This is a genomic window from Olivibacter ginsenosidimutans (assembly GCF_039542865.1).
GTDB classification, from domain to species: Bacteria; Bacteroidota; Bacteroidia; order Sphingobacteriales; family Sphingobacteriaceae; genus Olivibacter; species Olivibacter ginsenosidimutans.
Window position 1 is genome coordinate 1 of record NZ_BAABIQ010000041.1, and the last position, 115,343, is coordinate 115,343.

A 115,343-nucleotide genomic window follows, 5' to 3' on the forward strand; every position below is an offset into this window, starting at 1 on the left:
TATGAAAAATTGCTGTTGGTTGAGGCTGCTTAGGATTATAATGTTAGAAAAAATCAACCTAACCTAAATACTGAAAAATGTCTCCACTTTTTTGTTGTAATTCCACAGTTCGTCGGGTGTGAGGAATTCCTTTTCCCTTGGCTTGGCTTTCGTTTTGTAGAACGCAAAGGGATTTTCCGTAATCCATCGGTGTGCAAGACACTGGTTTATGATTTTACGCAGGTGCTTCATGTACTTGGCCGCCGACACCGCACTGCATCCCATGTCAGAGCGGAGGAAAAATTCATAGCCTGTGATGAACGCATGGTCGATGTGCCGGATGTCGATGTCCGTTTCACCATAGCATTTTTCCAGATAGGAGGTCAGGTGTGCAACAGAAGTGTTGTAGCCTTTCAGTGTGTTGGGTTTGAAACCTTTCCCAAGCAACGTTTTCATCCTTCGGTTGTGTTCGGTAAACGTCTCCATCAAATACCGCCGTTGCACGTCTTTGCCAAGGTATTTTAGTTTCAGCGTTTCGGCGGTGATTTCGGTACCGTCCTTTACGAGTTGCAGGTGGGCATCGGCCACCTTCCGTTCCAGCGTGTCGAGATAGGCATTCAGGTTACGGATTTCTTCTTTCGTTCCCTTGGCTCGGTTAGCCTTGGCGTTCCACCGCGCGGGGTCACACTCACGTCCAGTGGATATTTCCTTGGGTTCACCGGCCACGGTGATACGCATGTAAATGGGTTTTGCACCAACAGCATAGTTTTTTGGTTTCTTCAAGTAGAAGAGCAAGGAATAATTTGTACTCATGATAATACATCATTTAAGTGAAACAAAACCGAGTCCCGACTTTCGGGACGAGCTCTGCATCGCCGTTAAAAAGCAATTTTTTACCGATGCAAATTAGCCTTGCAGCCTGCGGCAGTCAAGATGTTCAATGATTGAACACGTTGTTTTACAATTCGTTACAACGTTTCCGGTGAGTAAAGGTATGCGGGAAATTGACTCACTGAATTACTCACTTTTTTTATGCGAATAATTGAATGAATCAGGATGCTGTAAAAAAACAAAAAGCCCGCAAACATTTAATTTGCAAGCTTTTGTATGTTTTGACTTCAAGATGTGTAGCCCGTAGGGGAATCGAACCCCTGTTTCAAGAATGAAAATCTTGCGTCCTAACCCCTAGACGAACGGGCCATTATTCTTCCGAATACCTGTTTGTTTTTCGGTCTGCAAAGATAGATAACCTTTTTATATTTCAAAAAATAAAAATCAATTATTTTGTACTTGTTTGATAGTCAATAATAAAAAAAGACTACGGCAAAGTTTATGCTCAACCGCGGTAACAGCGATCCATTAGAATCGAGATGATATGGTGGGAAATGGAGGTTGCTGACAATGCTAGAAATAAGCTTATGATGAAAACGAACAATACCTGAAGACAGCAATTACAGCTTTTCCTGTTTTTTGTTTTTGCTTACGCTTATTAAAACTAAACTGCCGATCAAGCCAGACAAAATGGATCCTGCTAAAATAGAGAATTTAGCTTCCGCAAGTATTGCTGAGGCATCAGCAAAAGAAAGGATGGCAATGAAGATGGACATCGTGAAACCAATACCGCCTAACATGCCAACACCAATAAGGTGTTTCCACGACGCTCCTTTTGGTTTGCTGCTTATTTTGAGCCGCACTGCTATCCAAGATAAAAGACTGATACCTATTGGTTTTCCTAATAATAAGCCTAGTGCAATACCGAGACCCAATGGCGTGAATAGACCTTCAACCATACCCGTTTCATAGCGTATATTGGTGTTTGCTAAGGCAAAGATGGGCATGATGATGAAGTTAACAGGCTTTACCAATAAATGCTCCAATTTTTCTAATGGAGAAGGTTGATCATCTGCCGTTGTTGGCAGCGTAAAAGCGGTTAGTACACCAGCAATCGTCGCATGTATGCCCGAATGGTGTATAAAATACCACATCAGCAAACCGGGAAGTATATAGAAAATTAGGTTCTTAATACCTATTCGGTTAAAAATTAACAAGAGCACAAAAATTAATCCTGCATACAACAGGTACAGATAATGGAGGGAAGAGGAATAAAAAATTGCTATGACCAATATTGCTATCAGATCATCGACAATCGCCAAGGCGGCTAAAAAAATCTTTAAGGAAGATGGTACCCTGTCGCCGAGCAAAGTGATAACTGCTAATGCAAAAGCGATATCTGTTGCCATTGGAATACCCCATCCACCGGCCAATGTTGTTCCTTTATTAAAGAAAGTATAGATGAGTGCTGGTACGATGACTCCGCCTAAGGCAGCAAATACAGGCAAAGTAGCTTTTTTAATAGAGGCCAATTCACCTTCTATGAGTTCTCTTTTTATTTCCAGTCCGACCAAGAGAAAGAAAATCGCCATTAAACCATCGTTGATCCATGTTAAAAGGGAATATTGCAACTGTATGCTGTCGGTGTGATAACCGATCTCTGTTGTCAGTAGCTGGTCGAAGCCCACAGCCCAACTACTGTTAGCTATGGTTAATGAAATCATAACACATAAAATAAGTATGATCCCTCCGGCTGTTCCCGATGCCAAAAATTCCTGAAATGCTTTAATGTTGATTAATCTAGCCATAGGTACGAAAATACTAAAAAATCAATAGCTAGGTGCGTACGATGGGTTAAACTTCGTGCATAATCGTGTAAAAGGCGATCTGTACATGGCAATGTAGAGTTTTTCTTTTTTTTTAAAAAGATGGCGCTGCTTAGAAAAGTTTTGAGATTAAAAAAATCTTCGTATATTTGTGCTTTCATAATTTAGGTTTATAATTGGTTAACAGGCCTTTAATCTCCCCGATTATTGGCCTGTTACTTTTTGAAATCGTTGGTTATTTCCTTACTTTTATCTCACAAACCAATAGTAATCCTAACTGGCATGCGTAATCGTCTGGTTGTCCCTTTGATTGTACTGTTTTTTTCGGTATATAAGATGGTTTCTGCCCAAGAAGAAATCGTCCCATCACCTTCGCGTACGCTTTCAGAAGTTCCTTTTAAAACACTTGTCGGTGGGGTGGTTGTCTTGCAGGCTCGCTTGGATAATTTTCCGGATACGCTTAATTTTATTATGGATACTGGGAGCGGGGGTATTTCCTTGGATTCTACTACAGCGACGTCTTTGGGACTAAAAGCCGAACCAAGTGAGATACGCATTAGGGGTGTTGCTGGGATAAGAAAGGTGAGTTACCTTTATAATAGGCGATTGACCTTTCCGAACTATACCATAGATAGCTTAAATTTTCATATCAATGACTACACATTTCTATCTAGCGTTTATGGCGTAAAGGTAGACGGAATCATTGGTCATTCGCTTTTTAGTAGGTATATTATTAAGCTTAACTATGATGATAGTGTTATGCAAATCTGTTCACAAGGTACCATTCGTTATCCTAGCGGAGGATTTTTACTCAAACCCAATATTAAAAGTTTAGTTGTTCAAAATGCATCATTGAAAGATAGACGTGAGATTAGCGCACGCTTTTTACACGATATAGGCGCTGGTGTCTGCGTGATGCTTTCCAAAGAATTTGTGAAAGACAGTACTTTGCTCGCATGGAATAGAAAGCTTTGGCCTAAAGAAGGGCATGGTTTAGGTGGGAAAATCGATATGGAATTAACGGTAATCAAGGAACTCAAATTCGGCCCCTATAAATTTAAACATGTACCTACGCTTATTTTTGATGATGTATTTGATGTCACTTCCTATCCTTACCTTGGGGGCTTAATTGGAAATGATATTCTCCGGCGCTTTAATATTATTTATAATTATGCCTGTGGTGATGTTCATTTAAAACCAAATCAAAGTTTTCGGGATCGTTTTGACTATGCCTATTCCGGTCTTGATCTGCAGTTGATCAATGGAGTTACCGTGATTAGTGATGTGGCGAAAGGATCACCTGCAGATTTGGCGGGCTTAAAAGCAGAAGACATTGTGCTTGGGTTAAATAACAATTTTGGAATGGACTTTTTGAGTTATAAAAAAGCACTACAACGTGCTAAAAAGGAAATTACATTTTTAGTGAGACGCAAAGAAGAACTCTTGATTTTTAAATTTAAAACAAAAAATATCAAACAAGTTTTCTAATCCGCTTCCGCTTTAATAATCCATCCGAATAGTTGTCATAATCCGTACCATTTCTTTCCGTATCTCTGCGGTAGGTTCTACAAAATTATTGTTCATGAATGAATAGATCAGCTGTTTGCCTTTTCTAGTTGTTAAATAGCCACTTTGGTTATGTACGCCCGTTAGCGTGCCTGTTTTAGCCCAAACAAATGGTTCGTTCTGATCTAAGGTATAGGTGTTTTTTAAGGTGCCTTTTTTACCGCCTTCGGGAAGCAAATGGTGCAATTTGTTGTCGTCTCCTATTTCTTCTTTGATTTTACGAAGTAGGTAAACCATACTTTCAGGTGTAAAAAGATCCATACGCGAGAGCCCTGAACCGTCAACCCAATGAAGCAGTTGAGGGGCTTCATTCAACAAATTTTCCTTGCTATAGCGGATAGCTGTTGCCGTGCTTAAGTTGGCACCTATCGTTGAAGAGCATACCAGTAATAATTGTTCTGCAATGAAGTTATCACTTGGCCATAGCATAGCTCGAAAGACGGTATCTGTAGCCTCACTATAAATAGTTTGAGCATTGATGGGCATAGGAAGGTCAATTAATTGAATAGGTTTCTTTAAAGTGTCTTCCAACAACGCTTTAGTTAGGTCTGTGCTGGTTTTATAAGGTATTTGCTGTGTAAACTGTGCCGGAGGTGTAAGGTTAGGTACGGTAAATGTATTCGTCATTAATGGTCGCTTGACCGTGAATTTATTGGTCGTATCGCGGTAATCAATGGTAACAAATGTTGAAAAATAACTGGGAAAACAATGTAGTTTACCGGTTAAGCTATCGGTATTAAAGGTGACTAAGTTTCCTGCAATGGGTAAGGCGTTGATTTCCGTTTGATAATCGGCATCATAATCACCATAAGGCCATCCCCAACCGTAGAAATCGCCTTTATAATTAGTAGATGCCCAAAATAGCTGCTGCGGTGCATTTTTTAAAAAATAATGTACCTTATCTGAATTAAAATCCGGACGGTAAAGGGTAGGGTCTCCTGTACCCCAAAAAATGAGTGAGTCTCCTTTAATAATATAGCGAATGCCGGGAATAGAATCCCCTAGCATTTTCTTTGCAGTAAAGTATGTGAAAAGTTTGGTATTGGACGCCGGTGTAAAATGTTTGTCTGCATTTAAAGTATAGATCATCTTGTCTTTATCACAGTCGTAAAGAGCGAAACCCGTAAAATGATCATGTAGAATTTTCGAACTATTGATTAGGCGTTTGATCTGTCGATGACGTTGAGCTAGGACATTAAGCGAACATAGGATAAATAATGTACATAAGTAATAAGGTGTTTTGGCCATATTAATCCTTTTTGCGGTAAAGCTAAGTTAACAAAAGAAGCCATTATTACAAGGAACTTGACAGCAAATTAGCTATTGACGGCTTTCCAGATTAAATCCTTTAATTCTTGTAAGCCTTTTTGGGCTACGGAAGAAATAAATAAGTGTGGAATTTGCGATGGAAGATCGGCCTCCATTTCACCTTGTAATTCATCGTCCAACAAATCAGCTTTGGTAATGGCCAATAATCGGGGTTTGTCTAGTAATTCAGGATTATAGGCAGTTAATTCATGAAGTAGAATCTGGTACTCGTCGGCAATTGAGCGGTGGGTATCTGCCGGCACCATAAATAGTAATACTGAATTTCGCTCAATATGACGTAGAAAGCGATGCCCTAATCCTTTTCCGGTCGAAGCGCCTTCGATAATGCCCGGGATATCTGCCATCACAAATGATTTATTGTCTCGGTAAGAGACGATACCCAAATTAGGTACCAGCGTTGTAAAAGGATAGTCGGCAATTTCTGGTTTAGCCGCCGACAGAACGGATAACAAGGTCGATTTTCCCGCATTTGGAAAACCAACTAAACCAACGTCGGCTAATACTTTAAGTTCTAAAACAATCCATTCTTCTTTTCCGGCTTCTCCGGGTTGCGCAAATCGGGGTGTCTGTTGGGTAGGGGATTTAAAGTGCCAATTACCTAAGCCACCGCGTCCACCTGCGGTGAGGATTTTCGTTTCTCCATCTTCAGTGATGTCAAAAAGAATTTCCCCGGTTTCAGCATGCTTTGCTATAGTTCCCAATGGTACTTCTAATATCTCGTCTTTTCCGTTTTTTCCATGTTGTAAAGCACTGCCACCAGGAGAACCAGACTCCGCAATAATATGCTTCCGATACTTCAAATGAAGTAGCGTCCATAGTTGACTGCTGCCTTTTAACATAATATGTCCGCCACGGCCGCCATCTCCACCATCCGGTCCACCTTTTGCCGTATGTTTATCACGGTGCAGGTGAGCCGAACCAGCACCACCGTGTCCAGAACGACAGCATATTTTTACATAATCGACAAAATTAGAACCTTGGGCCATGATATTCGTTTGGTAGCTAACTAGTAAGTAGAAATTACCGTGCAGATATGGTCAAAGATCTCTTCAATAGATCCAATGCCATTAATGGATTGTAGTTTGCCCTGTTCTTTATAGTAATTCGCTACAGGTGTAGTTTTGGCATTGTACTCTACAATACGTTTACGAATGATTTCTGGATTGGCATCATCTGCACGACCAGATTCTTTACCGCGCAAAAGAAGCCGCTTTTCTAACTCATCTTCTGCAACTTCCAGTGCAATCATACCTGAAATCTGTGTGCCTTTTGTGGCTAATAGTTTATCCAATGCCTCTGCTTGAGCCACCGTACGGGGAAATCCGTCAAAAATAAAGCCATTAGCATCAGGATTATTGTCTAATTTATTACTGATCATGCCAATAACCACTTCATCCGGAACGAGTTTCCCTTCATCCATTAGTTTTTTTGCTTCTAGCCCTAACGCCGTTCCTTGCGCAATTTCAGCACGGAGGATATCGCCCGTAGAAAGATGCACGAGGTGGTATTTTTCAATAAGTTTTTGTGATTGTGTACCTTTTCCGGCTCCTGGAGGGCCAAATAAAACGATGTTAAGCATATTAAAAAATTTAGATTCCCAACTCCTATAAAGGGTTTGCTGTCAAATCTGTTTGAACTTTATAAAAAATAACGGTCGCAAAGGTAAGGCTTATTTTTTATTTTCTAGCATGCTTGAAACAAGGGGGAGCAGAAAAAGACGATAAAGAGACGATCGTTTTACTGATAAAAGTAAATTCTAATTACCAACTAGTGAAATATTAGTAAGGATTTATTCATAACTTGAGGAGAATGTGTTAATTTATTATTTTCAGGTAGTTAGCTCATTCATGAACTAAAAACAACTATTTTGTGCATTTATTTTTTGGAAATTTAAGAATGGTTCCTATCTTTGCAATCCAATTCGGAACGCGCTTGTAGCTTAATTGGATAGAGCACCTGACTACGGATCAGGAGGTTAGGGGTTCGACTCCCTTCAAGCGCACAAATTTAATATTGGCCCTTTTACGCAAAAAAGGGCTTTTTTTGTGTCTAACGCATATTTGGTTCTTGTTCAAAATTACATTTTGTAAACAAACTCCCCAAGGTCTACCAGAAATTTTGCTTAACATGGCGAAAATACTACAAGCTATGTATTTTTGTATTGCAAAAGATATCAGCCTTTTTCGTTGTAGGCATTTCAAAAAATATAAATTTTTGACAGTGAAAAGATTTAAAGATAAAACAGTCCTGATAACAGGAGGAACTAGTGGTATCGGACTGGCGGGGGCAGAAAGATTGCTTCAGGAGGGAGCAAAAGTTATCGTTACTGGACGAAATGAAAAACACTTGGCTTCGGCAAAAGAACGCTTGGGTAAAGAAACTATTGTCATAATAGATGACGCGGAAAATGAACAATCTCCCGATAGGTTAGTTGCCCTTATAAAAGAAGTTGGAGATCTGGACGGGCTGTGGCTGAATGCGGCCTATGCCGTTGGAGGGGATGTTGAAACAATGAATAGGAAAATCATCAATAAAATGTTCGCTGTAAATGTGGTTGCACCCATGTTACAGATGGCAGCCTTATCCCCCTATATCAAAGAGGGAGGTGCTGTATTGGTAACCTCATCCAGTTCCGTATATGAGGGGCAATCCTCTGTATCGTTATATTCGGCAAGTAAAGCTGCTATATTGTCTGCCGCTCGTTGTTGGGCTACTGAATTTGCTCCTCGTAATATAAGGGTCAATACCCTTGTTCCCGGCCCCATAACGAGCAATCTCCGTTCGGCTTTACCGGAAGAACTACGACAGCAATTTGAAGAAGATCTTGCTAAAGTGGTGCTTTTAAAAAGGGTTGGCAGACCAGAAGAAGCGGCTGCCGTAGCCGCGTTCTTATTGTCGGACGAAGCAAGTTACGTTACAGGTTCTTCATATGTGGTTGACGGAGGACTATTAATGATTTAGCCGACTTTGTGCAATAAAGTACCATCTTCTTGATAAACGTTAATAGCCAATATGGGATAATTTTTTAGCTGTTTCCCTAAAGACATCAAATGTTCTGGCGTATAGGCAAAATCCTAGTGCTCCACCATTGCACTTGGATCAAGTTGATTTGAATGGGGATTGGTACTTTTGGCGGAGCTCATTTATTGGTACGCTATTCCTGTATTAATTCTTCCAGCTGTTTCACGAACTTTTCCGCCCCATAATTCGCAAAACCTTCATGATGAAACCTGACCTTTCCATTTTTATCCAGTACAATTGTCGTGGGTAATGTTCCCGAGTAAATTACATCTGGAACATTGCCTTCGACTTTGTAAAGTGGAATGGAAGATTTCTCTTTTTCTAGATAAGCTTTTGCCGCAGCGAGGTTATTATCTTCATTGATCATCAAAAAGAATACATCGGGATTGTTCTTGAACTTGGAATAAAGCTTTTCTATGGAGGGAAATTCGGCTCTGCATGGCGGACACCATGAGGCCCAAAAATTTATAAATACCACTTGGCCTCCTAAAGATGATGTATTTTGAACAGTCCCTTTTTCGTCTTCAAAATCAAAATCAACAGTGGATGTGCTTGTCGCATCGAAAGTTTTTTGACTGATGTTTGCGTTGAAAATTCCGGTAACCATTAATTGCCGTAATATCCATGATTTTGCATCAGGGTTAACCAGTAGGATAACGATCGCTATTCCTACCAGCATGGAAAAGCCATTTTTTCGGATGAACTGCCATAATTTTCTTGTAGGTGCTTTTTCCTTTGAAACGTCTTTATTGTTACACATCATCTTTTGTTATTTTACGACTCTTTAAAAATTTACGTTTTTCGTTAATCGCTTTCAATTAGTTCTTTCAAGCCGTCTACCATTTCCGAACGCGTATAATCCCGCCCGCCTTCCATACGGGCAATCATATCACCGTTTTTGCCTATGATAACCGTATTTGGAATAGCATCGCCTAAATAATCACGCGGTATATCGCTAATTGGAATATACACCGGTAAGTCGTACTTGTTTTCTGCCATAAATGCCGTTGATTTTTCGACATCTGCGTCTACATCGACCATCAGAAATACGATGTTATCATTCTCTTTGAAAGATTGTTTGAGCTGATTAATGGATGGCATCTCCTGTATGCACGGTGGACACCACGTGGCCCAAAAGTTAATGAATACGACTTTCCCCTTTAAAGAGCTTATCGAAACAGTCTTTCCATTTTTATCCTTAAATGAAATATCAGGAGCTTTGGGATGGGCAGGCTCCTCCATGTTCTCTGTTGGGGTATCCTCTGTTCACGGCATGGTTTTCTTCATTATGATGGGCATTTCCACAAGCAACCAATGCAACGGTTGCCATTATACAAATACTAGAACGGATTATCCAATTTCTAAATCGCATCTTCATGATAATTATTTTAAGTTAATTAATGTGGGAAAAGATTACCAAATACTTCCATTAGGCTATCCAATCGTAAGATCATACAGCAGTTCCTGCTCGCGTGCTCAGCACCGAACGGAATGGTATTATTCATGCTTACTTAGATAGTCACCGATAAAATCTTCGAGTTCTTTACCGTGTAAGTTGATGGCGATTATTTCACCTTGCTCATCTATCAAAACATTAAAAGGCAGCTCCTCAATAGCATAATCTTTTGCCACCAGACTTTTCCAGAACATCAAGTCACTTACCTGTATCCAATTAATATTAAAACGGTCAATGCCCTTTTGCCAGTTTTCCTTTTTCTTATCAAGTGATACACCCAATATTTCAAATTTTCCTGCGTCGACCTGATGTTTATGGTTGTCATACAGACGTTTCAATTCTGGTTGTTCTTTCACGCAAGGGGCACACCAGGTAGCCCAAAAATCTATCAGTACTAATTTGCCCTTTAAGGCCGAAAGAGCAAAAGATGTACCGTCTGGTTTAGGTAATGAAATTTCGGGAGCAGATTGCCCGATTTTCAAAGGGTTATTTTGTGCAAAAAGATAATGTGTAAAAACGGTTAACAGCAATAGCCAGCATGTTTTTTTCATATTTAATCAGCTATAGGGTAGTCTTTATCCAGCCAATCAACCTTAATGTTTTGTTTCAGATTGAGCAACTTTGCGTTTTTAAAACCCATTTCTTTTAATAGCTTAAATGCTGGTCTGACATTCGGGCATCTGCCGAACGGACAACACCCACAATAGATAACGACCTCTTTATCTTTGGATACTTTTTTAAGGTGGCTTTTTAGTTTCACCATATTTTCTTGCTCTGAAGCAGGACCGATATCTACAGAACCCTTAATAAGCGCGTCGGGCCCAACCGACAAAATCAAAATGTTTTCTGTTTTGTGCCCTTTGATCATGGAAGCAAGCGTACTCGGTTCCATCAGTTGGCTGCTATTCCAAGGTTCCTGTTTTTGCTGTGCATGGGTTACATTGCTGAACGTCAACAGAGCAGCAAATAGAAAAAATAAATGTTTCATAATACATCATTTCGTTTTTACAAAGGTAGCGAAACACTTTTACTTACTTAATTAACGTATGGAAAGTAACATCGCCAACTCGCTGCAAAGGGATACACCTTTGTCTTTATTATACCAGTTTTGCAGTGCAATTTTGATGGTTTCAAAGTCAGCATGATTGGCTTTCATTTCATCCATTAACTCCTGTGCACCCTTTGGACGAGGCCCCCAATTAAAGCTATCATAACCGCTTGCATCTTGCACGATAAGTTTTGGTATACTTCTACTTCCATTAGTAAGGTAATTCTCAATAAGAAAAGGCTCGCTGTCCCTTAACTGGATATCGTAGCTTACATATCCAGTTTGCTCCGTCATCCGAATCAGGAAAGGGACAGTATGCGCTGCATCCCCACACCATGGTTCGGTAATGATAATCCAATGTTGTGGAGTGGTTATTTTTCGTAGGAGAGAGACTAGGTTTTCATCCAACTCCAAGAGTTTATCCCATCGCCTCATACGCGATCTGTTAAGCTTAGTATATTCCAGATAGAGGTCTTCATTATACGGAGGTACCGGATATAGATTGGCCAATATCTCTTCAAATAATTGTTTGTATTGCTTGTAATTCATACTAACTCGTTTTTTATTCATTAAAACCTGATATGTTCATAAAGCTAATGTACACGGCCTTCAATAATGTTCCACAAATGCGGTATTTTTATTAGAATGATATGACTTCTATTGAATTTTAATGCAAAGTTCTCAAATCAACTATTTTCTAAAAATGGACAAAGGCGAAAAAAAATTGCTAATTTCTGTATATTGTACTACAGAAATTAGCATAGACTAAGGTATGTTGTAGATATTAAGAACAAATACCACTGAAATTACCGCATATCAATTCAGCGTTACCATATTTTTGCCTCGGGCAAGGCATAAAAAGCTGTGTCCGGCCTATCCTGCCAAGGTGCCTGATGGAATTGCCAGCATTTTTCTATCTTATCGAACCATTTTCCAATATCCATTTGGCCCCATTGGTAACCTATTTTATATTCTTTATTGCCATCGTTTATCGTGCCAAATAGGGTCGGAGAGGAGAAACCTGATACCCCGTTCGTGTATTGAACAGCTTTTTCCAATACAAGTTTTGTTCCTGCTGTAAATACGTTAATTTTTGTTACGTCACCGAGTTTCTCTTGTTCCCGTAAATATTCCCACCGAGGATGAAGACTGTCTAGCAAAGTATAGGGGTATTTATCGTTCGGGTTCATCTTGGTTATGTTCTCCTTGAAAACGATGGTTTCTTTATTGAGCATTACTGTTTTTCCCACCCATTCCTTGAAGGGTGGGTATTGGTTGATGTTGGTAGATTTGGTTTTTATCGTAGCGTATAGTATAAAGATAAAAAAAACTATCCCACTAATGGCGACAAACACAATAATACCCATTATTTTCTTTATTTTCATCTTACTTTTTATCGGTTATATAGACCTCCGTTAATCCATCGGCAGATTTTAACCGTAGGTTATATCCCGTTTGTTCTTCTAGTTTCAGTGGTATTCCATCAGCTTCAAAATGGGCACTGTTAAGTTGCTCTTTCGGTTGATGGCTCTTACTCATTTCGGTACTTTTGGCAACGAAGTATGTGTCATCTTCTATTTTTACAATTTTAAACCAGCCATATCCGATTTTTACACCTAAGGGATTGCCTTTTTCTTTATAGGTTTCATAATGGCCAAAATAGATATCTCCGGTGACGGGCAATTTCTCCATGGCTACATGCTCGGCTGTTTTAGGGATAGGAGGCTTGACGCCTTCATAAATCAGCAAACCAAACACACTGATTACTAAAAGCAGGAAGATCCACCCGACGATGGTCGCTTTAAAAATAAAAGGTGGCCTTGGGGCTTCCTTTGCTTTATGCGTGTAGAATGCATGCATCTCCGGCGTCCATAATCGCTTTGGAATCTTTTTATTTTCCACTTCATCCCAATATTCGCCAAAGGTCTTTTTCGTGTACATGGTATAAAGAGCCGTGCGCACCTTGTTGCGATAAATACCTAATAACATTGCGTTGCCTGGAGTTTTTGGATTTTGCAAGTTATCAGTGCGGTGTACTGCCTGTTCTATCTTATTGATGACAAAAAACATAATTTCTACTATTTATTTTCTATAATATCTGTTAACTCCGATGCTATCAGTCCACCCACTCGTTAAATGAAACAGCTGTTTTTTCGAGTACCTAATTGGCAAGGTAGCGTATCTCGAACTTAGTTTGTTTATGTATACTTTTTAAGCATGGCTGTTTTAAGGTTCATCGTAATGATTTAAATGCTATAGCGAAATTCAGCATAAAAAATTGGATACCCCTGTAAAACGCTTTACAAAGCATATACATGTATATTTGATGTATATACAAAATATCTACAAGTGCTTAATAAATTCCTTCTGGTTACGTATTAACTCCATCTTTTTTCACGGCTTAATGACATAGTTACGAAAGGATTTAGGCGTTTTTTTAAGAGATGGAGTAGTTGGTTGAAAGATCGGCAACCTTTTAAAGCCTATTTAGTGCATTTGCCGTTTGAAACTGCAAAATAAAAAGCTTTGTTTTGTATGAAAAGGAGTAATATGGTCTTCTGTTAAACAATGGATTTTAGTAAAATATTCATTAAATACATTTATTAAGCCACCGGCTGTATATCGTTTGATGTTAAGGCCACTACATTTAGTTGGCCCGTTTTCCGAAAATGTTCCTATTACCATAAAACCCGAAACGGCTTTTTTTGCGACTTCTATATATGTAGTAATCTGTTCATCAGTTGTCAGGAAATGGAAAGTCGCTCTATCATGCCAAATATCGTAAGAGGTATCGGGTTTAAATTTAGTTATATCACTTTCCACCCAATTGACCTTTTTAGCTTTCTCTCCAAGGCGTGTTTTTGCCTTTTCTATTGCCTTTGCAGAAATGTCTAAAACGCTTATGTTTTCATAACCTTCTTCAAGCAAAAAATCGACAAGGTTGCTGTCGCCACCGCCAATGTCTATAATTTTTGCGTCTTTGGGTAAGGCAAAGGAGTTTATAAAATCAAGAGAAGTTTGAGGTATTTTTTGTGTCCAGCTTACCTCTTCAGGGTTTTTGGTTTCATAAACAGTTTCCCAATGCTGTTTCTGATTTAACTTTTCCATTGATTCTTTATTTTTCTGATTAGTGAAGACTTTCCTCATTTATTCCCTTATCATTTTATAGCTAACGTGATTTTTGATACCATTACAGTTGCTTTGAAATGTAACACATCAGTAACCATTAAGGCAATTGTTTTCATTTCTTATTTTTTTGATGATTAAATTAAATTCAACTGCTTTTAATGACGTAGGGGATTAATGGTTTAAAGGTTCTATTTTAAACCCTGCCTTTTGTACCGTATCAATTACTTCCTGCTCGGTAATACCGTCTGCTTTCACGGTAAGCACCTTATCTTTATTGTCGGTATCCACTTTCCATTCAGAAACACCCGCTGCTTTATCCAAATGTAGTTTTACAGATGCGATGCAGCCACCGCAGTTAATGTTCGTCTTAAATTGAAATTCTTTATTATCCATTGTTTTAAAAATTTGATTGTTATTTAGTTCTACAAATTTCAGCACACAGGCTGTACTTACTATTATGCAATTTCTTGTTTGATTTATGAAATTTACTGATTTGTTTATTTAACTGAAATCAGTGATTATGATGTCCGGAGGGTTCTGCCTTTAGATTAATGTCTTTTCATTCGCACTATGCACGTAAATATGTCCGTAGTCGTATCCCATAATTTATTTTTTCCATTTTAAACGTAAACTGTTACTTACCACACTCACGCTACTTAAAGCCATTGCTGCCCCCGCAATCATCGGGTTAAGCAGGAAGCCGTTTATAGGATAGAGAATACCCGCCGCCACCGGAATGCCGATAAGGTTGTAGATAAATGCCCAAAACAGGTTTTGTTTAATGGTGGCTACGGTTTGTTTGGATAGGCGTATGGCCTGCGGTATCTTGGTAAGGTCAGATGAAATGATAGTCATTTTGGCTACGTCCATCGCAATGTCGCTGCCTTTGCCCATTGCAATGCTCACATCGGCAGTCGCAAGGGCTGTACTGTCATTAATGCCGTCCCCAACCATTGCCACTACTTTTTCCTGCCGTTGCAGTTCTTTCACAAAGTCGGCTTTGTGTTGTGGCAATACTTCTGCTTTGTAATGTTTGATACCTGTTTGCTGGGCAATAGCTTTGGCGGTGGTTTCATTATCGCCGGTGAGCATATACAGGTCTATGCCCATATCCTGTATTTCTTGGATTGCCTGTACCGATGTTTCTTTAATTTTATCGGATATGGCAATAACAGAAAGCGCCTGTTTGCTGTTTGCAAACCAGATAACGGTTTTGGATTGGTTGCCCCATTCATGTGCCTGTTTCAGTAAATCATCAGCAACAGCGATGTTATTTTCAGTCAATAGTTTTCTGTTACCGACAAAATAGGTTTCCTCTTTATGATTGGCCTTTGCTCCTTTACCCGTAATGCTGTCAAACATAGATGAAGTGGTCGCTGTAACACCGGCCAGGTGCTTTACTACGGCTTCTGCCAGTGGATGTTCGGATTGTTTTTCTATACTCAAAAGAATATCTTTTGTGCTATCGTCTTTGTCCAGCCATCTGATATCTAAAACCTGTGGTCTGCCCTCGGTAATAGTTCCTGTTTTATCCAGGACGATGGCATTTATTCTCTTAGCCAGTTCAAGGCTTTCAGCATCCTTAATTAAAATACCATTTTCCGCTCCCTTGCCAACGCCTACCATAATGGCAGTTGGTGTAGCCAGCCCCAACGCACAGGGGCAGGCAATCACCAATACCGTAACGGCTGCAAGTAATCCCTGCACCACGCCGTTATCGCCACCTAAAATAAACCACAAAATAAACGTGATAATGGCAATGCTCATGACTACCGGAACGAATATGCCTGCAATCTTATCTACCAGTTTTTGCACAGGCGCTTTACTACCTTGGGCATCCTGCACCATTTTAATAATGTGTGCAAGCATGGTTTCTTTGCCCACTTTTACCGCTTTAAATTGAAAGCTGCCTTTTTGGTTAATTGTGCCTGCAAACACCTTTTCGTTTTCTTTTTTCAGTACGGGTACAGGCTCGCCGCTTAGCATACTTTCATCTACATAAGAACTGCCCGAAGTAACCAGTCCGTCCACCGCAATTTTTTCTCCGGGCTTAACCAGGATAATATCGCCTGCAGTTACTTGCTCTATGGCTACCTGTGTTTCTGTCCCGTCTGGCTGTATAACCATTACGGTTTTAGGTTGTAAGCCCATCAGCTTTTTGATGGCCGAAGATGTATTGCCTTTGGCTTTTTCCTCTAATAATTTTCCTAACAGGATGAACGCAATAACTACCGATGCCGCTTCAAAATATACGTGGGCATGTAAACCTCTTTGATGCCAAAATTCAGGAAAAAGCATATTGAACACGCTGAATAGGTAAGCAATACCGGTACTTAAGGCTACCAGTGTGTCCATATTGGCTGAACGGTGTTTTGCCTGTTTCCAGGCATTCACGAAAAAGTCCTTTCCTAATATAATGACCACTGGTGTGGCAAATGCCCACATGATTTCATTGGCATACGAGATATTCATAAAAAACATACCGATAGCTACCACAGGCAATGAAAGGATAATGGCCCAAATAGTTTTGATCTTTAATTGTTTGAATTTTTGAGCCTGGATAGCTTCTAAGGTGTCCTGTTGATTGATTTCATCTTCAATCAGTAAATCGTAACCGCCTGCCTGCACTGCCTTTTGCAGCTTGACTGCATCGATCATGTCGGGCTGGTATTCTACGGTAAGATTTCCCGTAGCAAAATTTACCGACGCATTAATTACTCCGGGGGCATGTTTTACGCTGTTTTCTGCGCTACCCGCACAGGAAGCACAGCTCATGCCCAATACCGGAAATACTTTTGTAGTTGTATTTTGATTTTTTGCTACCATATTCTTTACACTTTACCATGCAAAGTTGGCAACAATATACATAGGGATTATTGTAGTATTATGGAATTGATTTGTAAGATTTACACTTCGTCCAAAGGCTTTCTTTTATCGTTCTTGATTTGTTTAAAATGGCTTGGCGTTAACCCGGTTACTTTTTTGAACTGGTTGCTTAGGTAGGCTACGCTCGAGTAATTGAGGCGGGTAGCAATTTGGCTCAAAGACAGTTCATTATATACCAACAGTTCTTTTACCTTTTCTATTTTTTGGGCGATAAAATATTTTTCGATGGTAGTACCCTCTACTTCTGAAAATAGGTTGGATAGGTAGTTATAATCGTGATGCAGTTTATCACTCAGCATATCAGATAGATTGATTTTTGCATCGTTATCCTGGTGATGAACCAATTCTATAATGCTATTTTTTATTTTCTCGATAATACGGCCTTTCCGGTCGTCTATGAGTTCAAAGCCCAACGGGTCTAAAGCATCAGTCAGTTTCTTTTTTTCCTCCGGCGTAGGTGATTTTTCAAGGGTTACTTCGCCAAGCCTTATATTTTTCGCTTTTAAACCGAGCTTATCCAATTCATTTTGTACCACCATGATACAGCGGTTGCAAACCATATTTTTAATAAAGAGTGTAATCATATTTCTGTCCTGTTAACATGGTAAAATGTATAAAAATATTTAATGTTGATGGTTTTCCTATACGGGAGGAATGTAGATAACGCATCAGGAATTTTTGTGTTTCAGAAAAAGGGGTGAGATCGCTCAAGTACCATTGCAACGAATACAAAGATGTATCGTAGGTTTTTTGGGGCATATTTGATAAAACCTTGTTCATCAACTTACAAAGTTAGTTTTGTTTGCCAAAGGTGCAACAGGTTATAGTTGTTTTAACGTTCGACTCATGCTACGCTGTAAATCTTTATATTAGGTTCGCCCTTTAGATAAGGTTTTAGTGAGGTAACGACGTCATGATTGAAAAGGTTGCTCATTAGATATTCCTGCGCATTTTCTACGCTATCAAAACGGTGTAGGACTTGAATATCATCGGTATGGATTAATAGTTCTTTGGACAGAGCCCCTTTAATGGTTTTTAAAAAAGGTTCTTTATATAGATTGTAAACTCCGGCGACACCCGCCCTATCTATACCGTCAATCGTTAAGGTAATTTCTAAATATGCCTTTGCCATACTAGTGAATTTAGTATAGACAAAGGTCTTGGCTATAGCCAAATCAATCAATGAGCAAAAACGAAAACAAATGGTACATTTAGGAAACGGATTTTCTAAACTCTGATGGGGAAACATGGGTATGTTTCTTAAAATACTTCACGAAGTAAGACGCATCATCGAAGCCCAATCGGTAACCAACTTGATTGATGTTGAGATTGGAATACAGCAGCAGGCGTTGCGCTTCTAGAATAATACGTTCCTGTATCATTTGAGAAGGAGTCTTGTTCAATAACTGCTGGGTAAGGTCTGAGAGACTTCTAGATGAGATAAGTAGCAGCTGTGCATATTCAGCTATCGTAAATCCTTTTTTGTAATTTTCATCGATTAGGTTTACAAATTTAACAAGTTGGACGCGTTTTTCGTCTAACAAGGGTGGTATTTGGTCGGTAGCTTTTTCAAATTCGTTTTTTCTACGCTGGATCTGAATAAGAAAAGACTTGAGGTAATTTCTTAATAGCAATTCCTTACCGAACGTCACATGGTTCTCCAACTCCTTTTTTATCTGCAAAATATATTCGTCTAAAATGCATTCGATACCATTACCAATACAGCAATATGGTTGCTGATAAGGATTATTGAACAGATTACATTTTAGAAAAAATTCCATTTCATTTTCGTTCTTTACTAAAAAAGCCTCATTGAAATGGATGAGAATACCTTCATAATCGGTATTTCCGTCAAAATAATGAACTTGGTTTTGCGCCACGAAAAAAATTGCATTATCAAAAACATCGTATGTTTTGAAGTCAACGGAATGTTTTCCTTTTCCCTGTTTGAACCATATTACCTGATAGAAGCTGTGAATGTGTGGCTCCGTTGCTTGGCATTGATTGATTTTCAGATATTCATTCAAGTCATGGAGGGCAAATTGTGGTTTATCGGGCTCATGCCTGTTAAGATGATATTCATTAATTACATTATATTTTTCTTTAACCATAACTGTTTCTTATCAAACGACTACCTTTGGCTAATTTACAAAAACATGAAATGCTTGTACAAAATGCTGCGTATTCATGCGCATAAGTACCATAAATTTTCTCAAATGTCCATTAAAAACAAAGACGCAAAAAGGGAATTTCGTACCTTAATTAATAATATGTAGTAATATTAGAATGAAATTGAACGAAAGTGTTTATATTATAGGGGGCGGATTAAGTGGACTAACCTTAGCTTATTTATTATCAAAAAGAAATATCCATACCGTGATCTTGGAAGCTTCTTCCAGGCTAGGAGGAAGAATACAAACCATTAAGGGGGGACTTGAAACACCGTTGGAATTGGGTGCTACTTGGTTCTCAGATATGCATCCGAATTTGCTGTCTCTAATTGAGGAGTTGGGATTAACAAAATACCCTCAATTCTCAAAAGGTATATCCTTATTCCAAACCAAGTCGTTTGAGCCACCTCAGAAGTTTTTTGTGCCTGAAGCAGAAACACCGTCTTACCGGCTAGCAGGTGGAACCCAAATGTTGATTGATACACTGGCACAAAAGCTACCGGCCGAAGCTATTTTGTTGAACACAAAAGTTAAGGCAATAAGCGAATCGGAAAAAGGCATTTTGCTGGAAACTAATGGAGGTACATTGGAGGCTGCACAGGTTATTGTTTGTATTCCACCTCAATTGGTCGCTGCACAAATAGCGTTTTCTCCCGAGTTACCGGATGCGCTCGATATTATTTTACCGCGTGTGCAAACATGGATGGCTGGGGCTATTAAGTTTGCATTGGAATATGATAGCCCTTTTTGGCGAGAAGAGGGATATTCTGGCATGTTGTACAGCCATGCGGGGATTATTACGGAAATGTATGACCATACCAATTTCGAAGAAAATAAATTCGGTTTTACAGGTTTCCTCAACGGCGGTGCAGCATCTTATTCATCGGCGGTAAGAAAGGAAGTTGTTTTACGCCAATTGGGCGAATTGTTGGGAGAGAAGGCTTCAAGACCTGTTTGTTATCATGACAAGGTTTGGACAGACGAATTTATACTGGATGGAAAACAGCTTATCGAAAGGCCACATCAAAACAACGGGCATCCGGTATTACAGGAAAGCTACATGAACGGAAAGCTATTTTTTGCCGCAACAGAAACGGCGACTGCGTTTCCTGGGTACATGGAAGGCGCGGTTGTTGCTGCTCAATCCGTTGCCGCAAAGCTCTAAAAAGGCCATTTGTTATCCTATTAGCCGCTCCATTTTAGTCTACGAATATGCAAACAGAAAATACAGAACAGCATACGGACAGTATCGCCAAGAGGCTAGGACAGATTGCCACTTCCTGTTTGAAATTGGGGACAATCGGATTTGGCGGTATTGCCGGGATGGTGGCTACCATAGAAAATGAGATGGTGGTAAGACGCAAATGGATAGACCACCAACATTTTATGGATGTACTCAGCACTTCCTATATCATACCAGGCCCCAATGCAGTTGAGGTGGTTATGCATTGCGGAAAAGAACGGGGCGGCCGACTAGGGTTAATCGTCGCCGGCATTTGCTATATACTTCCAGCTATGCTGATCTGTTTGATTTTTGGATATTTCTACCGGCGTTACAGCGCTTTACCGGATGTTCAGCATTTTATTTACGGTGTTCGGCCCGCTACTACTGCACTAGTAATCGGAACGGTTTTTCGCCTTTGGGACAAAACCTTAAAGAACAACATCATTCTTATTGTACTATGCCTGTTGGTATTTGTGGGTTCTCTGTACGGAATGAATGAGGTATTGCTGATCATTGGGGCAGGTACCCTAAATTATCTGGCATATGCTACAAAAAACAGACTGCCAATATTCACTGGGCTTTTACTCTCGCCTATACTATTGCAAATCAACTGCCGTTTTTCAGACAGCAAGCTCTTTTTCATTTTTCTTAAGATTGGCGCTGTTCTATATGGCAGTGGTTATGTACTTTTCGCCTATATGGATGAGGCACTAGTACGGCGAAATCACTGGTTAAGTCACCAGCAATTAATGGACGCCATTGCCGTAGGACAGATAACGCCTGGGCCAATTTTGTCAAGCGCTACCTTTGCAGGGTATCTTGTTAATGGAGTAGAAGGTGGTGTGTTGGCAACACTAGGCATCTTTTTACCTTCATTTTTTATTTCCTTTTTTCTACATAAGGTGCTTTCGTCTGCTCGAAAAAGTCAAAAGCTACGACTATTCTTAGATGGACTCAGTGCTGCATCTGTTTCTATAATCGCTGTTGTTGGCTTTCATTTGTTTACTTCTTCCATACAGAACTGGCATGGAGCCATAATTTTGGCAGTATGCCTTGCCCTAACACTTTTCTGGAAAAGATTAAGCACAGTTGTTATTATATTGATAGGCAGTATCGGTGGCTTTCTATTGCTTCATATATAGAACGGTTCAAGCTGTCTAAGTGAATAAAAAGAAGGCTAACCGACGTTTCATACAGAAAATGAAGAAAAACTCATCTGAATGGGGTGTAACGGTTAAATGACAGACTATACATACATCTTTTCATAATACTGAATAGCCATCCGGTCGCTATCGAAAGCGGTACGGACATCTTCCATGCTTTGTTTCACTATGCTAAGCCAATATTGATGACGTTTGTAATACATTGGCAGTATTTTCTGTTCTAATAATTCGTATAGAAAATAGGCATCATGGTTATCTTGTTCGTTAATGTCGAGATGTTCATAGTCGGCCGGTGGTACTAAAAAACCGTTAATATCGGGCTTAATAAACTCTGGTATCCATCCATCGTTGGTGGATAGGTTGAGCGCACCATTCATCGCAGCGGTCATGCCACTTGTCCCGGAGGCTTCTCGTGGTATACGTGGATTGTTAAGCCAAATATCGGCTCCTTGTTTAAGCAACTTGCTAAGACGCAATTCATAGCCCGTGAGCACGGCAACATTTGGGTATTGGTGGCTAAAATGTACTAGTGCATTGAATATGTCAATACTGCCCTGATCACTTGGATAGGGTTTGCCTGCCCAGATAAACTGCACGGGATACTCCGTGTTTTTAATTAATAATTCGAAGCGTTCCTTGTCACGCAACAGCAAATCGGCTCGCTTATATCCTGCAAACCGTCTTGCCCAGACAATCGTCAGCACATCAGGCTGAAATAACCTGCCTGTTTGGTTGGCGACAGTAAGGAATGCCTGGCGCTTGAGGTCCTTCTTACGTTCGATCAAGCGGTTATCATCGCCCTGTTTTACTGCTTCATAAAGTTTGTGATCAGCCCAATAGCTATAATTCTGTGCGTTTGTAATATGGTCTATCTCGCAAATATGACCATATTTCTCCCACATCCCGCGCGCAACACGTCCATGTAATGCTGATACCCCATTTGCTTTCTTCGCTAGTCGTAATGCTGCCAGAGAAAGATTAAAGAGGGTGTCGTAGATGCCGGTAGCTTCTTGGATTTCTGTTTTAGACAATCCGTTAAAATAACCCATTTCTAAGCATAAGGGCATGGGGTGCTTCTCGTTGCCCGCTTCCTCGGGTGTGTGGGTGGTAAATACAAGGCGTTTTTGAACTTCCGCTTTATTTTTTCCAAATTTCTGAAGCAAATGAAAGGCTACAGGTAAGGCATGTGCCTCATTAAGATGGTAAAATGCTGCATCGTAGTTTAGTATATCTAATAATTGACCACCACCGAGGCCCAATACCATATATTGCGCCAATTTAGTTGCCGCATTGCCATCATATAGTCTATAAGAAATTGTCCTAGAAACCTCATCGTTCTCGGCAATGTCGGTCGTTAGTAAGTAGAGTGGTGCACTCTGGAAGATATGAGGTGGTAGGTAATAGGCTTTTACCCACACATCAGCACCATGAATCTTCACGGTAAACGTGATGCCCGTATCTTCCAGGTATGCATATAACTTCTGTTGCCAGTCTACGCGAAGGGTCTGGTCTTCGTTACGCCCTTGATCGTAGTAACCAAATTTCCATAGCATACCAATACCTATTAAATGCTGCCCGAGGCTGTATGCACTACGTAAGTGGGACCCGGCGAGGAAACCCAGTCCTCCGCTGTATGTTTTCAATGCTTGATCAATAGCGAATTCCATGGAAAAATAAGCGACCCGTTTACTGAACGGTTCCTGTATTGCGTAAGGAAAAGGGTTAAGTGAAGCTGCCATACCGATTGTATTATGCTAATTTTATAGACAAATAAAATCAAATTAAAGCAATACTCATGCTAATTAGTAATTTTTCTTTTCCTTTTCAACCTAAAAATGTTTATTTCGAAGTCCTGCTGAAGACTTTCCTATTTAGGTCATAAGTCATATAAATTTTGATCGCTAGAATCAGGCCAATAAACCACAATAAAGATGAATAACCCAAGGAGGAAGCTAATTTTCCAAATAGTAAAGGAATCAAGGTTATTCCAATGTAGGCGCTAGCCATTTGCATGCCCATAATGGCCTGTGCGTGTTTTTTACCAAAATTGCGTGGGGTTTCGTGTAAGAGGCTTGGAAATATGGGGGCACAGCCTAAACCAATTAAGAAAAAGGCGGGTAATAAAGTGACGTTAAATGGCAATAATAAGACAATCAGACCTAGGACGATAACACCTTGTCCGAGGTAAACCAAGTGTTGATTGCTTAACTTCTCGGCTATGAAACCGGAAATAAAACGACCAAAAGTAATTCCAATATAATAAGTGGAGACTAATCTGGCAGCAGCGTCTGTTTCGAAATTCCTTTCGAAAACGAGGTAGCTTGCTCCCCACAATCCGAAGGTGGCTTCGATAGAACAATAACAAAAAAAGACGATTAAGGCTTGTTTAAGTCCCTGTATGTTAAGCAATGTTTTAAAAGAGGATTTCGTTTCAGGGCTATCTGCTGCCTGCTGTTCTCTTGTTTTTTTTATCCAAAGCGGGGTAGAGATAAGCAAGATGATGACCAGCGAAATCTGTATCCAGCCAACAGTATTGTATCCACTACTCCATGATCTGTCGAGGGCTAGATGTCTTGCCATGATCATCGGGCCAATGGCAGCACCTATACCCCAAAAACAATGTAACCAATTCATGTGCTTTGCTTTATAATGCAAGGCTACATAATTATTAAGGGCGGCATCTACACAACCTGCTCCTAATCCAAGAGGTATGGCAAGTAAACATAAAAACGCAAAATGTTGCGCATATGAAAAGCCTAATAAGGCTAAGGCAGTCATTAGAACACTGAAAGTGGTAATAGAAGCAACTCCAAAACGGTCAATGAACCTCGCGCTAAACAAGCTGGAAATAACGGTTCCGCCTGCAATAATCATTGAAATGATTCCTGCGAAGTGAATAGGCGCATGCAGATCGATGTACATCGTTGGCCAGGCAGCGCCCAATAACGAATCAGGTAAACCAAGACTGATAAAAGCTAAATAGATTACCATTAAAAGGAGTTTCTTCTTCATTTGCGGGTGCATTCTTAAAACAGGGGTAAATTTAGATGTATTCGGTCAAAAAAAGCTAACTGACACACAAATTCTGCTTTTCAAAGCCGATCTCGTAAAAAATTAATGCACATCAATAATGGTGTCGAGTTTCTAACTATATTTACCACAGATATCAAAGAGCTCCTGTAATGAAACTGAACTATCTTATCGATAAAATGATGGTTTGCAATTGCAATTATTTACGGCCTCTAAAAGTCCGTTTGTTCGTAAAAGACGGTTACTTGGATGGTTGCTTTTTCCGGGGTTACTGATAGCATATGCATTCGTTACTTTTTTTCTCGATGAACATGATGCGACAACTCGCTTTGTCGCTGCTTTTCTTTCTTTTATCGGTCTTATATGGCTTATAGGTTATCCTTTTTACAGCAGGTATGTTTATAAAAGAGCGTATCTGAGGAATTTGCGAGATGTATATAAAAATAAACCGCAGATTGACTATACCCTTACTTTTAATGAAAATACCGTTGAGTTAAAAGATGATGTTGCGCATACCAAATTAGACTTATGGGCAATAAATCATATTTATGAAACGGCCCTTTATTATTTTTTGCATATTAAAGATTCCAAATCGTACATCATCATTCCAAAGGAAAAAATAAGCCATGTTGATGAGGTGTGGGAACAGTTAACGGCTATTACCAAAAAAATTCATATACCATTTTCGAAAGAGCTTGATTGGAAGTGGAGATGAAGACTGTTATTTTGATGAATCTTCGTCTTTTAAGAGGGGTTACGCATAAAGCGGCCTGGAGTAAGGCCGAATTTTCTTTTAAAGGAGGAGGTGAAATGGCTAATATTTTTGTAACCTACCTGTTCACTAATTTGTTTAAGGGAGAGGTTTCCCTCTACAATCAACTGCCGGGCATATTGCATACGCAGATCATTGATCATACCAAATACCGTAGTGCCGAAAAGTGTTTTAAATCCTTTTTTAAGGGTAAACTCGTTGCTGCCAATTTCAAGGGCTAGTTGTCTTAGGGAAAGAGGGGAACGGATATTATTGAAAATAATATCGCGAGCGTGGTGCATTTTTTCAATATCTCTTGGTCGCAGTACACAGAACTCGTTACAGTCGTGGGAGGCAAATTGTTCGAGCTGCAATAATAACAGATCAATCACCTTAGCCTCTAAATACATTTTCTTAAATGTTCCTGTTTTGCTACAGGAAGTAATGGCCTGAATGACCTGCATCATTTCTTGGGTAATGGTTAAGTGGTGCTGCCCTAATAGGGCAAGATTCTGTGAACGGATTTGCCGTAAAAATGGAAAAAAGGCGTCCGTATCAAGCAGGTATTTTTCTAAAACACGAGGGGATAAATTAACTTCCAGAATTTTGCAGTTAGCACTGTTAAAGTCAAGTTGACCCTTAATGCCAGGAGTATAGATGAGATTATGTTGGTTTGAACAGAAACCATAGGTTTTATTCTGGATGCTTTTTAGGGTACAGGCCGTATTACCGATGAGCGTAAAATGCATTTCTACCGTTTCATGGTCCATCTCAAAATGTAGGAATGTTTTGCTCTGTAAATGCAGGTCGCCATAGCCGATATGAATACCATCAAAATAGATTTCATGGTAATTTAAATTAATCAGTTTTTCCTGTACGGATAAGTGATGTTCTTTAATCGGGCCACTAAACGGATTGTTATTATCGGGATAGATGTGTTCCAACATCATCTCTTTCACATCAGCTAGTTCAAGATGGATATACATAAGCTCCTTTATCTGATAAAATTATTCCTTTTTACGTAATAACACATTGAACCTAAGGGATTAATTTTGATCAATATATGTTATTTAGAACAATTCTAAGAAAAAGAATGCAAAATCTTCCGAAACAAATTGTCTTTTTTAAATGATACTGATGTGTGATAGAGAAAAGAGTATAAAAAAACAAAAATGATGATATACGATGGAGAAGATACACGTCCATATTGAAGATGATATCGCCGATACACTATTTATTACATTATATGCTAAATCGGAAGCTAGTAAGCAAAAGAGCCCATTGATTACCGATGATATCGCTTGTGATCTGGTAGACCGCATTGATTATGATTTTTCAAAATACAAAAATAAAAGCGCTAGTATTATCGGTGTAGCGATACGATCGGCCCATTTCGATCAAATGATAAAGACATTTATTGCCGCGCATGAAAGACCGGTTATTGTGCTCCCCGGTTGCGGATTGGATAGCCGTGTACATCGTCTCGGTAAAGTTGCCGAAAAAGCTACCTTCTATGAACTGGATTTGTTGGAAGTGACTAATCTACGAAAGCGGTTAATGCCACCTTTAGCTCATGAAGAATATATGGCTGCATCTATCTTGACGACTGATTGGATGGATAATATCTTGGTCAAACATCCGCATGGAGATTTTATGTTCGTGATCGAAGGTGTTCTAATGTATTTCAGTGAAAAGGAAAATCGATTGGTATTTTCTGAATTGGCCAAACGCTTCAAAGGTGCGGAGATTCATTTCGATATGCTTAATAAATGGATGAGCACCAAGTCTTCTATTCATGACACGGTGCGTAAGACGAAGGCCACATTTAAGTTTGGTATCGATGACGATCGGGAAATCGAAAAATGGCATCCAAACCTTCGGTTTATTCGTTCTTATCTGTTTAATGATTTCAGAGGTGGAAGACGGATGGGGCTGGTGCTTTGGTTATTGATGCACGTGATCCCTGTATTCAAGAAATCATCAAGATTGTTGATGTATAAGATAGGAGAGTAGTAAATAAAGAAAATGTCCGTTTCTGAACAATGATTGTTCGATTACGCACAATGCTATAAGGATGTTTTTTTTGCATGTTATTGTTTTTCAGTTGTTTAATTTCTTTGGAATAATAGTGTTTACTATTGGCATAGCAAACAATGATACGGATAGAATCTCCGGATTTCATTGCTCAATAGGATCACTAAAATAAATGTCATGAAAACTTTAATCTTCAGCAGTATTATCGCTATTACAAGCATTGGAAACAGCTATGCTTACTCAACTTATCAACAAGCTAGTTCAATAGTCGCGAAGCAATCATTCGTAAAAACAGACAAAAGAAAAGAAGCTTTTTATCAGGCCTTAGATTTTCATCAATGGAAAATCGATATTCTTTGGAACCAATACCGTCTTCAGCTTGCGGCAATTTATAACAGTAGGGGTGGACGTGCCGAGTTGGAAAGAGATAAGGCCTATTTCACGGAGATCTATCAGAAAAATATTGATGAGGGGTTTAATATAGAAAATAGTAAGGAAACCTTAACGGCTATCGAAAAAAAATACGATGGTTTATTAGCGAAAAGAAAAACACTGGACGCACCGAAGGTTGTAAGGTTGGAAAATCTACTAAGAAAAGCGTTACAGGTAGAAGAACAGCGATTTGAAAAAATTAAGCAAGCAAACAAAGAATTAATTGATGCGGAGACCTTGCCAAGGTTACAGGCTTTAGGTCAATACCTCGCACAATCTTTGGAAAAGCTCAACCCATAATACCACCTCATCCAATAGTCGTGCCTAAAAAGTCGCTGAATACTAAAAAAATGCTTCAGTATTCCTTCGGATCACCATGGCGATGATGTAGACTTTTTAGACACTTCTTTGTTTTTCCTCATGGTAGCATTATTCTGCTAAAAATGGTATACTTGCAAAAATAATTTTCATTTACATAGTACATATTTTTGTCACTATACCTACCGGTTGAATCTAATGGAAAAGAAATTTATCGTACTAATTGCGTTTATCTTACAAATATGGATCGTTCGTGGCCAAGATGCGACAACGCTTGATTTTATTGATGCATCTTCACTCACCGTAATTGGCCAAGCTAAATCAACCGCTTTTCCCTTCCATCGCTTAGATACTGCCGTTTATAAAGGCTTATCCAAGGGTGAAAACCAACAAGCTCGATGTCCAGCTGGTTTAGCGTTGGTTTTTCGAACAAATGCTTCACAAATTGATCTGTATGCAACCTATAAATACCAACCGGATCCGAATAACATGACGAGAATTGCCACTGCCGGTTTCGATCTGTATATTAAAAAAGACGGCCAATGGCTGTATGCAAACTCTACAGTGGCCCCAAAGGGTAAAAATACACTTACCTTAATAAAAGACATGGATACGCAAGATAAAGAATGTTTACTTTATCTACCCTTGAATAGTGAGCTTGACGCGTTAAAAATCGGTGTGCCAAAAGGGGCGAAGCTGGAAGCTATACCGAACCCTTTTCAGCATAAACTAGTGATTTTTGGATCCAGTTATACACAAGGGATTAGTGCCAATCGGCCAGGTATGAATTACCCGGCACAGCTTGAGCGGAATACCGGACTCTATGTCTGTAATTTAGGCTTTAGCGGTAATTCTAAGCTGCAACCATACTTTGCTCGTTATCTGGCAGACGTTGAGACTGATGCATTTATTTTTGATGCGTTTTCAAATCCAAATGAAGCGATTATTAGAGAACGCTTGTTTCCTTTTATTGAGACTATTCGGGCCAAACAACCGAATACGCCATTGATTTTTGTCCAAACCATCTATAGGGAATCGGGAAATTTTAATTTAGTGGCACGGGCATTTGAGGAAAAAAAGCGCCAAGCGGCTGAGGAAATGATGGAAAAGGCGATGAAAAAATATAAAAATGTCTATTTTATTAATAATCCACAATTACCGGGTACAGACCATGCAACCTCCACAGACGGTGTACACCCCTCTGATTTGGGATATTCCCGTTGGGCCAAAAATTTGGGCGATGCTTTACTCTCTTTGTTTAAAGAACATCAATACTTAGGCATGGGCAAAGTAGACTAAGGGTTGTCCACATAAAACGTTTGACTGAAAGCTCCATTTGCAGCAACATCCCAAGCTTCTAAACGTACCCATGTCCGTCGACTAAGATTCGTTTGCCATTGAAAATGCTGGGAACCGAATGCTTTGGTTTTCCTAAGATCTATTTTTTCCCGATAAACCTGATGGCCGTCGCCTGATATGATTTCAACGAAATTCATGGGGAAAGTCCAGTTAAGTTGCACATCAATAGTTGCTGATCCGGATGAATCCAACTGAAGCGTTTCGCCAGTATGTTTGCCATTAATGCTAAGCTGAGGTATTAAAACCTCTCCGGTTGTCGTAAAAAATTGTCCCTGCTGCATGGCACGGAGGATGGGTTGCCAACTGTCTTCGAATTGAGGTAAGGTATCGAGCATTAGGTAATTGACATTTAAATGCGCATACATTTCATTTTCTGGGGTAATCGAAAAAAGGTCAGCTTCTGCAATGACCGTCTTTTTCAGACCCCAATTATTCATGTCGTCCATTAAATCGAGCACGCGCATACCCAGTTTGGGTATAGACAAATCGGCAGGCATGGCCTTCCAAGCGGCTCCCATAAAATGATCGGATTTAAAAAAAGATTCATTTTTATATAAATCGGGCGTATTGACAGATCCTTTTGTCCGAGGGTGAGCCGTCCAAGCAAGCCCATCTTCCTGTTCCAAAAGTCGTAACATATCTGCTTTATCACCGATATGGTAGACTTTACCGTATTTGGGATGATTCTCGGTAAACGGAACACCTGGTTTCCGTGACATGATCCAATAAACAGGTTTAGGGAAAAGGGCTAACCAATGCCCTCCAAAGAATTCATTCGGTTCTTCTCCGGGAAGAAGCAGTAAATTTTTATCTGAAAGTCGTTTGCATTGTTCAAAGAGGGCATGTAATTCCGTTAAGCGTTGCGCATCAGGCCCCTTTGGATGGGCGGTATAATGAAACTCAGCTAAATGTACAATATCCACACCTGTTTGCTTAAATACCTGTACAAAATCTGGAACCTCTGGAATGGGTTTATTGGCCAATACCACGTTCATAATAAACTCATTATGAAAGTGACTGGATAAGGTTTTATATCCCGGAAGCTTAACATAGGTGTCGTTGTGCGTAAATTTCTTGACCGAGGCGAAGGTTTTAGACTCGTCGTCAGTACTTAAAAGGCAAAAGAAATGCAGTCGTTGCGCTGTTCCGGGAGGTGCGTTGAACCATGGAACAAATCGTTTATCGCCCTCTAGTTTTTGCCGGATGCCTATTCCATAGCCGTCAACCATTTTTCGATACTGATTTCCATACCAGGTAAATTGGAGGTTAAACGCTTCATCGAGTGGATAAAAATATTGATGCGGAGCGGGAAATATGGCCAACATACCCTGCTCCCCTTTAGCAGCAATAGTCCGATATTTTACAGCTAGATTCGTTGATGTGTCTGAGAAAAGCGTCTTGGCCTTTTGCAAACTATCAGCAGTATTGATCCACGCAATGCTTTTCCAATCGGAAGATCGGTTAACCATACCGGCATCGTAAACAATGGCGGTCGAGTCCACTGCTGTAGCCATGACAGCAGCGACATTAAAAAGCGGACTGCCATGATAAAATGTAAGCTCTAAGTCGCCACTGAAGCGGTCTGCTTTAACGGAAGAGATTTTGACAACAGTATGGCTTCCTACCGTTTCGATCGCGACTGCAGATTTTTCAAGTTTTACCGGATAGGTACTAAAGGGCTTTTCAGGGACTTTGTCGAAAAAAATATTCCACCCATTTTGCGAAACGAGATCCCTTTTTCCTATCGTAAGTAGAAAAGTTGGATCGAGATCCGAAGAAATTAGCTTAGTCGACTTTGAGGTGCCAAGGCGCATCTGGCTGAATAAAGGAGCGTCGTTTTTCATGTTTAGATCAACTTCTCCATATTGCTCCTCACCAATTGGCCATTTTATTTTTAGCAGCTGACCCTTATAGGTAAACTGAGCACCAGCACGCTGATCAAAATGTTGACTATTGAGCGTAACCTTTTGGGCAAAGGTGATTGGTAGGCAATACAACCAACAAGCTAACATAATTAAAATAATACGCATATATTAATTTATAATGGGTTATATACAAAGTAAGGTAATGTATAGCGTAAAAAAAAGCGTATATATTTCAAAGTTTCGATAACATGTATCAGCATCAATGTATGAAATGGCAACACGGACCTTTCGTTTTGTTAATTAGACACGATGCCCTATATTGCAAGACCTAAGATAAAGGGAAAACTAACCCACATATAAAGAAGTTAAATGAGTTATTGGACGAAATTAACAGATGCTAAAGGAGAGCACTTATCAGGACTTGATCATTTGCGGGCTTTGGCAATAATACTGGTCTTTTTGTGTCACTATCGAGCATATGAAATGCCCACTTGGGTAGATACTGTCGGTAGGTTCGGCTGGGTAGGTGTAGATCTTTTTTTCGTCCTTAGTGGCTTTTTGATTGGCGAGCAATTACTTCGGCAGGTGCAAAGCGTTGGGCAGATCAATTTCAAGCGCTTTTATATCAGTAGAACCTTCCGTATCCTGCCAGCTTACTTCTTTATGGTATTCTTGTATTTTGCATTTCCCTTTTTGAGGGAGAGAGAAGGCATTGCACCTTTTTGGCAATTTGCAACCTTTACCCAGAACTTTGACCTTGATTTCGGCGATGAAGGCGCTTTTTCTCATGCGTGGTCTTTGAGTATTGAGGAACAGTTTTATTGGTTGCTTCCTTTAACGATCAGTCTAAGCAGTGGAAAAGACCATTTTAAAAAAGGTTTTTATACTTTATTAGGTGTATTTTTATTGGGATTGTTGTTAAGAGGTATGAGTTGGGTGTATTTCGTAAGCCCTTTTTATGCCCAAAACATAACAGAAGGTCGGTTTGTGGTCTATAATAAATGGGTTTATTACCCCACATATAACCGATTGGATGGCTTACTCGTCGGTGTCACTATTGCAGCAATCATAACATTTGCTAAGCCTTTAACCCGTCGTTTAAGTGCTTATGGTAATGCCTTATTTTTTTCGGGCATGGCACTAATGGCCTTGGCTTATGTTTTCTTAAAAGATGACCGACTTGCGTTTTGGCCTACCTTATTGGGTTATCCTTTATTGGCACTAGCGTTTGGATGTATGGTGTTTGGTGCTATTTTCCCTTCCTGTTTTTTATACCATATACGATGGAAATTCAGCACAATTATCGCAACCTTGTCGTATAGCATTTACCTCTGTCATAAAGTGATTAATGAGCTATTGCAAAAGCCCCTTGATACTTTGGGCATTCCTGCCCAAAGCAATTGGAGGGTGTTCTCGTGTGCCTGTTGTTCTATTTTGGCAGCACTGTTGATGAATCGGTTGATCGAATATCCTTTTTTAAAATGGAGAAGTGTTTTATTGAGTGAACAAAATAAGCAGCATTAACTGAAATAAAGTCTTACACCATCTTCAGTTAATCCCCTAAGTTTCCACCATACAATTTTACTAGCTCTCGTACCTCAATTGTGCCGCCGATTTTTAAAATAGGGTTAGCCTGGGCTAATTCAACTGCTTCCTCAATAGTTGCTGTCTTTACAATCAGGTAGCCACTGATAAACTCTTTAATTTCGGTATAAGGGCCATCGGTTACTACCTGATCAGACCTTACGCTTTTTGCATGCACGGATGATAAGGTGTTTCCCTTGTCTACCAACTTATTCTGGACTGCAATGCTTGCTAACCAATTTAAGCGCTCCTGTATCTGCTCAGGTGATGGTTGGGCATCCGATGCGTTGCTTAATCTGAAAATTAATGCAAATTCTTTCATTGTTCTAATTTATTTGTGTTTATAAGCGATCAATAAGTTTTCTATAATCTGTTGATGTAATTATTCTTTGGGCTGTTCCTTCAGTCTTAAAGGTACACAGATTTGTTATACCGATGGTTTGCAATACATGCTTTACATATGGTTCAATGAAATCTAATGTTCCCGCGGTGCTATGTATCCTGCCGGATGCTATGGCTAAATAGACCTTTTTGTTTTTAAACGTTCTTAATGCTGATTTACCATTACTACTCTTTGGAGGAACAACTATGCGTACAATTTGATCGATCCATGCTTTTAGAATAGCAGGAATTCCTAAATTATACATGGGAATTCCAATAACCAGCAGCTGAGCTTCCTGAATTTCTTCTACGGCTTTATCAGAGTAGGAGAGGATATCCCGCTCTTCTTGATTGAGTTGATCAGATGGCTTATAAAAAGCCGCGATTTGTCGATCGCTTAAAAATGGTGGAGGTTCTTTAAGAAGGTCCCTTTCAATTACACTTACGTCATGATACGTTCGCGTTAGCTTTTCGATAATCGCTTCGGCTAATTGAATACTGCAAGAATTTTTTCCTCTTGGACTTGAAATAACATGCAAAATTTTTTTCATTTTTTATTCTTTTTGCCTTAAAGACGATTGAATTTTCGATAGGTGGACAGGTTGTTCATTTTTTTTTACCGTCATATTTAATATCTTCGCTATCAAAACGTAGGCGTGGAAGATGTTTTAAAAATGCTTGCGCATTGTTCTAATGCACAGTTGGTTTTACTATTTTTTGTTCAGAACCTTATTCTATTTATCTTGGCTTTGGCATTTGGAACTTACCTCCGGAGGAAGTATCATCAACCGCGGGAAAAAATTGCTGTAAAAGACTGGCTCGTTGCTTCTGGTACCGTTCTGATTAATGCGGTGATTACTGATGTGGGGTTCTTGCTATGGAAATCGCATTGGATTAGCATTGATTTTTCCCTATCTTGGCTCACGGTTGTTCATGTGATCATCCTTTTTCTGGCGATGGATCTCTTGATGTATATATTTCATTACCTGTTGCATCATTCTGCCTTACATCAATATATTCACGCTATGCACCACGAAGCGGTAGAGCCTTTGCCGATAGATCTATTTGTCCTCCATCCGCTAGAAACAATCGCTTTTGGAGGGTTGTGGCTTGCTCTTTTGCTTACGGCAACATTTAATGTTTGGGCAATTATACTTTATTTACTATTGAATGTGGTATTCGGAATTGTTGGCCATCTTGGTTTTGAGCCGTTAAGGGAAAATACCGCTAAATTTCATATTGATCGCTTTATTGGAACTTCCAGCTTTCACCATAAGCACCATCAGGACATGAAGGTAAATTTTGGATTTTATACCAATATCTGGGATCGGATCTTCGGAACCTATCGTGACAAATGATGTAATCAAAATCCAAAGAGTCCACTGAATAAAACCAAGCAATAAATGCCTTCTGCAAGTAAAAGGTTTACGAATACCTGACTATATTTTTTTCGGGTAAACAACCAAATCGTTTCCACAGCAGTGTAGATAGCAATCAGTGTGCTAAAACCGATACTCATAAAGAAAAATAAATAACCGGCACCGAGACTATCGTGCTGCTGTTTTAGAACCCAATAGGGTGTTAAGATGATCAATGCGACTAACGTTAAAACCGTTAGCCGGATCAAGAAATGTTTTTTTAATTTTGGCTCATACGAAAGAGGGGTATATAGTAACAACCCGACACCAAATAGATAACCCGCTAATAATAAATAGCCGATAAGTGGACGTAGTCGATAAGATAGCCCAAAACCGACTTGCGTATAAGCAAAGCCTGCGATGAGAAATAGAAGCAGAAAATAGATATATTTTTTGTAGTTCACGTGCAAACTTAACGAACCGGCGATGCTTATGCAAATGACTGTCGAATAAATTTTTACATCCCTTCATACAATAAAATGACTTAAATGCAGTTAAAAATTAATGACAAAATTTTGACTGAAAAAAAATAGTAAATGTACCTTAACTGTCAGACTTCATGTTAATTTTGACGCCGTTTTTATGCGAGTCGTAGTACTATTTTTACTATGTTTATCGTCTTTCCTTTTTAGGATATCCGATAAGAATTATGCACATTTAGCGCATAATAGGGATGTCTATACATCATATAAACCCATCAAATTATTCGTCCAATTCAAGTCGAACAAGATAGCACATAGCTATGCCATTATCAGGAACGGTGACTTTGAAGAGCATGAAACGGAAGTTTTTAATGTAGAAAGCGAAGATGACAGTCCCGTATTCGCTCGAAGAGATGTTCTAATAAGTGATAATGCGCTAGCCATCATCTATACATCGCTTTTGCATTGCTACCATGCTTACCTAAAAGAAAAATTACCTTTCTGTACGCATTTAACTTATATTTCTTCCTATAAATATATTCTGCAGCGCGTATTGCGCATATGATTCATCAACGGTTTTTGGTTACCAGAGCATAATTTCGGTTCTTTACAGGGTAACCATTCCGTTTTCGATAGTAGAAGGCTTCGAATCCAGAACCTTCACCTCACGTGAACAATTTATTGAATAGCAACAACAGAATTAAAATAACCTTGATTGCATGTGCAATAAGGAGTATTTTTTATCAAAGCACTTTAGGCAGCCATTGAAAAACCGCTCATATAGGGCTCATGGGTACCGTAACGCGCCACAAAACGTATAAAAAACAGATGAAAAGGAATCTAATCCTCGTAATTTTTTGCATAGCCCAGTGCTATATCGGCTGTACGTCAAAAAAGCATGAAAAGGAAGAAGTTAGCAAGTATTCGATCACTTCTCCATTAAAGATGGATACATCCATTACCAAAGAATATGTTGCCCAAATCCGTTCCGTTAAGAACATTGAGGTTAGGGCGTTGGAAAAAGGTTATCTACAACAGATCTATGTGGATGAGGGGCAGTTTGTAAAAGCCGGGCAACTCTTGTTTAAAATCATGCCGAAAATGTACGAAAACGAGCTCCTCAAAGCGCAGGCAGAAGCCAAAACAGCCACTATAGAGTTACAGAATACCGAAGCTTTGGCCAATAAAAATGTCGTTTCCAAGAATGAGTTGGCCATGGCGCAGGCTAAACTCGATCAGGCAAATGCCGAAGTCGCTACGGCGAAATTCCACTTGTCGGCCACAGCGGTACGTGCGCCATTTGATGGAACTATAGACCGTATCCCTTTAAAAATCGGCAGTTTGGTGGATGAAGGGGAGCTGTTAACCCACCTTTCAGACAATAGCCAAATGTTTGCGTATTTCAACGTTTCGGAACCAGAATATCTCGACTATCAAACCAATATTAAAGGTCGTGGAAATCCTAAAGTTAGCTTATTATTGGCCAATGGCCAACTTTTACCCTATAAAGGAGATGTTGAAACGGTAGAGAGCGAGTTCGATAGCGAGACCGGCAATATTGCTTTTCGCGCGAGATTTCCAAATCCGGAAAAACTGTTACGTAATGGAGAGACCGGGAAGATACAAATGACCGTCCCGCTCAATAATGTATTGATTATACCACAAAAAGCAACCTACGAAATTCAGGATAAAGTCTATGTTTTTGTAGTCGATAAAGCAGGTGTTGTGAAATCTAGAAACATTAGTATCAGTAATGAAATGCCCGATCTATATGTGGTAGGAAGTGGCCTTTCAGAAGGCGATAAAATCCTACTGGATGGTGTACAAAAAGTAAAGGATGATGACAAAATTAGCTACGCTTATGTGGCACCAAAAGAGGTTGTCTCCCATTTACAATTAAAAGCGGAATAGATATAAATAAGTAGTTAAGTCATGATAGTCGTTAAATAGTAATAGTTGTTAAGTAGTGACGTATTCAACTATTTACCTACTCAACGACTTAACCAGTCAACAATTCAAAAAACTATGTTTAACAAATTTATACACAGGCCGGTCCTGTCTATAGTTATATCGCTCCTAATTGTCTTTCTGGGTGTTTTAGCCATTGTCCAATTGCCGGTAACTCAATTTCCATCCATTTCACCACCTAAAGTGAATGTTACGGCAGAGTATCCCGGAGCCAATGGCGAATTGATGATCAAATCGGTCATTATTCCTTTGGAGCGCGCCATTAACGGCGTTCCCGGAATGAAATATATGGCTTCTGATGCCGGAAATGATGGCGAAGCTTCTATTCAGGTGGTGTTTAATTTGGGTACTGATCCTAATCAAGCATCGGTGAATATCCAGAACCGCGTAGCATCGGTAGTCAATAAATTGCCGCCCATTGTGGTACGCGAAGGGGTAAAGATTACCCGTGAAGAATCAAATATGCTGATGTATATTAACTTGTACAGCAAAGATCCCCATATGGACGAAAAATTTCTGTACAACTTTGCAGATATCAATGTCTTATCCGAATTGCGTAGGGTTGATGGAGTAGGGGTTGCAGATCTGCTTGGTACACGGGAGTATGCCATGCGTATCTGGTTAAAACCGGATCGTATGCTGGCCTATAAAATATCAGCAGATGAAGTGATGGAAGCATTAAATGCGCAGAGCTTGGAAGCCTCACCGGGCAAAACCGGTGAAAGCTCTGGTAAACGGTCGCAAGCATTCGAATATGTATTAAAATATCCCGGAAGATTTACCACGAAGGAGGGTTATGAGAATATTATTCTAAAATCTGATCCGAATGGTGAAATTTTACGCCTAAAGGATGTAGCAGATGTAGAATTTGGGAGTTCTATGTACGATTTGTACTCTAATTTGAATGGTAGGGCTTCTGCGGCAATTACCGTTAAACAGTCTTATGGCAGTAATGCAAGCCAAGTTATTAAAGACATTAAGGCGAAAATGAAGGAAATTAAGGCCAGTTCTTTTCCTAAAGGAGTGGATTATGAGATTAGCTATGACGTCTCTAAATTCTTAGATGCTTCTATGGAGAAAGTGATCCATACATTGGTTGAAGCCTTTATTCTCGTCGGATTGGTGGTGTTTATATTTCTTGGCGACTGGCGTTCTACCTTGATTCCTACCATTGCTGTTCCGGTTTCTCTTATCGGAACTTTTGTATTTATGCAGCTTTTTGGAATTACGCTTAACCTCATTACCTTGTTTGCATTGGTGCTGGCCATTGGGATTGTGGTGGACAATGCCATTGTGGTTATTGAAGCGGTTCATGCCAAGATGGAAGAACTCCATCTTTCACCACTCAAAGCGACCGAAGAAGCCATGCAGGAAATCAGTGGTGCCATTATCGCCATTACCTTTGTTATGGCGGCCGTGTTTGTCCCTGTTGCCTTTATGTCTGGACCAGTGGGTATCTTTTATCGGCAGTTTTCCATTACCATGGCAACAGCTATCGTTCTTTCGGGATTAGTAGCCCTTACCTTAACGCCGGCATTATGCGCCCTTATGTTAAAAAATAACCATGGCAAAGCCAAAAAGAAGAATCGCTTGGATATGCTATTGGATGGTTTTAACCGATGGTTTGGTCGGCTTTCTGGCAGGTATCAGCGCCTATTAAGTGCCATCGTAAACCGTAGGGTAGTCACTTTTGCACTATTGCTTGCTTTTTGTATAGGTACCTGGATCGTCAACACGAGTCTTCCTACAGGTTTTATTCCGAATGAAGATCAGGGGATGTTTTATGCAATCATACAAACACCTCCAGGTTCATCCTTAGAAAGAACCAATCAGGTGGCCGAACGACTGCAAAAAATCGCAGAAGGTGTTGAAGGCGTCCAGTCTGTTTCTTCCTTAGCTGGTTACGAGATTCTTTCAGAAGGTACTGGTGCTAATTCAGGTACCTGTTTGATTAACCTTAAAAGTTGGGATGAGCGGCAGCATTCGGCACAGGAAGTGATCGAGGAGCTGGAAGAAAAATCTAAAGACATTACTGGAGCAACTATTGAATTTTTCCAACCACCAGCGGTTCCGGGTTATGGTGCTGCGGGAGGTTTTGAATTGCGTTTGCTGGATAAAGCAGGCTCTGGCGACTATCATCAAATGGAAACGGTGAGTAAGGAATTTGTTCGCGAATTGAATAAACGCCCCGAGCTCTCTTCCGTATTTACCTTTTACAGTGCCAGTTTTCCACAATATATGCTGAAAGTCGATAATGAAATTGCCCAACAAAAAGGAGTAAGCATTGAAAACGCCATGAATACGCTCTCGACGTTGGTAGGAAGTAATTATGAAACCAGCTTTATTAAATATGACCGGCAATATAAAGTTATTGTACAGGCACTGCCTCAGTATCGTGCCTTGCCAGAGGATGTACTGAAATTGTACGTAAAGAATGATCGCGATGAGATGGTACCCTTTTCCGCGTTTATGAAAATTGAGAAAGTGTACGGTTTGTCAGAAATCACGCGGCATAATATGTACAATGCCTCAGAAATTAGTGGTACTTCCGCTCCTGGATACAGTAGCGGCTCGGCTATTCAAGCTATCAACGAAGTAGCTCAAAAAAGCTTACCTAGAGGCTTTGGCATTGATTGGGCAGGTATATCCAAAGATCAGGTTGCACAAGGCAATCAAGCCATTTATATTTTTCTTATCTGTCTGGCTTTCGTATATATGTTGTTAGCTGCACAGTATGAAAGTTTCATTTTACCTTTCCCCGTGATTCTTTCCCTTCCAGCAGGGGTTTTTGGTGCCTTTCTGCTATTGAAATTATGCGGATTAGAAAATAACATCTATGCACAGGTCGCGTTAGTCATGCTCATTGGCCTTTTAGGTAAAAACGCCGTATTGATTGTAGAATTTGCTGTTCAGAAACATAAGTCTGGGGCTTCCATATTGCAAGCGGCTATTGAGGGCTCCGCAGTGCGTTTTCGCCCTATTCTCATGACCTCCTTTGCTTTTATTGCCGGATTGGTTCCGTTGGTTTTTGCTTCTGGGCCTGGCGCCATCGGCAATCGTACCATCGGCTCCGCTGCAGCAGGCGGAATGTTGTTCGGAACGGTTTTCGGGGTAATTATTGTTCCCGGACTGTATTACATATTTGGTAAAATTGCCGAAAGAAAGCATGCTCCCGTTTCCTATGAAGAAGAAAGCCCTTTAACAGAAGAAGTTGATTATCATGAATAGACAAAAGATATATCGGTACCTGTGTTGGTTAAGTATAGGTTTGGTTTTTGCGCGTTGTAAGGTTCCCTCGATAACCCAACAAACGGAGAACCGCATGGTTCCAGGAACATATGCTGGCAGTAGCGATACCAGCAACAGCTCGATGGTTACCTGGCAGAATTTTTTCACAGATACTTACTTAAGAGATCTGATCGATACTGCTTTGAAAAACAATCAAGAGCTGAATATAACCTTACAAGAAGTGGAGATTGCGCGTAATGATGTCGGGTTTAGGGAAGGAGCCTTATTGCCCGCTGTCGGTGCCAAACTTGGTGTCGGCGTCGAAAAGGTTGGTCGCTATACCAGTCAGGGAGCGGGCGACGCCTCTACAGAAATTACTCCTGGGAGGGAGGTTCCTGATCCGTTGATGGATTATACAGCAGCGGCTTATGCACATTGGGAGGTGGATATCTGGAACAAGCTGCATAGCGCAAAAAAGGCGGCAGTAAGTAGGTATTTAGCTACTGTAGAGGGTAAGAATTTTGTACTTACGAATTTAATTGCAGAAGTAGCCAATTCGTACTATGAATTATTAGCGCTAGATAATCAGCTGGCCATTGTACAGCAGACTATAGCCTTACAAAAGAATGCCTTGGATATTGTGAAGGTGCAGAAAGAAGCAGCCCGTACCACCGAATTAGCGGTTCAGAAATTTCAAGCTGAAGTATTAAGCTCGCAGAGTAAGGAGTTTGAAATCCGTCAACAAATCAAAGAGACTGAAAATAAAATCAATTTTTTGTTGGGTCGTTACCCGCAGGAGATTCCAAGAGACAAGAGCAACTTTTTAACGGTAATACCGGCGGCTGTTCGATCGGGTGTTCCTTCGCAGTTGTTAGCCAATCGGCCAGATATTAAACAAGCTGAATTGGATCTGATGGCAGCTAAGCTTGATGTAAAAGTGGCCAGAGCAGAGTTTTATCCGTCTTTTGATATATCGGCTGCTTTTGGTTTTCAAGCGTTTAAGCCGTCTTATTTGGTGAAATTTCCCGAGTCGATGCTTTACTCGCTTGCCGGAGATCTTGCTGGGCCCCTCATCAATAAAAAAGGAATTAAAGCAGAATTTAGTAATGCCAATGCGCGCCAGTTACAGGCGATGTATAACTACGAACGCACCATTTTAAACGCTTACCTAGAAGTTTCTACACAGCTTTCCAGAATTGATAATTTGGGAAAAAGCTACGATTTGAAGACGAAACAAGTGGATGCGCTTACCCAATCGATCGACATTTCCAATGACTTATTTAAATCGGCTAGAGCCGATTATTTCGAAGTGCTGATGACCCAACGGGATGCCTTGGAGTCTAAATTGGAGTTGATTGAAACTAAAAAGGAGCAATTAAACGCGGTAACTAACATTTATCGTGATCTTGGTGGAGGTTGGAAGTAAATTTTCTTTTTTTCATAAAACAATAAACGCGCCGCTTCAAAGTTTACGTGAACGACAGTGCGTCCCACTGCATCATGTAAATTTTGGAGGCGGCATTTTCGGTGACGAACAGCATGTGCTTTAAACCGGATGTGTTAACCTATTATAATAGGTTGATTGGTATTTAATCAGTGGATCTTCTCCATTTAACTATCGGTATTCGCGGATTATTTTACTTTATTGGTTAACACCAGGGCTTCATTTTCAGCCGGAGATGCGTGATATGAGTGGTTAAGATATCGGCGGATAGCGAACATCTTTGGGCTTAGTCCGCCGTTTGCGCAGATCCAATACGATCAAAATTAATATATCGAGCACTTAGGGAAAGAATTAAAAGACTTAATAGTAATAATTTATTCATCTGTTTTTATGTTTTGCCAAAAGTATGTAATCAGGAAATGCAAACATTACGGGAGCCCGTAAGACAAGCATCTTTCCGATGTGTAACTTTAGGACAAAGTAAAAATCAATTGATGTAGTGTATGTGTACAGTTTCCTATAGCTATGCACATACACGGCATTGGAAAACGTATCTTCGTGTATCAGATAAAACCATATGGCCACCAATAAACATGCAATTATCCGTTATGAAGCATTGGATCGGTGCTTTTCCAATAAGGGCCGGAAATTTTTCATCGATGATCTAATCACTTATGTATCGGCAGCGATCGAAGAATATAGTGGATCGAAGGCCTCCATATCACGCAGGCAGATCTTCAAAGACATGGATTTCATGCGCAGTGAGGCCGGATTTCGTGCACCGATCGAATCCTACAAGGAAGGGAAGAAGACCTACTACCGTTATTCAGACAGAAGCTATTCGCTTGCTATGCAACAGATCAATCCAGTCGAAGCCGATCTTCTGAAAACAACATTGGATATGCTGGGAAGATTTAAAGGGTTGCCACAATTTGACTTTGTCCAAGAGCTGGCCTTGAAACTAAAAAAGAGTTTTCAATTGGAGGATTTAGGTGATTGTATTTTTTTTGATCAGAACGAGTATCTTAAAAACCTGCATCTCCTTGGCGATCTGTTAAAAATTATTCAGGATAAACGCGTACTATATGTACGTTATCAGTCATTCAACCAAAATCGGGAAAAAAGTTTTCTGTTTCACCCTTATTTCCTAAAGCAATATAACAAACGCTGGTTCTTATTCGGCCAACGGGAGGATTTTGAAAACTGGAGCAGCTTAGCCTTGGATAGGATCATTGATTTTTCAGTTGAGTATGACGAAGTCTATAAACCTGCAAATATTCATCCGGATGATTATTTTGAAGATCTGATTGGCGTAAGTAAACCTACCGAATTAACCGCGCAACTTGTTCGGATCAAAATCAATAAGAGCCTTTGGCCTTATATCGACTCTAAGCCGCTACACCCCTCTCAAAAGATCTTAGAAAAAAAGGAAGACTACACGATTATACAACTGGATGTGATCCCTAACTATGAATTTTATGCGCAGATACTAAGTTTTGGGCAAGCTATTGAGGTGATTGCGCCCGAAAGTGTTCGATTAGCGATAAAAGAAAAGTTGATTGCTATGTTGGACAGGTATTCATAGCAATAAGCGAAATACAGTTACCCCCAAAAACAGGCATCAACATCTTATTCTTTATTGTTTCCACACCTGTAAATCGCTGTGTTGACCGATTTTGTCAAAATCACGATCGGTGTGCACGATAGTTACAGCATGGGAGACGGCATAATATGCAATCAAGCAATCATTACTTTTACGAATGGTTACGCCCTTCTTACGCAAAAAGCGAAACAGCTCTGCCGAACCTATAGCGGCGCGTTTAGGAGGCAAGTCCAATAGCGTAAAATAAGATAGTGCTTCCTTTATTTCGAAGTACTTTTTATCGTCACGAATGCCTTGAAGAATTTCCTGAAGTATGGTGGGCGTAAGTAATACGCCATCATCTGCTTCGATATACGCTTCCAATAATCTGGCTTGAGGGGTATCCTTTTTATTCAAGAAGTCGATCCATACCGATGTATCAAAAAGCAAGGGTCGGCTCATAAATTACGCAATTGATCAAGGTTTCCCTCCCATGTACCCTTTTCTCGTAATGATAAAATGTTTTTACGCTGCATAGAAGCAATGTATTGTTTTAATGCTTCATGTACCACATCCTTTTTCGTTTTCAGTTTACTGATTTGAAGAGCTGTCTGAATGAGATGTTCGTCTAATTCTATATTTGTCCGCATACTTATAATTTTTGCAATGTGTAAAGATAATAAAATCTATACACATTGAATAGATCATCGATTATTCATGCCCATACGAAAAGATAAGCCATTATGGAAAACCGTAAAATCCGCCCATTTATCTCCATTATCTTAGCGGGCAACAACAACGATGTTACTATGCACATCTACTGCATAGATGCCCTTCATCTTTGTACAAGTAATTATTAAATCAATCATCCAAAAAAAGAAAAAACATGAAAGCAAAATTTACCACCATGATGGTCATTTTCACCCTAATCATCTTATCTGTAAATGCACAACAACAAAAGCGTCGAGGCTACATCGGCATCAGTATCGGCCCTTCATTCCCCATGGGCGAATTCAAGAACGAAGGTTTGGCCAATACTGGCCTGAATCTTTCGCTGATTAATTTCGGTTATTTCTTCAGTGAGCATGTGGGAATCGCCGCCAACTGGTATGGCGGTGCACATAACATCGATGTCAGTTATTTAGGTTTGTCAGACGGCTTGTGGTACTACGGAGGCCTGTTGGCAGGGCCATTGTTCAGCACGCCAATCAGTGAAAAAGTAGATTTTGACTCCCGATTGCAGATCGGTTATTCCGTAGCCAACATGAAATTGGAAGGATATAAAGTTGACGGTACCGGATTCGCCTACAATGTCGGCATCGGTATACGTACCCACCTTTCAGAAAAGTGGTCCTTCTCATTCAATGTGGATATGCTTACCGCCAATAATAAGGGAGATTATATGGATAGAAAGATACAAACTATTCAGCCTACCATTGGCTTGAGTTACCGGTTGAGGTAGTTAAGCTTGGGTAAATTTGCTCATAATAGCAAATTTACCTATTTTGGTTGCAATGAATGTATGAAACCATTATAACGCATGGCCGAAACCAATTTCCAATTTTTAGAAGAAGAATTCCCGTTGCTATTTAACCTGGCAAAAGCAGGGGAATATAACCTATACCAAGATCCAACGACGTCATTATTCAAATTGCGCCAGTATGGAGAATACATGGCCAAGCAGATATTTGACACCTACGGTATGGACTTGCCCGAAGACAGCAAATTCCAAAACCTAGTATACCTGCTCCGAAACCAAAGTATATTACCCGGTAATGTCTACGACTATTTTACCATTCTTCGAAAACAAGGAAATGATGCCGTCCATGCATATAAAGGTACCACCGAAGAGGCGACTTCATCGCTTTTTTCAGCATTCAAACTAGGCAAATGGTTTTACGAATCCTATTCCGTTAAGAACAGGAATATTACTGATATCAAATTCCATAAACCCGAAAATCTCGACGCGCGCCATGCTTTACACCTGTTGGAAGAAGAAAACAAAGCGCTAAAAGCGCAATACGACCAATTGCTTCTACAGCAGAAAACAGTTAGCCAGGAACAAAGGCAGGCCTTTACCGAGCGTGCAAAGCGTTCCGCCTCTAAATTAGATATGGACGAGGCCCAGACGCGTGAGCTCATCGATGTCAACTTGCGGAAGATGGGTTGGGAAGCCGATACAAAATTGCTAAACGCTAAAATTCATAAAACCCAACCGGAGAAAGGCCGTAACATGGCTATTGCCGAATGGCCAGTAAAAGGTGGTTATGCAGATTATGCCCTATTTATCGGTACCAGCCTATATGGCGTGGTCGAGGCAAAAAAATACGGACAAGACATTTCTACCAATTTGGATCAAAGCAAGCGCTACGCGCTGAACATTATTCCACAGGAAGGGATTGAACTATTGGGCGAATGGGAAGGTTATAAAGTGCCGTTCCTTTACTCCACCAATGGAAGGGAATACCTCCAACAGATTGCGACAAAAAGTGGTATATGGTACCTCGATGTGCGAGAGACGTATAACAACTCCAAATCCATTAAAGGATTTCATAGCCCGGATGACTTACGAAAGAAATTCGAACAGGATATAGCCCTGGCTAATAAAAAATTGCAAGCAAATTCATTAGATTTTTTGCAATCGAAAACGGGGCTTAGTCTGCGTGACTACCAGATCAAAGCCATTGAGGCTGTAGAAAGTATCGTTGTTAATCATCCCGAAGTGGACCGGGCATTATTGGCCATGGCGACCGGAACAGGCAAGACGCGTACCATTATTGGGCTGGCTTACCGACTCATACAAACCAACCGTTTCAAACGTATCTTGTTTTTGGTGGATCGTACGTTATTGGCTAAGCAAGCTTTAGATGGTTTTAAAGATTACAAAGTGGATGATCTCAAGAGCTTCAACGATATCTATCACATGGATGACCTTAGAACCTGGTGGCCAGATGTGGATAGCCGCATTCACTTTGCTACGGTACAGAGTATGGTAAAACGCTTATTTTATAATGATGATGAACAAAAGTCGATAAGCATCGATACATACGACTGCATCATTGTGGACGAAGCGCACCGGGGGTATTTATTAGACAAGGAAATGGATGACGAAGAGCTGGATTTTAAAGATCAGGATGATTACGTCAGCAAGTACCGCCAGGTATTGGATTATTTCGATGCCTTTGCTATAGGATTAACGGCTACCCCGGCATTGCATACCACAGAGATTTTCAATAAGCCCGTATTCAATTATGGATTACGGGAAGCGGTATTGGATGGCTATTTAGTGGATCAGGATCCACCGATCAAGATTAAAACGAAACTTTCTGAAGAAGGTATTGTATGGGAAAAAGGAGAAAAACCGACGGTCTACGATAAAGAAGGAAACCACATTATTGAATTGGATGAGCTGGACGACGAGCTTAAATTTGATATCTCAGGATTCAATAAGCGGGTCATTACCGAGAACTTCAACCGCACCGTACTCCGCGAATTGGTCAATCACCTTGATCCAGATAGCGAAGCCAAGACATTAATCTTTGCTGCTACTGATGAACATGCCGATATGATTGTTAAAATCCTTAAGGAAGAGTTCGCCGCAGCAGGTATCCCTATACCGGATGATGCTGTGGCCAAGATTACCGGAAAATCGGATCAGCCCGAGGATAAAGTGAAGCGGTACAAAAATGAACAATATCCCAATATTGCCGTCACGGTAGATTTATTAACCACCGGTATTGATGTGCCAAAGATTTGCAATTTGGTTTTTATGCGCCGTATTCGATCCCGTATCTTGTATGACCAAATGATTGGACGAGCTACTCGCTTATGCCCGGAGATCCATAAGGAAAGTTTTAAAGTGTTCGACGCGGTCAACCTCTATGAAAGTATTAAGGATTACACAGAAATGAAACCCTTAGTAGTTAATCCATCAGCAAACTTTACAACCTTAGGCAGCGAATTCCAACATATCCAGACAGACGAACGTGCTGCGCAGCAGGTGGATCAGATCATCGCCAAACTGCAACGCAAAAAGCGGTCGGCAGGTATCGACAACGAGAAGATCAAGTATTTTACCGGTGTAGGTTCCTTGGATGAATTCATCCATACTATACGCGAAAAACCCATTTCAGAACAGGTTAAGTTACTATCGGCCAGCAATGACCTTTGGAAATACCTGGACGAATTCAAGTCGGCTCCCGCAAGGCAGTTTTACTCCAACCATGAGGATGCGTTGCGGGAAGTAGTTGCCGGTTACGGTGCTTCTGATAAACCGGAAGACTATATTGAAGGTTTTAAACGGTTTATTGAAGAAAACCAGAATAACATCGCCGCCCTGAAACTGATTGCTACGGCTCCTACACAATTAAAGCGTAGCGACCTGAAAGAGTTATTAATCTTGCTCTGGATACAAAAGGTTATACCGTGCGTACACTACGCGAAGCATGGAAATCTACCAAAAAGCAAGATGTAGCGGCCGATATTATTGCCTATATTCGCACGCTGACATTAGGTTCGGAATTGGTTAGCAAGGAAGACCGCGTTAGGCAGGCTTTTCAAAAGCTCTACAGCGAACAAAACTGGACGGTTCCGCAAAAGAACCTGCTGGCGCGTATAGAAGCACAGATGATTGCAGAATCCGTGGTCACCGTCGACGATCTGGATAAAGAACCCTTTGTTTCCACTTACGGCGGTTTTAACCGGATCAATCAACGTTTTGACAACCATTTGCCGGACATCCTGCAAAAGATCAACAGTTATATGTACGGTGGCAACCAAACGGCATAATCACGATGAATAAAGTTTCCATTCGTTTTTTTGATGACCGCGAAGTACGTGCTATCTGGGACGATGAGCAAAATAAATGGTGGTTTTCGGTATTGGACATTGTGGCGGTACTGACCGATCAAGATGACTATACAAAAACCCGAAACTATTGGAAATACCTCAAGGCCAAGCTTAAAAAGGAAAACAGTGAAGTGGTTAGTGCCACTACCCAGTTGAAAATTCTTGCTCCGGACGGTAAAAAAAGGTTGACCGATATGTTAGACTATGATGGTATTATCGCATTGGGAAAAACCTTTCCTGCCACAAAAGCAAACCGGTTTATAATTAGTGGTAAGTGGTAAGAAGTATGAAGGAGAATAATATAAAAAATAAGAGTTTTGCATTTGCGGTTCGTGTGGTAAAATTGTATCAATACCTATCAGAAGAAAAACGAGAATTTATACTTTCTAAACAATTACTTAGAAGTGGAACTTCCGTTGGAGCTATGGTGAGAGAGGCAGAGCATGGGCAAAGCAAAGCGGATTTTATTCATAAATTTGCCATTGCTCAGAAAGAAATAAATGAAACGATCTATTGGTTGGAACTTCTAAAAGCGACAGATTATATTAATGAAAGTCAATTTAGTAGTTTGCATATTGAAGCGGTAGAATTAATGAAAATAATCACCGTCATCATTAAAAACACCAAAAAAAATCTAACCCTTAACAACTGATAACTAACAACTAAAAAAAGATGAGCGCAGAAGAAATTGCACAAAAACTTTGGAACCTCTGTAACGTCCTTCGTGATGACGGAGTAACCTATCACCAATACCTGAACGAACTGACTTATATCCTCTTTCTCAAACTTTCCGAAGTTAAAAACTTTGAGGAGGATATACCTGAAAAATACCGTTGGAGTAAATTTAAAGTAATTAAAGATAATAAAGAGCTATATGACACTTACCGGAATCTGTTAGCGAACATTTCGGCCGATTCAGAAAATGCAACGATCAAGGAGATTTATACCAATGCATCGAGCATGCTACGCAAACCGGTCAACTTACGTACGCTGGTGACAGCCATTGATAACATTGATTGGTTCGAAGATACAGAGAAAGATAAGATTGCAACAATCTACGAGGAATTACTGGAGAAAAACGCGAATGAAAAAAAATCCGGTGCCGGTCAATATTTTACACCTCGGCCTTTAATCAATGTGATGGTTGATTTAATTGTTCCAAAGATTGGTGAACGGTGGAACGACCCTGCAGCGGGTACATTTGGATTTATGATTGCTGCTGATCACTATTTGAGGCAAAAGACAGATGATTATTTTAAACTAAATGACAAAGATCGGGAGTTTCAAAAGTACGAAGCTTTTACGGGCTGTGAATTGGTGCAAGATGCTCATCGTTTAGCGCTGATGAATGCGAAACTGCATGGCATCGAATCATCGATTGCTATGACGGATACGCTAAGCCAGGACGGTGAAGCTTTTAAAAATTATGATGGTGTATTGGCGAACCCACCATTTGGCACTAAGAAAGGTGGTGAACGTCCTACGCGTACTGATCTCACTTTCCTAAGCTCCAACAAGCAGCTTAATTTCCTGCAACATATCTACCGATCACTGAAAAAAGACGGCAAGGCACGGGCCGGTGTCGTATTGCCCGACAATGTGTTGTTTGAAGATGGGGATGGTTTAAAGATCCGCCGTGACCTGATGGATAAATGTAACTTGCATACCATTCTGCGTTTACCTACTGGCATTTTCTATGCGGCGGGTGTGAAGACGAATGTACTGTTCTTTACCCGTGGAAAGACAGAAATTGGGAACACCAAAAATGTATGGGTATATGATATGCGGACCAATGCTCCTAATTTTGGGAAGCGTACCCCTTTCACCCGCGCAGCCTTTGCAGATTTTGTAAAAGCTTATACCGGAGGCACTTCCATTGATGATGTGAAAGATAATTGGCAGGGCGATATTGACGAAACTAAACGTGCTGAAATCGCTCAAGAAGACAAGCGCTGGCAATGTTTCTCGCGTGAGGCCATTGCTTCCAAAGGTGATTCACTGGACATTGGTTTAATTGCGGATAGTTCATTGAGCAATGGAGATGATTTGGGCGAGCCGATTGATATTGCCAAAGAAGCTATGGCAGAACTGCAAGCGATTAATAAAGAGTTAGAGGATTTGATAAAGGAGTTGGGCTTCGACTACGCTCAGCCCGACAAATAGCGTGTCACCCTAAGCGTAGTCGAAGGGTAGACACACAAACAACGATATGCTGAGCTTATAATAAGCACCGCAAACTAAGAACGAGAGGAGTATGAATAAGACATTGCCAAAGGGGTGGGTAACTTCAAAACTAAAACATCTCGGCCAATATTTGAATGGTAGGGCTTTTAAACCTACCGAATGGAAACCGGAAGGAATACCAATAGTTCGTATACAGAATTTAAATAATTTGAACGCACCATTTAATTACACCGATGAGACTTATGAGGAAAAATACTCAATAGAAAATGGTGATTTATTAATGGCGTGGTCTGCCTCGTTAGGCGTATACTTTTGGGAGAGGGGTTATGCTTGGTTAAATCAGCATATTTTTAAGGTATTATATAATGAAAAGATAGTAACTAAACGATTTTTATATTATTGTTTGTTGGTTTCTATTGATGATTTCTATGGAAAGACTCATGGAACTGGAATGGTGCACATTACCAAACCCATATTTGAAAACCACGAGGTATCCCTCCCCCCGCTCCCCGAACAAGAACGCATTGTCGCTAAGCTCGATAAGCTTTTTGCACAGCACGAGAAGATAAAAGCGGCACTTAACCGTATTCCACAATTGCTAAAAACCTTTCGCCAGCAGGTGTTAACGCAAGCGGTGACAGGGAAACTCACCGCACAATGGCGGGAAGGGAAAGATTTGGAGAAATGGAAAACGCCAACCCTTAAGGATGTTTGCTTTAATTTTAAATATGGATCGTCTTCAAAATCAGAAGAAGTAGGAAAAGTCGCTGTTTTAAGAATGGGTAACTTGCAAAATGGGAGGCTGGATCTAAGTGATTTAAAGTATTCGAACAGTAAAGCTGAAATAGAGAAATACACTCTCTTGCCGGGTGATGTGTTGTTTAATAGGACAAATAGCCCGGAGTTAGTAGGTAAAACTTCAATTTATAAAGGTGAAATTCCGGCAATTTATGCTGGCTATCTAATAAAGATTGAAAATAACAAATCTGTTCTTAACTCCGATTACTTAAACTTTTACATGAATACCCACCGAGTCAAAGTGTGGTGTAATGAAGTGAAAACAGATGGAGTAAGTCAATCGAACATAAATGCCCAAAAATTGGCAGGATTAGAAATTCCGTTACCTCCACTAGAGGAACAACAAGAAATCGTCCGCCGTGTTGAAAGCCTATTTGCAAAAGCTGATGCAATCGAAGCACGATACCTAACGCTAAAAGCAAAAATAGACAGCTTACCGCAATCCATTTTACACAAAGCCTTCAAAGGCGAACTGGTACCTCAACTCCCTACCGATGGCGATGCGAAAGATTTGTTAGCCGAGATTATGGCGTTGAAGAAGATCTCAAAGGGAGGTAGTAAAACCGATGAATTACCAAATGAAATAAAGATCAAATCATGAAAGAAGAAAAAAGTCTATTTAAAGAGTATAGTGGCAATAAAAAGGAGATCTATTCTTCTTTAATTGAAACTATCGCTGGAGTTATTCCAGTAGGATTAACTGTTAAACTGATAGAGGATCATCAGAGAACAACCTTATTTAATAAACTTAGTTGTTTTTATCAGAATACGAAGGATTTGCCACAAGCGAAACATCAATATGTTATTGAAAAGTTATCGGCTAGCAAAGATTTCAAAAGAAAGGCTGCAGAGCTGTTGCTGGAGTTGATTGATAAAACGGTCACAGATTCCAACATTGATTTGCTCTGTAATTTGTATAAAAATACAGCGGAAGACAAAATTTCCGAAACTGATTTTATCCGTCTTTCTATTGCTTTACAAAAATGTAGCTATACAGATTTAATTTCGCTGGTGGATTATCAAAATGATGATCTGAATTTCACAGGACGGTATGATGGGAGTGCAACTGATTCTCTTTATGCGGCTGGTTTAGTTTATCAACATGTGATTGGAAGCCCAATCCTTTATAAGGTCAACAACCTTGGAGCTGATATGTTGAGGTATGGAATTATCGGTTAAATTTTTACAAGATGAGCAATTCAATATTTTTCAAATCAGCAATTATCAGCTTGATCTGTGTTTTTGCGGCACTGATACTGTCAATCTTTGTATTCAAAGAAGCATATTACGCTCATTTTGATTTTACAGATGATGATAAGGTTAAGATTTCAACTACAATAAATGCTCTGTCCACACCAATTATATCCTTGATTTCTGTCATTCTATTATATATAACATTATCTAAGCAAATAGAATCAAACTACTTTCAAAAGAAATCCAAAAACCTTGATCTAGTCCTTGTAATGTATAACCAATTACAGGTTGAATATGAAAATTTCTCTTATACTAAAAAGGGAACATCAACGACTAGGGGAGTCACAACATCTTACGAAAATCATTTTAAAGGAGCAGATGCGCTACGAGAAAATCTAGCGAGCTTTAGGATAAAACCTGAGAAATTTGGACCATCGTATCAAAGTGATAAAATTATTCGCTTGGTTCATAGCTTCACCTTTTTGGAAAATATTATAACAACAATGGATTTAGAAGAAGAATCAAGGAATTTATTAAATCGAAATATGGAGAGCTTCTATAAAACGAGTTTCAGACCTGTATTTCTAAGTTTAGCATACCTGCTTCGAAGCAATACCAATTCTTATTCTAAGGAATTGATTGATTTTGTAACATCACAGGAAAGAAAACAAAAGCAAGATTTTGATATTAAAAGTTACAAAAAAGAGGGTGATTTATTCGGAGACTATTATAACTCATAAGTCGCATAAAAATATTCTAAACTTATTATTTCAGATGCAGCATGATATTTTTTTAGTGTCAAAGAAAGATAAATCGATTAAAATTATCGTCGACACTAAGTATAAGTTACGAGGTAATTTCAAGGGTGACAAGAAAAAAGGGATAACGCAAAGTGATCTGTACCAAATGACTTCTTATGCATTTCGAAGAGACTGTAGCAGTGTACTTCTCTTATATCCTAATCAGTCCGATATTTTGAGCGAACCGGATATCTTTCATATTTCGAATGCTCATCAATCCCAAGTTATTAAAGTCACAGCAGCAGAAATTCCGTTTTGGTCAAGGTTAGGCTATAAAAATATAGACCATACACTTTATGCCTCATTGGTGGCTTTATTAGCTAACCTATCGACTTCACAAACTCCAAGTACCTATTTCCAGCTTCAGTGATCTTATACCGCTGATTAGGGTGGGTTTGATTTTCAGGATATTCCAGTTGAAGCCATCCTATTTTAAGCAGTGGAGTTAGGTAACGGTTTTTATTCTTGGATTGTACACTAAGGCCTATTTGAGTAAGTAAATCTCTGCTAGAAACCCATTGTTTGGCAGTTTCTAAAATAGGGACAACTTTATCATGTACCGTTCTATTGATTATCTCTTGAACTTGGTTACTAACTTGGTTACTAGCTTGGTTACTCGGTAATTTGAAAAAAGCCACAACATCATCTAATTCTTTAAATAACAAATCATTAACTCCGACACCAGCTTGGTTACTAGCTTGGTCACTTTTATCTTGACGAGCAGGTAGAATAGTCAGGAAATGGGTGCTTTGACCATCGGTTTCAAAAATAGGATCAGGGGAACCGTTTTTATGCATAGTGCGGTATATGGTTGGAAAACCTGTACCTCGTCCTTCAGTAAGATCCAATTCTTTTAAAAAATCACCGATACGACGGTTCCGATAATCCCGGGCAACTATCCGCCTTTGGTGATTCAGTATTTGAACGTCCACGGGTGGAATCGGCCCCGGAAAACTTAATATTTCGATTTTATCCGGCCATACCTGTACTTCGATTGGATTCCCGATTTCATAACTTTTGTGATATATCGCATTAGACAACGCTTCTTCAACAGCTTCATAAGGAAAGTTATAAAAGCGGATGGCCTCCGCCTGATAAGAGACTTTGATTACATTTTCATGGATGACGGTCGCTTTCAGGAAAGCAAGACAATCACGCAATTGTATATGTAACGGCCCCTTAAAATAATGCTCGCTAAATGACCGTCCGCTATCGTCCCGATGGACAACCAGTTCAATCCAGGCACGGGAAAAGAATTTTTCGGGTGTACGATTGAAAAATAATAAGCCGACGTTAACGGGATAAAGATCTTCATCAGCTCCCTTGACAATATACATGCTCCTGGACAATTCGGCTAGGGACATTTTTTGACTTTCCTCATAAAGGCTACTTTTTATTTCCTGCAAAAAAGCCTGGATCAATCCCAAATCAAAATCATTTATGGTAGCCTGTCGGTTAATACGATCATCAAAAGGAATGCGTGCCGTCAGCTCGATTAAGCGTTGCAGGTTTTCACCTTTAGCGATAATACTTCTTGAGCCATAACGGATATAGGAATAGCGTTGAGCACCCTTGCCCTGTGTGCTTGGAGCTGTGTAAGGACGATGATCACCAGCGGGACACCATAGCACGAGTATGTGCCGTCCGTTTAATACATATGGCTGCGCGGAAAATAGTTTGGTTGAAGCTGGTTGGCGAGCGATAAAACTTCACCCTGGATGCCATCTATTCGTTGCGGATCAATTCCTTCTGCAGGAAAAACAGCTTGCCCGTTTTGTTCAGCAATACCAATAATGATATATCCACCGCCCCAATTATTGAGATCATTGGCAAAAGCACAGATCGTATGAATTACCTCTTCCGGATTCCACCCACGTTTAAATTCCAAACGTTCCCATTCCACCACTTGTCCATGTAAAAGATCTTCAATATTAACGGGTAAAGCCATCTGTTCTACAATACGGTGTTAGGAAAATTAATTTGATTAAACGAAGATAAGAAAGAAAATACAAACCCCAATCCCTCCGAGCAATTTATGCCTACCATTAGTCTGGACGAAGATTAAGATTAAAACCAGCTGATTCTGATATCCGTTACGTTTACCTTTTATGGTACGATAAGACCCAATTTTTAGGTCTTATCGTACCATAAAAGGTAACAAGATTAGGCAATGAGCACCAATTTTGAACTAGCCTTCAGGTTTAGAACCTTTTTTCGTCCAAAGGTATTTAATTTCACATAGCGGGGTTTACCATTGGCTCACGGGTGCTTACTCCAACTTATTGCTCACTACTTTTACTATATAAGTAACAACTTTTTGTCCCAAAGCAATCACCATAAACGCGAAGGTAGTTACCCCCAGCTAAAAAGTAATTGGCAAAGCGCTAAAAGCGAACACCGCGATCGCTGAAGTAATTACCTTTAAGGTGAAAGTAAATAACTGAGGTATAGAAGTGGTTACGTTGTATATAAAAGTAACCACCTTTAGGATAAAAGTAATCACATCCATCATATATGTAATTACCTACGCAACAAAGGTAATGGTCTTTTTTTTAAAGGTAATCACTTTTAACGCAATGGTGTCCACCTTTGATACCATAGTAATCACCATGCCATTAAAAGCAGTTACTTTATTCTTGAAGGTAAACACCTTTAAGTTGAAGGTAACTGGAGTCAGATTTAAGGTAACAACCGACAAGTCTATAGTAACCACCATCAACCTCAACATAACCGGGAAAATCGGAAATTTATCGTCCCATTTAGTTAGGTAAATATGGTATGCCATTTTTACGCGTTATCGAGAAAATCTGTAAGACACTATGCTAGCAATCAAATGTTGATTTTCTGTCAACCTACGAATTGAACTTTACGGATAATTCCTATTTTTCAAAATTCTTTAAAAAATATGAGGGCGTGACGCCCGAGGAGTTTAGAAGAAATATCCTTTTGTGAACGTCAATAACAGACAAGTTATTGGACTTCACAACGCATGGTTGTGAGTAGTTTTTTAAAGCCGGCCTTCTCATATGCCTTTATAGCCGAACTGTTTTCCGCATATACTTCCAATCGGATTTCTTTTGTCCCTTTTGACACTGCCCAATGTTTAAGTTCGCCAATCAATTGTTGATTTAGTCCTCTTCCTCTGTATGCGGGTCTAACAAACATAAAGCCCAAATGTGCATAGGTTTGATGCCTTAAATAAGGTTTTGCCGGCTTGATTTGGGCATAACCACATCCTACAATATGGTCTTCTTCTTCCAGTACTAAAACCGCTGCATCATCGCTTTCGATGAGTTCTTTAATAGGATAATAGTGGATAACTCCTTCCTTTAGCGTTTCATCAAAAGGACGTTCCGCTTCAACCAATTCTTGTAGCAATTGTTCAAGTATGGGTAGGTCGCCCAGTGAGGCTTTTCTTAATAAGATATGTTTCATAGTTTTATCCCGCATTACGCTTTAAGCAATAAGCATTTGCCAATTTTATAGTTTTGTAGGCGATGCAAAATAGCTTAAAAAGCATGCGGCTTATTGCCTATAGCTGATTTGAGGTTATTTGCTTTTCAAACTTAGCTAAAATAATGGAACTTACGGGAAAGTATGATTTTTGACAAGAAAGTGCAGGACAGTTTATTGGTCAAATTTGATTTTCTTTATACTTGCTTGCTTTTTCTTTTGTCTATGCGTGTAACAATATAGGCAACGGAATAGATATACTTAACTAATCTTTTGATGAAACTTTCTTTTACGTGTTCCCTAATAGTGTTATTGTTATCGTTAACTTCGAGTGCTCCTATCGATAACAAGTGGAAAAATGAGGCGATCAATGAACAGACCTTTTTACATCCAGATCGACATTATTATCCAGAAACGTGGTTTCATTTTATTGGAGGTAATGTATCAAAGGAGGGTATTACAGCCGATTTAGAAGCCATCGCAGCGGCTAAGATATCGGGTATTCAGCTTTTTCATGGACAATTCGGCGGCCCATGGCCGGGTGTATCGCCACAAATTGCATGTTTGAGTGATTCCTGGGACGATTTAATCGCATGGACAGCAAGTGAATGTAAGCGGTTAAACCTGCAATTCACGATGCAGAATTGCCCCGGATGGTCGTATGCAGGAGGACCATGGATTGAACCCTCAAATGCCATGCGTCACCTCGTTCAGTCGCGTACCGATGTGGTTGGTGGAAAGGCAATTCATACACGCCTCGAAAAACCCCAGCCCTCAAATGAAGACTGGCGAGACTATCAAGATTTATTTGTACTAGCTTTCCCAACGCCTGAGGGAGATACTGGCAAACCACTTGTTCCGATTGCGGTAAAGTCAAGCCTACAAGATGCCAATTGGTTGGCCTGTATAACCGGACAGAAGCAAATCAAGATTGCTCCGTCTCCAAATCAGCCTATTCATATCGATGTCGACTTCGGAAAAGAGACATTGGTCCGTACAGTGGAGCTTCCTTCTATCAATTCTTTTTCCCATGGCTGGGTGTACCGGCCGGGAATTACGGTTACGGTATATGCTGATCTTGCAGGTAAACTAACAAAAATCGCTTATTTAGATTTGCCACAGGCGAATTGGGAGGATGATCAACCCATTACAATTGCCTGTAAAGAGACAACAGCCAGAAAATATAGAATTGATATCAGCAATAAGCATGATATGGTTTTATCCTACATCAACTTTTATTCGGGTGCACACCAGCAAAACTGGGAGTCTGAAGCTGGCTGGACATTACGCAGCATTGTGCGGGAAAAATATCCCGAACAATCCAAAAAATCTTGGGTAGCCGAAAATAACGTGATGAATATCACCGACAAGCTTGGAAAAGATGGAGTGCTAACGTGGAATGCACCGAAAGGCAATTGGACGGTTTTACGCATTGGCCACGTCAATTCGGGCATGAAAAATGGTCCGGCACCTGCCGAAGCTACAGGCTGGGAAAGCAATAAACTCGATGTTGCTGGCGTGCGCGCTAATTTTGATGGCTACATCGGTCGATTGCTAAATAAGGATCATGTGTTGGATAAGCATGCGTTAAATGGTATTCTGTTGGATAGTTGGGAGTGTAGAACGCAGACGTGGACAGCTGGTCTGGATAAGATTTTTGATGAAAAACAAGGATATGCTCTTTTGTCAAAAATGCCAGCACTTTTTGGTTATGTTGTCGATCAACCGGAAACAACGGCGAAGTTCCTGCGGGATTGGCGTGTCACGCTCAATGATTTGTTGGTGAAGAATTTTTTTGGCGAAATGGGCGATATCGCACACCGAAATGGACTTAAGGTTTCCTTTGAAACCGCCTCTGGTGATGTCTTTCCGGGTGATATTCTGGAATATTTTAAATACGCTGATGTTCCGATGTGCGAGTTCTGGCAGCCGAGTGATGATTCTTATGTAGGCAGTATGGATTTCAAACCGATAAAGCCAACCGTTTCTGCAGCGCGGGTTTATGGGAAGAAAAGGGTAGCAGCAGAATCATTTACTTCTTTTGCCTTGACATGGGATGAACAGCCACGGTTTCTGAAAACCTTTGCAGATCGGGCCTTGGCCAATGGGGTAAGCCATTTGGTATTCCATACCTATACGCATAATCCAAGAACGGATTTTTTACCACCTGGTAGCTCATTTGGTAGTGGTATTGGTACACCTTTTTTACGCCTACAAACGTGGTGGCCATATATGTCTTCTTTTACGGATTATCTTGCCCGCTGTGGTTATATGTTGGAAAGCGGTAGGCCGGTATCGGATGTGCTGCTTTATTTGGGTGATGAACAGAATCATAAACCTAGTCAATTGTTACCCTTTCCTAAAGGTTATACCTATGATTATGCTAACGCCGATGTATTGCTGAATCGGCTTTCTGTCGAAAATGGCCGTATCGTAACACCGGAAGGAATCGCTTATCGCATGCTTTGGCTGTACGATTGTGAACGCATGCTGCCGGAAACCTTAGAGAAAATTTATTCCATGGTAGAACAAGGAGCTATTGTGCTTGGAAATGCCCCCACAACCATCGCAACCTTACGCGGAGGAAAAGACGCTGAAGATAGGTTTCAAAAGGCGGTCCGTAATCTTTGGGGTGCAAATAAGGAATCTGTTCGTAGCATTGGTAAAGGTAAGGTTTATCGGACGGCCGTAAAAGATGCATTGGATGGAGAAAGCATTAAGCCCGACTTCATGACCAGCGATACGACCCTTCAATGGCTGCATCGTCAGACTGCTGATGCGGATATCTATTTTTTATCCACCGCAAACCATCAAGCATTCAACGGAACGGTTTCTTTTCGAAGTGAAGGATATGCCGAAATTTGGGATCCAATAACGGGAGAGGTGACCAATAAAAGCAACGATAAACTATCATCGAGTACACCTATTTCATTTCATATTCCGCAAGGGGGGGCGCAATTTGTCGTCTTTAGAAAGCAATACCAACAACGAAAACATACGCTCGAACAACAGACCAATGAAAAGCGGTTGAATACGCCTTGGGAAGTGCGTTTTTCCAAAGGGTGGGGGATTGAACATCCGATTAAATTGGATCGTCTAATCCCATGGAAAGATATGAAGCTTAGTCAGGCAGGTAAAAGTTTCTCCGGATCGGCCACCTATAAGACAACATTTACATTGGATCAAGAAAAGGGGAACAGCTACGTGCTAGACCTAGGCGATGTTGAAGTAATTGCATCCGTTAAATTAAATGGAAAACAGGTAGGCACTCGATGGACCTATCCTTATCAGGTTGATATTTCGGATTACCTACAACCAGGCAATAACGAATTGGAGGTTACGGTAGCCAGTACTTGGTTTAACCGTTTGGTTTATGACGCCGGCCTCCCGGAAGAGCAGCGGAAGACCTGGACGATTAATGGTCCGGATAAAGATGCTCCTTTGAAGGCTTATGGTATGCTTGGGCCAGTGGTTATCCGATCTTTTAATTAAAAATATGCCATTAAAAGCCCTGTACCATAAGGGATTTATGGCGAAACGGTGCGAAGTCCTGAAATAGAGTTGATTTTTCGGCAAATCAAGGATAATATGAGTACTTTTGAAAACAAGCACATAAACGGTAAATAAAACGAATGGATAGCACATATGGTTAAAAGTACTTGCTATTGGTCTTCAAAAAGATCGCCTCCAAAATTTACATATTGCAATGGGATGCACTGGCATTCATGTAAATTTTGAAGCGAGAGCTTTTTTGTTACTTTTTTCGCGGAGAAAAAAGTAAAATTAAAAATTCATTTAAGCATAACACCTGATCTCAAATATTTTTGCCAACGGGTCGCCATGTGTTTTTAACACCGTTATACGTAGACGATCTGCCTTAAAAGGCGTTAGCTGGTGTACCACCTTTCGTTGGTAATTGCCTGCTATTTTCTGCTCAAAAACGCGATTTTTCTTAGAAAAACCTTCAATGAGATAATCGGAAACGGTTTCGGTTTGCGGGCCTCTGACTTGGCCTTTTAAAACCGATTTTTGTCCGGATATTCTTAGGAATCGATGCAGTCCGGTATCGAAGGTAAATTCGATAGTCCGAATATCCTGAGGGGTTTTCCACGCTAATTCAATCCAGGCGCCATCGCTCCCCATTGTACCACGCCACTGGTGCGTGTTCCCATCTTGTACATCCCGATTGATGCCATCAATCACTTGTGAGGCTTTTCCGTCGTCGGTCTCAGCGGAGGCTTTTATACGTGCTTTTAATGCCAGATCCAAGGGGTCGGTGTTTTTTACACCGAGCATGGCTTGATCTTGGCGTAACAATAGCTGCTGATATTCCTGCAATTTCGCCGGATCCTTGGCCAGCTTAGCAGGCGTCAATCCATTTTTGTTGCAGAAGGCTACTGCGGTACCAATGGCTTGTCCCATTGTTGCACAGGTGGCCATCACACGGGTAGACGATAGCGCAACGTGTGTGGTGGATATATTCCGTCCGGCCATGACCAGATTATCAAAACTTTTACTATAAAGCGAACGAAGCGGGATAGAATAAGGCCCTTTTAAAGGGATAGACCGAAAAGGGTCGAGCGATGTATCATCCATACCGGCCGGTAAATGATCGTCTAAAGGCCATCCACCATAGGCAACCCGGTCTTCAAAGAGCTTTGGAGCTTGTACATCACGTTGTGTTATAATATAATCGCCGGTTATTCTTCTACTTTCCCGCTTGCCAGGAATAGCGCCGAACCAAGATAACGCCCAGTTAGCCGATTGCGGATGATTTCCAGAGTTTTTGATATAATCCCAGATACCAAAAATAACCGCCATCAGGTCATGCCTGATCTTCTGTCCATCGTGCACAATATCTTCCAGTCCGCCTAACTCTATCCACCAATAACCATATTCAAAAGAATGGATTTTTCGGTACTGGAAATCTTTATATGTATACTTTCTAGCCCAACTTGGTGCTTCAAAAGGCATCGGTTTATCGTGCTCGTCAGCCATGAAAAGTAAACTATTTCCCATGGTAATATCATCCGGTTTAGCTAAGCCCAAGGTTTCGCCAAAGGCGTCTTTAGACTCTCTGCCACGCATGAATTCGGCTCCCGCAAGAGCCGCAAGCGTACCATCGCCGGTACAATCGGCAAAATAGGTAGCGGATACTTCATAAACCTCCTCCGTTTGTGAACAGTAGGCTTCAATAGCCGTTATGCGATGTCCGTCGGTGCTTACGCCGTGCAGCATGGTATCGAATAATAGGGTGATATTTGGATTACTTACAATTTTGTCGTACAGAACATAATCCAACATTTCATACGACTTTTGCTGGTTGATGACCGCTTCTGTCAGCATGAGTTCTTCCAAAATGCCTGTTTCGCGCCAGACCTGTTTTAACGCACTTGCGCCTGAAATATGCATGCGTATCTCAGAACTGGCATTGCCTCCCAAACGAGACCGGTTTTGAATAAGCACGACTTTAGATCCATTTCTCGCGGCGGCTAAGGCAGCACATACGCCGGCCATCCCTCCACCGGCAACGAGAAAATCTGTTGTTATTTTTTTGCGTGCAAAAACCTGCTCATCTAGGGTGCTTTCACTGTAGTGCGAAGCGCTGTCCTCGCTGAAGCCGGAAACGGGATTGAGGAGCAGGGCGCCGGAACTTAATCCTATTGTTTTTAAAAAGTTACGCCTGTTATTTTTCATAATCGTTGTCATGTATAGGACTTATTTTTTAATTTCATCTAATTATTTGTCTTAATTATTGCCCTGTGTGTCAATATGATTTACCTCTTAGTTACGGTTGTTTAAAATTTCCTTGATCAATTTTTGCTGTACATCGGAAGGCTTGGTCTCTTGCAAATAGTGTTGCAATAAGCTACTCCCTTTTGTATCGACTGGAGTATTTGTTAGTTTCGTTAAGATGGCTGTTTGTACCGGAAGGGAAACTTCGGGTAAAAAACCGACGAACTGATTGTATAGCTTAGGATCTTGCCAGGTTTTCTGTGGTAATTTATCCAATGCAAAGTGAGGTACATATTCATCTTTACTCCGATGAATCAATTCGATTAGCAATCGCTGAAACGTGATGGCCTGTTGTTCCGTAAGGTGCGCGATCATAAAGCGTTGATAGGCGCTATTATCAGATGTTAATAGCTGCCGAATCAATGTATCGGATAACATGGATGCTGTATGTGCCAATAATCGATGCCGGATGCTTCCGTTTACGAAATGCCATAAGGTATAAACGGTATAAAGCGCTCCGGGCACACTAGCATCTTTAAAATTGGTGTTGGTTGCACCCGTTACCCCATCAAGGGTCTTTGAGCTGCGGGTGATGTTAGGATCAATAAGATCTTCCACATAATAATCCCGTAATAATGAACTGGTATCCGCAAGGATAGTATGCAACATCCGATGGTCTTTGGGGCTAAACGGTTCATGATCAAATTTCGTTAAACCCTGACCTTCTGGTGTTTGATACGTGTAGAAATTTCCCAATAGACCCCAATATAGCTGAATATTAACGGGCTTGCATAGGCCATCAGAACATACTCCCGTAGACAAAAAAGCGGTGTAAAGCTGTGGTTCATCCTTTGTGTTTTTCAGCAAAGAAATGCTCACCCGTACCGAATCATTGGCATCAAAATCAAATAGCTTTTCGCTTTTGTAGGTGCTGATTACCTGATCTATAGGTTGCTGTTGCTGGGCGGATACGTTTGCCATCAGGAGTTCTAAAACAACTACCCACCATAAGGGTAGGAACATATGGTATATATGTCCTGCCTTATGGTGGTATGTGTTTTTACGACCGGTCATATCAGTATCCTGGATTCTGGGTTAATTCGGGTATAATATTGATTTCACGCTGTGGTATAGGCCAAAGGTAATTCTTTTCTTTCCTAAACTGATTAACACTAATAATTTGAAATATAGTAGATTCGTTAGGATAAATCGGATGCCCATATGGATCAATATCCGGGGTAATGGGATCAAACCAATGCGCCTTTTGTCTTCTTCCCAACACATTGCCTGGCATTACATGTTCGGCAATATGCCATCTTCTGATATCAAATAACCGAAAACCTTCCAAAGCAAGTTCAACCGTTCGTTCATAACGCACTGTATTTCGCATCTCTTCCTGACCGGCAAGGGAAACAGGAGGCATGCCTACGCGTTGTCTTACTTGATTGATGGCGTCCACCACGCTTTGATCGATTTCATTACGTTCTATCTTCGCTTCGGCATAGGTTAACAGCACCTCCGCATAGCGTATCATCATCACCGGCAGACTAGATTGGGTAATGTTTTCAGGTAAATCAGCCTCATCCATGTATTTATTCCAGAGGTATCCAGTAAAGGTAGCATAGGCGTTGGTAACTTCTACATTGTTTACACGGGTAATGCCATTTGCTGTTTGTTTAAAGGTTTTGGTACTGTCTGGATGGGTTTGAAACCACAAACCGTTAATCCATTCGCCGGGAATAACGATGGATTGATCTAGTCGCGGATCACGGTGTTCGAATGGTTTTAAAGGATTGTATAAAGGGGATTCATCAATGGGTTTTCCATCGGTGCAACGGTACATATCGACCAGCGTTTGCGTGGGAACCAAGGCAGAGTAACCTGCTGCTTCGCGATTGGCTAGGTAGCGTGGTACCTGGGTAACAAATACATCAATATTATAATGTTGAGATAGGATAGATTCCTTGGAGTCGGCCCCTTTGTATTGAAACAGATCCTGGTAGGAAGGATACAACTCGTAAACGCCGAGGTCCATTACGGCTTTAGCCGCTTCTGCTGCTGTTTGAAAGTCATCTAGCCACAAAGCAGCACGGGCTTTTAAGGCTAATGCTGCTCCTTTAGTTACTTTCCCTGTTTCCGTACTTGGGCGTGTGGTCGGTAAATTTTCAGCAGCGAAATCCAAGTCTTCATAAATATGTTGCAACACTTCAGCCTTAGGGGTTCTGGGAAGATGAGCATTGGATAGTTCTAAAATATGATCTACCCAAGGTACATCGCCATATAAACCGATCAGATAGGTATAAAAATACGCTCTTAAAAAACGAGCTTGGGCTTGGGCATCTGCATAGTATTCCGGAGATACGACGTCTACAGCCCTTTCCATATTGTCCAATATATTGTTGGCCTTGGCAATGGCGGTAAACATGTGTGTCCAAACCTCATAGAAGAGATCCGTCTCTGTCGTATATTGCCCGCCTTGAGCGGTCAGCATACTTCCAAAGTCTCCTCTAGACCAGGCAATATCGGTTGAAGCATCTAACCACAAGATGTAGGGAACTCTCTGGGAATGCCAATAAAACGATCGGTAGGCACCAGTCAAGGCAATATCAATTTCCGTTTGGTTGGAGAAGAAGGTTTCGCTTGATGGGCTATCTAAAGGGTTTTTAGTCAGTAAATCCTTTTCACATGAACTAAAGGTACATGCAAAAGCAATTAAGGCGATGATATGGTATTTTAATTTCATTTTCTTGAGCATAACTTATAAAACTAGATTCAGACCAAAGGTGTAGGTTTTGGCAATGGGATAAACGGTAGCGTTTCCGTTGGGGCGCTCCGGGTCCCATCCCTCGGGCATATGGTGCTTGGTCCATAAATTATCTCCGGTAGCATAAATACGCACCGATTGAAAAGGGAGATGACTCATCCAAGAAGTCGGTAACGTATAACCAATTTGGAGATTTTTTAATCGTAAATAAGCTGCATTGTAGACCCAAAAGCTGGAATTTTCATAGTTGTTATGGGTACGTTCTGCGGTTAGCCGTGGGTATTTTGCATCCGGGTTATCGGGTGTCCAAGCATCCAGTTGCCAGGTTTTGATTTTTCCAGCATTATAGAATGCCCAAGCTGCATCTTGCGTTAACAGTACATCTGCTTTTCCGACGCCTTGAATGAAGAAACTCAAATCAAAGCCTTTATATTTTGCATTGAAATTCAATCCATAGGTATACCGTGGTATGGTACTGCCGATAGGCACCCGATCGTCTGAACCGATTTTTCCATCACCATTTACATCCTCGTATTTAATATCGCCTGGGGTATAGATTCCAATTTGTTCGGGAGAATGATCGATTTCTTCCTGCGATTGGAAGAGACCGAGGGCGCGATAACCGTATAAGGCATCAATAGGTAAGCCTTCTTGGTTGATGGTATAGCCGTTAATGATCGGACTGGCTCCTTTGAGATCGATGACCTCATTGTGTACGTCTGAAAGGTTGAGTCCTACTCGATAACTGAAATCGTTAATGGTTTGGTTGTAGTTGAGGGAAAAATCCCAACCTTTGTTGCGTACTTTACCGGCATTTTGGTAAGGTGCACTTTGCCCAATAAGTGCAGGTACCGGCAATGTTAAGAGGATATCATTGGTGTTCCGGATATAGTAATCAACAGACAGGTCGAGCCGATTCCATAAGCCGATATCTACACCCACATCGGTAGAGGTGGTGGACTCCCAAGTAATCTCGGTATTGGCCATATCCAATTGCGTACCGCCGGTTGCCGGTTGGTTACCAAAAACGTAATTCTGGCCAAGTTCAATAACAGAAGCAAAAGGGTAATTACCGATAAGCTGGTTCCCTAGCTGCCCCCATGAAGCGCGGAGTTTTAGCTCAGAAAGCCATTGTTGGTCTTGTAAAAAAGATTCTTCCGAAATACGCCATCCGGCAGAAAAACTCGTAAAAGTACCCCATTTATAACCTTCATAAAAGCGGGAAGATCCATCCAGCCGTATATTGGCTTCGAAGAGGTATTTGCCTTTGTAATCATAGTTTAACCGACCGAAAAAGGAACGTAAAGCCCATTCCGAAGCAGAACCGGAATTGGTCATGAATTCAATGGAACCTGCGTCTAATTGGGGGTACTCCGGAAAAGGGAAGCCTTCCCGTTTTGCAGTCATATTATCAACAGAATAGTCTATCTGCTCATAACCGGCCAGGAATTTGAAATGATGATCCTGAAAGTCTCTTGAATATCGGCCCAACATCCGTAAGGTATTTTCCCAGGACTTGGATTGACTTTGATTGAGTGAAGTTCTGGTTGGTACGGTAAAGGCTGGGGTTTCACTGTCAAATTCATACGTATCCATTGCCTTGGTGAAACGTTTTCCGTTCTCCAGGTTAAAATCCGGCGTATAGCTCAGTTCTAAGTCCATCCCTTTAATAGGTTGGTAATTGACTTGGAAAGTTGACCGGAAATTATCGTAGGTGTTCTCACCAGTACCACCTTCCCTGACTTGCGCCAAGGGGTTATAACCATTTAAAGCAGCACCATAGCGGCCATCGGAGTATTGTGCCGCATAGATGGGCGCTGTACGGTTTACGCCAATAATAATATCATCGATATTGGCAGGTGTCGTGATAGGAGAGTGCCTGGCACTTAGTAAGATTGTTGCCTGTAAATTATCCAGCACGTTCATTTTGGCGTTTAAGCGTAAGGAATAGCGTTTGGAACCATAGTTAGGGATAACTCCTTTTTGATCTTGAAAGCCAAAGGAGCTGTGCACATTTACTTTTTTGCCACCGTTTATAGCGAGGTAATGGTTTTGTACAGCACCCGAACCGCTATAAACCTCTTTCTGCCAATCGGTATTAGGATAGTGATCCGGATCCTGCTGATAATTTGCTAAATATTCTTGTAAGTATTCGTCACTATAAAGTGGTGTTTTGCCCATATTGGCATAAGCCTCGTTTAATTTAGTCATGTAGGTATAACCATTCGCATAGTCGGGCAATGCGGTAAAGCGCTGCCAGCCAATATAGTTGTTGTAGCTTACACTTAACTGCTCGCCTTTTCCGGTTTTGGTGGTGACGAGTATCACACCATTGGCCGCTCTGGAACCGTATATGGAAGCCGATGCAGCATCTTTTAAAACCGATACGGATTCAATATCATTGGGATCAATACCATCAATGTTTCCCTCTACGCCATCAATTAAGACCAATGGATTGGATTTCGCTGAATTGTTTTCCATGGTCATTGTCCCAACACCACGGATGCGTAAGGCTCCACCGTCGGATCCCGGTTGGCCAGACCGTTGGGTAACCGTTAGGCCGGGGGCTAAACCTTGTAATGCCGATGAGGCGCGCATAACTGGTCTCTTGATCATATCTTCACTGGATATGGTCGCAATGGCTCCCGTCAGGTTTTCTTTCTTCTGCGTACCATAACCGACCACCACCACATCCTCCAGCGATACGAGCTCTTCTTCAAGGATGACGTCTGTAGGAAAAGAAGAAGCGCTGATTTCTTTTTTTAGATAGCCGAGCAAACGAAACTCGATGCTTGATGAGCTGCTTTGTACACTTAGTGTAAAGGTACCATCGTCGTTGGTTATGCTGCGGTGTGTTGTTCCTTTTTCGGTAACGGTTACACCAGAAAGTGGCTCTTTATCTTTATTACTTACTTTTCCCTTGATGTTTAGCTGCTGGCCGATCAAATCGGTACCTTCGTTAGCCTTCTTAGCCTTAATAACGACCGTTTTATCGACGATGGCGAACTCGAAGGGTTGATCTTTTAAAACGGATTTTAGCGCGTCTTGCACAGGGGCATTTTGGATGTTTACAGAGGCGCTCGCTTCCTTAATGGATTTGATTTTATAAAAAAAATGATAACCACTCTGTTTTTCGATCTGTGAAAAGATGTCTTCAAGAGGGGCATATTCTGCTCGGATGGTGATTTGTGACAGAACCTTTGTAGAAGCGTTTAAAGAAAAGATGACAATCAGTAAAATGGTCAGTTTCATCCGGATGAATATGTTGAAATGCTGCCCTTTATAGACATGCCTGTAGCGTTTATGAATTAAATCCATACATTTGTTTACGTTTAAGTGAATGATTAGGTGCTTAAAGATCTGCTGCTTAAACATTGTCCGGGAGTGTTGGTAGCACTTCCGGAATTTTTATACAGTCTTTTTGTCTGTTAACTGGTGTCCATTTTTGTCGGTTTTGCTGATGAATTATTAATATTAGAATTGGCCATATTATTAAGGCATGACAATCAATTGTTTTCCTTCTATCCTAAAGTTTACGTCACCCAGCCTCAGTATTTTTAGTACATCCGAAAAATCTGCACTGCGTTCTATTTTGCCACGGAAAGCTTCGTTTTTAACCCCCGCTTCATAGATGACTTCTACATTATACCATCTCGACAATTGGCGCATAAGGGTATGGAGATCCGTGTCATCAAAAACAAATAACCCATCTTTCCAAGCTAAAACGTTCGATGTTTCTACCTTGACGACGTCTAAGCTATTGGATACCGGATTTATAATGCCTTGTTCTCCTGGTTTTAGCAGCACCTCCCTGTTTTTGTAGCCTAATTTTATGGATCCAGAAGCCAATGTAGCTTTGGTTTTACCCTCATCGGGATAGGCCATAATGTTAAAACTCGTTCCTAATACGTTTATGGTTAGTCCGTTAACCAATACTTGAAAAGGACGGTTTTTATCCTCGGCAACTTCAAAGTATGCCTCACCGGTTATTGCTACTTGACGCTCGTGTGCCGTAAAAGATAGGGGGATTTTGATCGACGATAATGCATTAAGCCAAACCTTGGTGCCATCCGCTAAGGTTACTTGATATTGTCCGCCTTTAGGGGTGCGTATCCAGTTAAATTGGTTGTTATTGGGTGCAGCTTTATCTTCTGTAAGCGAATAGCGCAATTGTCCGTCTGCCGTTTTGGCTATTTTAACTCCAGCTTGTTTATGCAATTCTCCTTTCGTTGCTTCATTTAACGCGATAACAGAACCATCTGCCAGCATTAGGGTGGCACGATTGCCTCCAGGTTTAATTTGTTGATTAGCGGTGGGTTTCGTTTCTGCTATTTGCTCAGTAGTTGCGTACGGAGTATATAGGTATAGGCCAACGATTGCGGTGATCAGTAAGGCAATTGCGGCAGCAACTTTTATCATAACCGGTCGGCCAAAACGTGGCTTTTGTTGTTTTGGTAATTTTTCCCATACTGCTGCACGCTGTCTTCGCAGTTCGAGTGCTGTTATGGATGGTAGCTGCTCGTGATGATATTGTAGATACCACGTTTCCAGTAGCGCAATTTCATCTTCGGAACACTCACCGGCAATATACTTTTTCAGTAAGTTTTTAACTTCTTGTTGTTGCATGAGTTAGCGGGTGGCTAAGCCTTTTATCTATACAACAATCCTAAGATGAGGAACAGGTAGATCAATATGAAAAAAAATGAAAATAATATTTTGCTTAATCGGACACGTAATAACTTTAAGGCATTGCTTACCTGCTTCGCAACGGTCTGTTTGCTAATGTTCAGTTGTTCTGCAATTTCCAGATGGGATAAATGAGCTTGTCTGCTGAGTACAAATATTTCGCGCATTTTGGAAGGAAGTTCAGCAATCTCCCGGTCAATCAGGTGTGCCAATTCGCGTTCGCGAGTAGTTTTATCGGCAAGCTCTGGATTTTCGTTGATGAAATGTTGTAAGGCTTCTACGGATTTATTTTTAACTTGCTGTCGACTCATGACGTTGAAGATACGATTTCGAACAGCAACATATAAATAGGGGCCTAATTGTACAGTAGTATCTAAACGGTGCCGATTAAGCCATAAATTGGTAAAGATATCCTGTAAAATATCGTTGATATCGTCGAAGTCTACTGCTTTTTTTAGCGCGTGTTTTTGCAAAAGCTCACTATAACGATTGTAAATTTCGGTGTAGGCACCGTGGTCATCTTGCTGCAGCAGAAGTACCAATTCATCATCGCTATAGGTTTCATATCCATACACGGCATTCATCTGGATTTTTAGCAAAAGTAGAACTTTAAGGTTAACCTAATGTTAAGGATGCATGAGCTTTCATGGTCCATAAACGTGTCATTGGATTTTATTGGTTTTACAATGCTACTAATAAAATTTGTTTTTGCAAAAAATCTTATTCACCATTGTCCGCTTTTCTAAATTGTTTATAAGATGTTTTTATATAGTCGTAGAGTTCATATGTAGACCATTTTCTCAGCTCCGTAAGTGTTGGTGTATACGCTGTTTTGAATTTTTCTATTTCTTCGTCGCTGATGCTGGGAATCACTTGCTTGATGACAGTGGTATTAAATCGTGCTTCTACTTCATCAAGTTCCAGTTGTTGATCGACAAATCGATTGAAACGCCTCACTTTTTTGCCGTCTTTGCTGAGTAATTCGCGAAAAAAGGTAATCGGGCTACCGTCGAAAGGCGACAATAGGGTAATCGGCGGTCTTCCGTTAAAATAGATACTGTTATGTTTGCTGTATGCTGCTGCTGTTGCCTTAAGGTCTGTTTTTTTATTCCGTTGTGCCGCTATGGCAACTTCGTCCAACAGAATGGTGCTGTCGAGATAGACGGTTAGATGCGCATAACTCTTGATCACGATAAGCCTTTTTGGTAGCCCTTTGCTGTAAAATTCCAATGAATCGCCAATATGTCCGTTGATACTAAAATTACCTAGGTTGTCTGCATGGGTTGAATGTTGTTTGTTGAGGTTTGTTATACGCACAGCGCTCGATTTGCTTACTGCTGGTGTAGCCGGTTGTTCCAGAACGACCGTTCCTGTAAGTATTTGCGAAGTTTGTCCGTAGCCATTATTTGTCCCAAAAAGCACAATGAACAATAGCAGTATAAGCGCATAACGAATCATGATCGAAAATAAGCATAAGCAGGCTTATAACCAGTTATTTAACATTATTTAACGGCCTATATGAAAAGTCGAATGCACTGCCTTATTTGGGATATTGCTTATCCCCTGGTAGGTACCATTTTATCTATTGAATATGAATAAATATTAACATGACTTCTATTAAATTTTAGTATTTATAATCAATTATTAGTCTTTCCATTATCTTTTTATCGTGTTAAAGACGATGAAAAGACGACCAAAAGACGATAAAAAGACGATTAATAGTAAAAGTAATGATATGTTAAATAAAAGTTTAGTAAAATTTTATAGATAAAAAGGTAATAAGCAGGTAGCAGGAGCATAAGAAAATAGCATACCCTTTGCCATAGCCAAATCCGCTTAAAAAAAATAACCCAAATTCCCTATCTTGCCTCATCGAAAATTTTCCATATGAACAAATTAGCATATACCCTGTTTCTCTTTTTCGCATTAAGCGCCGGTCGTCTTACTTATGCCCAAGATCAGGCACATAAAAAAATTATGCTAATCCTGGGTTCGGCAGAAATTACTTCCCTGCAGCATCGTGTAGCAGTGGGTTTTCAGCTTTATCAAAGTAAGCCATTTGACCGGGTGATTGTTTCCGGAGGTTGCGGTGCGCATGGATCCAGTTTGTGCGAGGCTTCAGAGATGAAGCGTTTATTGATAGCGAAAGGAGTTCCGGAAAATATCGTTTTCAAAGAAGAACGTTCTAAAACGACCATTCAGAACTATGTTTATTCCCGTGCATTGGAAGATGAAGATGGGCAGCGGATTATACAACCCGGTGATACCGTGTACGTCGTTTCGGACCATTGGCATGCCATTTCCGTTGCTGCTCGTTTGAACCGCTACGATCAGGTGAAAGCATTTTTTCATATCGAGGGTAATTTGCAACCCCGAGAGGCAGATAAGGTGGATTATGCGTCCATCTTATATAGTGATGCGGATAACGAACGATTTGTGCGCAATGCACTGTGGCCTACGGTGGATGCCACATTCCGTAAAGACAATACCTTGTATGTGCTGATTGATGAGCTGGTGTTTACGAAAACAAGAGAAGGCCAGGAAACAGTGCAACCGTTAAAAGAATTATTCCCATCTGTTGCAACGTTTCGAACCTTAAGAAAGATTGACGCAGTGCTTAACCAAGATGGAGACCAGACCTTATGGCTGACCGAAAGAGATAGCGTATTTCGCCTTTCATTAAGTTTCAAGCGTAAGACCAATATCACTTCGATGCCCTTAAAGCAATGGATAAAAAACTTACCTGCCAATTGGCAAAAGGTGGATGCACTGTTTATGATGAACGATTCTTTATACGCGTTTCATGACGATGAGTTACTGGTAGCGGTTCCGAAGGGGAAATTTTATGTAGCTGTAGATTCAGCAAAGATTAAACAGAAGATCACTAACTTTCCGTTTAACTGGGCAGGGGGCTATATCGATGCTGCCGATTTTGATCCAGCGACACACACGGTCACCTTATTTAAGGCTAAGGAGCAGCTTACGCTTGATGAAAACCTAAACGTGGTGGGAGAACGGGCAAAACCATTTACCTTAACTTGGCCGACGGCATATTATGGCGAAAGAAATGGAGGGAATTGAGAAAAAGAAAAGAGGTGATTTCACCCGTAACATAACTGCTGGATGGAATAGCTTTTCCATCTTTGGATACGACTACCTTTTCCAAAGCCCAGCAATTTTCGCCTTGTGCGATCGTCAATTTTTAATTGATTTGCAAATCCGCGTTTATAAATTAAATAGTTGTGTATTGCTTTTTGTTACTTTTACACTATGGTAACAAGGCTACTTTAACGGAATCTCCGAAACGCCATGATACAAGGGTTATACCTTATTAATGCTTAAACGTTAACGTTCTCGATGATAACCTTCCATGGCCTTCTATGATCATGGTATCGGCAGACAGCTTCACGGTTCCATATGCATTCTGATGAGCTGTTTCAACCATTCCTTCCAGCGTAATCATGGGAATGTCTTTGTAATAGGCAAAATTTCCGGGATGATGATGCCCCGAAATAACGGCGCGGACACAAGGGTGTTGGTCTATGGCTGCCAATATCTCCCTATTATTAAGCGCTTCCAATCCATTTTCAGGAAACAAGGGATGGTGCGACAAGATGATAACCTTTTTCCCTTTTCGTTCAGCCGATATCAGTTGCTTTTCCATCCATTGAAATTGTTTTTTGCTGATACCACCATTCCAAGGATAGACGTTCTTTCTTCCCGCTGCTTTTAATTGGTCGCTCATGGCTGCCCAATCATCATGCGGTGTACTATTGTCGTTTGTGGCATATGCCGATAGCTCATTGGTGTTCAGGATGATAAACAGCCATTCGCCTTTAGCGAAAGTATAATATGGAGCTTTCATCTTAAAGTGTCGATATAGGTTCTGTCGGTCCGGTGCATCCACATAGTCATGATTTCCCAATACGTTATAAACCGGCATTTTTAATTTTTCTAGACGTTCCATTACTGGAGGCAGGTCCTTGATACCTTGATCAACAAAATCACCCAGTATCACGGTGAAATCCAGGGGTTGCGTATTTAAAAAAGTAACCGCTGTATCTAGCTTTTGCAGTGCGTTTCGATAGAAACGTGTGCCGTGATCGTCTTTATCCGCGTACTGGGGGTCGGCAATAATACCGAAACGGATAGGTTTTTCGGCTTGCTGGCCGTAGCTACATAGCTGCAACAGGACAATAAAAATAAATAGACCCGCGGCGCGTATGTTTATGAACGCATGATGGAGATATGATCTTTGTTTCGATGATTTATATCTTGGTTTAAACAAGCTCATTTTGAATAGTCTGTTTTTTTACAAATTAACAGTATTCTTACGTTTTTCAAGAACCGTACCTTAGTTTTTTTGTTTTTTAATCGGAAATTTGTCCCATGTGGCAAATCACAAAAATTTAGAAACGATGATCTATAGAAAATTAGGACAAACCGATTTAGAACTATCCGTAATCACGTTTGGTGCTTGGGCTGCTGGCGGCTGGATGTGGGGCAGCACCGATAGAAAACAAGCCATAGAGGCTATTAAAGCTTCCTATGAGGTAGGAGTAAGCTCCATTGATACAGCGCCTATTTATGGACAGGGAACCAGCGAGGAGATCGTAGGCGAGGCGATCAAAGAAATTCCCCGAGATCGGGTGCAGCTACTCACCAAATTTGGTATGCGCTGGGATTTGTCTTCTCCAAAAGGCGATTTTGCTATGCACAGTGCGGATAATAACGGGCATCCGATTGATATTTACAAATATGCAGGCCAAGAGAGTGTGATCAAAGAATGCGAAGACAGTTTGAGAAGGCTCGGAACCGATTATATTGACTTGCTGCAAATTCACTGGCCCGATAGCACCACACCAATAGCTGAAACATTCGAAGCGGTAGCGAAGCTCATTGAACAAGGGAAAGTACGCTATGCCGGGGTTTGTAATTACCACGTCGAGCAGATGAAAGAAGCAGAGCAAGTGCTGTCCTTGGCTTCTAATCAGGTGCCTTTCAGCATGGTGCAACGGGATATCCAACAGGAAGTCGTTCCGTATTGTTTGGAACAGCATAAAGGTATTTTAGCCTACAGTCCTTTGCAACGTGGCTTACTCACTGGAAAGATCAAGCCGGGACACCATTTTGCTGCAGGTGATTCTAGGGAAGGGAGTAAATATTATACGGATGCGTTTATACGTGCCACGAATGCTTTTCTAGAAAAGTTAAAACCTTTGGCTGAGGAAAAGAATGCAACGCTGGCGCAATTAGTGCTCCGATGGACGGTGGAGCAACCGGGAATCACGGTAGCTTTGGCCGGTGCCCGAAATGCGCAACAATCTGTTCAAAACGCAGCAGCAATGAACATCGATTTAAGTGAAGATGAAATCGGGTTGATCACGAAATGGGTTGATGCGCTGTAGCTAAAAAAGACGGTTGCTTGTGGAAGGTTAAGTAGAACCCCGCACAACCAACTTTCCTTCAGAAATCGTTATTTCTGGTGGTGTATCGGTAAATCTTTTTTTAAGGATATCCAACATATGTTTGCCCGCTAGTAAGCCAATCTCGTAAGGCCGCTGTTCAAACGTGGTTAAGCCCGGTTCAACCAGTCCGGTGGCCGGGTCATTGCCGAAACCTGCCACAGCAATGTCTTTTGGTATCTGTATACCTCTCTTTTTCAACAATTGCAATACCTGTATGGCTCCGGCATCATAGATCGTACAGATGGCGTCAGGAGGTTCAGAAAGTGCTAACCACCGGTCAACGGCAGCTTCCACATTTTCTGTTAGAAAACGGGTATGCGCTACCAGTTCTTGATCAAATGCGATTCCATTTTGCCGTAAGGCTGTTGTATATCCTTGATAGCGCAGTTTACTCGCTTGGAGGTGTTTCGGACCGGCAAGCAAGGCAATGCGCCTCCTTCCCCTTTCAATGAGGTGTTGCGTGGTGGTGTATAAACCATTAAAATCATCTTCCACCACTTTCGGTATGGGTAGTTCTTGACAGATCCGGGCAAAAGATACCAAGGGAAACCCCTTTTGGTACAGCATTTTAATCTGATCGAAGTTTCGGGTATCACGCGTATGACAAATGAGAAAACCATCTACACGGCTCAGCATCAATGCTTGAATATTTTCCTTTTCAATCTGTGGTGATTCGTCCGACTGGGCAATGATGGTACGATAACCCATACGTCCTACTGCATGCTGAATACCACTCACAATGGCCGCAAAAAAAGGTTTTTGGATATCGGGGATAATGACACCCAACATCCGCGTCTCACTTTTGATCAAGCTCAGCGCTAACATGTTTGGCTGGTAATCCAATGTTTTAGCCATCTCCAAAACCGCTTTACGGGTGTCCGGATTGACATTTGGATTGTTTGTCAGCGCCCGGGAAACGGTAGATTTAGAAATCCCAAGCTTCCGTGCAATGTCGATGATCGTTACCTGATGATGTCTTTTCATAATGGGTTTATTAGCGCACTACAAAAATGTGAAAAAAAAACGAAAAAAAAATCACTATATGGGAACGGTTGTGGGAATGTTCCCAATAAAATTTTGGGAATAATGTTCTTGTAAAGCCTTGTTAAACAGTATAAAATAATATAGTTTAGCATAAAATTATGAAACTATAAACGCAATTATTAAGAGTTAATTCAGAAAATCTTATTAAAAAATCTTGGAATGGTTCCAAAGATATGCCCGCAACCGTTTTAACAAAAATTATATGCAATTTATCGAAGAAGAGCAAAAAAGAATTCCAGTATGTGCCACGCCTGATGTCTTAGTGGTAGGGGCTGGTCCGGCAGGTATCGGAGCCGCTATTGCTGCGGCACGTAATGGTGCAAAAGTGCTATTATTAGAACGCTATGGCTTTTTAGGTGGCAACCTAACCATTGCGATGGTCAACCCGATGTTTACCTTTCATGATGTGAAAGGCAGGCAGGTAATTCGGGGCATTGCTGGCGAATTAGTGGAAAGACTGATCGACCTCAAGTCTTCGTTGGGCCATGTGACCGATTTAACGTTCGACAATGCCTCGATGACCCCTTTTGATCCAGAGGGAATGAAATACCTTCTTTTTAAAATGGTTCAGGAGGCTGGTGTCGACTTACTACTGCATACTTGGGCTGTTGGTGTTACCCGCGCGGATAGCCAAGTTACCTCCGTTATTGTTGAAAACAAATCGGGTAGGCAAGCCATTGTCGCCAAATATATCATCGATTGTTCAGCAGATGCTGATATCGCCGCTATGGCCGGTGCACCGTTTATCAAAGGCCGAGAAGAAGATGGCGCCATGCAGCCGGTAACCTTATTTTTCCGCATAGGAGGTATCAATATGGCCAATTTACGTGTCTGGATGAAAAATAATCGTGATTTATTGAAAGACTCGCCTACAGATGAGGAAATCGATTCGAGTAAAGCGCTTGCCTTTCTTGGATTGAAACAGTTGGTTAAAAAAGGCATGGAAAATGGTGAGTTTCCAAAAGATGCCGCTCCGCGCATTCTATTTTATGAACTCCCTCAAGAAGGTCAGATTGCCGTTAATGCTACCCGCTTACAGGGTATTGATGGGACGAACGCGGACGATCTCACACGAGCCGAATATGAGACGCGCATACAGGCATGGGAAATCCATAAATTCCTTCAGAAATATGTTGGCGGCTTCGAAGGGTCCTACATCCTGGATACTGGAGCACAGGTAGGCGTACGGGAAACGCGTCATATCCGTGGCGATTATCAATTGACCGAAGATGATGTGTTGGCCAATAGGGCTTTTGAAGACGGTATTGCCTGTGGTACCTTTGCCATTGATATTCATCCACCTGAAGGCGAGCAGCAAATCTTTACGGGATCAGGCAAGGCGGTATATGAAATTCCTTATCGTACGCTTTTACCACAAGGATTGGACAACGTTTGGGTTGCCGGTCGGAGTATTTCCGCCACACATACCGCCTTCGGCTCTTCGCGGGTAATGGCTACCTGTGTGGCTATCGGACAGGCCGCTGGAGTGGCTGCCGCCGATCTTACCAAACAAGGGGAAGGAAATGTACGCGATGTGGATGTTGCTGCATTGCGGAACCAATTGATTGCGCAAGGTCAATACCTATTGGGTATACCCGATAATCAATTGGTCGATCCAGCATTAGCCTTAAACAGGGGAGAAGGCTCGGGCACTACCGCCTCACACTATAATCCATTTAAAGACAGGAGTCATGGTTAAATCATCGGGCCATATCCGTTGGGGAATTGCCGCACTGCTTTTTTTCGTTTCTACCTTGAACTATTTGGATCGGCAGGTACTTTCCGTATTGGCTCCAACTATTCAGGCTGAGTTAAAGCTAACCGACTTAGATTATGCATACATCACTTCGGCATTCTTGTTAAGCTATACGGTTATGTACGCCATCAGTGGTGCTTTGGTAGATCGTCTCGGTACACGAAAAAGCTATCTATGGGCCGTAGGAGGGTGGTCTGTCGCCAATATCCTCCATGCTTTTGCCCAAACGGCCATGCAATTCTCGGTCTTCCGATTTTTATTGGGCATTGCCGAGTCTGCTAATTTTCCCGCAGGGGTTAAGGCCGCTTCCGAGTGGTTCCCCATCCGTGAGCGCGCATTGGCTATCGGTATGCTCAATGCCGGCTCATCCGCGGGTGCGGCTATCGCCATTCCTTTGGTATCCGTTATTGCTGTTCAGTTCGGTTGGCAAGCAGCATTTATGGTCACCGGTGCGCTTGGTCTAATCTGGATGTTCTTTTGGCGGCGACAATATTATCTGCCGCAAGAGCATCCGCGCATCACATCTACAGAACGTGATCTCATTCTAGAAGGACAGGTAGAACAGACAGCAGTAGCTCAAAACAACTTTAAAAGCAACCTAAAGCAATTGTTACGCATGCGCCAAGCTTGGGGATGTTTGTGCGCACGGATTTTTATTGATCCCATTACCTATTTCCTAACGTTTTGGATACCGAAATACCTGCAAGAACAACAGGGGCTTACACTCGATCAAATGGGCTACTTTGCATGGATTCCTTTTGTTGTCTTAGCGGTGGGCACTTTATTGGGCGGGATTATCCCACAGTGGTTCATATCCCGCTTAGGCTGGTCGCTCAATCGCTCCCGCAAAACTGTGATGTTATTTGCCTCCTTGTTGATACCGCTCTGTTGCGTCATATTATTCCAGGCAACAGGTATGGTGGTCGCTATCATAGCGATTGCCGGCATCATGCTGGGCCATGGTTTATGGGGTAACATCACCATCCCTGCCGAAGTTTTTCCCCAGCATGTTCAAGGTACGCTAACCGGTATCGGTGGCACCTTGGGGGGGATTGCCGGTATCCTTTCACAGTTGTCCGTTGGGTGGACGGTTCAGCATTTCTCCTATGCCCCCATATTTGTTGGCATTGGTGTTGCCTACCTGTTTACCTTGCTTTGTGTGCAGCTGTTAACAGGTGAGCTTGGCAAAATTGTCTCCCTAACTTAATCTTAACCAATCTATTAAATAACCAAATTATAGATGCAATGAATAAACCAATTTGTAAATCAATAGGCTATGTAGGAGGGTGGAGTTTAATACTGCTACTAGCATTGTTCCAAACCCTATTTGCCCAGCAACGTAGGTCGGTTAGCGGTACCGTAGTGGATCACGAGGGTCAACCGCTAACCGGAGTGACAATCACACATCAGGGTACAAAGCGCGCATTGGCCACTACGGATGCGTCCGGTCGATTTCAGCTCCATGTGGATAACGATGCCCTCATCATTTTTTCCTTAATGGGCTATGCACAGAAAGAGATTCCTGTCACGGATAGCCAACCCTTACGTGTCGTATTAGAATCTGCTATCTCCGATTTAGATGAAGTGGTGGTAGTTGGTTTCGGTACCAAAAAGAAAGTCAATTTAACCGGTGCCGTAACAGCTATTTCTGGCGAGGAGGTGGCGAAACGGCAGGTTGGCCAAACCTCTATGGCCTTACAGGGCATGGCCCCCGGCGTAACCGTAACGCAGAGCAGCGGACAACCAGGGGTCGATGCGGGTGACATTCGCATCCGTGGTATCGGCACGCTGAATAACTCCAATCCATTAGTACTGGTAGATGGCGTGGTGATGTCCCTTGATAATATTGACGTGTCTTCTATTGAATCTATTTCGGTTTTAAAAGATGCTGCTTCATCGGCCATTTACGGTTCGCGGGCAGCAAATGGTGTCATTCTGATTACGACCAAACGGGGTAAATCCGGACAGTTTTCCTTGTCTTACGATACCTATGTAGGAAAACAGGTGCCTACCAATCTTCCTAAAATCGTCAATGGTTTAGATCATATGAATTTGATCAATGAAGCCCATACCAATGTGGGGCGTTCTCCCTTGTTTTCCGAAGAATATATCCGTAATTACATCGCTAATAAAGCAAACGATCCAGACCAGTACCCTGATGTAGACTGGCAGGATGAGGTACTACAAGGTAGTGGTATCCAACATAACCATGTGTTAGGCATTACCGGAGGAACCGAAAAACTGCAGTTCTTTGGTTCCTTTGGTTACCTCAACCAAGCGGGTATCATTGATCAGGTAAACTTTCAGCGATATTATTTCCGTTTGAATACCAACGTGCAGATCAGCTCGAAGTTAAGCGGCTCATTTGATCTATATGTGCGCAATAACAACCGAAAATCTGTCGCCAGCGGAACCCCTTTTGAAGGTCCTGCCGCTTTTTCCGCAGGGAGCTCTACGGGGATGATATTTGGATTAATGAATAAACTGCCGGCCACACAGGCGGTAAGATACAGCAATGGACTATGGGCTGAAGGGCAAAATGGTGCAAACCCCGTGGCTATTATGCAAGATGGTGGGTGGTGGCAACAGCGGAGCACACCTATTGCTGGGAATTTCGCATTAGAATACAAACCTATTGAAGGCCTCACCGCGCGTGTAGCTTATGCACCAACCTACGAACAACCCGTTACGCGTTCCTTTAGCAAGGTCGTAAAAACCTATGGTGCCAATGGAGATTTACGCTTTTCAGTACCCTCGCTCAGCGAGCTAAACGAAGACCTGGTCAACGATCGGCTTGATCAGCTGGAAGCTATGCTTACCTACTCCAAAAGCTGGGGTTCGCACAACTTTTCTGCATTAGGTGGTTATCAATACCTGACCGGTAGCACCAATGGCTTCAATGCCTTTCGAGATAACTTTCTTTTTCCAGACTATCCCGTACTTTCAGCAGGTTCTTCTGAAAACATGCGCAATGGTGGTTCGGCTACCGAGTGGACGTTGATTTCCTATTTCGGGCGGGTAAATTACGACTATCTGGGTAAATACCTGTTTGAGGCCAACATCCGTTACGATGGTTCTTCCCGCTTTGCGCAAGGCAATAAGTGGGGAACCTTTCCTTCATTTTCTGCGGGATGGCGCTTGTCTGAGGAAAATTTTATGGCCGGTACCAAAGGCTTCCTAGACGATTTAAAACTCCGCATTTCTTGGGGCCGTCTTGGTAATCAGGAAATAGGCAGCAATTATCCTTTCGCACCAACCGTCTCCTTAGATCCGCAATATATTTCTGGCGACGAGGTACGTAATGGTGCTGCCGTTATGAGTTTGGCCAATACAGACATTTCCTGGGAAACAACAGAAATGGCCAATATTGGCTTAGATGCACGGTTGTTTAACAAGCTTTCCCTTACGTTCGACTATTACCGAAAAACCACCCGGGGCATTCTATTAGAGTTAAGCATCCCAAAGACCATGGGCGTGGGAGCACCCTTTCAAAATGCAGGTGTGGTAGATAACAACGGTTGGGATCTTCAGCTCGATTACAGTAATAAAGTGGGTAAATTCCGGTATTCGACAACATTTACGCTAGCAGATGTGCACAATAAGGTCGTTGATATCAAGGGCATTCAGCAGACCGGAACCCTAGTTAACCGGGAAGGATACGCCATGAATTCCCTTTTCTTGCTGCGTTCACAAGGTCTGCTCGCTGCAGCTGATTTTGATGCCGATGGCAATTACTTATATGCCAAACCACAATTTGGGGCCGTTGCACCCGGTGATATCCGTTATTTAGATATAGACGGCAACGGTATCGTAAACAACAATGATCGCGAGGTCGTTGGAAGCACGATTCCCCGGTACACCTATAGCCTCAACCTATCCCTGGGTTACGGTCAGTTCGATCTCTCTTGTTTATTTCAAGGCGTGGGTAAGCGCGATGGTTACTTAACAGGAAGTGCCATTACACCGTTTTTAGCCGGGGGCACAGCCTATGAATACCAGAAAAATCGGTGGACACCCGAAACACCCCATGCGGAGTTTCCAAGATATGCCTTCGGCGAGAATCATAACCAACAGAATTCCGATTTCTGGATGCGCAGTGCAGCCTACCTCCGTGTTAAGAACCTGCAATTGGGCTATACATTACCCGAGCAGGTGGTTAAAAAGATGGGCATTCGGGGTGTTCGCTTGTACGTTTCGGGCGAGAATCTCTTTACCCTTGATGGCTTCTGGCCAGGATGGGATCCAGAGGTTTCTGCGGCCAGTAACGGGGCTTACTACCCGCAGGTCACGACGTATAATTTTGGGTTAAATGTTAAATTCTAATCGCAAGGTCATGAACAAACTCGTTATAATAGCCATTGTATTTCTGCTAGTTGGCTGTAGCAAAGATTTGGAAAAAGTTCCATTGGATGCACCTTCTACCGACACTTTTTTAAAGACAGAAGCTGAACTACAGGCAGCTGTTGTTGGGTGCTTAAGTCCGCTAAACCTCCGCTTTGGAGAGAATCCCTATATTATCGCCTTTGATATGTATTCCGACATAGCGGTAAACCGCGATAATACGCCGCACGCCATGTGGGGTACACCCACCGCTGGTCCTGTCAATACCATCTGGAATACCCTATATACGGTTATCGCCCGGTGTAATTTTCTGCTCGACAATATCGACCGTGTGGAATCGGCTAATGAGGAGGTGATTAACCAAGCCGTGGGCACCGCTAAATTTCTTCGTGCTTATAGTTACGCTGTCCTCTCGCAATTTTACGGAGATGTACCACTCGTTACTACGACGTTAGATTTGGCAGATGCGTATGTGTCGCGCAATCCGAAAAAGGAGGTGGTCGATTTTATCCTGACAGAGCTCGATGCTGCCGCAGCATTGCTACCGGTAGAAAATTCGCCCAATACGATGACCATCCCACAAGGTGCTGCTTGGGCATTGGCCTCACGCGTAGCTTTGTATAACGAACGTTGGGATGAAGCCATTGTGGCCGCCGAGCAAGTCATGGCGCAGGAGGGTACCCAATATGTATTGAATACAGATTATGAGGCCATCACGCACCGCGCCGGAAAGACCTCTAAAGAGATTATTTGGGCCATCCAGTTTAACTATACCGATGTATTTCACGAAACACCTGTTTCCTTCCGTTCCAGGATGGCAAGTGGCTATTGCAACCGGATACCCGTACAGGCTTTGGTTGATTCGTATGATTGTATTGACGGACTATCGATTGATAAATCGCCCTTATATAACCCTGCGCATCCTTTTGAAAATCGCGATCCCCGTTTGGCCATGAGCATCGCCCTGCCCGGATCGGTCTATTATGGATATCAGTTTGAAACGCATAAAGACAGTACCAAATGCTGGAATTATAATGTTACGCCAGCGGTACGGGTAGATAACCTTGACGCAACGCATACCTTCGCAAGCTTTTCGGGATATTGCTGGCGTAAATATGCCGATCCTACCGAAGAACATGCAACCCGTTCGGATATTAATCCTATTGTTATCCGATATGCCGAAGTACTGCTCAATTATGCCGAAGCGAAGCTAGAGAAAGGAGCGCTTGATGATAAACTTTACGAAGCGCTTAATAAAATACGCAGGCGGGTAAATATGCCCGAAATTAAATCGGGTCAATCGGCTGCTGCACTGCGTACCATTATTCGTAAAGAACGCAAAGTAGAACTTGCTGGCGAGGGCGAAAGATATTTTGATATCATTCGATGGAAAATAGCCGACGACGTGCTCAATGGCCCCTGTTACGGAAGGATACCCAATGGATTATTGGCATCAGCACCTACCATTGACGAAAATGGTACACCCGATTACAGCAAAGTGGCCAACGCTTCCAAAATGCGTGTGATCCAAACACGACTGTTTAATCCTGCGGCAAACTATTTGTGGCCTATACCTGATATCGAACTGCAAACCAATAAAAATTTAATACAAAATCCTGGCTACTAAATCATGATAACCATTAACTTAGCAAAGATGCAGCAAAAGAAAAGTTTGATAACCATCACAGCGTGCGCGTTTCTACTCCTTTGGAATGTGCACACTGTTCGCGCGCAGGTTACCCAAGTAAGCATCCGTATTCCGGATACCACCGTTCTTATCGACCCGATGATTTATGGGCAGATGCTCGAAAATGTTAACGACAGTATGATCTATGGCGGGGTTGCCGATCGGCAGGGTAATGTGCGGCAACATCTCGTTCCACTCTTGCAGGATTTGCAGATTCCGGTTATGCGTTGGCCGGGGGGAACTGTGGTATATGAATATGACTGGAAAAGTGGGATAGGGCCGAGAGAAAAGCGTCCTACCGAGCCTAACCTTGCCTGGGGAGGAACCGAGAACTACCAATTTGGCACCGATGAATTTTTGCAATGGTGCAGGCAAATTGGTACCACCCCCTATATCAATTTAAACATGAGCCTGCATCCGGACCATCCCGGAACAGTTACTGACGCCCTCGAATGGATGGAGTATGTAAATGGCAAACCAGATACGAAATACGGTCGCCTGAGAGCGCAGAATGGCCACCCTGAACCCTATGGCGTAAAGTATTGGGGCGTGGGCAATGAAAACTATCTAAACAATCGAGCAGGCCGTGTTCAAGAAACCGATGCCCAGTATGCCCTGCGTTTGAAACAATGGGCCACTAGCATTAAACAGCATTTTCCCGAGCTGCAATTGCTCGGTATTGGGCATACCCATCGGTGGAACCAGCGGGTGCTAGACAGCTGCGGCCAGCTTGTTGATTTTCTCACCCAACACTATTATGTTACCTCGCGGGTAAAAGATGGGAAAATACAGCAGGCCACGCGTACACTTTTTGCCCCAGCCAAGATGGAAGCTCATCTCGCTATGCTCGGCGCACAGCTCGACTCGGTAAACCAGCAGTTGGGGCGCAGTGACCGGCCAATCCGGCTCAGCGTAGACGAGTGGAACAACCGGCATTCAGTCAACAACGGCGATCAGTTTACATTTACCCGGCAGTCGCCCCGCCGGCAGTTTGATGTAGCGGTTGCTGCGGGTATGCTTAATGCGTTCATTCGGCAGAGCCCACACGTGGGGATGGCCAACTATATTTTTCCGGTAAACGCTCACGGACAGATCCGAACAGTGGGCAATACTGATGCATACCGTACGCCAGTTTATCATGTCTTTCAATTCTACCGCACGCATTTAACGGGAAGTCGGTTAGCATTGAACATGCAAGGCCCCTCTATTGCGGCATCATCCATCCAGCCAACGATAGATGGCGATAGCGGTGAAGCTGCTTTCATGACCGATTCCCTGCTTTATGTCGATGGTGCAGCTGTTCTAACCGCAGCTAAAACCATACAGCTATCATTGGTCAACCGTTCACCGGATAAAGTGCAGAAAGTTGCTGTGCATGTTCCAGCTGGATATAAAAGTAACTCCGTTTGGATATTGAGTCATCCGGATATCAATGCGGCTAACAGCGAGAACCAGCGAAACGCTGTGGAACCCCTCAGCAAGCCCATTAAAGCCAAGCGAGGCAAGGTAACGCTTGAAATACCGCCATGCGGCCTTTATATACTCGAGTTGGTCACTTTAAATACACAGACGTAACGAGCTTGAAGATCTTAAATATGAGGTGTACACCTGGATTATTTAGGCGTGGTGTTCACCTCATATTCAATTTCAGCGATTAAGGTTTCTACGATCATAACAGGTCATTTTCAATAAACGTAGAAAAAATACATTCTTTTTACAAGTGTTTGTTTATGACGTAAACGGATTAATTCGTTTGGTAATCAACGTTATAAACAACCTTTTCCAATTGTTTGTGGTTAAGTCTTTCCGGTAAATGCTTAAAAAGAAAATCACGAAGCCTAATCCATAGGGGACTTTCCAACTGAGCGATCTTCCCCATTTTCCATGAAGTATTAACAATAAAATGCGTTCGTTTCAATCGTTTTTTCTCAAATAGTTTAAATGCTGTTTGAAGGTCCTTTGCTTGCTGCATGAGCTGATACAAAGTAGCAACATCTTCAATCGTCTGACAAGCACCTTGGCCGAGGTTTGGTGTAGTCGCGTGAGCGGCATCACCTATAAGCAGAACGCCTTGTTTGGTATAGGTGTTTTGCGGTTTTAAGTCTATTATAGGATTGTAGATCAATGACTTTTCAGTAGTGGAATTTATTAATGGGTAAATGGGTTCATGGTAATCGATGAAACGCTTAGCTAAATCATCTTTTGTTAATGTACTGATTTTTTGCTCTTTCGAATTTAAGCATACATACCAATAAATTTTGTTATCTGCTAGGGGAACAATTCCAACTCTTCCATTTTTACCCCATGTTTCTGAGCCTTTTTTGATATCAAAATAATTATCGGTTACCGCTCTCCAACAAACGTAGCCCGAAAAACGAACTTCACTGTGTGGGTGGATAAATTTTCGGGTATTGGAATGAATGCCATCTGCGCCAATGACGTAATGGCAAATTGTATCGCTATTGTCTTCAAATGTTAGCCGATAAGCCTCATTTACACGTTCAATTTTAGTTAATCGTTTATTCAATTCAATCGTTGTCTGTTTTAGCTGACTGATTAGCGTAGCATGCAAATCGGCCCGGTGAATGGTAAAGCTCTCCACACCAAATCTTTTTTTGACTCTTTCAGAATAAAGACTGTAAATGGTCCTGCCTTGCTGGTTTAAAATGGGGAAATTTTCCAATAATTTTCCTTTTGCTATTACCGCTTTCTCGATGTCTAACACCCTAAATGCGCCAATGGCATTTCCTGCCAAACCTAGGCCTGCACCTACAGGTTTTATAGATTTGCTGGCTTCATACACCGTAACCTGATATCCTAATTTCTCAAAGGCTATGGCCGCTGTTAAACCGGCAATTCCACCACCTATTATCGCTATTGATGTTTCTGATATTTCCATAATACAAAATTTAGCATACAAAAATACCTTGGACCAATAGCAATAACGTTCACCTATGTTAATAAATTGATTTTTTTATTCTGCTTAAGGATGGTGGTTTGATGCCTAAATAACTCGCGATATATTTTTGAGGGATTTTTTGAAAGATATCGGGCGACTTTTTGAGTAATTTATTGTAGCGTTGCTTTGCATCTAAATACAACAGGTCTTCAATTCGGCTTCGTGCTTCCAAATAAATGGTATCCATTATTTTTTTCGTATAACTCACCCAGTAAAAATCCGTTTCGCATAGACTGTTAAGCAATTTCGTAGGAAACAAATAAACCGTAGCATCCTCCAAAAATTGGATATTTACCTTAGCGGGCTGATTAAGCAAAACACTTTCATAGTCTGTTAGAAAGGCATAGTCATATTGCAATAAAAAACTGACATCTTCGCCAGATTCTTTTATATAAAAAGTACGGGCACTTCCGCTGGTCATAATCGCAATATTCCTGCAATATGCCCCTTGTTGCAAGAAATAATCTCCTTTCCTAAAGGATAAAAAATCCAGTGCGTTTATTAAATTGCTAAGATAGGGTTCATTAATGCCTAAAAAGTTAATCAGTTCTGGACTCATCAGCGTGCATTACATTATTGATTAACAAACGATGAAATGGCTGTATTGTTACCTAAGGTAACTGCATTTAACAAAAGAAGGTTTTTATTTTATTATAGTTATAATATATGAGACAAATCAGCTAGAACATGACACGGCTATATTAAATCGTATACGAGATTTACATTATTTTTATCGGCACAATATGTTTAAATCTTTCAATACCTAATTATCGAGATGAATAAACTCAAAAAAGTGAAGGTATGGGGTCTGCTGGCTGGCTTGCTGGCAATGGGCCAAACCCATGCGCAGGATAGACAAGCACCTGCATATCCTTTAATTACACACAATCCTAATTTCAGTATCTGGTCAACTACCGATCAACTAAATGCATCTACCACTAAACACTGGACAGAAGCTGACCATTCGCTTTTAGGATTGATCAATGTAGATGGCAATATCTACCGTTTCATGGGAAAAGAAGAACCCAGCTATAAAACAATATTGAACACTTCCGACGAAAAACCTTATACGGTACACTATACCGAAACCGAGCCGGCAGGAGAGTGGACCTCTCCCAGCTATGCGGCAAGTGATTGGAAATCAGGCTCGGCGCCAATTGGTGATGATGAACAGCATGTAAAAACCCTTTGGAAATCGCATGATGTCTGGGTAAGACGCACATTTCATGTTGCCAATCCTGCAAGTATCAATGAGCTGTTGTTAAAATTGAATCACGATGATAACATTGAGGTATTTCTGAATGGAAAGAAAGTGTATGAGAAAACAGGATGGACCAATAGCTTTCAATACCTTCCGATCAATAAAGCCGATCTGAAGGCAGGACAAAACCTCATCGCCATCCACTTGGCTAATACTGCAGGTGGTCGATTCCTTGACTTTGGTTTGGTGGATAAGGAGAAAGAAAAAGGCCCTAAAATACAGCTGGCCGTGCAAAAAGATGTGTCAATTACGGCCACGCAAACGATATATAACTTTGAAGCAGGTAAGGTAAACCTAAAGCTTACGTTTACGTCTCCGCTACTTCTGGACGATCTAAACTTGTTGTCGAGACCGGTATCCTACATTACTTACAACGTAAAGGCTAATGATGGAAAAAACCACTCCGTAAAAGTGTTTCTGGGAGCATCGTCAAACATTGCGGTGTATAGACCCTCGCAGAAAGTGATTGCTCAAAAGTATGCAACCGACAAACTATCCATATTGAAAACAGGGACTGTTGAACAACCTGTTTTGCAAAAAGGCGCAGACGATATGCGTATCGATTGGGGATATTTTTATGTTGCAGCACCAAAAGCAAACGGCGCTGTACAGTTTGTGACCCCGCTTGCGTCTGCAGTTGATGCTTTTAGGCAAGGTGCTACACGCGGTACCGTATCAAAAGGGACTTCCTTGTCTTTGAATACGGTAATCCCCTTTGGTAGCGTTGGTACAACCGAGGTGGAACGTTTTATGGAGCTAGGCTATGATGAGATCTATGCTATTCAATATTTTAAAAACAATCTGAGGCCATGGTGGAACAACTCGGGCAAGGAAACCATCGAAAATCAACTTACCAAAGCGGCTAACGATTACCAATCGACTATCAGTAAATGCAGTGCATTTGATCAACAGGTATATGCTGATGCCTTAAAATCGGGAGGTGAAGCATACGCACACCTTTGTGTGCTTGCGTATCGCCAAAGTATTGCTGCGCACACGTTGGTTAAGAGTCCGCAAGGTGAAGTATTGTGGTTATCTAAGGAGAACAACAGTGGCGGTTTCATTAACACGGTAGATGTAACGTATCCATCATCACCATTATATCTGCTCTATAATCCCGAATTAATGCAGGGGATGTTGACTGGAATTTTCTACTTTAGCGAAAGCGGCAAATACCCACACCCATGGGCGGCACACGACCTAGGTACCTATCCAAAGGCAAACGGTCAAACCTATGGCGAACCGATGCCCGTAGAAGAGTCGGGCAATATGATTATTTTAACAGCGGCTATTACCAAAGTACAGCAAGATGGCAGCTATGCTAGAAAACATTGGAAAACGCTTACGACTTGGGTAGATTACTTAGTAAAGGATGGATTTGATCCAAAAACCCAATTGTGCACAGATGACTTTGCGGGGCATTTGGCTCGTAATGCTAACTTGTCTGTTAAAGCTATTGTGGGTATTGCCTGTTATGCGCAAATGGCAGAGGCAATAGGAGAAACGGAGACGGCTAAGAAATATAGGGCTATTGCGGAGGAGATGGTTCCTAAATGGATGGAAATGGCTGATGCTGGAGATCACTATGCCCTTACGTTCGATGATAAAAATACCTGGAGCCAAAAATATAACTTGATTTGGGATAAAGTGCTAGGGCTGAATCTATTCCCACAACGGGTGTATGACACCGAAATTAAGTACTACCTTACCAAAACAAACAGATTTGGTATACCATTGGATAGCAGGAAAGCGTACACTAAAAATGACTGGATTTTGTGGTCAGCAGCATTTGCACCAACCCATGAAGAATTTGAGGCCTTGGTGAAACCGGTTTACAGGCATGCACTAGAGACCGAATCGCGTGTTCCACTGAATGATTTTTATGATTCAAATACCGGTATCCGCGAGAATTTCAAAGCACGAAGCGTGGTAGGCGGTTTCTACATGAAATGCTTGTTAGATAAGCTTCAAATGAAATAAGAAGGTATTTACCTATCGATTATGGGACTATCTAATGGAATGACGACTTTTTTAGATAGTCCCTTGGCTTCATACCCATGTGCTGTTCAAACACGTTTGCAAAATGGCTTAAATTGGTAAAGCCCAAATGATACCCTACTTCTGAAACAGACCGCTTTTCTCTCAGCAAACGGGCGGCTTCTTTCATCCGGAATTCTTGATAATAGCGGAAGATGCTGTTGCCAAAAATTTGCTTGAACAATCGTTTCAGTTTCGATGGACTCATATGTGCATAAGAAGCTAAATCCGTAATAAGCGGTGGGCAGTCTAAATGCTCGAGCATCTGCTCCTTTATCTTATAAAGAACTTGAATATCCTTGCTGTTTAACGCATAAAGATGCTTTTCATCCCGTTTTTCCAATTCCATTAATAGCCTGCAAACCAGTTCTTCTGCCTTTATTCTTAGAAAAAATAATTTAAACGTTTCATCAACCGATTCGGTTAAAATTTCATCGACAATTTTCTGGATAGAAGGATAAATCAGTTGCTCGAATAGTAGGGGTTGCGTATTCTGTAACAGGCTTTGCAAAACAGTCGATTTTTCTGACGGGTCAAATAAGCTATCCAAATAATGTGCATTTACTTCAATATTAATAGTTGCAGTATTGGTATGAACGGGAATAGCGACGTTGGTGTTTACCTGCCTAGTGACAATTAACACAGAGGGAATTGCTTTTAACGGCTTCTCCACAGATGAGGGTTCCATTTTAGGGAAAATGTTTTGAAACTTAAACAGGATCATTTTTCCATCGACATCACTATCGGGATTTTCGATAAGCAAATCTCCATTTAGCTTGTAATGCAGGATGAGCATTCGGATATGTTCATTTAACACAAATCCGGCGCAATATCCCTTGCCAAATTTTTCGGGAATTTCGATTCTTCCGTTTTTTATTTGTGTTCCCAATAAATGGGCAAATTTTACGAAGACACTCGGTACTGTTGGGTGTTTATTCTGCTGCATAAAAAGTCTTTTACAACTATTATTGTGTCAAATGTAGCTATTTTATTCATAAGGGATCTGATAGTTTTGCATTATAAATACTATAAACAGATGTTATTGACAAATAAAAAAATAGCCGTCATTGGCGCAGGACCCGTTGGACTGACAATGGCCAGGTTATTACAGCAAAACGGTGTAGCGGTAGTGGTTTACGAAAGAGACCAAGACCCGCAGGCAAGGATTTGGGGAGGTACGCTCGACCTTCACAAAAATTCGGGGCAGGAAGTCATGAAAAAAGCAGGGTTATTAGCAGATTACTATGCTTTGGCCTTACCTATGGGGATCATTATTGCCGATGAGCAAGGCAATATATTGTCTACTAAAGAAATTACACCCGAAAACCGATATGATAATCCCGAAATCAACAGGAACGATTTAAGAAAAATGTTGCTAAACAGCCTAACAAAAGGTACCGTCATTTGGGATAGAAAATTAACAGCATGTGCAGAACAACATGGAAAATGGATTTTGCGTTTTGAAAATGGGTTAATGGAGACCGCAGATATCGTTATCGTAGCTAATGGGGGGATGTCCAAAGTAAGAAACAGGGTTACCGATAGCACAGTTGTTGAAACGGGAACGTTTATCATACAAGGAGATGTACCGCAACCTGAAATGAACTGCCCTGAGTTTTATCAATTATGCGATGGTAAAAGATTAATGACTGCACATCATGGGAATTTATTTGTTGCCAATCCATATAACAATGGCGTATTAACTTATGGCATAATTTTCAAAAAACCTGATGAATGGACAGCTAATAAAGGCTTGGATTTTCAAAATACAGAACGTATAAGGACATTTCTATTAGACAGGTGTTCCAATTGGAATGAACGATACAAACAATTATTTTGTGCAACATCCTTTTTTGTAGGATTGCCAACAAGGAAAATGCCATTAGACAAGCCATGGAAAAACAATCGTCCATTACCCATAACGCTCATTGGGGACGCGGCTCATTTGATGCCGCCATTTGCGGGACAGGGTGTCAATATCGGACTAATGGACACGTTGATTTTGGCTGCTAACCTCACGAGCGGAACGTTTAAAACTATTCAGGCAGCTATCCATGATTACGAACAAAAAATGTTTGTTTATGCCACTGAAGCGCAACTGGAATCAAGCAAAAACGAAATAAAAATGCGTCATACGGACTTTTCTTTTCAAACATTTATCCATTGACATGTCTATCAAGTAAGTCGATATATCCGATTCCTTTCACGTGTTGCCCTTCTTATTTTGTAAACTAAACCTTTCCCTGAATATACCGTCTTATTAAATACAACAAGGGTTTTGGATTCGCATTTAACAGCTAAATCATGAAGAAAAAAGATATTGTTTTATTTGCATCTATTTTCCTTTTATTATTCTTAAACAAGGCAATGGCCGTTGATCCCGTTCAGCTTGTGCGATCGGCTCATGATCCATCACAGAGATTTAAGGAACAGGACACCATTACTAAAGCAAAACCTCATCGTGAAGATATTTTTGGACATACTGTCACCGTAGACGATACAAGGTACAAAACGACCATCAGCAAAGATATCTTCGGCAATACGGTTATTGAGGATAACAAGGGTAATAAGAAAACTATCGGTAAGGATATCTTCGGCAATACGGTCATCGAGGATAATAAGGGTAATAAGAAAACCATCAGCAAAGATCTCTTCGGCAATACGGTTGTTGAGGATAACAAGGGTAATAAGAAAACTATCGGTAAGGATATTTTCGGGAATACGGTCATCGAGGATAATAAGGGTAATAAGAAAACCATCAGCAAAGATATCTTCGGCAATACGGTTATTGAGGATAACAAGGGTAATAAGAAAACTATCGGTAAGGATATTTTCGGGAATACGGTTATTGAGGATAGTAACGGAAACAAAACCACCATTAAGAAAGATATTTTTGGAGATATCCTTATTGAAAAGAAATGATGCATTGCTTGTTATATGTGTCTTGTTTTTTACATCAGCCCCCCTTTTCCACACCAATCTGTTGCCTTCTTAAACGCAATGAATTCAGAATGACAGATACCGAACTGAAACTCATGGCTAATGCGGCAATCATCGGAGAAAGTAAAATTCCCCACATGGGATAAAGTAGTCCTGCAGCAACTGGAATTCCCAAAATATTATATCCTAATGCGAAAAATAAGTTCTGCTTGATATTCGCCATTACGCGTTCACTTAATATACGGGCTTTAGCAATGCCTGCGATATCTCCTTCAACTAAGGTAATGTCTGCGCTTTCAATGGCTACATCCGTCCCCGTACCCATCGCTATACCAACATCCGCCTTGGATAAAGCGGGAGCATCATTGATGCCATCACCGGCCATGGCTACTCGTTTACCATCACGTTGTAAGTGGGCTACTTCCTGCAATTTGTCTTCGGGAAGCATCTGTGCTTTGAAACCATCTAGGCCGAGATGTTCGCTTACGACCTTAGCGGTATCGGCATTATCACCGGTAAACATCCATACTTCCAGGCCTGCTTGATGTAATTTTTCTATGGCTGCTTTGGCCGTTGGTTTAAGTTTATCGGAAATGACGACAAAGCCTACGGCTTCTTTCCCTACTGATGCATAAGAAACGGTTTTACCTTGCTTTTGTACATCGTTTGCCTGTTCTTCAAGGGAAGTCGGAAGGCTTATTTGCAATTGTTCCATCAGTTTTTTGTTGCCTAAAGCCAGCTGTTCATGATGGAGTGTACCGATTACTCCTTTTCCGGTAACGGCTTCAAAATCAGTAATGGGCTGCACGTTGACCTGCTTCTCTTTGCCGTAACGTAAAATCGCCTGAGCTAAGGGATGCTCACTGCTGCCATTCAGAGCAACGATTCGCTGAAGCAGATCATGCTCAGAAAGGCTATTAGTTGCACAGACTATTTTTTCTACAGATGGTTTTCCTTCGGTTACCGTCCCCGTCTTGTCAATCACCACCACATCAATAGCATTCATTTTTTCTAATGCTGCGGCCTGTTTAATAAGCACACCTGTTTTGGCTCCTTTGCCAACACCGACCATGACGGCCATGGGTGTAGCAAGTCCCAATGCACAAGGGCAGGCAATGATGAGTACTGCAATAGCATTTACAAAACCATAAACATAGGTAGGCTGTGGGCCCCATAATGCCCATACGATGAAAGTGGCTATGGCAATGAACACCACAACAGGAACGAAATAGCCAGAGATCTTATCAGCCAGTTTTTGTATAGGTGCCCGGGAACGGCTAGCGGAGTTTACCATTTCGATGATTTGTGCTAGCAAGGTATCTGCACCTACTTTTTCTGCACCGATCACAAAGCTTCTGTTTCCGTTTATAGTTCCCGCCTTGACTGGATCTCCTATTTTCTTTTCAACGGGAATCGGTTCTCCAGAGATCATGGATTCGTCAATAACGGCGGTTCCATCTTCGATATGCCCATCGACTGGGATTTTTTCTCCAGGTTTTACACGTAGTAAATCACCGGAACGAATGGTATTGATATCCACTACCTCTTCTCTTCCATCGCGGATACGTGTTGCTTTATTGGGCGCGAGTTTCAGTAATTCCTTGATGGCACTATTGGTTTTACCATGTGCACGGGCTTCTAGCAATTGTCCAAGCAAGACCAAGGTTAGGATGACAGTGGCCGCTTCAAAATAAAGATAAACAGTTCCGGTATGGGTTTTAAATTCATCAGGAAAGATACCTGGCGCGAGTAAGGCAACCACACTGAAGAGCCATGATGCTCCCGCACCGATACCGATGAGCGTGAACATGTTGAGCTTCCAGCTAATGATGGAGCGCCAAGCTCTTTCAAAAAACATCCAGGTGGCATAGCATATGACGGGTAATGAAAGTGCAAACTGAACCCAATTCCAATAGCTTAAGGGCATCAATTTAAAAAGAGGATTGTTTGGCAGCATTTCGGACATCGCAATCAGAAAAATCGGTAAAGTAAATGCCACTGCTATAATGAATTTTTTAAGCAGGCGTCGGTAAGTTTGGTCTTCTTCTTGCGCATCTGCTTTCACGGGTACTAGTTCCATCCCACAGATAGGGCAGGCACCGGGTTTGTCGCGAATAATTTCCGGATGCATCGGACAGGTGTAGCTGGTTTCTTGATGAGGGATGGGTTGCTGTACAAGGTTCATGCCGCATACCGGGCAATTGCCCGGTTGATGATACGTCTTATTACCCTCACAATGCATGGGGCAATAATAGATACCTGAGCCCTGTGGTGCTGGTGTATGGTGATGGGCTTGATAACCATTTTGTTTTGTGGAAGCCAGATGATGGTGTGGTGCTCCGTGTTGATGAGGGGAGTGATGTTTCATGCCATTGACGTAATAAGGTGTGGTGTTTGTTTTAACAGGCATATACTAAAAAAGTTTCCATTTATTAAAACCTACTTTGATTATTCGGACTACTCTTAATATATTATATTTAGGTGTTCATGGATAAATTGGAGACAGTTTAACTAAATTTCCTCTATAAATTATCTAAGTTTGTACTTGTTATGGAAAGACCCGTAAATGCTGATGAATTTGTAGCCAGGTTTATGGTGGGTAATATGGAGCACCTGCACTACCAGCATTCGCCGGTGAAGATTTTTCGGCTTAGTGAAATAGCGCCTTATCTCAAGATTCCTATACCACCGATTCTCTTCGGCTATAATTTATTGGTGCACATCACGGAAGGCTATTTCGAACACCAAATTGGCCCTAAAGTATACATCGTTAAAGCCCCCGCCGTCCTTATCAGCACCTATGGCAACATATCAGCTATCCGATCGGTCGACACGTCGGCCAAAGGGCATTGCGTCTTGGTAAATGATAGTGCCATGACGTCTGTTTTCCGGGAGCAGGAAATCCTAAACATCTTTACGATCTCTCCGCTCCTTAATCTATCGGAAGAAGTAAGCGACGGAATTAATCAACTTTTTAGGTTGCTTTATGAGGAGTTACACACACCCGATCCTTACAAGGAATTGACGGAAAGTTTGCTGAAGTCCTTATTGCTGAAAATTATTAAGCTTTCGGCATCAAACCATATGCTAAATAGAACACAGGAGCTGGCAACCTTATTCAAACAATTGGTGCATAAATATTGTAGGAAACAGAAAAATATTGGATTTTATACTGATAAACTGGCGATATCCGCGAATTACTTAAATCGATGCGTATCGGCCGTATATAATAAATCTTCAAAACAGCTTATTTTGGAAGTGCTCGTCATGCATGCCCAACTACTCTTGCTTGAATCTAGCAAGAGTGTAGCCGATATTTGCTATGAACTGGATTTTCCCGATCCTTCTTATTTTTCCCGTGTCTTTAAAAAATTGGTAGGTATGTCGCCTACAGCATACCGTCATTCGATCGTTTAGCCCCATCATTTGAATGCACGATTTGTCCTAGTCTTTGCACAGAATCAAACAGATACTTAGACGATTGCGAATTAACTTTGTAAAAGTTGATTGTAAATAGAATACACGCCATGATGAATGTTGCACAACCTACAGATGAAATCCAAAACTTTGATGTCTTTATAAATGCATTTAGAAAGCGATTGGCAAGCTTGTTTAGTGCAGAATATGATTATAATGCCATGAGCCTGCAAAGGGGATTATTGCCCAGCTTTTTAAGCCAGATCATGGACATGAAACCGCTTGCGGTGGCCATTCCGGAAAGTCATGGTGGGCGTGGGATGCATGTAAAAGAGTGTCTGAGTGTGCTATCAGCCGCATCATACGAGTCTTTATCACTTTCGCTCATTTTTGGGATTAACATTGCCCTCTTTCTGGAACCCTTCGCCAAATATGGTCACGTGGCGATGCGCGATGAGGTTTTTAAAGCTTTTTTGGAAAATAAGGCAATGGGAGGCCTGATGATTACCGAACCCAATTATGGCAGTGATGCACTCAATATGCAAACCTACTACGAAGAAGGACCAGATTGCTATCGGATAAAGGGGGAAAAACATTGGCAAGGACTAACCGGTGCGGCTAACTATTGGTTGGTGGCAGCCCGTCGAAAAAACGAACAGGGAGAATTGATGCGCGATATCGACTTTTTCTTAACGGATAATGCTCGTGCTAAGCAGCAGATTGAAGTGAAAGAACGTTACAATAGCCTCGGACTATATGCCATTCCTTATGGATTAAACCAAATCGATGTAGAAGTACCTATTGGGCATCGCTTACTTCCGGAGAGTACAGGGCTCAAATTGATGTTGGATACCTTACACCGCAGTAGGTTACAATTTCCCGGAATGGGAATGGGCTTTATTAAGCGCTTGTTAGATGAGGCTTTGCAACACTGTAAAACGAGGCAGGTAGCTGGCCTGCGTTTAAATGAGTTGGATGCGGTGAGGTTTCAGTTGTCGCGACTGCAAGCGGCTTATACGTTATGTTCGGCTATGTGCGCATACGGTTCAAAGGTAAGTTCTATTGATCAGGATGTTTCTGGCAATGGGATAGATGCCAACAGTGTAAAGGCTCTGGTAACAGATTTCATGCATGAGTCGGCGCAAATAGCGCTACAACTATCGGGTGCCAATGGTTATCGCTTAGACCATATAGCGGGTAGGGCCGTGGTGGATAGTCGGCCTTTTCAGATTTTTGAAGGCTCTAATGAAATGCTCTATACCCAAGTGGCAGAGTCTGTGGCTAAACTGATGCGAAAAGCTAAGGAGAGGAATTTGCTGCTCTACCTAAAAGGTTATGCACTTACGACACAAGCCGCTCCTTATTTTGCTAAGATCTTAGCTGTTGACTTTCCAGAGCAACCGAAGAAAAGAGATTTGGTTACCTTGGGCAAGATTATTGCTCGGGTAATCTGTTTCCAAATGGTGGTGGAATTGCAGGATGCCGGTTTTAATAAGGAACTGGTTGAGAGTACACGTCAACATATTCGAATGGATTTGCATATGCTGATGGGACAACTCTCTAGCGATAATCATGCGGCACCACTTCTAGATTATGAGGAAGATGCACATTGGGTAACATTTTTGTAACGGTGCAATTTACTCCGTGAACAAATCACTATCTTGTTCGAAAAAACAAGATTATGAACCCCAAAAAATATTCTCGCAGACAATTTCTTGGAGCTACTGCAGTGGCAGCTGCCGGATTTACCCTGTTACCACATAAAATGGTTGGCATGCCTGCCTATATCCCGAATTTGGGCAAGCCTAATTCCGTCTTTAAGGGGGTGCAGATCGGTGTGATTACCTATTCTTTCAGGAGCATGCCCGGTAGCGCTGAGGAGGTGCTGCAATATTGCTTAGACAGCAATGTAAGTGCCATAGAATTAATGGGTACACCCGCTGAGGAATTTGCAGGGGCTCCTATGGCTCCATCACGTAGTGATGATAAAGAGGCCTATCAGGCAGCCATGGCTGAATACGCTCAGAAACTGGCTGAATGGCGGGCACAGGTACCGATGGCTAAATTTGAACAGCTCAGGAAGCTGTATAATAAGGCCGGCGTATCGATATACGGCTATAAACCTAATGCATTAGGTGCAAATAATAGTGATGCCGAAGTAGATTATGCGTTTCGGGCGGCCAAAGCCCTCGGTGCCAATCAGGCCAATGTTGAGTTTCCAAAAGATCCTGCACAGACCAAACGGCTGGGAGCCATTGCCGCGCGACATAAAATCCATGTAGGTTATCATGGGCACACACAACAAACTTTTGATATGTGGGATGGAGCTTTGGCGCAATCACCTTATAATGCCATTAACTTTGATATGGGACATTATGTAGCGGCGGGTTTTGAACCCATTTCATTTCTTCAGGCCAAACATGACCGTATTGTAAGCATGCACACCAAAGATCGTAAGACAAAAGAACATGGCGGCGCGAACCTGCCCTGGGGAGAAGGCGATACGCCCATCGTGCAGGTATTGCAAATGATGGCTAAAGAAAAGTATAAATTTCCGGCCACCGTCGAATTAGAATATGCTATTCCAGCTGGTTCGGATGCGGTTAAAGAGGTGGCTAAATGTGTGGAATACGCACGGAAAGCGTTGGGTGCCTAAAATAGCCTTAACCATGGATTGGAATGTTTTATGAGCGTATGGAATTCCTTTTCCTGAAGCGCTCATAATTTACTTAGTATAAACTAAATGTTAATAGAGGTATTACCCAGGCTAAGTCTCTGTTAATCCTCTATTATACCTCTGTTACCTCCCCTGTCGACTCCCTATTAATTTTCTATGATACCTTTCAAATTTAGATAAATTGCCTTTTATATGCAATATGATCGCGTTGCATATAAAAGCGATTATTCATCACGTGTTTGCTTTCAATTGCATTCATGAGCACTAACGTGGTTTATCGGTCTCTCCTCTGCCATCAAGGATTTATTTTTATAGAGGAAATATAGCGTATCTTTTGAATAGCCTTCAAATAGGATTTGGTAACAGACTAGCTGTTTCCTGTTAATATAAACTTAATATTTAAGTCATAATCCCGTGATATGTAAAGACTAGCTTTGGGCGTTGAAAATAGATTGTCTTCTGTTTCTAAAATGTTTTAGCTAATGAAAAAAGTATACGTGATGAAATGGGCTTTGTGCTTATTACCTTTAACTTATTTTTCCAATGATTTATCTGCTGCACCTTCGCCAAAGATCGTTACGGTATATGAGAGGCAAGCAAAAATTAATGGGAAAGTGATCGATGAGAACAATCAACCGGTTCCGGGCGCCACTATTACCAATAAGCGTACAGGAAAATCGGCACAAGCTGGAGCAGCGGGAACGTTCACTATTGATGCCCAACAAGACGATGAATTGGTGATTACGTATGTAGGCTTCGAACAGCAATCTGTGCTCGTAAAGGGATCGGGTGTTTTAACGATCCAGCTGCTGACAAAAAGCAACGCACTGGATGAAGTAACCATTTCTATCGGTTATCAAAAGATTCGTAAATCGGATGTAACCGGTGCAATCTCCAGTGTGAAAAGTGAAGAGCTCAACTTAACTGCTCCAAAACTGGGGCAGGCTTTAGTCGGAAAATTAGCAGGAGTTCAGGTATCCCAAACGAGTGGGGCACCCTATGAAAGCACAAAAATACGGGTGCGTGGTGTGGGTTCTATTAATGCTAGTTCTGATCCATTGTATGTGATTGATGGCTATCCAGCAGGAAACAACCTTAACATCAATCCCAATGATATTGAAAGCATCGATGTGCTGAAAGATGCGGCTTCTGCGGCAATCTATGGTTCAAGAGCTGCAGGAGGTGTCGTGTTGATTACCACAAAGCGCGGTAAGGAGGGAGCAAGCCATGTGGATTATGAGGTGACGGGTGGTTTTGGTCAACTTTCCAAAAAAGTGGATCTCTTAAGTGCGGAAGAATTTATTGATCTTTTAATCGATGCGCGTAATAACAGCTATCGTGACTTGATAGAAAACCAGGGGAAAGTATGGAGTGATGACCTCTTGAAGGATAACAATGCAGAGCGGGTAGCCAAAGTCGGAAATGCTGGGTCAGTCATCATTCCTGAAGATATCTATGATTTTTCTACTGCACAGGCAAAAGCTCCGCAATACCATACCGACTGGCAAGACGAACTCTATCGGAATGCGCCGTTTCAACGACATAACCTGTCCATTTACGGAGGGAATGATAAAACACGTTATTTCGTTAGTGGAGCTTATCAAGATCAGAAAGGTATTATGTTGAGGACCGATCAAACATCCTATAATTTCCGAAGTAACATCGATACCAAAGTGGGTGAAAGATTACAGGTAGGTGCTAATGTGGCTTTTACCTATAATGATAACAACGAAGTAGAAACAGGTCGATATGATCACAGTCCGTCGATGGCAGCCTTGCTTTACTTGCCCTATCTACCCGCTAGAGACGAGAACGGTGCACCTATCCAATATGCAATGGGTCAATTATCTGCGGATAATTATGGTATACAGAATCCCGAAAACCCGTTGGCTTATGTGAGTATGGTGAAGAATAACCGTAAGGGTAAGCGGGGCTTATATAATGCATTTGCAAATTTTGAGCTATTGGAAGGACTTCACCTAAAAGTAAATGGTGGTTTGCAAACCTATGATGAAAAATTCGATTATTATAAACCAACAAGCCTCAGTGATGGAAATAATCCACCCTATTCAGACGGTGCCAAGACAGCGGCATACGCACAGGCGGATAATCGTTCGGAGCTGGATAAATTGGGAGAGATCACATTAAACTATAAAAAGACTTTTGGAGAACATGGAATAGATGCTCTTGCCGGATATTCGGTGCAACAAACAAATATCGATTTCCTTTCTGTAAAGGCGAATGGTTTTCAAGGAGATGCGATCAAAGAGATTACCGGTAAAGGTGCCGATGCAACCAATTTCTCTTTGAAAGAGGCCTATAAGTATATCACGACCTTGCAATCCTATTTTAGTAGGATAAATTATAATTACCGGTCTACTTATTTCCTTTCAGCTTCCATTCGTTCAGACGGCTCTTCGCGCTTTGGCCCGAAAAATAAGTGGGGCGTGTTCCCCTCCGTATCGGCGGGGTGGACGCTTTCTAATGAAAACTTTTACAACGATTGGCTAGGTGAGGGATCAACGGCGAAGCTAAGGGCCAGTTGGGGCTTGAGTGGAAATAATAATATTGGAGAATACAAAGCGGTTACCACGTATGGTTCACCTGGCGGGGTGATTTTTGGCGATAAGGTGGCAACAGCTTATTGGCCTGGCGACTTGAAAGACGAATATTTGGGGTGGGAATCTACCTCACAGTTCAATTTTGGTATGGATTTATCCTTATTGCATGGGCGCCTCAACCTGATGGGAAACTATTATATCAGCCGTTCGTATAATCTACTGTTTAATCAACCTGTTTCGGCTGTATCCGGAACATCCAGTGTATTAACAAATTTGAAAAATAGCAAAGTACAAAACAAAGGGTTTGATGTACAGTTAGATGCTACGGCGCTGGAAAAACAAGATTTTAACCTGTCTTTTAGTGGTAACATTAGTGTCAACAGAAATAAGGTTTTAGATATGGGTGGTGCTGCGACGATCCTGACAAATGGAGCTGAGCGTTCGTATAAAACGCACATTACGCAAGAGGGAAGTCCGGTGGGTATGTTTTATGGCTTCAAAGTATTGGGTGTTGCTACAGAAGAAAATTACCAAACAGTGGCACCTTCTGCCGCTCAGTCAAACCCCATGCGCCCGGGAGATCTTTATTTTGAAGACGTAGATGGCAATGGTATTGTAAATGATGATGACAAACAAATCATCGGAAATCCTTATCCTAATTTTACCTATGGATTGGCTATCAGTGCCCGTTACAAACAAGTCGATTTGCGGGCCTCATTTAACGGTTCCCAAGGAAATGATATCTTGGATGGTTACGACTATTACTTGTACAACATGGAAGGTTCTGGAAACCAATATGCAGATGTGGCACAGCGCTATCGTTCGGCGCAAGAGCCAGGGAACGGTAAGGTATATCGCGCATCTAGGGCCGGTACACAGAGTAATAGTACCAGACTATCTACATTTTATCTGCAAGATGGTTCCTATTTCCGGATGACGAACATTCTTTTGGGATATACTTTTCCGACACATTTGGTTTCATCATTGAAAATTTCGGCACTGCGTATTTATGCCAGCATCGATAATCCGTTTACCATTACCAAATACAAAGGGTATAATCCGGAGCCCGATTACAATGATGGAGCGAATTTAACTCCGGGAGTGGATTATGGGCTGTATCCCTTGGTGCGGTCTTATAACTTGGGTTTAAAAGTAACTTTTTAAAGGAAATACAATGAAATTGAAGTATAGTATATGCTGCATAGCTTTGTTAATCGTTAGTGCTTGTAGCAAAGATTTTTTGAATCAAGATGACCCGAATGCCGTTCCTGTAGGCAACTACTTTACATCGGAAAATGACGTCTTGTTAGCCGTAAATGGTCTCTATCAATCGCTTCGCGGCGGTAATACGCTAGGCGAAGGAAGTAATCTATTCAGTGAACAACGATCGGATAACACGGGAACAAACGATAACCAATCGAACGCCGGCGAACCGTTTCAGTTTAATGATTTCTCGATTTTGCCTAGTAATACGTATCTCAAAAACCATTGGGTAGATATGTACGACGGGATTGCCCGTTGCAATACCTTGCTTGCCCATATCGATGAAGTAAGCTTTAATGATGAAGAAACAAAAAAACGCTATGCTGCTGAAACTAAATTTGTTCGTGCCCTGCTGTATTTCCATCTGGTACGGAAGTGGGGCGATATTCCCATGACTACTCAGCCCGCTAATAACCTAGATGAAGTATCGGCTATGGCTTATCGGCAAAAAGAGGATGTGGTATATGCGCAGCTTGTCCAAGACCTCACGGAAGCATTAGACAGTAATCTACCTAACGAACAATGGAGTTACGCTGTGGGGAGAACATCTAAGGCTGCAATCAATGCTTTACTTGGACAAGTCTACCTAACCATGGGGGCTACCTTAGAAGGCAACAGTCAGGAGAATTTTCAGCAGGCTGAAAAATACCTGGCAGCGGCCTATGAAATGCGTAGCTTTGGGAAGCTCAGCGAAATTCCATATACCGATGTATTTGATGTGACGAAGAAAAATACGTGTAAAGAATTAATCTTTCAAATAGAGTACTTACAAGGTGATCAGAATTATAAATCGACCATCGCTGCGGATAATCAGGCTAAAGGCGAAAAGATCAACTCGCAAAAAGTGACTACCGGCGTGGGCGGAAACGTAACCCATGATTTGGTATATGATTATGAAAATGGCGACACTAGGAAAGATTTTTCTATTAAATTCGCTAAAGACCCAACCGTGAATGATTGGTTTATTACCAAATTCAGGGATGCGAGCGACGCTGCAGGGACACAGGGATATGGAGGTAATGATTGGATTGTCATTCGCTATGCGGACGTCATGCTCTTGCTCGCAGAAACGAAATGGCGTTTGGGTAAAAATGATGAGGCAATTACCTTATTGGATGAAGTAAGGGAGCGGGCAGGATTGCCAAGTTATGCTGAATCCATGAAGCAGGCTACTTATGCACAGCAATATCCTACTTTAAAGGAGGCCCTGCTACATGAAAGACGGGTAGAGTTGGCTTTTGAAAACCACCGGTGGTTTGACCTGATCAGAAATTATAACGCAGACGAACTGGTCAGCTACTTTAGATCAAAAAAGCAAGATGATTTTGGCTTAGCTAACTTAAAAAATATTACGACAAAAGATCGGTATTTTCCAATACCGTATGACGAATATAAACTGGATCCTGAAAAGATGTATCAAAATCCGGGGTATTAACATATGCTACTAATTGTCATGTATAAATCATTCTTTAGGAAAGAGGAATAAAGATTTGCATATGTGTATTTTGTACACTATCTTTGTGTCATCATAATTTAGGTTTATAATTGGTTAGTTAAAAAACCTTCAATCTCCCCGGTTGAAGGTTTTCTTTTATGGCTTTTTCCTATTAAATATGGGATTTCTGTGAGCAAACTTCGGGTGAATAGCTGGTGGGTATTTGAATAAAGTACGAATATCGTTACGATTTAATAGGATTGTCCTTACAACGCTTTTCCCGTTATTTTTTGTTTAATACGATCTCTTAACTGAATAATGTTGGGCTTATGCGGTAGAAGTATAACTAACCTTTCTGCCCATTGTAAAGCATCTTTCAAAGCAGGATCGTTGGCAGGTAATACCATAGCGAATGCATTACTGGTTTCGTAGAGATGAACGGAGACATCGTTGGTATAGATCTTTTGTAAGAAGACCTTATCTTCAGCAGATATTTCTGTGCTGTCCCGTTTCCCGTTCCTATAGGGTTTCATGAGCTCTGCATAACGTCTTCGATCTTCGTTATCCATACTATCTTGTGATATATTCATCCGTTCGGCTACATAAGCATAGCCCACTTCTTTAGTCAAGTCAACATCTTTTATTTTTTGCGCGTAGAGCAATTGATAGCGATTAATACCGTCCAACTGTTTTGGGTTAAGTTGTTGTTGGAGCATTTTCATTTGCTTAAAAATCAGGGGTATTTTTTGCATTTGATTTTCCTTCATCGCAGTACCGAAGGCGTCATACAATAAGGAAAAAAGCTTGGGAGCCCATTTTTTCTGGTTTACCTGATCGGTTGAAGGATAAGCCTGAATGATTTGGTTAAAGGCTGCTCCGTTGGCTTTGTTGAGGTTATTGATGATGAAATCCAGGTTGGCTGGCTTGTTCCGTTCCGCGCCTGGTTGAGCGCTTATGTAGGCATCAAATGCTGTACTGTTATCCAATCCTACGTCTTTTTTCTGTACGATATAATCCCTTAGGAAAGAGATATCCCGGTTTCCTTCTTGAAATTGCTTATCCATATGGGCCAATACCTGTTGATCGTTTTTTTTCAAGGCTTCATGGGCATAAGCAATAAAACGATCGGGTTCTTGGTAATCGACCACACGGGCAAGTAAAACACCTGTTGGACTTAAGTAAAGATAGGTAGGGTAGGCATGTACTTCATATTGTTTCGCTAATTGAGGCCCTTCACCTTTCTCCGCATTCAGCTTGTAATTAATGAAGGATTCGTTATAAGCTTTTCCAACTGCTGGAAGTGGCAATACCTCTTGATCCATTCGTTTACACGGAGCGCACCAATCGGTATAAACATCCACAAAAATAGGTTTATTTTGCTCTTTGGCTAATTGCAAGAGTGCTTTCCACGATCCTTCAAAGAACTGAACACCGTCTGCCGCCTTACTCCGTATCGGTGAAAGAAGCATTGCAACATAAATCAAGGTACTAGCCAAGCTTATTTTCATAATCAATGTTTTTATTGATTCATTCAAGTAAAAATAAGCTTTATGAAGAGGATTGTCAACCCCGTTCCGCTTCATGTGCTCGGGATGACGAATAAGGTATTACACTAATCTAATGAGAGGACGTTCCGATATTTAGGTGAACTTTCAGATCGTCATAAAATAAAACAACAAACAGCGTTATTGTTTTTTCTAAGAATTTTTGTTTTACTCCCTTTATTGTGTAAAATTGCACCCATTAATTTAGTGGATTTCAAGAAATTGTGGGGCAGTTGCTTCATCTTTGAAATGATGCCAAACGAGAAAATATACCTAAATATAGATGAAAGAATATCATAACCGGTATACCGCCTTGGATGTTTTCCGGGGGTTAACGATATGTTTCATGATTATCGTGAACAGCCCAGGTGCTGGAGCTGTACCTTATGCACCATTAAGCCATGCGGTTTGGCATGGTTTTACACCAACCGACTTGGTGTTTCCTTCCTTTTTATTTGCCGTTGGTAATGCCTTAAGCTTTTCAGAAAGAAAGTTTAATGCGATGACCACTGGTAAGGTATTCGCTACAATATTTAAACGGGCATTGATCATTTTTCTACTGGGTTTTTTGATGTACTGGTTTCCCTTTTTTAAGGTAAGTGAACAGGGTGGTATAATTCCTTTCCCTTTTAGTGAAACCCGTGTATTTGGTGTTTTGCAGCGCATCGCGTTATGTTATTTATGTGCAGCATTATTCGTGCGTTTTGTTCATCGGCGTTATCTGTGGTGGATAGGTGCATTGCTTTTACTTGCTTACTGGGCGATATTAGTAATTTTTGGTACTGGAGATCCGTTTTCGTTAGCAGGTAATGCCATTGCCAAACTAGACTTGTGGTTACTTGGTGCGCGACATTTATATCATGATCACGGAGTAATTTTTGATCCTGAAGGCTTATTAAGCACCTTACCGGCTATCGTCAATGTGCTTGCCGGTTATCTTACTGGTCATTATTTACAGAAAAAAGCTTCATCGGCCGAATGCCTGAAGCGGCTAGTGCTGTTTGGTGTCTTGGCTATCGTACTGGCGCTCTGTTGGAACCCTTGGTTTCCCATCAATAAAAAAATATGGTCAAGTACTTTTGTTCTATTAACGGTTGGAATCGACTTGCTTATATTGCCACTGTTGGTATTGGTGAGTGAAAATGCAGCAAATCAACCACGAATCTGGACGCGTTTTTTTACGATTTTGGGTAAAAACCCCTTGTTTATTTACTTGCTCTCAGAAATCGGATTGGTGTCGTTAGGAACCTTTCCGATAGGCAGGCGTTCATGCTATGAATGGATAAATCTAGATGTGATTCAACCTTTACTGCCAGGATCAGCCGGATCGTTGCTTTTTGCACTCCTGTTTATGTTCAGCTGCTGGTTAGTGGGATGGTTTCTGGATAAAAAGGGCATTTATATTAGGGTGTAGGTTGAACGATACCGGACAATTAGTGTTCGGTATCGAACACTTTTACGGAGTAAAATTAAGCCCTTGGGCATATAAGCTGCAATAAGGTCGTGGCAAGTTTTTTGTCTGAACTTGCTTAACGATAAATATGCTTAAATATGATCCAGACACTTTTCAAAATTTCCTGGAGAAATCTTTGGAAAAATAAATCCTTTACGTTAATCAATATCGTAGGTCTAGCCATTGGGATGGCTGTCTGTTTACTAATTTATACCTATATCCAGTTTGAGCTAAGTTATGACAAGTTTCATAGCAAAGCAGATCGGATATACCGTTTGTCTGCTGATTTAAAGCTCCCGAAAGAAACCTTGCGCGAAAGTTATTCGCCCTCGGCAATCAGCCACCAACTAATGCAGGATGAACCTGAAGTAGAAAACGTTGTACGCTTAATGCCTTTCAGTTTGTTGGTGCAACACAAAACGGATAAGTATCAGGAAACACGTACGTTTTTTACCGATTCAACACTTTTTTCAATTTTCGATTTACCCCTCGTAAAAGGAGACGCCAACACGGCTTTAAAAGAGCCTTTCACCGTAGTGCTTTCTCAATCAACAGCTAAGAAGTATTTCGGCAATGAAAACCCTATAGGACAGACACTACACATCATGCAAGATGCCATGCCAATGAAAGTTACGGGTGTTATGGCGGATATGCCTTTGGCTTCGAGTTTTCAGGCAGACCTTTTTGTTTCCTTAAATACGATTGAGCGCATCTTTAAATATCAGTTAAATGATATGTGGGCTAATTTTTCAAGTGTATCCTTTCTGCTATTGAAAAGGGGAGTGGATGCCAATCAATTCGCGTCAAAACTTCCCGGATTTCTGGAAAGACGATTTCCGAAAGAACTTAAGGAAAACAACAATATGTCGCTTGCGCTACACTTGGAGCCTTTGACGGATATTTACCTAAATGCTGACCGGATTGCACATGATAATTTCCTAACGGGAAACCGTAAAAATAACCATGTCTTTTCTAGCATCGTCTTTTTTATCATTTTGATAGCGGCGATAAACTTTATCAACCTGAGTACAGCAAAAGCGGTGGAAAGAGCGAAGGAAGTTGGTGTTAGAAAAGTCGTTGGCGCTCATCGGATACAACTGGTCGCACAGTTTCTTGTCGAAGGCCTAATCGTCAGCTTAATGGCTTGTTTTTTAGGGATACTTTTGGCTCAGGTATTGTTACCAGCCTTCAATACCCTAGCCGGCAAATCGATTAGCCATACTGTTGTTGATTACCCCGGCCACTTGTTGCTCCTTTTTGCTGCGGCACTTGCTGTTGGGCTGCTAGCGGGACTATATCCAGCCTTTGTATTGTCGGGTTTTAAACCCATAGCCGTTTTAAAAGGCCGTTATGTATCCTCTTCTGGTGGAGTGCGGTTTCGAAAGGCCTTGGTAGTGGCACAATTTACAATTGCTATTGCCTTGATTACCATTACCTTAGTGGTATACCATCAACTGCATTTTATGCGGTCAAAATCCTTAGGTTTTGATAAAGAACAAACCTTGGTAATTGAAACACGCTTTGATACCAAGCAGGAAGCGTTTAAAACAGCATTATCCGATATTCCGGCGGTTAAAGGGGCTACTTTATCGGGAAGTGTACCAGGTTCGGCTAACAATCTCCTCTACACCGAACTGGAAAATAGTAATGGGGACATGCAGGCAGGTACGATTGATCAATATATCATTGATTATGAATTCATTCCGCAATATGGTATGAATATGCAGGCAGGAAGAAACTTTTCCCGGAATTTTGGCGACGATACAACCACCCGGATGCTCATCAATGAAGCGGCTGTGCGTACTTTGGGGTATACAAATGCAGCGGATGTTATTGGTAAAAAATTCAAGTTTAATCCGAATGGAAATAATGGTCAGATTATAGGCGTGGTGAGCGACTTTAATTTTCAGTCTTTACATCAAGTGGTCAAACCACTCACATTAATGCTCGGAAAGGGAAATTTTTCTAATTACATTTCCATCAAATTACAGGGTAATGATTTACCGGCGACGATGAAGGCCATTGAAGCGCGATGGAACCAGACGATCCCAAACCGACCGTTTAATTATTTCTTTGCTGATGAATATTTCGATCGGCAGTATAAAGCGGAAGTGCAATTTGGTAAATTATTCTTAAACTTCACCGTATTAGCCATTTTTATTTCATGCCTGGGTTTATTAGCGCTAACAGCTTATAGTGCCCTTCAGCGACAGAAGGAAATTGGCATCCGAAAAGTTTTAGGTGCCAGCGCTGGACTTATTGTTCGATTATTATCGTTCGATTTTCTTAAGCCCATTGTCATCGCGCTCTTTATAGCAATTCCGATGGTATGGTTGAGTATGGATCACTGGCTAAGCAATTTTGCCTACCATATCGATATGGCTTGGTGGATGTTTGCGGCTGGGGGTATGCTGGCTATACTCGTAGCCTTTATAACGGTCGTTTTTCATGCCATAAGAGCGGCTCGGGTTAAGCCAGTGGTGAGTTTAAGGGATGAATAAAATTTAGAACGACGTAGGTAGTTAGCTGGTGGTTTTTCCATCGGTGATACAGCCTGTAGAAGCAGAAGAAACCAATTGTACATACTTCGATAATACACCTTGTGTAAATTTTGGTGCTGGTTGGCGCCATGCTGCTCGGCGTTTATCGAGTTCCGCTGCGCTAATGTTGGCATCTATACGCTGCTTACGGATATCGATGGTTAGGAGATCACCGTCTTTTAATAAGGCTATAAGCCCACCATCGAAGGCTTCTGGGCAGATATGCCCCACTACAAAGCCATGGGTACCACCAGAAAATCGGCCATCGGTAATCAACGCTACTTCTTTGCCTAGGCCGGCGCCCATGATTGCTGCGGTAACTTTTAACATTTCTGGCATTCCGGGGCCTCCTTTTGGTCCAACGAAGCGTATGACGATAACATTTCCTTTGCTAATGAGGCCTTGTTTTACGGCGGCTACGGTTTCGTCTTCGCTATCAAATACCTTAGCTTTACCCTCAAAAAACAGGCCTTCTTTGCCTGTTATTTTGGCTACGGCTCCTTGGGTGGCAATATTTCCATAGAGAATCTGTATGTGTCCGGATGATTTCAGCGGATTGTGCACCGGTGATAGGATGTTTAATGTATTGTCCCAAGGGGCGATTTCTTCCAGGTTTGCCCGAAGTGTTTTTCCGGTAACGGTTAAGCAATTACCATCAAGCAGCCCTTCATCCAAGAGTATTTTTAAAATTGCGGGGGTACCCCCGCAATCGTGTACATCTTCCATCAGGTATTTGCCACTGGGCTTGAGATCGGCTATTAGCGGCGTGTGGTTGCTGATGTACTGGAAGTCGTCCAGGCTTAGGGGTAGGTGGAAGGCCTGGGCGATGGCCAAGTAGTGCAGTACGGCATTGGTAGATCCGCCGAGTGCCATAACAACCACAAGTGCGTTTTCCAACGATCTGCGGGTAACGATATCGCGCGGCTTGAGGTCTAGTTCCAGTAGATGCCTAATGGCCGCTGTTGCTGCTACGCATTCTTGTTTTTTTTCAGCGCTAATGGCTGGATTGGATGAGCTATAGGGCAAGGAAAGTCCTAGGGCTTCAATGGAAGAAGACATGGTATTTGCGGTATACATGCCGCCGCAAGCGCCTGCACCGGGGCAGGCATGGCGGATAATCGCATCTAGCTCGTCCTTGTCAATCAGGCCAGCTACTTTGGCGCCGTATGCTTCAAAGGTAGAGAGTATATTGATTTTTTCGCCTTTATGACGGCCGGAATGGATGCTCCCTCCATAAATCATTAACGAAGGGCGATTAAGCCTGCCCATGGCAATAGCTGCACCGGGCATATTCTTATCGCAGCCCATAACGGTGATCAATCCATCATACCACTGTCCATTCACCACGGTTTCGATGCAATCTGCAATAAGATCGCGTGAGGGTAGTGAAAAATTCATCCCTTGCGTTCCCATGCCGATGGCGTCGCTTACGCCGATGGTGTTGAAGGTGAGTCCGGTTAGCCCTACGCTGGGCATGTTAGCCGCAACAATTGCTGCGAGATCATTGAGGTGCATATTGCATGGGTTGCCTGCATAGCCAGCACTGGCGATGCCTATTTGCGGCAGTTTAATGGTTTTTTCATCTAAGCCGATAGCGTGTAGCATGGCTCGTGAACCGGGTTGGTCTTCGTTTTCGGTAAGGTTACGGCTAAATTTATTCAATACGGTTTTCATAAGATATGGAATGCTATGTTAATAAATTGCGCTAATTGCATTAGTCTGGAATGGATGTGCCACCGCCATCGCTGGATAAATAAGCAGCCTCAACGAGTCGCATAGTATTGTAAGCGTGCTTTACGGAGGTAATATGTGCAGCAGCTGGATTGGCAATGGCATGTTGTAAATCGGCCATGGTGGCAATGAAGGCATCTGGATACCATGCACCGGGAATGTCTGCTTCAACCCATCCTGCTGAATGCTCTGAAAGGAAATAGGCAAAATGGTCTGCTTCTCCTTTGGGGAAATTGATGTTTTTCCCTAGCGTGGCTTTGATAGCACCGCTTGTTCCTTCCCATTTTACGAAAGAATCCTGCTGTTCTAATCCGAAGTCATGTCCATGATTGGTATTGATGAATGCACGGATAGGCTGATCGTAATCAAAAATGATGACCGAACGGGTGGAAGCCAATTGCATCTGTTTGGGGTGTTGGAACGTTTTAGCATAAATCTGTTTAGGCATTCCAAGAAAAAATTTGATCATATCCATATAATGGATGCTGTGATATAAGATCTCCATACGCGGTATGCCGAATAAAAATTCCCACAACTCCCAAGGATGGTAAATGTTCATCCGAATTTCCATATCATGTAAGGTACCAATGGCTCCTTGATCGATCAGGTTTTTGGCAGCAATTATGGAGGGAATCAGTTTCATCTGAAAGTTTACACTCGCCGTGAATTTTTTTGAGGTACAGATATGGAGAATCTCTTTGGCTTGTTTCAATGTTTCTCCCATTGGTTTCTGCATCATAACATTGGCGCCGACTGGGAGTGCTTGGAGGATGGGAATTATCTGGGATGCTGGAACCGCAATATCAAATATTACTCCAACGGGCGAACGATGGATAAGCGTTTCTAAGGAATCGTATACATGTGGTATCGCGTATAGGGAAGCCATGCGTTGTGCCTTTTCGGCTTGCATATCATAGATTCCGAGAACAGACCATTGCGCTTTTTGATAAGCAGGAAGGTGGGCTTCTTCTACGATGCTGCCAGCACCGATTAGCACAATAGGCCGTGGATTGATTGGTAATTGAAAATCTGCTGATAAGGTATAAGGATTCATTGGCATGCTCATAAGATGATCTGGTAAAAGTCGAGTGCATTTTGATAAAATATGCTGTGCATATCATCTTGGGAAAGTGCTCGGCACAATTGTATTGCCGTATTAAACCAGCGGTTGTAATCCGCTGCCAGCGTTACTACCGGCCAATCACCACCAAAAGTAATGCGCTTCGGGCCGAAGAACTCCAAGGCGGTATCCACATAAGGTTGAATATCTATTATTGCCCATTTCTTCCAATCGGCTTCTGTAAGTAGACCGGAAAGCTTACAATATACATGCGGATGCGCTGCGAGCTCCATCATGTGGTAGCGCCATTGGCTGAATTCTTTTGTTCGGATAGCAGGTTTTCCAAAATGATCGAGTATATAGTGGTTATCGGGCGCTGCCTGTACTAGGCTCAAGGCAGCAGCTAGCTGATGGGCTTTCACGCCTAAGTCAAAGCTGAACTTATGCTGATGCAGTAATTCCATGTTAGCAACAAAGCGTGGATTTTTATATAAGGAGCTTGGTTCTTCTTCCAACCTACGGATACCTTTTACCAGTGGATTGCTAGTTAGGACTCGTATTTGTTCATGTGCATCATCCGATTCCAATGGGAAAAACGGGATAATGCCGCAGATACGGGAATCTTGGGCGGCTAATTGGCTGACATAGTTAAGCTCTTGAAGATATTCATCTGGTAAACATTCGCATTGTATAAATATGATATTCGAAATTGGTACGTCAGCGGTAGCTTGGTTATATTCCGTTAATCCGAAAGATTGGTTTATCGGAGCAACCTCATTCAACCAGGGATAATTCATTTGCTTAAGATCCCAAAAATGCGCATGGGCATCCGTTATACGAAGGTCAATAGCATTGGTGTTTGACTTGTTCATAGATTTTTTAAAGGTATAAGGAATATGATCGTTGAAATGATATTGGATTGACTAGTATCGATACGAATTTGATGAAAGCATAAATTATTGCTGTATTTATATTACTTTTGATATTGAATTGACCTAATTGTTCTAAATTTAAAGAATTTCTGCTAAAAAAATATATATAAGCTAATGAAAGCTATTTTTGCTAAACCACCTCTGGGTAGCCGTGCCACTTTTCAAGTGAGGAAAGATAATTTTGATATATTGGATACGAAGTGGCATTATCACGCAGAATATGAGTTAGCTTATATTCATTATCCTTATGGTAAACGGATAGCGGGAAATAGTATGGCTACATTTGAAGATGGGGATCTGGTTTTTTATGGCCCTAATCTTCCACATGCCTGGTCGCACGAATTTGTTGCCGAGCAGAAAGCAAATACTTTTGGGGTGAATGAGGAGCCTGCACATTACGCGATTGTGGTTCATTTCAGTGAATCTTGTTTTGGCGAATCCTTTTTCACTATTCCCGAAATGAGTGTTATTCAGTTAATCTTAAAGAAAAGTACCCGAGGTATAGTGGTTCATGGCGAATCGAGAAAACGCATTGCAAAGTGGATGATCCAATTACCAGATAACGTAGGGTCTAAACGAGTCATTTTATTATTGCAAATATTAGAGGAGTTATCAATAACGAAGGAGTACAATCTGCTTTCTTCTACTGGTTATTGGGATAATCTGAATGGACATGATGCGGTGCGAATGAGTAGCATTTATGATTACATTATTCAGCATTTCACCAAAGAAATTGCATTGGAGGAGATTGCCGCGCGAGCACATATTTCTCCTTCCGCATTCTGTCGATATTTTAAAGCCCGAACCAAACGAACGCTGAAGGAATTTATAAATGACTTACGCATCAATTATGCTTGTCAATTGCTGGAAGAAAATCGACATAGTATTACTCAAATTTGTTTTGAAGTGGGATTCAATAATATCTCTAACTTCAATCGTCGATTTAAAGAAATCAAAGGAATAACCCCGCAGCAATACCGGGCCAATATACTTAGCCTATCCCATACCGACAGTAAACGAGTGGTATAACAATCGCTCTTTACTTGAGTATGCTCCATTCTTCATGCGCGCCATTGTAAAATTCATTGGTTTACCATACTACTTGCCCCTTAAGCAATTATAGGTCAATTAGGTACATAAATCCGATAATGTAGTATTGGCTATTGGGAAATCGAAAACCTACTTTTGAAATGAATCGATTGCCTGGAGTGGCCATTGTCAAAATCTCCAACATAAATCTTTCGCAACAAGAGAATATCGTGTTTCTAAATTAATCCTAATATGAAAACTAATCGTTATGAGACTTATCGTTAATCTGAAAACGGCAT

93 protein-coding genes and 2 tRNA genes (1 of these 95 running past the window's edge) are annotated in these 115,343 nt (G+C 41.5%); 46 read left to right on the forward strand and 49 right to left on the reverse strand.

Annotation, left to right across the window (positions count from 1 at the left end; genetic code table 11):
• Positions 1-63 precede the first annotated feature (63 nt).
• The 3 genes from ABD930_RS15800 to nhaA all read right to left on the reverse strand — a co-directional run bounded on the left by ABD930_RS15800 (position 64) and on the right by nhaA (position 2,618).
• Positions 64-792, reverse strand: coding sequence for a phage integrase SAM-like domain and Arm DNA-binding domain-containing protein (locus tag ABD930_RS15800; protein WP_345232858.1), 729 nt, complete (start codon positions 790-792; stop codon positions 64-66).
• Between the two features lie 315 nt (positions 793-1,107).
• Positions 1,108-1,179 (reverse strand) — tRNA-Glu (locus tag ABD930_RS15805).
• Between the two features lie 251 nt (positions 1,180-1,430).
• Entirely contained in the window at positions 1,431-2,618 is a 1,188-nt protein-coding gene (nhaA, locus tag ABD930_RS15810; RefSeq protein WP_345232861.1) for a Na+/H+ antiporter NhaA, read from the reverse strand.
• 300 nt (positions 2,619-2,918) lie between these two features.
• Here nhaA and ABD930_RS15815 point away from each other — a divergent pair, with 300 nt between their 5' ends.
• Positions 2,919-4,124: a pepsin/retropepsin-like aspartic protease family protein gene (locus ABD930_RS15815; protein WP_345232863.1), complete on the forward strand. Its 1,206-nt coding sequence runs from the start codon at positions 2,919-2,921 to the stop codon at positions 4,122-4,124.
• Positions 4,125-4,136: 12 nt separating this feature from the next.
• On the opposite strand, the gene ABD930_RS15820 is transcribed toward ABD930_RS15815, so the two are convergent.
• From ABD930_RS15820 to ABD930_RS15830, 3 genes are all read right to left on the reverse strand, one after another.
• Complete coding sequence (locus ABD930_RS15820) at positions 4,137-5,450, reverse strand: D-alanyl-D-alanine carboxypeptidase (protein ID WP_345232865.1); 1,314 nt, start codon at positions 5,448-5,450, stop codon at positions 4,137-4,139.
• Positions 5,451-5,518: 68 nt separating this feature from the next.
• Positions 5,519-6,517 (reverse strand): GTPase ObgE, encoded by a 999-nt coding sequence (gene obgE, locus ABD930_RS15825; RefSeq protein WP_345232868.1) that lies wholly within the window; start codon positions 6,515-6,517, stop codon positions 5,519-5,521.
• A gap of 20 nt (positions 6,518-6,537) precedes the next feature.
• Positions 6,538-7,110: an adenylate kinase gene (locus ABD930_RS15830; RefSeq protein WP_345232870.1), complete on the reverse strand. Its 573-nt coding sequence runs from the start codon at positions 7,108-7,110 to the stop codon at positions 6,538-6,540.
• Between the two features lie 349 nt (positions 7,111-7,459).
• Between ABD930_RS15830 and ABD930_RS15835 the strand changes: the two genes are divergently transcribed.
• A tRNA-Arg gene (locus ABD930_RS15835) sits at positions 7,460-7,533 on the forward strand.
• Positions 7,534-7,751: 218 nt separating this feature from the next.
• Positions 7,752-8,492 carry an SDR family NAD(P)-dependent oxidoreductase gene (locus ABD930_RS15840; RefSeq protein ID WP_345232872.1) on the forward strand — a complete coding sequence of 247 codons (741 nt, stop codon included), beginning with the start codon at positions 7,752-7,754 and terminating at the stop codon, positions 8,490-8,492.
• A 193-nt stretch (positions 8,493-8,685) separates the two neighbouring features.
• On the opposite strand, the gene ABD930_RS15845 is transcribed toward ABD930_RS15840, so the two are convergent.
• From ABD930_RS15845 to ABD930_RS15905, 13 genes are all read right to left on the reverse strand, one after another.
• Positions 8,686-9,315: a TlpA family protein disulfide reductase gene (locus tag ABD930_RS15845; protein ID WP_345232874.1), complete on the reverse strand. Its 630-nt coding sequence runs from the start codon at positions 9,313-9,315 to the stop codon at positions 8,686-8,688.
• Positions 9,316-9,356: 41 nt separating this feature from the next.
• The gene (locus ABD930_RS15850) at positions 9,357-9,794 is read right to left on the reverse strand and encodes a TlpA family protein disulfide reductase (RefSeq protein ID WP_345232876.1); all 438 of its coding nucleotides are present in this window, start codon (positions 9,792-9,794) and stop codon (positions 9,357-9,359) included.
• A gap of 255 nt (positions 9,795-10,049) precedes the next feature.
• Positions 10,050-10,559, reverse strand: coding sequence for a TlpA family protein disulfide reductase (locus ABD930_RS15855; RefSeq protein ID WP_345232878.1), 510 nt, complete (start codon positions 10,557-10,559; stop codon positions 10,050-10,052).
• A 2-nt stretch (positions 10,560-10,561) separates the two neighbouring features.
• Entirely contained in the window at positions 10,562-10,996 is a 435-nt protein-coding gene (locus ABD930_RS15860) for a rhodanese-like domain-containing protein (RefSeq protein ID WP_345232880.1), read from the reverse strand.
• Between the two features lie 51 nt (positions 10,997-11,047).
• Positions 11,048-11,605 (reverse strand): thioredoxin family protein, encoded by a 558-nt coding sequence (locus ABD930_RS15865; RefSeq protein ID WP_345232883.1) that lies wholly within the window; start codon positions 11,603-11,605, stop codon positions 11,048-11,050.
• Positions 11,606-11,883: 278 nt separating this feature from the next.
• Complete coding sequence (locus tag ABD930_RS15870) at positions 11,884-12,441, reverse strand: hypothetical protein (protein ID WP_345232885.1); 558 nt, start codon at positions 12,439-12,441, stop codon at positions 11,884-11,886.
• 1 nt (position 12,442) lies between these two features.
• A complete protein-coding gene (locus ABD930_RS15875) occupies positions 12,443-13,126 on the reverse strand; it encodes a hypothetical protein (RefSeq protein WP_345232887.1) in 684 nt (227 codons plus the stop codon).
• 417 nt (positions 13,127-13,543) lie between these two features.
• Positions 13,544-14,164, reverse strand: a complete 621-nt coding sequence (locus tag ABD930_RS15880; protein WP_345232889.1) for a class I SAM-dependent methyltransferase — start codon at positions 14,162-14,164, stop codon at positions 13,544-13,546.
• Between the two features lie 192 nt (positions 14,165-14,356).
• Positions 14,357-14,578 (reverse strand): heavy-metal-associated domain-containing protein, encoded by a 222-nt coding sequence (locus ABD930_RS15885; protein ID WP_345232892.1) that lies wholly within the window; start codon positions 14,576-14,578, stop codon positions 14,357-14,359.
• Between the two features lie 213 nt (positions 14,579-14,791).
• The gene (locus tag ABD930_RS15890; protein WP_345232894.1) at positions 14,792-17,011 is read right to left on the reverse strand and encodes a heavy metal translocating P-type ATPase; all 2,220 of its coding nucleotides are present in this window, start codon (positions 17,009-17,011) and stop codon (positions 14,792-14,794) included.
• A gap of 80 nt (positions 17,012-17,091) precedes the next feature.
• Positions 17,092-17,655 (reverse strand): helix-turn-helix domain-containing protein, encoded by a 564-nt coding sequence (locus ABD930_RS15895; RefSeq protein WP_345232896.1) that lies wholly within the window; start codon positions 17,653-17,655, stop codon positions 17,092-17,094.
• A gap of 260 nt (positions 17,656-17,915) precedes the next feature.
• Positions 17,916-18,203, reverse strand: a complete 288-nt coding sequence (locus tag ABD930_RS15900) for a hypothetical protein (RefSeq protein ID WP_345232897.1) — start codon at positions 18,201-18,203, stop codon at positions 17,916-17,918.
• A 79-nt stretch (positions 18,204-18,282) separates the two neighbouring features.
• A complete protein-coding gene (locus ABD930_RS15905) occupies positions 18,283-19,182 on the reverse strand; it encodes an AraC family transcriptional regulator (protein ID WP_345232899.1) in 900 nt (299 codons plus the stop codon).
• A gap of 175 nt (positions 19,183-19,357) precedes the next feature.
• On the opposite strand from ABD930_RS15905, the gene ABD930_RS15910 reads away from it, so the two are divergent.
• Together ABD930_RS15910 and chrA are read left to right on the forward strand one after the other, a co-directional pair.
• Positions 19,358-20,407: a flavin monoamine oxidase family protein gene (locus tag ABD930_RS15910; RefSeq protein WP_345232901.1), complete on the forward strand. Its 1,050-nt coding sequence runs from the start codon at positions 19,358-19,360 to the stop codon at positions 20,405-20,407.
• Between the two features lie 47 nt (positions 20,408-20,454).
• Positions 20,455-21,609, forward strand: a complete 1,155-nt coding sequence (gene chrA, locus ABD930_RS15915) for a chromate efflux transporter (protein WP_345232903.1) — start codon at positions 20,455-20,457, stop codon at positions 21,607-21,609.
• 104 nt (positions 21,610-21,713) lie between these two features.
• Here the strand turns inward: chrA and glgP are convergent, their stop codons facing one another.
• Positions 21,714-23,369 carry an alpha-glucan family phosphorylase gene (glgP, locus tag ABD930_RS15920; protein ID WP_345232905.1) on the reverse strand — a complete coding sequence of 552 codons (1,656 nt, stop codon included), beginning with the start codon at positions 23,367-23,369 and terminating at the stop codon, positions 21,714-21,716.
• A gap of 100 nt (positions 23,370-23,469) precedes the next feature.
• On the reverse strand, positions 23,470-24,642 hold the full coding sequence (locus tag ABD930_RS15925; RefSeq protein WP_345232907.1) for an MFS transporter: 1,173 nt from the start codon (positions 24,640-24,642) through the stop codon (positions 23,470-23,472).
• A 205-nt stretch (positions 24,643-24,847) separates the two neighbouring features.
• On the opposite strand from ABD930_RS15925, the gene ABD930_RS15930 reads away from it, so the two are divergent.
• A complete protein-coding gene (locus ABD930_RS15930) occupies positions 24,848-25,375 on the forward strand; it encodes a hypothetical protein (protein ID WP_345232909.1) in 528 nt (175 codons plus the stop codon).
• Between the two features lie 29 nt (positions 25,376-25,404).
• On the opposite strand, the gene ABD930_RS15935 is transcribed toward ABD930_RS15930, so the two are convergent.
• Entirely contained in the window at positions 25,405-26,397 is a 993-nt protein-coding gene (locus ABD930_RS15935; RefSeq protein ID WP_345232911.1) for a helix-turn-helix transcriptional regulator, read from the reverse strand.
• Positions 26,398-26,596: 199 nt separating this feature from the next.
• On the opposite strand from ABD930_RS15935, the gene ABD930_RS15940 reads away from it, so the two are divergent.
• The 3 genes from ABD930_RS15940 to ABD930_RS15950 all read left to right on the forward strand — a co-directional run bounded on the left by ABD930_RS15940 (position 26,597) and on the right by ABD930_RS15950 (position 29,494).
• Positions 26,597-27,424 (forward strand): class I SAM-dependent methyltransferase, encoded by an 828-nt coding sequence (locus ABD930_RS15940; protein ID WP_345232913.1) that lies wholly within the window; start codon positions 26,597-26,599, stop codon positions 27,422-27,424.
• Between the two features lie 198 nt (positions 27,425-27,622).
• Positions 27,623-28,177, forward strand: coding sequence for a hypothetical protein (locus ABD930_RS15945; RefSeq protein ID WP_345232915.1), 555 nt, complete (start codon positions 27,623-27,625; stop codon positions 28,175-28,177).
• A 216-nt stretch (positions 28,178-28,393) separates the two neighbouring features.
• Entirely contained in the window at positions 28,394-29,494 is a 1,101-nt protein-coding gene (locus ABD930_RS15950; protein WP_345232917.1) for an SGNH/GDSL hydrolase family protein, read from the forward strand.
• Here the strand turns inward: ABD930_RS15950 and ABD930_RS15955 are convergent.
• Complete coding sequence (locus ABD930_RS15955; protein ID WP_345232919.1) at positions 29,491-31,584, reverse strand: CehA/McbA family metallohydrolase domain-containing protein; 2,094 nt, start codon at positions 31,582-31,584, stop codon at positions 29,491-29,493. The genes ABD930_RS15950 and ABD930_RS15955 overlap by 4 nt on opposite strands.
• 204 nt (positions 31,585-31,788) lie before the next feature.
• Here ABD930_RS15955 and ABD930_RS15960 point away from each other — a divergent pair, with 204 nt between their 5' ends.
• On the forward strand, positions 31,789-32,943 hold the full coding sequence (locus ABD930_RS15960) for an acyltransferase family protein (RefSeq protein WP_345232921.1): 1,155 nt from the start codon (positions 31,789-31,791) through the stop codon (positions 32,941-32,943).
• A 28-nt stretch (positions 32,944-32,971) separates the two neighbouring features.
• Here ABD930_RS15960 and ABD930_RS15965 read toward each other — a convergent pair whose 3' ends face one another.
• Complete coding sequence (locus ABD930_RS15965; protein WP_345232923.1) at positions 32,972-33,325, reverse strand: YciI family protein; 354 nt, start codon at positions 33,323-33,325, stop codon at positions 32,972-32,974.
• A gap of 19 nt (positions 33,326-33,344) precedes the next feature.
• Positions 33,345-33,935, reverse strand: coding sequence for an FMN-dependent NADH-azoreductase (locus ABD930_RS15970; RefSeq protein ID WP_345232925.1), 591 nt, complete (start codon positions 33,933-33,935; stop codon positions 33,345-33,347).
• Between the two features lie 105 nt (positions 33,936-34,040).
• Here ABD930_RS15970 and ABD930_RS15975 point away from each other — a divergent pair, with 105 nt between their 5' ends.
• Positions 34,041-34,742: a sterol desaturase family protein gene (locus tag ABD930_RS15975; RefSeq protein WP_345232927.1), complete on the forward strand. Its 702-nt coding sequence runs from the start codon at positions 34,041-34,043 to the stop codon at positions 34,740-34,742.
• A 5-nt stretch (positions 34,743-34,747) separates the two neighbouring features.
• Here the strand turns inward: ABD930_RS15975 and ABD930_RS15980 are convergent, their stop codons facing one another.
• Positions 34,748-35,206, reverse strand: coding sequence for a hypothetical protein (locus ABD930_RS15980; protein ID WP_345232929.1), 459 nt, complete (start codon positions 35,204-35,206; stop codon positions 34,748-34,750).
• A gap of 178 nt (positions 35,207-35,384) precedes the next feature.
• Here ABD930_RS15980 and ABD930_RS15985 point away from each other — a divergent pair, with 178 nt between their 5' ends.
• The 5 genes from ABD930_RS15985 to ABD930_RS16005 all read left to right on the forward strand — a co-directional run bounded on the left by ABD930_RS15985 (position 35,385) and on the right by ABD930_RS16005 (position 43,449).
• On the forward strand, positions 35,385-35,789 hold the full coding sequence (locus ABD930_RS15985) for a hypothetical protein (RefSeq protein ID WP_345232931.1): 405 nt from the start codon (positions 35,385-35,387) through the stop codon (positions 35,787-35,789).
• A gap of 263 nt (positions 35,790-36,052) precedes the next feature.
• On the forward strand, positions 36,053-37,135 hold the full coding sequence (locus ABD930_RS15990) for an efflux RND transporter periplasmic adaptor subunit (protein WP_345232933.1): 1,083 nt from the start codon (positions 36,053-36,055) through the stop codon (positions 37,133-37,135).
• A gap of 114 nt (positions 37,136-37,249) precedes the next feature.
• A complete protein-coding gene (locus ABD930_RS15995) occupies positions 37,250-40,420 on the forward strand; it encodes an efflux RND transporter permease subunit (RefSeq protein ID WP_345232935.1) in 3,171 nt (1,056 codons plus the stop codon).
• Positions 40,413-41,846 carry a TolC family protein gene (locus tag ABD930_RS16000; RefSeq protein WP_345232938.1) on the forward strand — a complete coding sequence of 478 codons (1,434 nt, stop codon included), beginning with the start codon at positions 40,413-40,415 and terminating at the stop codon, positions 41,844-41,846. Before ABD930_RS15995 ends, ABD930_RS16000 begins: the two co-directional genes overlap by 8 nt.
• A gap of 595 nt (positions 41,847-42,441) precedes the next feature.
• Positions 42,442-43,449 (forward strand): helix-turn-helix transcriptional regulator, encoded by a 1,008-nt coding sequence (locus ABD930_RS16005; protein ID WP_345232940.1) that lies wholly within the window; start codon positions 42,442-42,444, stop codon positions 43,447-43,449.
• Positions 43,450-43,500: 51 nt separating this feature from the next.
• Here ABD930_RS16005 and vapC read toward each other — a convergent pair whose 3' ends face one another.
• Together vapC and ABD930_RS16015 are read right to left on the reverse strand one after the other, a co-directional pair.
• Positions 43,501-43,908, reverse strand: a complete 408-nt coding sequence (vapC, locus tag ABD930_RS16010) for a type II toxin-antitoxin system VapC family toxin (protein ID WP_345232942.1) — start codon at positions 43,906-43,908, stop codon at positions 43,501-43,503.
• Complete coding sequence (locus ABD930_RS16015) at positions 43,905-44,096, reverse strand: type II toxin-antitoxin system VapB family antitoxin (RefSeq protein WP_345232943.1); 192 nt, start codon at positions 44,094-44,096, stop codon at positions 43,905-43,907. The genes vapC and ABD930_RS16015 overlap by 4 nt, the downstream gene beginning before the upstream one ends.
• 236 nt (positions 44,097-44,332) lie before the next feature.
• Between ABD930_RS16015 and ABD930_RS16020 the strand changes: the two genes are divergently transcribed.
• The 10 genes from ABD930_RS16020 (at position 44,333) to ABD930_RS16065 (ending at position 53,640) form a co-directional block, all read left to right on the forward strand.
• On the forward strand, positions 44,333-44,908 hold the full coding sequence (locus tag ABD930_RS16020) for an outer membrane beta-barrel protein (protein ID WP_345232944.1): 576 nt from the start codon (positions 44,333-44,335) through the stop codon (positions 44,906-44,908).
• 78 nt (positions 44,909-44,986) lie between these two features.
• On the forward strand, positions 44,987-47,920 hold the full coding sequence (gene hsdR, locus ABD930_RS16025; protein ID WP_345232945.1) for a type I restriction-modification system endonuclease: 2,934 nt from the start codon (positions 44,987-44,989) through the stop codon (positions 47,918-47,920).
• Complete coding sequence (locus tag ABD930_RS16030) at positions 47,872-48,234, forward strand: type I restriction-modification enzyme R subunit C-terminal domain-containing protein (RefSeq protein ID WP_345232946.1); 363 nt, start codon at positions 47,872-47,874, stop codon at positions 48,232-48,234. The genes hsdR and ABD930_RS16030 overlap by 49 nt, the downstream gene beginning before the upstream one ends.
• Before the next feature lie 5 nt (positions 48,235-48,239).
• The gene (locus ABD930_RS16035; protein ID WP_345232948.1) at positions 48,240-48,575 is read left to right on the forward strand and encodes a BRO-N domain-containing protein; all 336 of its coding nucleotides are present in this window, start codon (positions 48,240-48,242) and stop codon (positions 48,573-48,575) included.
• Between the two features lie 5 nt (positions 48,576-48,580).
• Positions 48,581-48,946, forward strand: a complete 366-nt coding sequence (locus ABD930_RS16040) for a four helix bundle protein (RefSeq protein ID WP_345232950.1) — start codon at positions 48,581-48,583, stop codon at positions 48,944-48,946.
• Between the two features lie 20 nt (positions 48,947-48,966).
• Complete coding sequence (locus ABD930_RS16045; RefSeq protein WP_345232952.1) at positions 48,967-50,457, forward strand: class I SAM-dependent DNA methyltransferase; 1,491 nt, start codon at positions 48,967-48,969, stop codon at positions 50,455-50,457.
• Positions 50,458-50,548: 91 nt separating this feature from the next.
• A complete protein-coding gene (locus ABD930_RS16050) occupies positions 50,549-51,877 on the forward strand; it encodes a restriction endonuclease subunit S (protein ID WP_345232954.1) in 1,329 nt (442 codons plus the stop codon).
• Positions 51,874-52,455, forward strand: a complete 582-nt coding sequence (locus tag ABD930_RS16055; protein ID WP_345232956.1) for a hypothetical protein — start codon at positions 51,874-51,876, stop codon at positions 52,453-52,455. The genes ABD930_RS16050 and ABD930_RS16055 overlap by 4 nt, the downstream gene beginning before the upstream one ends.
• Positions 52,456-52,466: 11 nt before the next feature.
• Positions 52,467-53,210: a hypothetical protein gene (locus ABD930_RS16060; protein WP_345232958.1), complete on the forward strand. Its 744-nt coding sequence runs from the start codon at positions 52,467-52,469 to the stop codon at positions 53,208-53,210.
• A gap of 34 nt (positions 53,211-53,244) precedes the next feature.
• Positions 53,245-53,640: a 5-methylcytosine restriction system specificity protein McrC gene (locus tag ABD930_RS16065; protein ID WP_345232960.1), complete on the forward strand. Its 396-nt coding sequence runs from the start codon at positions 53,245-53,247 to the stop codon at positions 53,638-53,640.
• Here ABD930_RS16065 and ABD930_RS16070 read toward each other — a convergent pair.
• The 4 genes from ABD930_RS16070 to ABD930_RS16085 all read right to left on the reverse strand — a co-directional run bounded on the left by ABD930_RS16070 (position 53,591) and on the right by ABD930_RS16085 (position 56,705).
• Complete coding sequence (locus ABD930_RS16070) at positions 53,591-54,901, reverse strand: ATP-binding protein (protein WP_345232962.1); 1,311 nt, start codon at positions 54,899-54,901, stop codon at positions 53,591-53,593. The genes ABD930_RS16065 and ABD930_RS16070 overlap by 50 nt on opposite strands.
• Before the next feature lie 17 nt (positions 54,902-54,918).
• Complete coding sequence (locus ABD930_RS16075) at positions 54,919-55,218, reverse strand: AlbA family DNA-binding domain-containing protein (protein WP_345232965.1); 300 nt, start codon at positions 55,216-55,218, stop codon at positions 54,919-54,921.
• Between the two features lie 576 nt (positions 55,219-55,794).
• The gene (locus ABD930_RS16080; RefSeq protein WP_345232968.1) at positions 55,795-56,055 is read right to left on the reverse strand and encodes a hypothetical protein; all 261 of its coding nucleotides are present in this window, start codon (positions 56,053-56,055) and stop codon (positions 55,795-55,797) included.
• Positions 56,056-56,240: 185 nt separating this feature from the next.
• The gene (locus tag ABD930_RS16085; protein WP_345232970.1) at positions 56,241-56,705 is read right to left on the reverse strand and encodes a GNAT family N-acetyltransferase; all 465 of its coding nucleotides are present in this window, start codon (positions 56,703-56,705) and stop codon (positions 56,241-56,243) included.
• A gap of 294 nt (positions 56,706-56,999) precedes the next feature.
• On the opposite strand from ABD930_RS16085, the gene ABD930_RS16090 reads away from it, so the two are divergent.
• Positions 57,000-60,215, forward strand: a complete 3,216-nt coding sequence (locus ABD930_RS16090; RefSeq protein WP_345232972.1) for a glycosyl hydrolase — start codon at positions 57,000-57,002, stop codon at positions 60,213-60,215.
• Between the two features lie 303 nt (positions 60,216-60,518).
• Here ABD930_RS16090 and ABD930_RS16095 read toward each other — a convergent pair whose 3' ends face one another.
• From ABD930_RS16095 to ABD930_RS16125, 7 genes are all read right to left on the reverse strand, one after another.
• Positions 60,519-62,432, reverse strand: a complete 1,914-nt coding sequence (locus ABD930_RS16095) for an FAD-dependent oxidoreductase (RefSeq protein ID WP_345232974.1) — start codon at positions 62,430-62,432, stop codon at positions 60,519-60,521.
• Between the two features lie 75 nt (positions 62,433-62,507).
• Positions 62,508-63,482 carry a hypothetical protein gene (locus ABD930_RS16100; protein ID WP_345232976.1) on the reverse strand — a complete coding sequence of 325 codons (975 nt, stop codon included), beginning with the start codon at positions 63,480-63,482 and terminating at the stop codon, positions 62,508-62,510.
• 52 nt (positions 63,483-63,534) lie between these two features.
• Positions 63,535-65,202, reverse strand: a complete 1,668-nt coding sequence (locus ABD930_RS16105) for a RagB/SusD family nutrient uptake outer membrane protein (protein ID WP_345232980.1) — start codon at positions 65,200-65,202, stop codon at positions 63,535-63,537.
• A 15-nt stretch (positions 65,203-65,217) separates the two neighbouring features.
• Positions 65,218-68,541 (reverse strand): TonB-dependent receptor, encoded by a 3,324-nt coding sequence (locus ABD930_RS16110; protein WP_345232982.1) that lies wholly within the window; start codon positions 68,539-68,541, stop codon positions 65,218-65,220.
• Positions 68,542-68,715: 174 nt separating this feature from the next.
• Complete coding sequence (locus ABD930_RS16115; protein WP_345232984.1) at positions 68,716-69,849, reverse strand: FecR family protein; 1,134 nt, start codon at positions 69,847-69,849, stop codon at positions 68,716-68,718.
• A 23-nt stretch (positions 69,850-69,872) separates the two neighbouring features.
• Complete coding sequence (locus tag ABD930_RS16120) at positions 69,873-70,508, reverse strand: RNA polymerase sigma factor (protein ID WP_345232986.1); 636 nt, start codon at positions 70,506-70,508, stop codon at positions 69,873-69,875.
• A 121-nt stretch (positions 70,509-70,629) separates the two neighbouring features.
• Entirely contained in the window at positions 70,630-71,367 is a 738-nt protein-coding gene (locus ABD930_RS16125; protein WP_345232988.1) for a hypothetical protein, read from the reverse strand.
• A gap of 429 nt (positions 71,368-71,796) precedes the next feature.
• Here ABD930_RS16125 and ABD930_RS16130 point away from each other — a divergent pair, with 429 nt between their 5' ends.
• The gene (locus ABD930_RS16130; RefSeq protein WP_345232990.1) at positions 71,797-72,990 is read left to right on the forward strand and encodes a YdcF family protein; all 1,194 of its coding nucleotides are present in this window, start codon (positions 71,797-71,799) and stop codon (positions 72,988-72,990) included.
• Between the two features lie 250 nt (positions 72,991-73,240).
• Here ABD930_RS16130 and ABD930_RS16135 read toward each other — a convergent pair whose 3' ends face one another.
• Positions 73,241-74,203 (reverse strand): metallophosphoesterase, encoded by a 963-nt coding sequence (locus ABD930_RS16135; protein ID WP_345232992.1) that lies wholly within the window; start codon positions 74,201-74,203, stop codon positions 73,241-73,243.
• Positions 74,204-74,327: 124 nt separating this feature from the next.
• Between ABD930_RS16135 and ABD930_RS16140 the strand changes: the two genes are divergently transcribed.
• Positions 74,328-75,317 carry an aldo/keto reductase gene (locus tag ABD930_RS16140; RefSeq protein ID WP_345232994.1) on the forward strand — a complete coding sequence of 330 codons (990 nt, stop codon included), beginning with the start codon at positions 74,328-74,330 and terminating at the stop codon, positions 75,315-75,317.
• 27 nt (positions 75,318-75,344) lie between these two features.
• Here ABD930_RS16140 and ABD930_RS16145 read toward each other — a convergent pair whose 3' ends face one another.
• Entirely contained in the window at positions 75,345-76,361 is a 1,017-nt protein-coding gene (locus tag ABD930_RS16145; protein WP_345232997.1) for a LacI family DNA-binding transcriptional regulator, read from the reverse strand.
• Between the two features lie 262 nt (positions 76,362-76,623).
• Here ABD930_RS16145 and ABD930_RS16150 point away from each other — a divergent pair, with 262 nt between their 5' ends.
• The 5 genes from ABD930_RS16150 to ABD930_RS16170 are packed head-to-tail and all read left to right on the forward strand — an operon-like array spanning position 76,624 to position 85,780.
• Positions 76,624-78,120: an FAD-dependent oxidoreductase gene (locus ABD930_RS16150; protein WP_345232999.1), complete on the forward strand. Its 1,497-nt coding sequence runs from the start codon at positions 76,624-76,626 to the stop codon at positions 78,118-78,120.
• On the forward strand, positions 78,113-79,384 hold the full coding sequence (locus ABD930_RS16155; protein WP_345233002.1) for an MFS transporter: 1,272 nt from the start codon (positions 78,113-78,115) through the stop codon (positions 79,382-79,384). The genes ABD930_RS16150 and ABD930_RS16155 overlap by 8 nt, the downstream gene beginning before the upstream one ends.
• 38 nt (positions 79,385-79,422) lie before the next feature.
• Positions 79,423-82,500 (forward strand): SusC/RagA family TonB-linked outer membrane protein, encoded by a 3,078-nt coding sequence (locus ABD930_RS16160; protein WP_345233004.1) that lies wholly within the window; start codon positions 79,423-79,425, stop codon positions 82,498-82,500.
• 10 nt (positions 82,501-82,510) lie between these two features.
• Entirely contained in the window at positions 82,511-84,145 is a 1,635-nt protein-coding gene (locus tag ABD930_RS16165; RefSeq protein WP_345233006.1) for a RagB/SusD family nutrient uptake outer membrane protein, read from the forward strand.
• A 3-nt stretch (positions 84,146-84,148) separates the two neighbouring features.
• Positions 84,149-85,780: an alpha-L-arabinofuranosidase C-terminal domain-containing protein gene (locus tag ABD930_RS16170; RefSeq protein WP_345233008.1), complete on the forward strand. Its 1,632-nt coding sequence runs from the start codon at positions 84,149-84,151 to the stop codon at positions 85,778-85,780.
• A gap of 169 nt (positions 85,781-85,949) precedes the next feature.
• Here ABD930_RS16170 and ABD930_RS16175 read toward each other — a convergent pair whose 3' ends face one another.
• Positions 85,950-87,104 carry an FAD-dependent monooxygenase gene (locus ABD930_RS16175; protein WP_345233011.1) on the reverse strand — a complete coding sequence of 385 codons (1,155 nt, stop codon included), beginning with the start codon at positions 87,102-87,104 and terminating at the stop codon, positions 85,950-85,952.
• A gap of 58 nt (positions 87,105-87,162) precedes the next feature.
• Complete coding sequence (locus ABD930_RS16180; RefSeq protein WP_345233013.1) at positions 87,163-87,723, reverse strand: Crp/Fnr family transcriptional regulator; 561 nt, start codon at positions 87,721-87,723, stop codon at positions 87,163-87,165.
• Positions 87,724-87,939: 216 nt separating this feature from the next.
• Here ABD930_RS16180 and ABD930_RS16185 point away from each other — a divergent pair, with 216 nt between their 5' ends.
• A complete protein-coding gene (locus ABD930_RS16185) occupies positions 87,940-90,405 on the forward strand; it encodes a glutaminase family protein (protein ID WP_345233016.1) in 2,466 nt (821 codons plus the stop codon).
• Positions 90,406-90,436: 31 nt separating this feature from the next.
• On the opposite strand, the gene ABD930_RS16190 is transcribed toward ABD930_RS16185, so the two are convergent.
• A complete protein-coding gene (locus tag ABD930_RS16190; RefSeq protein ID WP_345233018.1) occupies positions 90,437-91,408 on the reverse strand; it encodes an AraC family transcriptional regulator in 972 nt (323 codons plus the stop codon).
• 60 nt (positions 91,409-91,468) lie between these two features.
• Here ABD930_RS16190 and ABD930_RS16195 point away from each other — a divergent pair, with 60 nt between their 5' ends.
• Both ABD930_RS16195 and ABD930_RS16200 read left to right on the forward strand, forming a co-directional pair.
• Positions 91,469-92,629, forward strand: coding sequence for an FAD-dependent oxidoreductase (locus ABD930_RS16195; protein ID WP_425571138.1), 1,161 nt, complete (start codon positions 91,469-91,471; stop codon positions 92,627-92,629).
• A gap of 137 nt (positions 92,630-92,766) precedes the next feature.
• A complete protein-coding gene (locus ABD930_RS16200; RefSeq protein ID WP_345233022.1) occupies positions 92,767-93,384 on the forward strand; it encodes a hypothetical protein in 618 nt (205 codons plus the stop codon).
• 34 nt (positions 93,385-93,418) lie between these two features.
• On the opposite strand, the gene ABD930_RS16205 is transcribed toward ABD930_RS16200, so the two are convergent.
• Positions 93,419-95,812: a copper-transporting P-type ATPase gene (locus tag ABD930_RS16205; RefSeq protein ID WP_345233024.1), complete on the reverse strand. Its 2,394-nt coding sequence runs from the start codon at positions 95,810-95,812 to the stop codon at positions 93,419-93,421.
• Between the two features lie 140 nt (positions 95,813-95,952).
• Between ABD930_RS16205 and ABD930_RS16210 the strand changes: the two genes are divergently transcribed.
• The 5 genes from ABD930_RS16210 (at position 95,953) to ABD930_RS16230 (ending at position 104,755) form a co-directional block, all read left to right on the forward strand.
• Positions 95,953-96,819, forward strand: a complete 867-nt coding sequence (locus ABD930_RS16210; RefSeq protein WP_345233026.1) for a helix-turn-helix domain-containing protein — start codon at positions 95,953-95,955, stop codon at positions 96,817-96,819.
• Positions 96,820-96,929: 110 nt separating this feature from the next.
• Positions 96,930-98,447, forward strand: a complete 1,518-nt coding sequence (locus tag ABD930_RS16215) for an acyl-CoA dehydrogenase family protein (RefSeq protein ID WP_345233029.1) — start codon at positions 96,930-96,932, stop codon at positions 98,445-98,447.
• Positions 98,448-98,500: 53 nt separating this feature from the next.
• On the forward strand, positions 98,501-99,475 hold the full coding sequence (locus ABD930_RS16220; RefSeq protein WP_345233030.1) for a sugar phosphate isomerase/epimerase family protein: 975 nt from the start codon (positions 98,501-98,503) through the stop codon (positions 99,473-99,475).
• A 503-nt stretch (positions 99,476-99,978) separates the two neighbouring features.
• Positions 99,979-103,221, forward strand: coding sequence for a SusC/RagA family TonB-linked outer membrane protein (locus ABD930_RS16225; RefSeq protein ID WP_345233032.1), 3,243 nt, complete (start codon positions 99,979-99,981; stop codon positions 103,219-103,221).
• Positions 103,222-103,231: 10 nt separating this feature from the next.
• Positions 103,232-104,755, forward strand: coding sequence for a RagB/SusD family nutrient uptake outer membrane protein (locus ABD930_RS16230; protein ID WP_345233034.1), 1,524 nt, complete (start codon positions 103,232-103,234; stop codon positions 104,753-104,755).
• 266 nt (positions 104,756-105,021) lie between these two features.
• On the opposite strand, the gene ABD930_RS16235 is transcribed toward ABD930_RS16230, so the two are convergent.
• A complete protein-coding gene (locus ABD930_RS16235; RefSeq protein WP_345233037.1) occupies positions 105,022-106,263 on the reverse strand; it encodes a thioredoxin family protein in 1,242 nt (413 codons plus the stop codon).
• 319 nt (positions 106,264-106,582) lie between these two features.
• Here ABD930_RS16235 and ABD930_RS16240 point away from each other — a divergent pair, with 319 nt between their 5' ends.
• Both ABD930_RS16240 and ABD930_RS16245 read left to right on the forward strand, forming a co-directional pair.
• On the forward strand, positions 106,583-107,713 hold the full coding sequence (locus ABD930_RS16240) for an acyltransferase family protein (protein ID WP_345233039.1): 1,131 nt from the start codon (positions 106,583-106,585) through the stop codon (positions 107,711-107,713).
• Positions 107,714-107,850: 137 nt separating this feature from the next.
• The gene (locus tag ABD930_RS16245) at positions 107,851-110,253 is read left to right on the forward strand and encodes an ABC transporter permease (protein WP_345233041.1); all 2,403 of its coding nucleotides are present in this window, start codon (positions 107,851-107,853) and stop codon (positions 110,251-110,253) included.
• A 21-nt stretch (positions 110,254-110,274) separates the two neighbouring features.
• Here ABD930_RS16245 and ilvD read toward each other — a convergent pair whose 3' ends face one another.
• The 3 genes from ilvD to ABD930_RS16260 are packed head-to-tail and all read right to left on the reverse strand — an operon-like array spanning position 110,275 to position 113,955.
• On the reverse strand, positions 110,275-111,966 hold the full coding sequence (gene ilvD, locus ABD930_RS16250; RefSeq protein ID WP_345233043.1) for a dihydroxy-acid dehydratase: 1,692 nt from the start codon (positions 111,964-111,966) through the stop codon (positions 110,275-110,277).
• Positions 111,967-112,006: 40 nt separating this feature from the next.
• Entirely contained in the window at positions 112,007-113,089 is a 1,083-nt protein-coding gene (locus tag ABD930_RS16255; protein WP_345233045.1) for a Gfo/Idh/MocA family protein, read from the reverse strand.
• A complete protein-coding gene (locus tag ABD930_RS16260; protein ID WP_345233048.1) occupies positions 113,086-113,955 on the reverse strand; it encodes an amidohydrolase family protein in 870 nt (289 codons plus the stop codon). Before ABD930_RS16260 ends, ABD930_RS16255 begins: the two co-directional genes overlap by 4 nt.
• A 174-nt stretch (positions 113,956-114,129) precedes the next feature.
• On the opposite strand from ABD930_RS16260, the gene ABD930_RS16265 reads away from it, so the two are divergent.
• On the forward strand, positions 114,130-115,044 hold the full coding sequence (locus tag ABD930_RS16265) for an AraC family transcriptional regulator (protein ID WP_345233050.1): 915 nt from the start codon (positions 114,130-114,132) through the stop codon (positions 115,042-115,044).
• A 268-nt stretch (positions 115,045-115,312) separates the two neighbouring features.
• Positions 115,313-115,343: the 5' portion of a SusC/RagA family TonB-linked outer membrane protein gene (locus ABD930_RS16270; RefSeq protein ID WP_345233052.1), read on the forward strand. 3,032 nt of this gene lie beyond the right edge of the window; only the first 31 of its 3,063 coding nucleotides appear in the window; the start codon lies at positions 115,313-115,315; the stop codon falls past the right edge of the window.

Coding starts and splice junctions, on each gene's coding strand:
- ABD930_RS15800 (WP_345232858.1), bottom strand. CDS start 792: ATGAGTACAAATTATTCCTTGCTCTTCTACTTGAAGAAACCAAAAAAC.
- nhaA (WP_345232861.1), bottom strand. CDS start 2,618: ATGGCTAGATTAATCAACATTAAAGCATTTCAGGAATTTTTGGCATCG.
- ABD930_RS15815 (WP_345232863.1), top strand. CDS start 2,919: ATGCGTAATCGTCTGGTTGTCCCTTTGATTGTACTGTTTTTTTCGGTA.
- ABD930_RS15820 (WP_345232865.1), bottom strand. CDS start 5,450: ATGGCCAAAACACCTTATTACTTATGTACATTATTTATCCTATGTTCG.
- obgE (WP_345232868.1), bottom strand. CDS start 6,517: ATGGCCCAAGGTTCTAATTTTGTCGATTATGTAAAAATATGCTGTCGT.
- ABD930_RS15830 (WP_345232870.1), bottom strand. CDS start 7,110: ATGCTTAACATCGTTTTATTTGGCCCTCCAGGAGCCGGAAAAGGTACA.
- ABD930_RS15845 (WP_345232874.1), bottom strand. CDS start 9,315: ATGATGTGTAACAATAAAGACGTTTCAAAGGAAAAAGCACCTACAAGA.
- ABD930_RS15850 (WP_345232876.1), bottom strand. CDS start 9,794: ATGGAGGAGCCTGCCCATCCCAAAGCTCCTGATATTTCATTTAAGGAT.
- ABD930_RS15855 (WP_345232878.1), bottom strand. CDS start 10,559: ATGAAAAAAACATGCTGGCTATTGCTGTTAACCGTTTTTACACATTAT.
- ABD930_RS15860 (WP_345232880.1), bottom strand. CDS start 10,996: ATGAAACATTTATTTTTTCTATTTGCTGCTCTGTTGACGTTCAGCAAT.
- ABD930_RS15865 (WP_345232883.1), bottom strand. CDS start 11,605: ATGAATTACAAGCAATACAAACAATTATTTGAAGAGATATTGGCCAAT.
- ABD930_RS15870 (WP_345232885.1), bottom strand. CDS start 12,441: ATGAAAATAAAGAAAATAATGGGTATTATTGTGTTTGTCGCCATTAGT.
- ABD930_RS15875 (WP_345232887.1), bottom strand. CDS start 13,126: ATGTTTTTTGTCATCAATAAGATAGAACAGGCAGTACACCGCACTGAT.
- ABD930_RS15880 (WP_345232889.1), bottom strand. CDS start 14,164: ATGGAAAAGTTAAATCAGAAACAGCATTGGGAAACTGTTTATGAAACC.
- ABD930_RS15885 (WP_345232892.1), bottom strand. CDS start 14,578: ATGGATAATAAAGAATTTCAATTTAAGACGAACATTAACTGCGGTGGC.
- ABD930_RS15890 (WP_345232894.1), bottom strand. CDS start 17,011: ATGGTAGCAAAAAATCAAAATACAACTACAAAAGTATTTCCGGTATTG.
- ABD930_RS15895 (WP_345232896.1), bottom strand. CDS start 17,655: ATGATTACACTCTTTATTAAAAATATGGTTTGCAACCGCTGTATCATG.
- ABD930_RS15900 (WP_345232897.1), bottom strand. CDS start 18,203: ATGGCAAAGGCATATTTAGAAATTACCTTAACGATTGACGGTATAGAT.
- ABD930_RS15905 (WP_345232899.1), bottom strand. CDS start 19,182: ATGGTTAAAGAAAAATATAATGTAATTAATGAATATCATCTTAACAGG.
- ABD930_RS15910 (WP_345232901.1), top strand. CDS start 19,358: ATGAAATTGAACGAAAGTGTTTATATTATAGGGGGCGGATTAAGTGGA.
- chrA (WP_345232903.1), top strand. CDS start 20,455: ATGCAAACAGAAAATACAGAACAGCATACGGACAGTATCGCCAAGAGG.
- glgP (WP_345232905.1), bottom strand. CDS start 23,369: ATGGCAGCTTCACTTAACCCTTTTCCTTACGCAATACAGGAACCGTTC.
- ABD930_RS15925 (WP_345232907.1), bottom strand. CDS start 24,642: ATGAAGAAGAAACTCCTTTTAATGGTAATCTATTTAGCTTTTATCAGT.
- ABD930_RS15935 (WP_345232911.1), bottom strand. CDS start 26,397: ATGTATATCCATCTTGAACTAGCTGATGTGAAAGAGATGATGTTGGAA.
- ABD930_RS15940 (WP_345232913.1), top strand. CDS start 26,597: ATGGAGAAGATACACGTCCATATTGAAGATGATATCGCCGATACACTA.
- ABD930_RS15945 (WP_345232915.1), top strand. CDS start 27,623: ATGAAAACTTTAATCTTCAGCAGTATTATCGCTATTACAAGCATTGGA.
- ABD930_RS15950 (WP_345232917.1), top strand. CDS start 28,394: ATGGAAAAGAAATTTATCGTACTAATTGCGTTTATCTTACAAATATGG.
- ABD930_RS15955 (WP_345232919.1), bottom strand. CDS start 31,584: ATGCGTATTATTTTAATTATGTTAGCTTGTTGGTTGTATTGCCTACCA.
- ABD930_RS15960 (WP_345232921.1), top strand. CDS start 31,789: ATGAGTTATTGGACGAAATTAACAGATGCTAAAGGAGAGCACTTATCA.
- ABD930_RS15965 (WP_345232923.1), bottom strand. CDS start 33,325: ATGAAAGAATTTGCATTAATTTTCAGATTAAGCAACGCATCGGATGCC.
- ABD930_RS15970 (WP_345232925.1), bottom strand. CDS start 33,935: ATGAAAAAAATTTTGCATGTTATTTCAAGTCCAAGAGGAAAAAATTCT.
- ABD930_RS15985 (WP_345232931.1), top strand. CDS start 35,385: ATGCGAGTCGTAGTACTATTTTTACTATGTTTATCGTCTTTCCTTTTT.
- ABD930_RS15990 (WP_345232933.1), top strand. CDS start 36,053: ATGAAAAGGAATCTAATCCTCGTAATTTTTTGCATAGCCCAGTGCTAT.
- ABD930_RS15995 (WP_345232935.1), top strand. CDS start 37,250: ATGTTTAACAAATTTATACACAGGCCGGTCCTGTCTATAGTTATATCG.
- ABD930_RS16000 (WP_345232938.1), top strand. CDS start 40,413: ATGAATAGACAAAAGATATATCGGTACCTGTGTTGGTTAAGTATAGGT.
- ABD930_RS16005 (WP_345232940.1), top strand. CDS start 42,442: ATGGCCACCAATAAACATGCAATTATCCGTTATGAAGCATTGGATCGG.
- vapC (WP_345232942.1), bottom strand. CDS start 43,908: ATGAGCCGACCCTTGCTTTTTGATACATCGGTATGGATCGACTTCTTG.
- ABD930_RS16015 (WP_345232943.1), bottom strand. CDS start 44,096: ATGCGGACAAATATAGAATTAGACGAACATCTCATTCAGACAGCTCTT.
- ABD930_RS16020 (WP_345232944.1), top strand. CDS start 44,333: ATGAAAGCAAAATTTACCACCATGATGGTCATTTTCACCCTAATCATC.
- hsdR (WP_345232945.1), top strand. CDS start 44,987: ATGGCCGAAACCAATTTCCAATTTTTAGAAGAAGAATTCCCGTTGCTA.
- ABD930_RS16035 (WP_345232948.1), top strand. CDS start 48,240: ATGAATAAAGTTTCCATTCGTTTTTTTGATGACCGCGAAGTACGTGCT.
- ABD930_RS16040 (WP_345232950.1), top strand. CDS start 48,581: ATGAAGGAGAATAATATAAAAAATAAGAGTTTTGCATTTGCGGTTCGT.
- ABD930_RS16045 (WP_345232952.1), top strand. CDS start 48,967: ATGAGCGCAGAAGAAATTGCACAAAAACTTTGGAACCTCTGTAACGTC.
- ABD930_RS16050 (WP_345232954.1), top strand. CDS start 50,549: ATGAATAAGACATTGCCAAAGGGGTGGGTAACTTCAAAACTAAAACAT.
- ABD930_RS16055 (WP_345232956.1), top strand. CDS start 51,874: ATGAAAGAAGAAAAAAGTCTATTTAAAGAGTATAGTGGCAATAAAAAG.
- ABD930_RS16060 (WP_345232958.1), top strand. CDS start 52,467: ATGAGCAATTCAATATTTTTCAAATCAGCAATTATCAGCTTGATCTGT.
- ABD930_RS16065 (WP_345232960.1), top strand. CDS start 53,245: ATGCAGCATGATATTTTTTTAGTGTCAAAGAAAGATAAATCGATTAAA.
- ABD930_RS16075 (WP_345232965.1), bottom strand. CDS start 55,218: ATGGCTTTACCCGTTAATATTGAAGATCTTTTACATGGACAAGTGGTG.
- ABD930_RS16080 (WP_345232968.1), bottom strand. CDS start 56,055: ATGGCATACCATATTTACCTAACTAAATGGGACGATAAATTTCCGATT.
- ABD930_RS16085 (WP_345232970.1), bottom strand. CDS start 56,705: ATGAAACATATCTTATTAAGAAAAGCCTCACTGGGCGACCTACCCATA.
- ABD930_RS16090 (WP_345232972.1), top strand. CDS start 57,000: ATGAAACTTTCTTTTACGTGTTCCCTAATAGTGTTATTGTTATCGTTA.
- ABD930_RS16095 (WP_345232974.1), bottom strand. CDS start 62,432: ATGACAACGATTATGAAAAATAACAGGCGTAACTTTTTAAAAACAATA.
- ABD930_RS16100 (WP_345232976.1), bottom strand. CDS start 63,482: ATGTTCCTACCCTTATGGTGGGTAGTTGTTTTAGAACTCCTGATGGCA.
- ABD930_RS16105 (WP_345232980.1), bottom strand. CDS start 65,202: ATGAAATTAAAATACCATATCATCGCCTTAATTGCTTTTGCATGTACC.
- ABD930_RS16110 (WP_345232982.1), bottom strand. CDS start 68,541: ATGGATTTAATTCATAAACGCTACAGGCATGTCTATAAAGGGCAGCAT.
- ABD930_RS16115 (WP_345232984.1), bottom strand. CDS start 69,849: ATGCAACAACAAGAAGTTAAAAACTTACTGAAAAAGTATATTGCCGGT.
- ABD930_RS16125 (WP_345232988.1), bottom strand. CDS start 71,367: ATGATTCGTTATGCGCTTATACTGCTATTGTTCATTGTGCTTTTTGGG.
- ABD930_RS16130 (WP_345232990.1), top strand. CDS start 71,797: ATGAACAAATTAGCATATACCCTGTTTCTCTTTTTCGCATTAAGCGCC.
- ABD930_RS16135 (WP_345232992.1), bottom strand. CDS start 74,203: ATGAGCTTGTTTAAACCAAGATATAAATCATCGAAACAAAGATCATAT.
- ABD930_RS16140 (WP_345232994.1), top strand. CDS start 74,328: ATGATCTATAGAAAATTAGGACAAACCGATTTAGAACTATCCGTAATC.
- ABD930_RS16145 (WP_345232997.1), bottom strand. CDS start 76,361: ATGAAAAGACATCATCAGGTAACGATCATCGACATTGCACGGAAGCTT.
- ABD930_RS16150 (WP_345232999.1), top strand. CDS start 76,624: ATGCAATTTATCGAAGAAGAGCAAAAAAGAATTCCAGTATGTGCCACG.
- ABD930_RS16155 (WP_345233002.1), top strand. CDS start 78,113: ATGGTTAAATCATCGGGCCATATCCGTTGGGGAATTGCCGCACTGCTT.
- ABD930_RS16160 (WP_345233004.1), top strand. CDS start 79,423: ATGAATAAACCAATTTGTAAATCAATAGGCTATGTAGGAGGGTGGAGT.
- ABD930_RS16165 (WP_345233006.1), top strand. CDS start 82,511: ATGAACAAACTCGTTATAATAGCCATTGTATTTCTGCTAGTTGGCTGT.
- ABD930_RS16170 (WP_345233008.1), top strand. CDS start 84,149: ATGATAACCATTAACTTAGCAAAGATGCAGCAAAAGAAAAGTTTGATA.
- ABD930_RS16175 (WP_345233011.1), bottom strand. CDS start 87,104: ATGGAAATATCAGAAACATCAATAGCGATAATAGGTGGTGGAATTGCC.
- ABD930_RS16180 (WP_345233013.1), bottom strand. CDS start 87,723: ATGAGTCCAGAACTGATTAACTTTTTAGGCATTAATGAACCCTATCTT.
- ABD930_RS16185 (WP_345233016.1), top strand. CDS start 87,940: ATGAATAAACTCAAAAAAGTGAAGGTATGGGGTCTGCTGGCTGGCTTG.
- ABD930_RS16190 (WP_345233018.1), bottom strand. CDS start 91,408: ATGCAGCAGAATAAACACCCAACAGTACCGAGTGTCTTCGTAAAATTT.
- ABD930_RS16200 (WP_345233022.1), top strand. CDS start 92,767: ATGAAGAAAAAAGATATTGTTTTATTTGCATCTATTTTCCTTTTATTA.
- ABD930_RS16205 (WP_345233024.1), bottom strand. CDS start 95,812: ATGCCTGTTAAAACAAACACCACACCTTATTACGTCAATGGCATGAAA.
- ABD930_RS16210 (WP_345233026.1), top strand. CDS start 95,953: ATGGAAAGACCCGTAAATGCTGATGAATTTGTAGCCAGGTTTATGGTG.
- ABD930_RS16215 (WP_345233029.1), top strand. CDS start 96,930: ATGATGAATGTTGCACAACCTACAGATGAAATCCAAAACTTTGATGTC.
- ABD930_RS16220 (WP_345233030.1), top strand. CDS start 98,501: ATGAACCCCAAAAAATATTCTCGCAGACAATTTCTTGGAGCTACTGCA.
- ABD930_RS16225 (WP_345233032.1), top strand. CDS start 99,979: ATGAAAAAAGTATACGTGATGAAATGGGCTTTGTGCTTATTACCTTTA.
- ABD930_RS16230 (WP_345233034.1), top strand. CDS start 103,232: ATGAAATTGAAGTATAGTATATGCTGCATAGCTTTGTTAATCGTTAGT.
- ABD930_RS16235 (WP_345233037.1), bottom strand. CDS start 106,263: ATGAAAATAAGCTTGGCTAGTACCTTGATTTATGTTGCAATGCTTCTT.
- ABD930_RS16240 (WP_345233039.1), top strand. CDS start 106,583: ATGAAAGAATATCATAACCGGTATACCGCCTTGGATGTTTTCCGGGGG.
- ABD930_RS16245 (WP_345233041.1), top strand. CDS start 107,851: ATGATCCAGACACTTTTCAAAATTTCCTGGAGAAATCTTTGGAAAAAT.
- ilvD (WP_345233043.1), bottom strand. CDS start 111,966: ATGAAAACCGTATTGAATAAATTTAGCCGTAACCTTACCGAAAACGAA.
- ABD930_RS16255 (WP_345233045.1), bottom strand. CDS start 113,089: ATGAGCATGCCAATGAATCCTTATACCTTATCAGCAGATTTTCAATTA.
- ABD930_RS16260 (WP_345233048.1), bottom strand. CDS start 113,955: ATGAACAAGTCAAACACCAATGCTATTGACCTTCGTATAACGGATGCC.
- ABD930_RS16265 (WP_345233050.1), top strand. CDS start 114,130: ATGAAAGCTATTTTTGCTAAACCACCTCTGGGTAGCCGTGCCACTTTT.